Origin of the sequence: Methylobacterium sp. NPDC097929 (genome assembly GCF_049543375.1) — a bacterium.
Taxonomy (GTDB): domain Bacteria; phylum Pseudomonadota; class Alphaproteobacteria; order Rhizobiales; family Beijerinckiaceae; genus Methylobacterium.
This window is the reverse complement of sequence record NZ_JBMVEP010000012.1, coordinates 1-115,343: the sequence shown is the minus strand read 5'-3', so window position 1 is coordinate 115,343 and position 115,343 is coordinate 1. Positions and strand designations below refer to the sequence as shown.

Sequence of the window (115,343 nt, the reverse complement as noted above, 5' to 3'; positions counted from 1 at the left end):
TCGGCACCGCCACGCTCGACGCGGACACGATCACCGGGCGCTACGCCGCCGCGCTCGTAGGTCTGCGCACGGCGCTCTCGCCCGATGCCGACCTGCTGATCTACGGCTGCGATTTCGCCGGCGGAGAGGCCGGTGCCCGTGCAGTGGCGTTGCTGAGCGAGGCCACCGGGGCCGACGTGGCCGCCTCGGTCGATCCGACGGGCGCCGCCGCTCTCGGCGGCGATTGGGATCTCGAGCGGCACACCGGCACGGTCGAGGCGCAGCTCGCCGTCGATGAAAGCGCCCGCGCCGCCTATGCCGGCCTGCTCGCCACCGCCGTCAACACCGGGCGCGGCGCGATCATCGCGGCCGTCGGCCAGGGCCTCTACAGCATCGACGTCACGACCGGAAAAGCGACGCTGATCACGACGGCTCCGACCACCCTCCTCGGACTCACGCTCAGCGGAACCCTCAATTCCGTGGCGATCGATCAGGCCAACGGGCTGATCTACTACGCCGACAGCGCCAGTTCGGGCCTCAATCGCGCGCTGTTCGCCTACGATTACGTCAACAACGCGCACATCGTCATCGATAGCGATCTGACGAACAACGGCGCAGGTCTCAGCATCGCGGTCGGATCCACCACCGGCGTCGGCAGCGGTGCCGCCGCCTTCTATAACGGCACGCTTTATCTCGGCATCGAGAACGTCAACGCTCCCGGCACCAACGACCAGATCTACCAGCTCACCTTCACCAATGGCGGGCGTACGCTGGCGTCGGCAGCCACCTTCGGCAGCCAGATCACCACCGCCAACGACTGGGGCGACTTCGCCATCGATCCGAGCGGCACCGGCGTGCTGCTCAGCCTGAGCGGCAACACGATCACGCGCTACAGCCTCGCCTCCGGGGCCGCCAACGGGACCATCCTCGGCACCGTCACGAACGGGGCCAGTGCCAACATCCAGGGCGGCGGCGACATCCTGGGCAACACCTACGTCGTCGGCAACACGATTCAGCAGATCAATCCGGTCACCGGCGCGGTGATCGGCGCGGCCGTCACCATCACCACGAACGGCACCACCGCGCTCACCGGCGTCTCGGACGCGGCGACCTACACGCCGCAGACCGGCTCGATCGGCGACCGGATCTTCGCCGACCGCGATGCGAGCGGAAGCGTCACGGCGGGCGACACGGGCTTTTCCAACGTCACCGTGCAGCTCATCGACGATGTCGATGGCGATGGCGTGGTCGATACGGGCGAGCGCGTCCTGGCGACGGACACCTCGGACGCCGACGGCGCCTATCTCTTCACCGGTGTGTTGCCCGGGCAGTACATCGTCCGGGTCACGGACACGAACGCGGTTCTCGGCAGCGCGGCCTCGACCACGGGCGGAAGCAGCCGCAGCGTCACGCTCGCCGCCATCGGCGCCAGCAACCTCAACGCAGATTTCGGCTACGCGGCGCGCCCGCCCGTCGTCGATCTCAACTCAGCGGTCGCGGCCGATACGCCCAGCAACATCGTTGCCAACGGCACCTTCACCGGCGGCACCACGTCGTGGACGACCTCCGGAAGCACCGCCTACACGTCGACGGTCGGCGGCGGCGGCGTCTACTGGGATGCCGACCGAAGTGCCGGCACCCTGACACAGGCCGGCCTGACGGGCCTGGGCAACGGACCGTCCTCCAACGGCACGGCGCAGCTCATCTTCGGCTTCGGCTGGAACAACTCGTCGCCCGATACCACGGCGGCGGCCGTGCTCGATGTCTCGGTGGGCGGCGTGGTCTACGCCCGGATCAGCACCGGCGTGTCCGGCGGCGCCGCGAGCACCGCAACGGTCACCTACCTGAACGGGGCGAGCGGGAGCCCGGCGACCGTCGCCGCCTCGACCTACCAGGGCTGGACGGCGACCGACATCACCGTGAATCTTCCGACGAGCGTCGCCGACAGCGGCGCGCTGGTCTTTTCCTACAATGCCGGCACCTCCGGCGACGACATCTTCGTCGATACGGTCCGGGTCAACACCTATCCGGCGAGCGCCCGGAACTACGCGACGAGCTACACGGAGAACGGCGCAGGCGTCGCGATCGCCGCGGCGGCAGCCTCGGTCGCCGATCCCGACAGCACCAATCTGCAATCCGCAGCGATCGTGCTGACCAACGCGCAGGCCGGCGACGTGCTGGCGATCGCCGGCACTCTGCCGACCGGCATTTCCGCCGCCACCGATACCAGTGTCGCGGGCCAGATCACGATCAATCTCAGCGGCGGGGCGACGACCGCCGCCTACGCCGCCGCGATCCGGCAGATCCAGTTCTCCTCGACCTCCGACAACCCGGCGACGCTGGCGCGCAACGTCACCGTGACGGTCGACGATGGCGGCCTGACCTCCAACACCGCCACGACCACGATCAGCGTCACCGCCGTGGACGACGCGCCGGTGAACACGCTCCCGGCGGCGTTCGCCGCCAGCGAGGACTCGCCGCTGGCGCTGACCGGCCTGTCGGTCGCCGACGTCGATGCCGGCACCGGTGCCGTGAGCGTCACGCTCAGCGTCAGCAGCGGCAGCCTGAGCGCGGCGACTGCGGGCGGCGTCACCGTCACCGGCTCCGGCACACCGAGCCTCACCCTCAGCGGCACCGTCACGGCGATCAACGCCTATCTCGCCTCGGCCTCAGCCCCGGTCTTCACGCAGAGCCCGGCCGACTTCAACGGCAGCGTCAGCCTGACGATGACGACCAACGATGGCGGCAACACCGGTACGGGCGGTCCGCTCACCGACACCGATGCGAGCACGATCGTCATCGCGCCGGTGGCCGACATCGCGCCCGACACCGCCACCACCAGCGAGGACGTGCCCGTCACCCTCGCCGTGCTCGCCAACGACAGCTTCGAGAACCCCGCACGCGCGATCACCGCCATCAACGGCACGCCAGTCACGGCCGGCGGCGCAGCGGTGAGCGTCGCCAACGGCAGCGTCCGCCTCAACGCCGACGGCACCCTGACCTACACGCCGGCCGCCGACTTCAACGGCGCGACCAGCTTCACCTACACCGTCACCTCCGGCGGCATCACCGAGACGGCCACCGTCAGCGTCACCGTCACCCCCGTCAACGACGCGCCGGTCAACACCCTGCCCGCGAGCTTCACCGGCACCGAGGATACCCCGCTCACCCTCACCGGCCTGGCGGTGGCCGACGTCGATGCCGGCACGGGCGCGCTCAGCGTCACCCTCGGCGTCGCCAGCGGGGCTTTGAGCGCGGCGGCCGCGGGCGGCGTCGGCGTGACCGGCTCCGGCACGGCCACCCTCACGCTCACCGGCACGCTGACCGCCCTCAACGCCTATCTCGCCTCGGCCGCAGCCCCCGTCTTCACCCCGGCTCTCAACGTCAACGGGCCCGTCACGCTGACGATGCTGACGAGCGACGGCGGCAACACCGGTGCCGGCGGTCCGCTCACCGACCTCGACACCAGCACCATCACCCTGGCGCCGGTCAACGACGCGCCGGTCAACACCCTGCCGGCCGCCTTCACCGTCAACGAGGACACGCCGCTCACCCTCAACGGGCTCTCGGTCGCCGACGTCGATGCCGGCACGGGCGCCCTCAGCATCACGCTGAGCGTGGCCAGCGGCGCGCTCAGCGCCACCGCCTCCGGCGGCGTCACCGTCGCCGGCTCCGGCACGGCCAGCCTGACGCTGACCGGCACCGTCACCGCTCTCAACGCCTATCTTGCCTCCGCCGCCGCGCCCGTCTTCACCCCGGCGGCCAACGCCAACGGTCCGGTCGCGCTGACCATGACCACCAGTGACGGCGGCAACACCGGCGCCGGCGGCGCGCTGACGGACACCGACACCGCGACGATCACCGTTGTGCCGGTGAACGACGCGCCGGTACTCGACCTCGACGCCTCGGGCGCCGGCACCGGCTTCTCGGCGACCTACACCGAGAACGGCGCGGGCGTGCCGGTGGCCGACACGGACGTGCTGATCCTCGACGTCGACAACACCACCCTGGCCTCGGCCACGCTGACGATCACCAACGGCCAGGCCGGCGATGTGCTCGCGGCGGCGGGTCTGCCGGCGGGGATTGCGGCGAGCTACGACGCGGCGCGCTTTACTCTGACGCTGACCGGCCCGGCCACCCTGGCGAGCTACCAGTCGGCGCTGGCGGCGGTGCGGTTCTTCTCGACCTCGGACAACCCCGCGACGGCGCCGCGCAGCGTGGCGGTGAGCGTGAGCGACGGGGCGCTGAGTTCGAACGTGGCGGTGGGAACCGTCAACGTGGTGGCGGTCAACGACGCGCCGGTGAACACCCTGCCGGCGACGTTCGCCGGCAGCGAGGACACGCCGCTGGCACTGACGGGCTTGTCGGTGGCCGATATCGATGCCGGCACCGGCGCCGTCAGCGTCACGCTCAGTGTCAGCAGTGGTGCTCTGAGCGCAGCCGCCGCGGGCGGCGTCGCCGTCGCCGGCTCCGGCACCCCGAGCCTCACCCTCAGCGGCAGCATCACCGCGATCAACGCCTATCTTGCGAGTTCTGCGACGCCCGTCTTCACGCCGGTCGCGGACGCCAACGGTCCCGTGACGCTCACGATGCTGACGGATGACGGCGGCAACACCGGCACCGGCACGCCGCTGACCGACACGGACACGAGCACGATCACCCTCGCGCCGGTGGCCGACATCGCGCCCGACACCGCTACCACCAGCGAGGACGTGCCCGTCACCCTCGCGGTGCTCGCCAACGACAGCTTCGAGAACCCAGCCCGCGCGATCACCGCCATCAACGGCAGCCCTGTCACGGCCGGCGGCGCGGCGGTCACCGTTCCCAATGGCAGCGTCCGCCTCAACGCCGACGGCACGCTGACCTACACGCCGGCGGCCGACTTCAACGGCGCGACCAGCTTCACCTACACCGTCACCTCCGGCGGCGTCACCGAGACGGCCTCCGTCAGCGTCACCGTCACGCCGGTCAACGACGCGCCGGTGAACACCCTGCCGGCCAGCTTCACCGGCACCGAGGACACGCCGCTCACCCTCACCGGCCTGGCGGTGGCCGACGTCGATGCCGGCACGGGAGTGCTCAGCGTCAGCCTCAGCGTCGCCAGCGGGGCTTTGAGCGCAGCCAGTGCGGGCGGCGTCGGCGTGGCCGGCTCCGGCACCGCAAACCTGACGCTGACCGGCACCGTCACCGCTCTCAACGCCTACCTCGCCTCGGCCTCCGCCCCCGTCTTCACCCCGGCTCTCAACGTCAACGGGCCCGTCACGCTGACGATGCTGACGAGCGACGGCGGCAACACCGGTGCCGGCGGTCCGCTCACCGACCTCGACACCAGCACCATCACCCTGGCGCCGGTCAACGACGCGCCGGTCAACACCCTGCCGGCCGCCTTCACCGTCAACGAGGACACGCCGCTCACCCTCAACGGGCTCTCGGTCGCCGACGTCGATGCCGGCACGGGCGCCCTCAGCATCACGCTGAGCGTGGCCAGCGGCGCGCTCAGCGCCACCGCCTCCGGCGGCGTCACCGTCGCCGGCTCCGGCACGGCCAGCCTGACGCTGACCGGCACCGTCACCGCTCTCAACGCCTATCTTGCCTCCGCCGCCGCGCCCGTCTTCACCCCGGCGGCCAACGCCAACGGTCCGGTCGCGCTGACCATGACCACCAGTGACGGCGGCAACACCGGCGCCGGCGGCGCGCTGACGGACACCGACACCGCGACGATCACCGTTGTGCCGGTGAACGACGCGCCGGTACTCGACCTCGACGCCTCGGGCGCCGGCACCGGCTTCTCGGCGACCTACACCGAGAACGGCGCGGGCGTGCCGGTGGCCGACACGGACGTGCTGATCCTCGACGTCGACAACACCACCCTGGCCTCGGCCACGCTGACGATCACCAACGGCCAGGCCGGCGATGTGCTCGCGGCGGCGGGTCTGCCGGCGGGGATTGCGGCGAGCTACGACGCGGCGCGCTTTACTCTGACGCTGACCGGCCCGGCCACCCTGGCGAGCTACCAGTCGGCGCTGGCGGCGGTGCGGTTCTTCTCGACCTCGGACAACCCCGCGACGGCGCCGCGCAGCGTGGCGGTGAGCGTGAGCGACGGGGCGCTGAGTTCGAACGTGGCGGTGGGAACCGTCAACGTGGTGGCGGTCAACGACGCGCCGATAAACAGCCTGCCGGCGACGTTTGCCGCTAGCGAGGACACGCCGCTGGCGCTGACGGGCCTGTCGGTGGCCGATCTCGATGCCGGAACCGGCGCCGTCACTGTCACGCTCGGCGTCAGCAGCGGCAGCTTGAGCGCCGCGAGCGCGGGCGGCGTGACGGTCACCGGCTCCGGAACCCCGAGCCTCACCCTCGGCGGCAGCGTCACCGCCATCAACGCCTACCTCGCCTCCGCCGCCGCCCCGGTCTTCACGCAGAGCCCGGCCGACTTCAACGGCAGCGTCAGCCTGACGATGACGACCAACGATGGCGGCAACACCGGCACGGGCGGTCCGCTCACCGACACCGATGCGAGCACGATCGTCATCGCGCCGGTGGCCGACATCGCGCCCGACACCGCCGCCACCAGCGAGGACGTGCCCGTAACCCTCGCCGTGCTCGCCAACGACAGCTTCGAGAACCCAGCCCGCGCGATCACCGCGATCAACGGCAGCCCGATCACGGCCGGCGGCGCGGCGGTCACCGTTCCCAACGGCAGCGTGCGCCTGAACGCCGACGGCACGCTGACCTATACGCCGGCGCCCGACTTCAACGGCCTCGCCAGCTTCACCTACACCGTCACCTCCGGCGGCGTCACCGAGACGGCCACCGTCAGCGTCACCGTCACGCCGGTCAACGACGCGCCGCTGAACACCGTCCCGGGCACGCAGTCCGTGGCCGAGGACACGCCGCTCGCCTTCACCAACGGCGCGTCCGTGCGCGTTGCAGACATCGACGGCGACCTTCTCACCACGACCCTCACCGTCGCCAACGGCACGGCCACCGTCGCCACCGGCGGCGGGGCGGCGATCACCGGAAACGGCGGCGCGACCGTCGTGATCTCCGGCACCGCCGCGCAGATCAACACGGCGCTCGCCGGCCTGACCTACCGCAACACCCCCGACTTCAACGGCGCCGCGCAGATCGTCGTGCAGACCAGCGATGGCGCAGCGACCGACACCGACACCATCGCGCTCCAGGTCACGCCCGTCGCCGACATCGTGCCCGACAGCCTGACCACGAGCGAGGACACGCCGCTCACCGCCAACCTGATCCTCGGCACGGGCGGCGCCAGCGCCGACAGCTTCGAGAATGCGGGCCGCGCCCTGATCGCGGTGACCCAGCCCCCCGCGGGCCAGGGCAGCGTCAGCTTCGCCGCCGACGGGACGATCACCTACACGCCGGCCCCGAACTTCAACGGCGTCACGAGCTTCACCTACACCGTCGCCTCGGGCGGGGTGACCGAGACCGCGACCGTGACGGTCACCGTCACGCCCGTCGACGACGCCCCCGTGAACCTCGTGCCCGGTCCGCAGGTCACGGCGGAGGACATCGCCCGGATCTTCTCGACGGCCAACGGCAACGCGATCAGCGTCGCGGATGTCGACAGCGGCGTTCTCACCGTTGCGATCACCGTCACCAACGGCACGCTCACGCTCTCGGGACTTGCGGGCCTGACCTTCACGACCGGCGACGGCACGGCGGATACGGCGCTCGTCTTCACCGGCACGGCCGCCGCCATCAACGCCGCCCTCGAAGGCGCGGCCTATGCCCCGAACCCGGACTATAACGGCCCGGCCCAGCTCACGATCCAGACCTCCGACGGCACTTTAAGCGACACCGACACGGTCGCGCTCACGATCACGCCGGTGGCCGATATCGCCGCCGACACGGCGGTGACCGACGAGGACAGACCGGTCCTGATCCCGGTTCTCGTCAACGACACCTTCGAGGATACCGGCCGCACCGTCACTGCGGTGAACGGCACCGCCCTGGTCGCGGGCGGCGCGGCGGTCGCCGTCGCCAACGGCAGCGTGACGTTGACGGCGCAGGGCGAATTAATCTTCGGACCGGCCACCGACTTCAACGGCGTCACGAGCTTCACCTACACGGTGAGTGCGGGCGGCGTGACCGAGACGGCGAACGTGCAGGTCGCGGTCGCGGCGATCAACACGCCGCCGGTCAACACCTTGCCCACGGCCTTCGCCACCCGCGAGGATACGGGGCTGGCGCTGACCGGCCTCTCCCTCGCCGACGCGGATGCCGGCACCCGCCTCCTGCGCGTCACGCTGAGCGTGAACACCGGCAGCCTGAGCGCGGTCTCCGCAGCCGGCGTCACGGTCGGCGGCGCGGGCACCGGCACGCTGACCCTCGACGGCACGCTCGCCGCGCTCAACGCCTACCTCGCGGATGCCACCGCGCCGGTCTTCGCCCCGGCGCCGAACGCCACGGCGAGCGTCACCCTGACGATGGCGACGAACGACAACGGCAATACCGGCGGTGCCGCGCTCACCGACATCGACACCGCGACGATCACGATCACGCCCGTCAACGACGCCCCCGCGGGCGCGGACCGGGCCACCACGCTCGCCGAGGACACGACCTACACCTTCTCCGCGGCCGATTTCGGCTTCACCGACCCGGCCGACGACCCCGCCAACGCCCTCGAGGCGGTGATCATCGACACATTGCCGGCGGGCGGCATCCTCGCCCTCGGCGGAACGCCCGTCGCGGTGGGCCAAGTGGTCACGGCGGCGAATCTCGGGCTGCTCACCTTCACGCCCGCGGCGAATGCGAGCGGCAGCTTCGCCTTCGCCTTCCGGGTCCGCGACAATGGCGGTGTGGCCGACGGGGGCCAGGACACCGATCCCACCGCCAACACCGTCACGCTCACGGTGACGCCGGTCAACGATGCGCCGGTCAACACCCTCCCCGCGACCTTCGGGGTCTCCGAGGATGCCGCCCTGCAGCTGACCGGGCTCGCCGTCACCGACGTCGATGCGGGCACCGGCCCCGTGACGGTGACGCTGTCGGTCGACATCGGGACGCTGACCGCGGCCGGCGCCGGGGGCGTGACGGTGGCGGGGTCGGGCACGGGGCGGATCACGCTCGCGGGCACGGTCGGGGCGCTCAACGCCTATCTCGGCGCGGCCTCCGCGCCGACCTACCGGCCGCCGGCCGACTTCAACGGCAGCGTCGGCCTGACCATGGTCACGAACGACGGCGGCAATAGCGGCGCGGGCGACGCCCTGACCGATACCGACGCTGCGACGATCACCGTGACCCCGGTCAACGACGCGCCGGTCGGCGCCGACGCGACCGTCGCCGTCACCGAGGACACGACGCTGCTCGGGCGCCTGCCGGTGGCCACCGATGTCGACGGCGACGCGCTGACTTACGGGCCGGGCAGTCTTTCCCCCGCGAACGGGCAGCTCACCGTCAACCCGGACGGCCGCTTCGTCTTCACCCCGAACCCGAACTTCAGCGGCGCCGACAGCTTCACCTACACGGTCAGCGACGGCACGATCACCCGCACGTACACGGTCACCGTCGCGGTCCTGCCGGTGCACGACGCGCCCGTCGCCCTGCCCGACAGCGCGGCCACGGATGCCGGCACCCCGGTCGCCGCCAACCTCGTCCTCAACGACAGCGATGCGGATGCCGACCGGCTCACCATCGTCGCGGTCGACGGCGCGACCGGCAACGTCGGGGCGATGGTGGCGGGCTCGGGCGGGGGCATGTTCCTCATCGCCGCCGACGGCACCGCCCGCTTCGATCCGGGGGGAGCCTTCGCCGACCTGCCCGAGGGGGCGACCCGCGTCAGCACGGTGACGTACCGCGTCGCCGATCCGTCGGGCGCGACCAGCGAGGCGGCCTTCACGGTCACCGTGACCGGCCGCAACGATGCGCCGGTGTCGGTCCCGATCCCCGACCAAGTTGCGCAGGACGGCGCCGGCTTCACCCTGCCGCTTGCCGGTAACTTCACCGATCCCGACAGCGGCGCGACACTGATCTTCTCGGCCACCGGCCTGCCGCCGGGGCTCGCCATCGATCCCGCGACCGGCACGATCAGCGGCACGCTGGCCGCGAACGCGAGCGTCGCGGCGCCCTATGCGGTGACCGTCACCGCCACCGATTCCGCGGGGCTCACGACCAGCCGCGCCTTCACCCTCACCGTGACGAACCCGGCACCCGTCGCGGCCGACGACGCCGTCACCACGGCCCAGAATACAGCCGTCGCCGGATCGGTTCTGGCCGACAACGGCGCGGGCGCCGACAGGGACCCCGACGGGGACGCGCTGACCGTCACCGCGGTCAACGGCGCCTCGGCCCTCGTCGGCGTTGCGGTCGCGGGCTCGGCCGGCGGCACGTTCGTCATCGGCTCCGGCGGCGCCTTCGGTTTCGTGCCGGATGCGAGCTTCGCCGACCTCGGTGCCGGCGAGACCCGCGCCACCCGCGCCACCTACACGATCTCCGACGGCCAGGGCGGGACGGCGAGCGCGACGCTCACCGTCACCGTCACCGGCGTGAACGACGCGCCCGTGGTGCGGGACGATGTCTTCGCCACGATCGAGGAGCAGCCGGTCACCTTCGATCCGCGCGCCAACGATGCGGATGCCGAGAACGATCCGCTGACGATCACGGCGGTCGCCGGACAGGCGATCCTCCCGGGCGGGACGGTTGCCGTGGCGGGCGGAGCCGCCACCCTGAATCCGGACGGCACGCTGACCTTCGTGCCCGGCGCCAACGTCAACGGCCCGGTCTCCTTCAGCTACACCGTCTCGGACGGCCGGGGCGGCAGCGCCACCGCGATCGTCAGCGGCAGCATCGCCCCGGTCAACGACGCGCCGGTCGCGGTTGCCGACAGCTTCGTCACGGCGGAAGATACGGCGGCCGTCGTCGCGGTCCTCGGCAACGACGGCGACGTGGACGGCGACCCGCTCGCCGTCATCGCGGTCAACGGCCAAGCCATCACCGCGGGCAGCGCGGTCACGATCCCCGGCGGCACGGTCGCGCTGAACGGAGACGGCACGCTCCTCTTCACGCCGGCCGCGAATGTCAACGGCCCCGTCAGCTTCACCTACACGGTGTCGGACGGCCAGGGCGGCACGGCGAGCGCGACCGTGACCGGCTCCGTGACCCCGGTCCAGGACGCGCCGGTGGCAGGCGCCGACAGCTTCATCGGGCGCGAGGATACGCCCTCGCTGATCGCCGTGCTCGGCAATGACGGCGACGTGGACGGCGATCCGCTCACGGTCACCGCGATCGATGGGACGGCCGTGGCGCCCGGCGGCTCGGTCGCGGTCGCCAACGGCAGCGTGAGGCTGAACCCGGACAACACCCTCGTCTTCACGCCGAACCTCGATTTCAACGGGCCCGTCGGCTTCAGCTACACCGTGTCGGATGGGCAGGGCGGCCTCGCCACGGCGACCGTCAGCGGCAGCATCGCCCCCGTCAACGACGCCCCGGTGCTCGGCGACGACAGCTTCACGGTCGCCGAGGACGGCAGTGTCACCTTCGAGGTGCGCCTGAACGACAGCGACCCCGATGGCGACGCGCTCGGCCTGATCCAGATCAACGGCGCCTTCATCGCCGCCGGCGGCTCGATCGCCGTGGCGGGCGGCACGGTGACCCTGAACCCGGACGGCACCCTCACCTTCGTGCCGCTGCCGAACGTCAACGGCCCCGTCAGCTTCGCCTACGCCCTCTCGGACGGGAACGGCGGCACGGCCAGCGCCACGGTGACGGGCGTCGTGACGCCGGTCAACGACGCGCCGGTCGCGGTCGCCGACAGCTTCACCGGCACCGAGGATACGCCCTCGACCATCGCCGTGCTGACCAATGACGGCGACGTGGACGGCGACCCGCTCACGATCACCGCGATCAACGGGACGGCCATCGCGCCCGGCAGCTCGGTCGCCGTGGTCGCCGGCACCGTCACGCTGAACCTCGACGGCACGCTCACCTTCGTGCCGAACGCCGACTTCAACGGACCCGTCGGCTTCACCTACACCGTTTCGGACGGCCAGGGCGGCCTCGCCACGGCCGCGGTCTCCGGCAGCGTCAGTCCCGTCAACGACCTGCCGGTCGCCGCGGATGCGAGCGTCGCGACGAACGAGGACGCGGCACTCGTCGGCCAACTCCCCGCTGCGACCGACGCGGACAACGACGGGATCACCTACGCGGCCGGCACCACGAGTCCGGCGAGCGGCCGCGTCACGATCAACCCGGACGGCACCTTCACCTACACGCCGAACGCCGATGTCAGCGGTACCGATCGCTTCAGCTACGTCGTCAGTGACGGGCGGGGCGGCACGAACGAATACTACGTCACGGTGGCGATCGCGCCGGTCAACGATGCACCGGTCTCGACCCCCCTGCCCGACCGCATGCGGATCGACGGCCAGACCGTCAGCTTCGACGCCTCCGCCTTCTTCAGCGACGTGGACGGCGACCGCCTGAGCTTCTCGGCCGTCGGCCTGCCCCCGGGTCTGACGATCTCGCCGGCAGGCCTCGTCTCGGGCACGATCGACCGCAACGCCAGCCAGGGCGGCCCCTCGGGCAACGGGACCTACACGGTGACCGTGACCGCCGATGACGGGCGCGGCGGCACCGCCGCCCGCAGCTACGCCGTCGTTGTGACGAATCCGAGCCCGATCGCGGTCAACGATGCGGTCGTCACCAGCGAGGACACGCCCGTCACCCTCAACGTGCTCGACGGCACCGCAAGCGGCGGCACGCCCGATCGCGATCCCGACGGAGATCCCCTCCGGGTGGTCTCCGCGAGCGCCGGCCACGGCACCGTGCTGATCGGCCAGGATGGCGCCATCACCTACGCGCCGAGCGCGAATTTCAACGGCACCGACACGATCGTCTACACCCTCTCCGACGGTCAGGGCGGTACGGCGAGCGCCGTCGTCACGGTCACGGTCCTGCCCGTGAACGACGCGCCTCTCGGCGCGCCGATTGCCGACCGCACCCGCAACGACGGCGACATCGACAACATCAATGCCGGCGCCTTCTTCAGCGACGCGGAGGGCCAGGCGCTCACCTTCTCGGCGGCGGGGCTGCCGCCGGGCCTGACCATCGATGCCGCGACGGGCCGCATCACCGGCCGCCTCTCGGCAGACGCCTCCGGCCCCACCGGTACCGCGACCTACACGGTCAGCGTCACCGCCCGCGATCCCGACGGCGCCGCGGCGACCGTGCGCTTTGCCTACACCGTTCTCAACCTGCCGCCACAGGCGCGCGACGACGTCGCCACCACGGTCGAGGACACAGCCGTCGACGTGCCGATCCTGGCCAACGACACCGACCCGGACGGCGACACCGATCGCGTCATCGCAGTCAACAACATCGTGCTGACGGTCGGCGGCCCGGCCGTGGACACGGCCAACGGCAGCGTCCGCCTCGTCCTCGACATCAACGGCAACGAGGTGCTGCGCTTCACCCCCGATCCGGACTTCAACGGCCAGGAATCCCTCACCTACACCATCATCGACGGCAACGGCGGCACCGACACCGCGACCCTGACGATCACGGTCACGCCCGCCAACGACACGCCGCAGACGCTCGCCCCGATCCCCGATCGGGTTCGGGCCGACGGCCAGAGCTTCACCTACGATCTGGCCGACTTCTTCCGCGATCCCGACGGCGACGCCCTGCGCTTCACCGCCACCGGCCTGCCCGCCGGGCTCAGCGTCGATCCGGCCACCGGCTTCCTCAGCGGCACGATCGACCGCAACGCGAGCCAGGGCGGGGTGGGCGGCACCTACACCGTCCTCGTCACCGCCACCGATCCGGGCGGTCAGGCCATCAGCCAGAGCTTCGCGCTGACGGTCACGAACCCCGCGCCCGTCGCCAGCAACGACACGATCACGACGACGGAGGACGTGCCCGTCAGCTTCGATGTCCTCGCGGACGACAGCGATCCGGACGGCGATCCGCTGACCATCGTCGCGGCGAATGCCGGGCGGGGCAGCGTCTCCGTCCTGGGCGGTGTCATCACCTACCTGCCGCCCGCAGACTTCAGCGGCATCGATACGGTGGTCTACACCATCTCCGACGGCAACGGCGGCATCGCCAGCGCGACGCTGACGATCGTGGTGAACCCCGCCAACGATGCGCCCATCGCGACCGGCACCATCGCCGACCTGATCGACAACGACGGGCAGGAACTGCGCGGCGGCAATGCCGTCAACCTCTCGGTGTACTTCGCAGATCCGGACGGGGATCCGCTGACGTACACCGCCGCGAACCTGCCGCCGGGCCTCTCGATCGACCCCGGTACCGGCATCGTCTCGGGCATGATCACGAGCGGAGCGTCGGGCCCCGAGGGTGGGCGGGCCTACACGGTCACGGTCACGGCGAGCGACAGCGGCGCCGTCGGTGCGCCCGCGGCGACCCAGACCTTCACGTGGTTCATCGACAACATCCCGCCGACCGCCTTCTCCGACCAGCTGACCGTCTCGGAGGATGTCGGCGCGGCCCTCGGCAACGTGCTGGCCAACGATACCGACCCGGACGGCGACGGCTTCGCGGTCTCGGCGGTGAACGGTCTCGCCGTGGTGGCCGGCACACCGGTCACGGTGACAGGTTCGGCGGGCGGCCTCTTCACGGTCGGCGCCGACGGCGGGTACACGTTCACCGCCGGCACCGCCTTCGCCGACCTCCAGGCCGGCGAAACCCGCGCCACCAGCATCGTCTACACCCTGCGCGACGACAACGGGGGCCTCGACACCGCGACGCTGACCGTCCTGGTCACGGGCGTGAACGACGCGCCCGCGGCCGGCCCGATCCCGGCCTATGTCCGGGCGGACGGCGACGATCTCACCGTCGATCCCTTGAGCGTCGCCGTCTTCTTCACCGATCCGGAGGGCGATGCCCTCACGTTCAGCGCGACGGGCCTCCCGGCCGGGCTGAGAATGAACCCGGACGGATCGCTCACCGGCACGATCGCGAACGATGCCAGCCGCGGCGGACCGCTCGGCAACGGGACCTACACCGTCACCGTCACGGCGTCGGACGGCGGCGCGCTGACGACGGCGAATTTCGTCCTCAACGTCACCAACCCGGCTCCGACCGCAGTCAACGACGCGATCGCGACCCTGGAGGACACGCCGATCAACATCGACGTGGTCGCCAACGACAGCGATCCCGATGGCGACACGCTCTTCGTCGATCCGGCCTTCCCGCCGCTGGCCGGCAACGGCACCGTCGGCATCAACCCCGATGGCACCCTGCGCTACACGCCCAACGCGAACTACAGCGGCATCGACACGATCGTCTACCGGGTGAGCGACGGTCAGGGCGGTCTCTCGACCGCGGTCGTCAACGTCTCGGTCGGCGCCGTCAACGACGCGCCGATCGCGGCCGCGCCGATCCCGGACGCCGTGCGCAACGACGGCGACAGCGTGACCTTCGACCTCTCCAACACCTTCCGCGACCCGGAGGGCGAGCGGCTGACCTTCACGGCAACGGGTCTGCCGCCGGGCCTGACGATCTCGCCGGCCGGCATCGTCTCCGGCCAGATCCTGCCCGGCGCCTCCGGGCCGACGGGCACGCGCGACTACCTCGTCACCGTCACCGCCATGGACAGCCAGGGCGGCATGGCCTCGAGCCAGTTCGTCTACACGGTCAACAACCTGACGCCGCAGGCGCAGAACGACATCGTTCTCAATGCGGTCGAGGATACGCCCGTCAACGTCGATGTCCTGGGCAACGACCTCGATCCCGACGGCGACACCAACGTGGTGATCCGGGTCGAGAACGTGACGCTGGTGGTCGGCGGCCCGGCGGTGTCGACGGCGAACGGCACGGTGCAGCTCGTCAACGGCACCGTCGGCCGCCCGGTCCTGCGCTTCACGCCGAACGCGAACTTCAACGGGACGGAATCCTTCACCTACACGATCGACGACGGCAATGCCGGCACCGACACGGCGACCGTCGCCATCGTGGTCGCGCCGGTCAACGACGTACCGACCGTGAGCCCCATCCCCGACCGCGTCCGCTCGGACGGGGAAAGCGTCAACTTCGACGTGTCCGGCTTCTTCGCCGACATCGACGGGGACGGCCTCACCTTCACGGCGCCAGCGCTGCCCCCCGGCCTGAGCCTCAACCCGGCCGGCGTGATCTCCGGAACGCTGACCGCGGATGCCTCTCAGGGCAGCCCTTACCTCATCACGGTCACGGCCACCGATCCCAGCGGCGCCGGCACTTCCTCGACCTTCGCCTTCACGGTCCTCAACCCGGCGCCGGTGGCGCTCAACGACACGGTCGCTACGAGCGAGGACACGCCGGTCACCTTCAACCCGCTGACCGGGGCCGGGACCGTGAGCGGTGCTGCGGGTGTCGATACGGATCGGGACGGCGACGCGCTCGCGATCGTCCGCATCGACGGCCAGGCGATCGCAACGGGGCAGACCGTCTCCGTGGCCGACGGCACGGTGACGCTCAATCCCGACGGCGGCCTGACCTTCCGCCCCAATGCGGATTTCAATGGCACCACCACGCTGACCTACGCGATCCGGGATGCCGACGGCGCTATGGCGGATGCGGCGGTGAGCATCAGCGTCGCGGCCGTGAACGACGCGCCGGTGATCGACCTCGACCCGACGACGCCCGGCCTCGGCAGCACGGCCGTCTTCACCGAGGGCGGCGGCCCTGTCGCGATCGCGGCCGGTGTCGGCATCGCGGACGCGGAGAACGACGTCTTCGCCCTTCTGCTCACCATCGGCGGCGAAGCGGCGGATGCGGGCAGCGAAATCCTGCACCTCAACGGGCTGGTGGACATCGTCCGCGCGACGCCGTCGGCCGGCACGATCGCTTTCGGCGGTAGCACGCTCAGCTACGCCTACGACGGTGCCGGCACCCTCACGCTGCAGAACGCCGCGGGCGTCGGCACGCCGCTGCCCACGGGCACCCTGCGCGCCTTCGTGGCGGCGCTGCGCTACGAGAACGTCAGCGACAACCCGACGCTGGGTGCCCGCACCTTCAGCTTCAGCGTGGCCGATACCGCCGGCAACCTGTCCGCGGCCGCCCAGGCGGTGGTGACGGTCGTGCCGGTCAACGACGCACCGCTCGCCGCCGACGATGCCGGCGCGACGGGCGAGGACGGGCCGATCCTGGCCGGCGCCTCCGTGCTCAGCAACGACCGCGACCCCGAGGGCGCGGCGCTCACGGTGGTCGCCGTGGCCGGCACGCCCGCCGGCGTCGGAACAGGCGTCGCCGGCTCGGCCGGCGGCGTGTTCCTCGTTCGGGCCGACGGCACCTACGACTTCGATCCGGGGATCGCCTTCCAGGATCTGCAGGCCGGCGAGAGCCGCGCCACGAGCATCACCTATACCGTGGCCGACCCGAGCGGCGCCCTCGCCTCGGCGACGCTCACCGTTACCGTCACGGGCGCGAACGACGCACCCTCGGCCGCCGACCTCAGCGTCACGACGGCGGAGGACCAGGCTATGGCAGCCCCGCTGCCGTCAGCCTTCGATGCCGACGGCGACACCCTCGTCTACGCGGAGGCGTCGCAGCCCACGAACGGCACGGTGGCGATCAGCAGCACCGGCAGCTTCACCTACACCCCGAACCCGGATTTCACCGGCCTCGACAGCTTCACCTACTCGGTCAGCGACGGCATCGCGACCACGACCTACACGGTCACCGTCACCGTGACGCCGGTCAACGACGCACCCGTGGCCGGGCCGATCCCGGACCAGGCGTTCACGGATGCGCAGGCCGTCGGCCTCGACGTGTCGGACGCCTTCACCGACATCGACGGCGATGCCCTGACCTTCTCCCTGACCGGCCAGCCCGCGGGCCTCACCATCGATCCCGCCACGGGCGTGATCCGCGGCATCGTGGACCGGTCCGCCTCGCAGGTGAATGGCGGCGCCTACACGGTCACGGTGACGGCGCGGGATCCCTCGGGCACGACGGCCGCGCGGACCTTCGGCCTTCAGATCACCAACCCCGCGCCGGTCGCGGAGAGCGACGCGTTCGCGGCGGTGCAGGACGGCACGGTCACGGGCTCCGTCCTCGCCGACAACGGCGCCGGCCCCGATCGCGACCCCGACGGCGACCCGCTCAGCGTCGTCGCGGTGGACGGTACGACCGGCGGCGTCGGCAGCCCCCTCGCGGGCTCGGCGGGCGGCCAGTTCACGATCCTGCCCGGCGGCGGCTTCACCTTCGCCGCGGGCAACGACTTCGACGACCTGCCCGCAGGCGTCACCCGCGTCACCAGCATCGACTACACGATTTCGGACGGCCAGAACGGCACCGCGACCGCCGTGCTCAGCGTCACGGTCACGGGCGTGAACGACGCGCCCGTGGGCGCCGATGCCAGCATTGCCGTGACCGAGGACACGCCCGCGAGCGGCATCCTTCCGCGCGCCACCGACATCGATGGGGAGCCGCTGACCTACGCCCTGGCCGCCGCGCCCGCCAACGGCACGGTCTCGATCGATCCGGCCGGCACCTACACCTATACACCGGCGCCCAACTTCAACGGGCCGGACAGCTTCACCTACACGGTGAGCGACGGCACGAGCGCCGTGACCTACACGGTTTCGGTCAGCGTCGGCGCGGTCAACGACGCGCCCGTTGCGGGGGCCGACAGCTTCCTCACCGCCGAGGAAGCGGCTGTGACGGTCGCGGTGCTGGGGAACGACCGCGACATCGACGGCAACCCGCTCGCGGTCACCCAGATCAACGGCGCCGCGATCCTGCCCAGCGGCTCGGTCGCCGTCGGGGCCGGCACGGTCACGCTCGGGCTGGACGGCACCCTGCTGTTCACGCCGACGGCGAATTTCAACGGCGCCGTCTCCTTCACCTACACGGTCTCCGACGGTCAGGGCGGGACGGCGCAGGGTCTCGTCACCGGCACCGTCACCGCGGTCAACGACGCGCCGCTCGCCGCCGACGACGCGGCCGTGACCGGCCAGGACGCGGCCGTCAGCGGCAACGTGATCCTCGACGCGCCGGGCACGGACACGGACGTCGACGGGGACGTCCTCACCGTGGTCGGCGTCGGCGCGGCCTCGGGCGGGGTCGGCACGGCGGTGGCGGGCAGCAACGGCGGCACGTTCACGATCCAGGCGGGCGGCGCCTTCCAGTTCGATCCCGCCGCGGATTTCGCCGACCTGCCCGCGGGGCAGTCGCGCACCACGAGCGTGACCTACACGGTCTCGGACGGGGCCGGAGGCCTCGCCAGCGCCACCCTCACCGTCCGGGTCGACGGGGCGAACGACGCGCCCGAGGCCGACGCCCTGCCGCCGCTCATGGGGGCGGACGGCGCCCCCGTCAGCCTCGCCCTCGGCGCGGCCTTCCGCGATGTCGACGGCGACGCGCTCACCTTCGCGGCGGCCGGGCTGCCGCCCGGGCTCGGCATCGATCCCCTCACCGGCGCGGTCACCGGCACGCTCTCTGCCAGCGCGTCCGGCCCGACGGGCAGCGCGACCTACCGGATCACGGTCACCGCGACCGATCCCGCGGGGGCCGTGGTGAGCCGCAGCTTCGACTGGATGATCGTCAACCCCGCACCCGTCGCGGCGGACGACGCCATCACCACCAGCGAAGACCTCGCCGTGTCCGGCAGCGTGGCGCTCGACAACGGCGCCGGCCCGGACATCGACCCCGACGGCGATCCGCTGAGCTACGTCCTCGTCGCGGGGCTGGCCAACGGCAGCCTCGTCCTCGCGGCGGACGGACGCTTCACCTACACCCCGGCCGCCGATTTCAACGGGATCGACCGCTTCACCTACCGGGTCTCCGACGGGAACGGCGGCACGAGCCTCGCGACCGTCACGCTCACGGTGGCGCCCGTCAACGACGCGCCGGTCGCCGCGGCCGACGGCTTCGCGGTGGCCGAAGACGGAACCGCGACCATCGCGGTGCTCGGCAACGACACCGACATCGACGGCGATCCGCTCACCGTCACCGCCATCGACGGCACCGCAGTGGCGCCCGGCGGCAGCGTCGCCGTCCAGGGCGGCACGGTGACCCTGAACCCGGACGGCACGCTCACCTTCGCGGCGGCACCGGACTTCTTCGGCCCGGCGGCCTTCGGCTACACCGTCTCCGACGGCACGACCACGACCCCGGGGCAGGTCGCCGGCACCGTCGGCGCCGTCAACGACGCGCCGGTCAACGGGCTGCCGCCGAGCTTCACCGCGCTCGAGGACACGCCGCTCGTCCTCGCCGGCCTCTCGGTCGCGGATGTCGATGCGGGTCCGCTCACGCTCACGCTGAGCGTCGATGCCGGGCGCCTCGACGCGGCCCCGGCGGGCGGCGTGACGGTCGCGGGCAGCGGCACCGGCACGCTGACCCTCAGCGGCTCCCGCGACGCGCTCAACGCCTACCTCGCCGCCACGGCACCGGTCTTCACGCCGCCCGCGAACGCCACCGATCCGGTCACGCTGGTGATGCGGACCCTGGACGACGGCAGCGGCGGCGCCGGCGGCCCCTTGAGCGACGCCGACACCGCATCGATCCTGATCGACCCGGTCAACGACCTGCCCGCGACCGCGAATCTCGCGCTCGCGACCGACGAGGATCAGCCCGTGGCGGGAGCGATCCCCGCCAGCGATGTCGACGGCGACGCTCTGACCTTCGCCCTGCTGGCGCAGCCCGCCAACGGCACGGTCCGGCTCGACCCGGACGGCAGCTTCGTCTTCAAGCCGAACCCGGATTTCAGCGGAACCGAGACCTTCCAGGTTCGCGTCAGCGACGGCCAGGGCGGGGTCGCCGTCGCGACGGTCACCGTCGCGGTGCGGGCGGTGAACGACGCGCCGGTCGGAGCCCCGCTCGCCACGGCGACCCTGGAAGACACGCCCGTCAGCGGCACCCTGCCCCCCGCCTTCGATCCGGAGGGGGCGGCGATCGCCTACGCCCTCGGCACCGGGCCGGCCAACGGCATCGCCACGGTCACGCCGGACGGACGCTTCACCTACGTGCCGAACCCGGACTTCAACGGCAGCGACAGCTTCGCCTACACCGTCTCGGACGGCAGCCTCACGAGCACCTACACCGTCACGGTGGCCGTCGGCGCGGTGAATGACGTGCCGGCAGCGGCGGGGGACGGCTTCGTCGTGGCTGAGGACACGCCAACCCTCCTGCCGGTGCTCGCCAACGACCGCGACATCGACGGCGACCCGCTCACGATCACCGCCATCGACGGCCGAGCGATCCTCGCGGGCGGCCCCGCCGTCGCGGTGGCCGGCGGCAGCGTGAGCCTGAGGGCGGACGGCCAACTCCTGTTCACGCCCGCGCCCGACTTCAACGGCCCGGTCGGCTTCAGCTACACCGTCTCCGACGGCCAGGGCGGCATTGCCACGGCGCTGGTGGCGGGCAGCGTCACGCCGGTCAACGACGCGCCGGTCGCAGGGGCTGACACTTTCGCCGGCACCGAGGAGACGCCCGCGATCCTCGCGGTGCTCGCCAACGACGGCGATGTCGAGGGCAGCGCGCTCAGCATCACGGCCATCGACGGGCAGGCGATCCTGCCCGGCGGCTCGGTCGCGGTGGCGGCCGGCATCGTGACCCTGAACCCGGACGGCACGCTCACCCTCGTGCCGGCGGCCAACCTCAACGGCCCTGTCTCGTTCACCTATACCGTCTCGGACGGTCAGGGCGGCGCGACCACGGCCGTCGTCAGCGGTGTGCTCGCGGCGGTCAACGATGCGCCCGTGCTCGGCCCGGACAGCTTCAGCGTGACCGAGGATACTCCGGTCTTGCTGGCGCCGCTGGCCAACGACCGCGACGTGGACGGCGATCCGCTGACGATCACCGCCATCGATGGGCAGGCGATCCTGCCCGGCGGCTCCGTCGCGGTCGTGGGCGGCATCGTACGGCTGAACGGCGACGGTACCCTGCTGTTCACGCCCGCGGCCGACGTCAACGGCCCCGTCTCCTTCAGCTACACCGTCTCCGACGGCCAGGGCGGCACGGCGACGGCGGCGTTCAGCGGCGGCGTGGCGGCCGTCAACGATGCTCCCGTTGCCGGGCCGGACAGCTTTGCCGGCACCGAAGATACGCCCGCGATCCTCGCGGTGCTGGCCAACGACGGCGACGTGGACGGCGATCCGCTGACGGTCACCGCCATCGACGGGCAGGCGATCCTGCCCGGCGGCTCGGTCGCGGTGGCGGCGGGCACGGTGACCCTGAACCCGGACGGCACCCTCACCTTCGTGCCGGCGCCGAACGCCAACGGCCCCGTCAGCTTCACCTACACCGTCTCGGACGGCGCGGGGGGCCTCACCACGACCGCGATCAGCGGCACGCTTGCAGCCGTCAATGATGCGCCCGTGCTCGGCCCGGACACCTTCAGCGCGACCGAGGACACGCCGATCCTGCTGGCGCCGCTGGCCAACGACAGCGACGTGGACGGCGATCCGCTGACGATCACCGCCATCGACGGACGGGCGATCCTGCCCGGCGGCTCCGTCGCGGTCGTGGGCGGCATCGTACGGCTGAACGGCGACGGTACCCTGCTGTTCACGCCCGCGGCCGACGTCAGCGGCCCGATCGGCTTCCGCTACACCGTCTCCGACGGTCAGGGCGGCTTCGCCACGGCGGCGTTCGACGGCAACGTGGCGGCGGTCAACGACGCCCCGGTCGCAGGCGCCGACGGGTTCATCATGGCCGAGGACGGCACCGTCGTCATCGACGTGCTCGGCAACGACCGCGACGCCGACGGCGATCCCCTCGCCGTCACGGCGGTCAACGGCATCCCCCTGGCGGCGGGCGGGGCGGTGGTGGTGGCGGGCGGCAGCGTCCGGCTCGCGGCGGACGGCACCCTCGTCTTCACGCCCGCGCCGGACTTCAACGGCACGGTCGGCTTCGCCTACACGGTGACGGACGGACGGGGCGGCAGCGCCTCCGGATCGGTGCTCGGCACGATCGCGCCGGTGCCGGACGCGCCCGTCGCCGCGGACGACGTCTTCCTCGGCGTCGAGAACGGCGTCTCGGTCATCCCGGTTCTGGCCAACGACCGGGACGCGGACGGCGATCCGCTCACGGTCACGGCGGTGGACGGTCAGGCGATCGCACCCGGCTTCTCCGTCGCGGTGGCGGGCGGACGCGTCACCCTGAATGCGGACGGTAGCCTGAGTTTCGCGGCGACCCCCGGCTTCACCGGCGCGACGAGCTTCACCTACGCCGTCTCGGACGGCCAGGGCGGCAGCGCCACCGCCACGGTCCGGGGGACGATCGCGCCGTTCCAGGCCGGGGACAACGTCTTCCGCGACCGCGGCGACGAAAGCCGGGAGCGGCTGTTCTACGGCACGGGCTGGATCGTCGAGGCGGTGCCGCTGCCGGTCGCGCTGCCCTGCCCCGAGGTGGGAGCGCTGCGGATCCTGCCCCACGTCATCGAGCATGCCCGCTTCCGCTACGGCACGGGCTTCCCCCTCGCCGACGCCGTGCCGCGGCATGCGCCCAGAGCCGCGATCGACATCCTGCACGAGGGCCGTCCCCTCTGCACGAGCCTGCGGATCGAGCCGGAGATCGTGGCGCCGCTCCAGGCCCTGCGGGTCTGGAGCGGACCGCTGCCGCCGATCGCGCTGCCGGCCTTCCCCACGCCCATCCCCGCGCCCATCCCCGCGCCCGTCCCTCTGCCCGAGCCGACTCCGCCGCGTGACGAAGCGGGAACGCCCGCCGAGCACCCGCTCCTTCTGATGCGCAGGGGCGAAGCGGCGCACGCCGACTGGATGTTCCGGGACAACCCGGCCGAGCCCTCCGCCGCCTCCCGTGAGGCGAGCGCAGCGGGGTTCGATTCGGGCTTCAACCCGGGCCTCGCCCAGAAACTCCGCGGCTTCGCGAGCCGGTTCGAGCGCGGTCAGGACCGCCTCGAAGCCGCCTTCGCGGAGCTTCCGCACCCCGACCTCACCCACTCCCATCGCGACATCCAGGCCGAGGCCGACCGCTCATGATCCGCCGCTCCGCTCGTCCTCCCCTGAACAGCCGCGGCGGATGCCGGCCCCTGCGGCCCGGCCGACTTGTCGCGGTGGCCCTGCTGCTCGGCGCCCTCGGCGGCTGCGTCCTGCCCGAACCGGTGAGCGAGGCGGAGCGCCTCGACGTGGCGCTCAAGGATCTCGACGCGATCACCCGCGCCCAGGTGCCGGTCGAGGGCCGGATCAACCTCTACGGGGCCATGGCCCGGGCGCTGCGCTACAACCTCGACCGACGCATCCGGCTGGTCGAGCAGTTCTACGCCTCCGGCGAGTTCGACCTCGCCAAGTACAAGCTCCTGCCCGATGCCAGCATCGGCGGGGGCTATCTCGGCCGCAGCAACCAGGCCGGCTCGTCGAGCCAGTCGCTGCTGACGGGCCGCCAGTCCCTCGAACCCTCGACCTCGCTGGAACGCAACCGCGGCGTCGCCGATGCCCGGGTGCTGTGGAGCACCCTCGATTTCGGCGTGAGCTACGTGAAGATGCAGCAGGACGGCAACGCCGTCTGGCTCGCGCGCGAGGTCGAGCGCAAGACCACCGCCCGCATCCTCGCCGACACGCGCCGGGCCTACTGGCGCGCCTACGCCGCCGAGCGCATCGGCGCCCAATTGCCGGCCATTGCGGATGCCGCCAACGCCGCTATCCGCGCCGCGCACCAAGCGCAGGCCCGGGGCGACCTGACGCCCGAGATCGCCCTCGACTACGAGCGCCGGATGCTGCGCACGCTGCGTGAGATCGAGCGCCGCCAGGAGCTGATGGCGCTGTCGCGGGCCGAACTCGCGGCGCTCATCAGCGTCGATCCCGCCACGCCCTTGCGGCTGGGCAGCCACGAGACGCTGACCCCGCCGAAGCTCCCGGGCGACGCCGAGGGCCTGCGCACCGTCGCGCTGATGTACCGACCCGAACTGTACGAGCACGATTACAAGCTGCGCATCGCCGCGCTCGAACGCCAGATCGAGATCCTCTCGACGATGCCCGGCCTGCGCATCGACACGGGCTACAGCGCCGACACGAACCGCTACCTCTATAACAACAACTGGCTCGACCTCGGGGCCCGTCTCTCCCTGCAACTGACGCAGTTCATCAGCCTGCCCGCGCGCCTGGAGCAGAACGAGACCAAGCAAGTCCTGATCGAGACCCAGCGCAAGGCGATGACGCTCTCCGTCATCACCCAGGTGCACCTCGCCACGCGCGCCTACGGCACGAAGCTCCGCGACTTCGCACTCGCCAACCGCATCCTGCAGAACGAGGCCCGCGCGCTCACCACCATGCGGGCCAACAAGGAGGCGACCACCGCCGGCGAGGCCGGTTTGATCGAGGCCCGGGCCGCCCACGCGCTCGCCTCCCTCGACTACTACTACACCTATGCCGAGCTTCAGGAGGCCTATGCGACGGTGGTGACCTCGCTGGGCATCGACAATTTCGACGGCGAGCGTGAGGGCGATCTGCCGGCGCTCACCGCATCGCTCCGAGACTTCGTGGAGCGCGGCCTGACCGAACGCCTCAGCCGGCACCTGGCCGAGGCGCGCGAGGCCCGCCGCACCATCACCACGGGCTCGGTCCGCCCTCGGGAAGACAGCGGCACCGCCCCGGCGCCCGAGGCCGCCGCGCCGGCCCGCCGCCGGGAGGCAAGCGCCGAAACGACGGCGAGCGTGGCGCCGAGCGCGACGGTGACGGAATGAGACGGCATCATCGTCTCGCGATCCTCGTTCCATCTCTGCTCCTCGCGCTTCTCGGCGAAGCGCGGGCACAGGAGGTGCGCGCCATGATCCTGCCCGAGCGGGAGGCGACGCTGACGTCGGACGGCCCGCTCCTGCTCGAACGCCTCGAGGTCGATCTCGGCGACCGCTTCGCCGCCGACCAAGTGCTGGTGCGCTTCGACTGCTCCCTGCGCGAAGCACGGCTCACCGCGGCGGGCGGCGTGCACAAGGGGGCGCTGGCCCGACTCGCCTCGAAGCAGCGCCTCGTCAAGCTCGGGGCGGTCGGCGCCCTCGAGGTCGAACTCGCCACCGCCGACGCCCAGAAGGCAGAGGGAGAGCTCGCGGAGGCGCGAAACGCCGTCAACCACTGCGTCCTGAAGGCGCCGTTCGCCGGCCGCGTCGCCAAGCGCCACGCCAATGCCCACGAGGTGGTGGCCGCCGACCGGCCGCTCCTCTCGATCGTCAGCGACGGGCCGTTGCGCCTCACGACGATCGTGCCCTCGGCCTGGCTGCCGCGGCTCAAGGTCGGCGACCGCTTCACGATCCGGGTGGACGAGACCGGGCGCAGCTACCGCGCCTCGGTCGCGGCGGTCTCGGGCCGGGTCGATCCGGCGAGCCAGTCGGTCGAGATCCTGGGGCGGATCGAGGGCGCGGAGGATCTCCTCCCCGGAATGAGCGGCACCGCGATCTTCCCCGGCGCGACGGCGGCGCGGTGAGGCGCCGATGACGAGCCATCCCCCGCCCCACAGCTTCTCGACCGACCGCCGCGCGCAGCGGCTCGCCGCCGCGCTCCAGTTGGAGGCGACCTTCCGGAGTGCGCGGAACGCGGCGGAACTGGCCTTCGCGGCGGTCAACGAGATGCAGCGGGTGGTGGCCTACGACACCGCCGCCCTGTTCTGGGCCGGACGGCGCCGGCCCGGCCTCGTCGCGGTCTCGGCGGTCGCCGAGATCGATCGCGCCGCGCCCTTCGCACAAGCCCTGGAGCGGCTCGGCGCGGATCTCTGCCGACACGAGGCCCCGTCGCTCGCCCTGGAAGCGTTCGCCGGCCCGGTCCCGGAAGCGTCCCCGGCTGATCCTGTCGCGGTGAAGGCCGTGCCGGAGGCGGCTTGGCCGGAAGGCATGCCGCGCCACGCGCTCTACCTGCCGCTGCGGCACGGCGGCCATGGTCTGGGCGGCCTGATCCTGTTCCGGCAGAGTCCCTGGATCGAGACCGAGCGCAACGCGGCCGAGCACATGGCGGAGGCTCTGGCTCACGCGGCGGCCCTGTTCCGCCGGCAGGGGCGCTCCTGGCGGGATCTGGCGCGCCTGCGCACGGGGTTGGCCGTCGCGCTCGTCCTGGCCCTGCTCGGCGCGCTTCCGGTGAGCCAGTCGGTGCTCGCCCCGGCCGAAATCGTGCCGAAGGACGCCGCGATCGTCGCCGCTCCGGCAAGCGGCGTGGTCACGGGCATCCTCGTCGCCCCGAATGCCGAGGTCGCGGCCGGGCAGCCGCTGTTCCGCCTCGACGACACCGAGCTGCGCGGCAAGTACGAGGTGGCGCTGCGCCAGCTCGAAGTGGCGCGGGCCGAACTGCTCGGCGCGCAGCAGAAAGCCTTCGGCGCCGACCGGAACGCCGACCGCAGCCGGACCGAGGCGGCGGTGCTGGAGCGCCGCATCGACCTGAGGCAGGCGGAGGCCGCCACCTACCGCGAACTGCTCGCGCGCGCGCAGGTGCTGGCCCCCCGCGCCGGCATCGCCGTGATGGGAGATCCCGAGGAGTGGAGCGGGCGCCCGGTGAAACTCGGCGAGCGGGTGATGACCATCGCCGCCCCGAGCCGGACCCGCCTCCAGATCTGGATTCCGATCGACGACGCCATCGACCTCGAACCCGGCGCGCCGGTACGCCTCTTCCTCAACGTCGATCCCCTGCATCCCGTCGAGGCGCGGCTCGTTCAGACGAGCTACGACGCCGAGATGTCGCCGCTCAACGTGCTGTCCTACCGGGTCCGCGCCGAGTTCGAGGGCGCGGGTGCAGGAGAGGCCGGTGCGGGCGGGGAGGCCGACGGGGGGACGGTGCCGCGCCTGGGCCTGAAGGGGACGGCGAAGCTCTACGGCGAGTCCGTCTCGCTGGCCTACTTCGTGTTCCGGCGCCCGCTCGCCGTGATCCGCCGGACGCTCGGGCTGTGAGCGCAGGCCCCCTGCCCCTCGGCCGGATCATCCCCGGCCTGGCGGGTTCTCCCGGACCCAAGCCCCTGCCGCGCCTGCGCCAGGAACTCGATCTCGTCGAGGGGCCGCGCACGAGGGACGGCGCCCCGACCTGGACGCTGCACGACCCCGTGCGCAACGCCTATTTCCGCATCGGCTGGAGCGCGTTCGAGATCCTGGCCCGCTGGGCTCCCGTCACCGCCGAGGCGTTGGCGGCCCGCGTGCGGGCCGAGACCCGGCTCGAGGTCGACCGCGAGGAGGTCGAGGCGCTGCTGCGCATGCTGCAGGACAACCATCTGCTGGCAGCCGGGGCGCCGGGCCTCTGGCGCGTCTACGCCGCCCACCGCGAGCGGCGGCGCGCGGGGCCGTGGGCGTGGCTGCTGCACCATTACCTGTTCTTCCGGGTGCCGCTGCTGCGGCCCGACGCGGCCCTGGACCGGCTCGCCCCCCTGGCGCGTCCCCTCTTCACACGGCGCTTCGCCGCCCTCGTCGTCCTCGCCGGGCTCGCCGGGCTCTACCTCGCCGGGCGGCAATGGGACGGGCTCGTCGTACGGCTGGCCGCCCTGGCCTCGTTCGAGAACCTGTCCTGGCTGATGCTGGCCCTGGCCGGGGCCAAGGCGGTGCACGAACTCGGCCACGCCCTGGTGGCCAAGCGCTTCGGCGTGCGGGTGCCCTCGGCGGGGCTCGCCTTCATCGTGTTCTGGCCCCGCTTCTACACCGAGACCACCGACGCGTGGCGCCTGACCGACCGGCGCGCCCAGATCGCCATCGACGCGGCGGGCATCGGCGCGGAACTGGTGCTGGCGGTGGCCGCGCTACTTGCCTGGAGCTTCCTGCCGGACGGGACGCCGCGGGACGCCGCCCTGATGATCGCGACGGTGAGCTGGGCCTCGACCCTGGCGATCAACCTCAACCCGTTCATGCGCTTCGACGGCTACTATCTGCTCGCCGACGCCGTGGGCATGCCGAACCTGCAGCCGCGCGCCTTCGCGCTGGCCGTCTGGCATCTGCGCCGAAGACTGTTCGGACTCGACGATCCCGCGCCCGAACCCGTGCCGTCGGCCGTGCGGGCGTGGATGATCGCCTATGCCTGGATGGTCTGGGTCTACCGGCTGGTGCTGTTCGCGGGCATCGCGCTCGTGGTCTACCACTTCTTCATCAAGCTCGTCGGGATCGGCCTCTTCCTCGTCGAGATCGGCTGGTTTATCGCGCGGCCGGTCTGGCGCGAGGCGCGCACGTGGTGGGGCCGGCGCGCGGAGCTGCGCCCGACCCGTTCGGGGCTCGCCGCTCTCGCCCTGCTGACGGCGTCCCTCGCGGCCCTCGTGGTGCCGTGGCGCGGACGGGTCGAGGCACCGGCGGCCCTGCGCGCTGCGGAATTCGTGCGGGTCTTCCCCGCCAGCCCCGGCCGGGTCGCGGCGGTTCATGTCGCGGAAGGGGCACGGGTCGCGGCCGGCGATCCGCTCGTAACCCTGGAAGCGCCCGACATCGAAGGCCAGATCGCCGTCGGCCAAGCGCGAATCGCGGAGACGCAGAGGGAGATCGACCTGAGCGCGGTGGCGCAAGAGAGCGCGGAGCGCCTCGGCGCCCTCGCCGAGACCCTCGCCGCGAGCCGGCGGGAGCTGGCCCTGCAGGAACATCTGAAAACACGACTGACCGTCCGCGCGGCGCTCACCGGGCAGGTGCGCCAGATCGCCGAGAACCTGACGCCCGGTCGCTGGATCTCGGAGACCGAGAGCATCGCCCTCGTCGTCGCCCCGGAGGCTTGGACCCTTCACGCCTACGTCGCGGAAAGCGATGTCGGCACCGTCGAGCCGGGACTGCGAGCCCGCTTCTACCCCGCGCAGGCCGACGTGGCGCCCGTTCCGGCCGTGGTCGAGACCATCGAGCGCGCCGACTTGCGCATGCTGCCCGACGCGGCGCTCGCCGAACCGCTCGGCGGCGCGATGGCTGTGCGCCAGCGGGAGGGACGCTACGAGCCGGTCTCGGCCTATTACCGCGTCCGCCTCCGGGCCGAGATGCCGTCCTTCGCTTGGCACCGGACGATGCGCGGCGAGGTCGTCATCGCAGGCGCACCCCGCAGCCTCCTGCGGCGCTGGTGGCACGCCGTGGCTGCCGTGCTCGTCCGCGAGAGCGGCTTTTAGCACGACCATGGCACTTCGAGGTCCGGCGGCAGCCCGAAGCGGCGCCGAGGTTACGGGCCTTGCAAGGGCAGAATGAGGCAGGCGAACGGAAGAGCAGTTGCGGTGGCTCCACCGGTTTGTTGAGTACGAGCCCGACGATTTGCCGAAAGAGCGGCTCTCGGCGTTGCGGGCGAAGCGAGATCTGGCGATGGCCGACCTTGCGCGGATCCGCCAGACCGGTCCGAGCCCATCCGAGATCGGACCCGAGCTGACCGAGTGCTTCGGCCGTCTGATGCGCGAGACGGTGATGTCGGGCGAGGTCTCGGTCCGACAGGCGTGACTTCAGGCGATCGTCGATCGGATCGAAATTGGCGCGGACGTGATCCGCATCATCGACGACAAGGAGACCCTGGAAACCGCCCTGACCGGCGCAGACGTGCCTGAGTTTCGCAGTTCTGCAAGCAAGTGGCGCGCCCTGCGGGAGGGCGACCCACGAAACTGTGGACAACCGAAACTCGCGTGATCTCAACGATTTTACCTGCCTGACAAACTGCCTGACAATGACCCCACACAAAACTGCCTGACAACGGGGTTCGACGATGGCGGGACGACGTGGTGAATATCTCTTTCAGAGGCGGGGTTCGGCGAACTGGCACATCCGGTTCGTCTACCCCGAAGGCATGCGCAAACCCGGCAATTCGCGGGTGGTGGAGTTTTCTCTGAAGACCCCCGATCGGCGCGAGGCGGAGGTGATCGCCGGGCCGTACATCACCGAGCACAAGCGGGCGCTCCTGCTGAACAGCATCATTCGCGGACCGCAGCGGAGCTACGTCGGACGGCGCTTCGAGCCCGGCCGGATTCACGCCCTGGACGACGGGACGCGGGTGCTCGCCACCACCGATCAACTCACCTACCTCGACCAGAACAATGTGATTGTTCGCACCGAGACGAATGTCGAGAGCGAGCGGGTTCGCTTCTTCCTGGGGGCGGATCAGCGCGCGGAAGTGGCGGCGGAAGCTGGCATCGCGCCGCGGAAGGAAGTTGCACCCCTGCCGATGCCGACCGCGGCAGAGGACAACCGAGACTTCGACCTGATCGACCGATGGCTGAAAGAGAATCGCCTGAACGATCACATCCGGCGCGAGGCGACGATCGCCTTCGAGACGTTCAAGGCGCTTAACGGGAGCAAGCTGTTCTCTGAAGCCGGGTACGACGATGGGAAGCGGTTGGTGGAGCACTTCTTCGCCAAGGGCGAGGCGCACGCCACGGTTCAGAAGAAGGTCGGGCACCTGCGGGCGGCGATCAACTTCGCGACGAAGACCGGCAAGTTCACCGGGATGAACCCGTTCCAGGGCGTGATGCCGAAGCGGCCCCCGCTCCACCTCAACCGCCGCGACATCCTCGACGATGCCGACATGGAGCGGGTGCGGAAGAACCGTCACAAGTTCTCGGATGACGAGTGGTTGATCTGGGCGATGCTCGCAACCACCGGCATGCGTCTGGCGGAGGCGATGTCGATCCAAGATGAGAAGATCGAGAAGGGCATCCGGTACGTGATCGTCGGGACGAAAAACGCGTCGAGCTACCGGCGCGTGCCTCTGCCCGATGCGGTGCTCCCCCTGCTCCCGGCGAAGATCGAGGGTCCGATCGTGACGGGGATCACCACACCCGCGATGTCGAAGCGCCTGAACCGCCGTCTCGGCGAATGCGGGATCACAGACGAAAACAAAGTTGTCCACAGCCTCCGGCACCGGGCTAAGGATCGGCTGCGGGCGGAGGGTGTGGACCTGTCGCTTCAATACGAATTGCTCGGCCACGAGACGAAGACCGTCGCCGCAGGCTACGGGCGCGGCTCGCCCATGACGGTGCTGAAGCCGGTCATCGACAAGATCGGCTTCTAATGTGACCCGCGACGATCGCCTCGAAGAACTTTTTCGCCGCGCGCAAGAGTTGATCCGACAAGGGCGCGCGGAAGAGGCGACGCCGCTCCTGACAGGATTTCATCGAACGCTGAGGGAGACGATTCGTTGAGCATTCAGGGTATCGCGGCTCTCATCTCCAGTACTTCCGGTCGGATGTTGATATTGTATAGGGACTGCGAGATGTTCGAGAAAATCGAAACCCAAATTCTAACTGCAATCAATTCCTGAAGGACTTTAAACATTGATTCAATCATTTGCCTTCATCCTGCGCTCCTTCGTAGGATGGAGAGCTATTTGGAGCTACAGATTCAACGTTCCCACACGATCCCCAGACCCTTCGACGGCGATCATCTCGCAGCAGCGTGCCGGCTCGACGCGGCGCTTCCAGGCTACCTCGCTGCGTCGTTCCATTCTTCCGCGCTGAAACGAACCGCACAGTTCATCGCGTGCGCGGAGACCGATTTCGGTCAGCCTCACATCATGGCGGCTCGACTGGCCGCGATCAGCCCGACCGACATTTCGGCCGCCGATCCTCTCGCGAAGATCGCGAAGGGGCTCATCTCGCTGAGGCCCGCGCAAATCATCAAGGCGGTCTACGGCACTGTCCCGCTGGGGCTGATCGGTCTTCTCGCCCGAATCGGGCACGATCCGCTTCGAGACCCTGCCGACTACCGTCTCGCGTTCGAATTGTTCTCGCGTTCGGAGCACCGAGCCCGCGCCAAGCTCCTCGGCCAGATTGAGGGGAAGATCACCGCGAAATCGCTTCGCATCATCGCGCGGATTGATCCGGTCTTCCTCCGCCCGCATGTTCTCGAAAGAGTGCGCAGCGAAACGTCGCTTGACGCTCTCCACGAGGCTTTGGCGCTGATCCGCAGGCTCGTGCCGAGCGCGACCGATGCGACGCTCATGGAGAGCCTCAACCATCTCTCGCCACGTGATCGCGATCTCTCGAAATGGATTGAGGGTTGGCTGCGAAAGTCAGAGCGGCTCCTCGTCACTCCACCCATTCCGGCAGATGATCCCGATCTACGCCTCATCCCTCTCAAGGACCTCGACGAGGTGGGTCGGAGGCTCGGCAACTGCCTGGGCAGCAGGATCGCCTATGGCGCGCTGGGCTGCCGGCTTCATTACGAATGGGACCGAGACCAGACGGCCGCTGCCGTTGAGCTTCGGGCGCTGAGCGGCGGCGCGTGGGTGATCGAGCAGATTCGTGGGCCCCACAACCAACCGATTACCCCGGCCGGGCTGAAGGCGATTCGCGCGAAGTTCAGCAGCTACGGCGTTCTCTCCTACGTTGCGCCTGGAATGGAGCGGGCCGGATCGCGGTTGGCCTCTCTGCTGCGAGCGTACGACCTCACGGACACCGACGCCGAAGGGGAGTTCGATGATGTTGTCAGTGGGATTGCCGAGGAACTCGCCGACGTGATGGACCACGCGTGATGGATGGATCGGCTGCCATCGTCATGGCCGCGCCCGCGCGCGAAGCTCTGCGGGATGGCCGCGGCACAATCTTCGGCGTGCTCGAACGCCAGAGGATTGTGGGCAAGGTCCTGCTTCGTGATGCTCGTGGAACCATCCTCGGCAGCTATGACGCGCGCTCGGACGTTACGCGCGATGCCTGCGGCCGGCTGGTCGGCAAAGGCTACCTCCTGCCGATGCTGCTCAGCCGTTGATCGCGATCATCGAGTTCCTCGTCGAGAGCCTGGAGGAGCAGGCGCAGCGACTCCGGTCGATGACGGTGCTTCGCACGATCCTCGCCGTTTTCAGCCTTGCGATGCTCGCCTACACGCCGACGATCGGCGGATTGCTGGTTTGGGCTGCCGCCATTCGATATGCCCCGCTCGCGCTGCACGAACGCGAACAGCGCCAGCGAATGGCTTGGGCATGGCAAGCTGCCGACGATAACGCAGAAGCCACCAATGGGGCGCTGAGGCGATTACAGGCACATACGGCTGCGCTTGAGCAGGAGATCGAGCGCTTGCGTGCTCGTGATCCCACGGAGAGCCGAATGGAGCCGGACCCACTGTATCGCACGGTTGGACTTCATGAGCGTGCGCCGGACTGGCTGGTCGTCGCCGCGCGCCGAGCGTATCGGGCGAATCTTCACCCGGATCGTCACCCTCGGCACCGCCGGCAGGCTCACGATCGGTTCGTGCGAGCCGAAACGGTGTTCGACACGATCTACGCGCAGCGCCAAATTCGAGCTTGAGCTTCACCCCGCGGCGGGCGGAGAGCGCCAGGGGTAAATACGTGCATGACGATATTTCACTCCATGCATGCCATCATCGCGTGCCTCAACGCCGACAAGCTCAAAGCCACCCCTCACGTGGTGCCCCAGCCGGGGCTGCTCCGCACTGTCATGGGCGACGATGCGTTCTTAAAAGCGTTGGACGAGCGCCGCAGATGGATTGCGGAACGTTGCCGCGGCTCTTCTCATGCCGATAATCTTAGAGATGAGCGTGGGGGCACCGTTGGTAAATTGTACCGATTCGAACAGGAGCTTGACGCTTGCGCGTTCCGAATGACGTTTTAGCTTGCTACCGGAAAAGTTTGCAGGACCGTCATGCGTTATGGATCATCCATGAGATCGCGTGACGCAGTTGGCGCTTATGGTTCAAGACACAAAGCGATTGACCTATTGATCTGAATTTCCATCACTATCTCTGGAAAGAAGGTTGTATGAGCGTCGCTACCAATTTCCGTGAATTCAGGTCGAGATACCTTATACCGTCCACGACAATGAGCGGCATCTCATATCGTTACAGAAGAATCACAAGACAGCTTAATATCGATTTCTGGAACAACGCATCGGAAACAGCGCATAGTTTGTATGTCGGTTCTTACGGTCGTGACACTGCCGCAAAGGGTGTGAGCGATCTTGATATTGCATTTACACTTCCAAATCTTGTTTACCACCGCTATAATTCGCACATGCGCAATGGACAGTCTTCTCTGCTGCAAGCAATCAGAACGTCCATAGGAAAAACGTATGCAAATTCTTATCTTGGAGCGGACGGACAAGTTGTTTCACTGAACTTCTCGGATGGAATTAGGTTCGAGATACTTCCTGTATTTATCAATACCAGCAATACTTTCACATTTCCTGACTCAAATTCCGGTGGGAATTGGAGGGCATGCGATCCACGGAAGGAAATGCAGGCATTTGCGCTGAGAAATAGCTGTGTATCGAATGGAAATCTGAAAGCAATCTGCCGAATGGCTCGCATTTGGCGTGATTATAACAGCGTTCCAATAAGCGGAATGCTAATAGATACGCTTGCTTTCCAATTTATCGCTGGGTGGCCTCACAGGGACAAGTCCTATCTCTATCACGACTTTTTGGTCCGTGATTTTCTCCTTTATCTCGCCCAGACTGATCTCAAGCAGACTTACTGGAGAGCCCCAGGAAGCGGCTCATATGTCCCAAAAAAAGGAATTTTTCAACGCCAAGCTTATAGTTCATACGAGGTAGTGTTGAGTGCTATTGCCTACGAGGCGAGTAATCGACCGCTCACAGCCAGAAATAAATGGAGAGAAGTCTTTGGACCAACATACCCTTGAGCAGCATGCCGGGGCCTCTCTTGAGGGTCAAATTCGCGAATGTTTTGCTCGCACAGTCTACTCTCACAAAACGCATGAAAAGCAGGGAGACATATGCGCATCGATCCTCAGGAATTATAAAATAGCGCAGATTGCACTTGCCGCCATCACGACCTCTGGGGCGATAGCTGTATTATTTGCGGATCACTTCGGCATCAAAGTTTACACCGCGTTTGTTTCTCTCATAAGCCTCTTCATAACAGGTTATATGAAGGGCTTTGATCCTGGCGCTGCTGCCCAAAAACACAGAGATACTGCGGCAGATATTTGGGCAATACGTGAGTCTTATCTATCCCTTCTAACCGATCTAGTCAGTGGTGCATTAAGCCAAGCCGAGGCGCGATCCCGACGCGATCAGCTACAAAATGCGTTGGCGTCGATCTACAAATCGGCACCGGGTACGACGTCGAAAGCGTATCGAATGGCACAGAAGGGGCTGCAAGAATTGGAGGATTACACATTCAATGCAGGAGAAATAGATAAGTTTCTCCCGCCAACTCTCAAAGACAGGTAGAATATAACAAGATCGCGGAACGGATCAAATCCGCGATTTCGGCTGCAATTGGTGCCACCATCAACCTAAGGCTTTGTTGCAAGAAGCCGAAACACGCTCCGAGCGCTAATTCCAAGCTCGGCAGCGATGGCCGCCTTCTTCACGCCCGCCGCAGACATCGTTCGGACCTCCTCGGCTTTCGCCCGCGCGGTCGGCGCACGTCCCTTGTAGCGCTTCTCAGCCTTCGCACGCGCGATACCTTCGCGTTGCCGCTCAAGCATGATCTCTCGCTCGAACTGAGCGACGCTCGCGAGGACGTTGAGCATCAGTTTGCCGGTGGGCGTCGCAGTGTCGAGCCCGAGGTTCAGCACCCGGAGATCGACACGTTTCTCCGCCAGCCGGGTTTGGGTCCGGCAGAAGTCATGAACACCGCGGGCGAGACGGGACAGATCGGTGACGCAAAGCGTGTCGCCCTCACGGCTGAACTCGATCGCCGCCTCAAGCGCCGGGCGTGGTCCGACCGAACTGGTCTGCTCCACGAACAGTTTTTCAACGCCTGCCACACTGAGCATTCGCTTCTGCGCCTCCAGCCCGGCTTCCTGTTCAAGGGTGGAGGTGCGAGCGAGGCCGATCAGCATGGGTGTCCTTCTGCGCCAATAAGGTCAGGAGGATTGTGGCACGACCGCGCCAATGGTCAAGCTGGATGTATGTGGCACGCTTCCTCGTGCTGAAGAATGGCTGAAGCGGATGTGCCACATGACCAGGGTTCAAATTCACGGGTGTAGGGCGTTTACCCAGAGCTTCGATTGACAAATTCGGCTGTCGGCCAATTGACGGCTCCGTAATCTACGTAGGGGCCCTCATAGCCAATTATCACAAAGAGCATCATCTGGATGAGTGTGTTCAGCTTTTGAATGTCATCGAGCGTCTTCTGTAGTTTTGCATCAGATGTTGCTCCGAACAGATCATTAGACGTGTGGACTGCCTTATGCCTCTGCCTGTTCCAAGTGGCAAAATAATCACTAGGTATTGTTCCTGTTTCAATATAATTTGACAAGCGATCGCGGACTCTGACGTTGCTCAGTTGATTGACTAGCCCGTTGGTACGGAAGCATATATCATCGCTGAATTTGCGCTTTCTCAACCACCTTCCGACCACTTCCGCAATGAGTTCCACTTTCTCTTTTTCTATTCTTTTGTACTTTACCGGCAGATGGTTTGAGACCCCCTCAATCGCGACACAGAGCCCTACTATTGCAACCTCAAGCGATCCTGCTTGAGCTTCGACCGCATGCATGTATTGGGCTGAACAGGGATGCCAAGCATTTTTCTTGATCTGTCGAAGACAGAATTCGAGGTATTTCGTCAAAAAGTTCAGGGCTGCCCTGGAATTTCCGACATCTCTGAGATCGATCGCTGGTAATAACCTGCTTTTGTGTGGGATCGGGGGAAATCTACGCAATTTTTCGGAGAATCCTCTTGTTGAAAATGCTCCGACATATGCGATCGGCAGTTTTTGTGATAGGAGAACTTGCAACGCTTCGATAACACGCATATCTATATTTTGCGGCAAGCTACTGCCTGCTTGCACTTCGATGTCAATAATGCTGTCGTCCCTGCTTTCAATCTGTATAGTCAATTTCTTACCATCTATCGTGATCTGATTGATGCCGATTAGCGCCAGCCAGGACTTGAAATCTTGGTGAGCCGCCAATATTTTCACTTTGTTGCAATCAGTCGTTGGTTGAACAGAATGCCGGCTCAAATACTCAAGTTCGCCAGTAACTTCGCCCGTGCCGGAAAAATTTATATTGGAGCTAAAACGAACGTTTTCCGCTGTGTATGATGACCCGTTTACTGTCTCCGCAGTCATAGTGAAGTACGATTTGTCATCATACAGCTTTCCGGGCCGTATGTTCATATCGTTCAAAAGTAGACTTATGAAAATACCTTCGTCATAGCGGGCATCGACCCTAAATTTCAATAATCCGTCTTCATCTTGCCAGATGCGCCCGGGACCCGACAGCACAAGAGGTTCATCCTCAGAGTTTTGAGTGAGATTGATATTTTCGACCTCAAGAGAAAAGTCTCTGCTGAGGACATAACTTGCAAATTCAGTCTCATAAGCGCCCACTTTATTACCCCTCATACAGTCAGATGCGCCAGAAGGATAATTTTGGGCTGCAACAATCTCTGCTCTGCTTAGTAGTGATGTCGGAGGGCTCAATCGGTTCTACCCGCGCCGATTCGGGAGCAAGCGATCTGAATGTATTCCGGCATCAACTCGCATCCCAAGATGCCGAAGCCCTCCTCCAGTGCTGCCTTCCCCGTTGAGCCTGACCCGAGGAATGGATCGAGCACGGTTCCTCCAGGCGGCGTGACCAACCGGACGAGGTAGCGCATGAGGTTGTTCGGCTTCACCGTTGGGTGATGGTTGCCGCAGCCACGATCTGATGCGGACGCTTTCGCGCAGTAGAAGAAGCGCGCGGGGTTGATCGCGTCGTTTGGAGCGGACATGGCATCCATCCCGCTGCTCGGCGTGGGATGCGGCTGGCGCGTCGGGCGACGTTGACCGCGGGTTGTGGCCTCGGTTGCCGGACTGCTGAACGAGGAGATCACCGCGTCAGAGCCATCGTGGATGATGTTTGCCGGCCAGCGCTCCGTTCCATCCGCCACGGCAACGCGGCAGCCGTCGATGTTCAACGCTCCGGTACCGTGCTTCAACACGTTCGCCGCGACGCTCTTCTCACTCAACGGTTTGCGGGCGATGATGATCGGCTCGTAGGCCGGCTTAAGCGCGGTTCCGAACCCCTCCCAGCGCCGAGCATCAGGATCGGCGATCTCGACCGTCCGCCCCGTCCACTCCCCTGTTGCCATCTCCCGCAGCAGCGATCCTGGGACCGCACTGCCCTCAGCGGACGGCATCGTTCGACCGGAGTAGTGAGCGCTCCCCTGGCGCAGGCGCTGGATGCCTCGACCAACGCTCGTCGATTTCGGGAAGCCCGTGCCGAACACCCAGGAGATCATGTCGCGAATCTCGAAGCCGGCATCCTCAACCGCAACAACGAGACGGTGGAACGTCCGGGTGCCGCCAAAGGCGACGAGGTACCCACCGGGCTTCAGCACGTTGTAGACGGCGCGCCACGTATCGGCATCGAACGCTACGCCGCCGCCGTCCCAGTCCTGGCCCATGAAGCCATTCGCCATCGCTCGGTAAGGATTCGCGCTGCCGGGCTCACCACCCTTGATTGGCGCAGAGTTCTTCCTGCCGAAACGCTTTGCGATCGAGAGGTGATAGGGGGGATCGGTGACGCAGGCGTCGAACTGCATGCACTCGGCAGCGAGTCCGCGCATGATCTCGCGGCAGTCGCCCTGGATCACCCGAATGGTCGGCGTTGATTGGGGCGGGCCAGACGCCGCTTCCTCCGAGTGCTCATCTGACCGAAGGGTTGAAGCGAGCTTCAGCACCGAGAGCACGGCCACGAGCGAGTTGATGTGGCCCTGCCCCCTTTCAATTTTGATGATCGTTGGCTTCGAGCAACGCGACAGGGCAGCGAGACGCTGCTGAGAAAGGCCAGCGTCCTTCCGGTTCGCGACCAACCATTCTCCTACGTCCTGCTTGTTACTCTGAGCGATGAAGCGATGGCGCAGAACAGCCAGCACCGCGCGCATCGACGCGACAGTGCCGCGTCCGGCTTCCAGATTCTGAACGGTCGCGAGGTCGAGGCGGGCTGATGCGGCGAGAGTCTTCTGGGTGACCTTCCTGCTGCGGCGCGCGCTGCGCAGTTCCTGACCGAGGGCAGCGGCGAGGCTCTCAGAGGGTAGGTTCATTGACCGTTTGGGATCGGAGCGGAAGAAAACCACCGCCAAGATACCCCAGAAACGCTTACCGCCAAGCTGCTCGTGGAGAGCCGTCTGGAGCGGTCGGAGGCGAGATGGCAACGGATTACCAAGTTCGACTGCAGCCTGCCTTGATCTGCCGCCAAATAAGACGCTGCGCAGCGATCGCCCGGATCGTCCAGGCTGAGCAGAGGCGTTTCCGTAAGTCAGCGTTTGTGATCCAACGCGCCCCTACTTCATACTCGCGACGGCTGCTCGGAGAGTATTTGCCAGCAATTCGAATCCACGATCCGGCCCTATTTGCTTGAGCGTCGCATCGATCTTCTTTAGGGTTTTGGTACAAAGTCCCATGAACCTAGCGCGGATGCGAGCGCTGGAAGACGAGTCCTGTGATTTGATAAAAAACCGAAGATATATCGTGACGCCAACTTCGCTAATCCCATGTTTTCTGTCCGCAAGTTGCTCCATTAAATCAAAGACGTGCTCAATTTCGTCGCCTGCTACGTACATCAATCTTTCTACGGGGCGCTCAAGCCAGATTGGTGTTTCAGATGTATTGACATCTACGTCATTCCTTCCGACCCATAACGCTTCAAAGTATGCCCCAATCGACTGCTTTAAGAGTTCAAGTTGCTTCGCTCGCATGCCGGGGCCAAGTGAATTTGCCTCGATTATAAAGCAATTCGCCAACTTGCTCCAGAACTCGCTTTTGTACCGAGGGCCAATATTAGCGTCACCAATCATCTTATTGCAGACGCGCACGGCCTCATTCAAATTGTACCCAGAATGTAGTTCCATATTATACCAACGTCTCATCATAAAAATATCTACATAGTTCAGTCCCTCAGCGGCTCGAAACCACTGTCGCGCTTTCTCGCGGTTGTCTATGCCTAATTCTGAATAAGCCTGCCCGAGCAAAGACCTGACTCGTGGAATTATTAAAAACTTATCATCATCATCCAAAGCTTCGCAGTACTTAACAATAGCTTCGTACTGACGGCTGCGAATTTGCCGTTCGAGACGTGAAATTTTCGCCGCATCCCCTGGAGCGATGGACGAGTCGGAGTTTTTGTAAAGTTGTACTGCGCGAGCGAGATTTTCGTAATACGCAAGTCCTTTAGATGCCTGCGCAATGAAGGGAATCGAGGGTGGAACGAGTTGATACAGGCTCTCCCCACTGGTTTCTTCTTCAGAAGTGGAAACAAAAATCGCGCTACATTCGATCAAGGCATCACGAACATGCTCACTCGAAAATTGAAATAAGCTTGAAAGCGTCGAGAAACTGGCTGGTGAGCCAAGTAGGTAAAGACCAGCTAGGATTTGCCTGGAACGGCTGTCCTGAGATAATCTGTCGTATTCTCTTTGATATAAGTAGCGTCGCGCCTCGTCGCCGCCGCGTTGTTTGAACGTTGCGACTGCGCTCTCATAGCTACCGCAATACTTCCGAAGTCCCAAGAGCGTTTCAATTAAGAGGGGAAGACGATTCGTCTCTTTTTTTATGATTGGCATCTGTTCTCTAGTCGGAGGTTTCAAATCAAACTGCAAGCACCAAGCTTCAACGAAAGCTTGAAACTCAGCGTCGTCTTCTAAGCCTGGAACACCCGTCGACGCCCGTAGAGCATAGGGTGGTTGATAACGCAGAGTGTATAGTATGCGAGTCCGTTTTTTTGCTAGCAGGGCCTTTGAGAACAAGACTTCTTCGCCAGTGTCCTGATGCTTTCTGCTTAGTGCATCAATGTCATCTATAATGAGCAGGCCAGTAAAATTGTCGAAAAGTTCCTTAATCTTATCTTCTAATGTGTCCTCATCTGAAACAAGAGACTGCTCTTCATCGAGAAGACCAGAATGATGGATGATCTGCGCACACTGCTCGCGATAATCGCGAAATTGCATCATCTGGAAATTTTGCTGTCGACCCGTAACCGGATTCAACTCTGTTTCTTTTGCAGATAGGAATATTACGTAGTCTAAGCGCTCTCCAGTAGGAAATGCAATCTGGCTACCATGTTCTGCTATTAGCTTAGACAATTCGAATGCAAGAGTGCTTTTTCCTGATCCGCCAGGGCCGTATAGATACATTCTCGGCTGATCGCCGAAGATGAACCAGTCCCAGAGTGACTCTAGAAGTGACTGGCGTCCGATGAAATTTTTCATCGTCGCCGGAGATGGTGGAAGCGACCTATGGATCGTGACGGTTTCGCCGCTTTCATCAGCTTGTGATGGTAGCGATGTTCTGGCTGAATATACCAACGGCAAATGACGTTGGGCGGCTTCGAGCGTTTCCGCTCGATCTCGAATCCACAAAGTCCCAGCTTTATACTTTCCGAGGTCTCTCTTTAATCTGACGGGTCGTATGAGGGGGCGCTTAGGTATCAGAACCAGATTGATTGTCTTGCCGCCCTCAGCAGTCGATACGGAATAGGATTTTGATAGCAGTTCGGCCCTGATTCCACAAAACTCGAACAGTACTCGATTTAGAGCCTCAATATCGATGGGATTAGCTACACCTGCGATCGTCAGGTCGCCATTTCTAACGCCGAATATAAGTATACCCCCAAACGTGTTGTAAAAAGAAGTGCATGCTCTAACGATTCCGATCCCGTAATCATCGGTGAAATTGCTGGGTATTGTCTCTTTAAAATCTATTACATATGTCTCTTGGGTATGGAAGCAGTTCTTACTCACATCCCAGATGTCGTCTTTTATCAATTCAAAGCTTGAGGGTAAATCTTGCGACTCAATGAATCTAACAATGCTTTTTAATTCCTGTCGCATACTTGCTCGCTTCGATATAGTATGAACTCAAGGATATTTTGAACTATTTGCAAATTATATTAGGACATCGACCGATCCTCGAATGAATGTTGGCGGATTGTTCGCATTGATAGTAGGCTACCTATAAGATAGCGCTTTGATTTTAAGTTGCAATATATAACCGTCGCGGGCCAGTGGGGATTGCTCGGGCTATTTGTGGCAGGCATTCGAGCTTACGTCCAAAATTCATATGTAGGTAGCAATAAACTAGTTGAGACAACCCGCGGTCGGGGCCGTGAAGGCGGAACAGAGAGCCGAGCGTAATCGATCACCGGCTCGCGGGTCCGTTCCCCTAAGTCAATGAACTTCGGGGATATGGAAGGTGCTCTGGGCGTTGAAGAGTGGGCACTGTTCGATCGCCTCGGTTACCTTCTTCGCGGGCTCCGCTCGATCGAAGAAGCTGCTTGGTGGTCTCGTTCATCATAGACGCTCGGGTCCGGTCTGAGCATCCGTCCGGCCACAGCGTTGCACGGGAGCGACGATCATCAGGCGATCAATCGATCCACCGGAAGTTTGGCGTCGGCAGAGAGAAACTCAAAGCGACAGCATGCTCCGGTGATGGCACGATAGCTTCCATGCTACCGCCGATCACCCAAGTTCCGACTTTCGACGCCCTCCTCTGGCCGACGCTCGAAGCCTTGAAGGCCATGGGCGGCTCCGGCTCGAACGAGGAGTTGCTCGCGAAGGTGATCGAGCGTGAGGCAATCCCCGATTCGGTCGCATCGGTCATCCACTCAGACAATCGGCAGACGAAGCTCAGCTACAACCTTGCGTGGGCGAAAACCTACCTCAAGCGTGCAGGAGCGATCGACAACAGCGCCCGCGGCGTCTGGACGATCACCGATGCAGGCGAGCACATGTCGGTGGATGAAGTCGCTGATATTCCGGCACTCGTCCGACGACAGGACCGCGATCGGCGGCGGCAGGACCAGCCCGCAGCCGAGCCACGGACAACGGAAGAGGCGGTCGCTGCTGACGTATCGCCGCCTGAGGATGCGTGGAAGGACCGGCTCCTTGCCGCCCTCCGCTCGATGCCTCCAGATGCGTTTGAACGTCTCGCACAGCGCATTCTCAGAGAGGCGGGCTTTATCAAGGTTGAGGTGACCGGTCGTTCCGGCGACGGCGGGATCGATGGTCAGGGGGTCCTCCGTGTCGCCCTCCTATCCTTCCAAGTGCTCTTCCAGTGCAAACGTTACGTTGGAACAGTTGGAGCGAGCGCGGTTCGCGACTTCCGCGGCGCGATGGTAGGAAGGTCGGATAAAGGGCTGATCCTCACCACCGGATCGTTCTCTAACGACGCGAAGCGTGAGGCAACGAGGGATGGTGCTCCGGCGATCGATTTGATCGACGGAGACAGCCTCTGTGACCTTCTCCGTTCGCTCAAGCTTGGCGTAAGCGTCGAGTTGGTGGAACGTGTTGCGGTCGATGCGGACTGGTTTGCTCGCTTGTAGGCGGACTTCCTTCTGCCCTTCGATGCGCGGCCGTACCTTCGCGTGAAGGCGTCGAAGTGCTCGAATCCTCGTCGCAGCCAACACCGTCCGCCGCATGTTTGGGCTGCCTGTGGCAGCGATGTCATAGGGTCCACCTCGAGGAAAGAGCTTCGTCACCTCGGCGAACGAGACCACCTCGAACAACAACCTCAACCGCTCGCCGGTCGGCGACGAGTGAGCGAAGCGCGTCAGCGTTCGCGCACGTCGAGAGCCGAAACGGTACGGGGATCGCGCGCGGCAGCGCGCCGAGCGCCGTCTCCTATGGGGAGAACAACATCACCTACTTCGAGCGGTTGCCGCCTCTGAGGACGAGGGGCGGACGAAGCCGCCCCGTCGTGATGAAGCCGTCGTTGCTCCGCTTCTTCGCTGCGCTCAAGCGCCTCGCACGTCGTGCTTCATCGAGTTGAAGATAAAATTTGGCCCTCGTTCCTGGTCTATTGTAGAAATAAATCCGTCCACCTTCTTCTATATAAACATGCAGCGGACGCATTTATTAAGGCAATATTCTAACATGAAACTACATGTACTCACTGGCGCGCCGGGGTGCGGCAAGACCCGGAAGATGCTCGACGAGATGATCGCGGAACCGGGCCGTTACCTCCTCTGCTCGCCCCGCACGAGCCTGATCGACGAGCAGGCCGTGTACCTCCGCGGCTCTGCTGCCGCCCTCGACAGAGCCATCGAAGTCATTCCGATCCATTCTGCTCAGAAGGGTCAGCGTGGAGACGTGCTTCGCCGTCTTCGTGAGATTGTTCGCGAAAGTGCGGCGATCAGCGGCGACGACCATCGGATCGTGGTCGTCACGCACGAGGCGCTGTTGACCCTCGATCCGAGTACGATCGCCGGTTGGCACGTGCGAATCGACGAAACACCGAACATCATCGCTTCGGGCTCGATGCGGATCGGCGCAACTTGGAGTAGTGTCGAACGTCACTATACTCTTAGTTTGATCGACGGAACGGGGTGGGCTCGCGTTGTTGATCGCGATGATGTTGCTCGGTTGGACCCGCGGCAGATCGTTGAGGACGATGCCACGACGCTCAACGCTTTCCGCAAGGCGGCTTCGAACCCGAACCGCACCACATTCGTGGACCTGCGTGAATGGAGCGACGCAGAGCGATCCCGTAGTCCGGTGCGGTGGTGGTCGATGTGGTCGTTCACCACCCTGGAGGCGTGTGCGTCGGTGAAGATGACCGCCGCCAGCTTCTCCGACAGCATCGCCTACCGCAGCATCCACAAGTTCGATGCTGAGCGGGTTGAGGTTGTCGAAGTAAACGTCGCCGCCGGAACCCCTCGGGCGCAGCCGAACGTCCTGATCCATTATTTCACGCAGTGCCTGGGCTCGACCGCGTGGTGGGAGGGGGATGAAGGCAGCCACTGCCTCGTACAGATTTCGAGGCATCTGGAGCGCATCGGTTTCGACGGGTTCTGGGCGGCGAACGAAGCTGCCGTCCCCTACTTCCGGCACCGCTTCAACGGAACAAGGTGTCAGCCGAAGCAGGCAGGCACGAACTCGCTGATCCATCACACTGCGAGCATGGCGATCTACTCGAATAAGGCGCAGAACTCCGACGCAGCTTCGATTGAGGTGCTTGGCCTCGATAACGAGGCCATTCGGAGTGCGCGAGAAGATGAGGACGTGTTTCAGTTCGTGCTGAGGGGGGCGATCCGCGATCCCTCATATGGCGGTACTTATCGTGTGTACCTCCACGACTGGCATCAGGCTGAGGCGCTCAGCCGTCGCCTCCGCGCGAGCGGAATCACGAACGACATCGAGATTGTGCCGGTCAACGAGGCCGGAATTCTGGACGTGCAGCGCCCAGCCTCGAAGCACGACGGCGATATCGGATCGAAGATGTGCCCGGAGGCGCTCGGTGATCGAGTAGCGCGGAAGAAGGCCAGAGAACGTGCCCGAGGCGCTCGGCGTCGCAACGCAGCCCGCGAGGAGAAACTGACGGCAGGAACCTACCAGCGGCGCGGCCGACCGCGGAAAGACGAACATCAGCGAGAAGGCGCGCCGGGGACGTGATGTTGAGAGTGCACGGTCGAAGGTGGTGATCTCATCGCCCTTCGAGTTCACCGCCTCCGATCCGACCGCGGGCTGCGCCGAATAACTGGGCGCGGGGTGCCGAAATGGTTCGAGCCTCGCGCACGGTGACCGCTCGCAAGATTTTTAAGACGGACGCGATCCGCCCCGCCGCTCTCGGTCGGTGATCTCGACCACCATCGCCGTGGTGGTGATCGCACCCTGCGCATTAGAGCCGGATCGCGCCAGCGAAACGGGTGATCCTGTCGAAGCTCTGCGTGATCACCCGCACCGACAGCAGATCGCACCCCGACGCCTGGAATTTCGCCGTCTCGCCGATGCGTCCGAGCGGGATCGCCGGGCGGTGATGTTCGCCTTGATGAGCGCGCGGGTGATCGGCGAGAACATCTTTGGGAGGGTGAGACATGAGCGCGACGGGCGGGATGACCCTCCCGAGCAAACCACGGCAGAGGCTGGATTGTTGTTCGCGATCCCCGGATTCAAATTCAATCCCGGATCGTTCCGATGGTGCGGGTGATCGCGTCGGTTCTCGGCGAGAACGCCACCGTCACCCTACTTTCGGTTGCGCCGGATCAGGTTGGGTCGCGCGAAGTGGCTGAAATCTGGAAATTCGTGTGCAGTCATGAGGTCCGCAGCGGGTGGGGAGCGGGCTGTCGCTCCGCAGCCGGAAGCGGATGTTGCCGTACCCGGCGCTCTCCGGCAGGATCAGCCGGTCAACTCGATCTCGGTATAGCGATGACGTGGAACCTGCACTGGCTTGAGGCGTCCGGCGATCTGCGCCCGTGGCGTGAAACGATCATCGCCGAAGTCGAGATTGCACGGCAGGCCATCGCTGGTTTGATGCCTCCCACGAACCTCGACATTCTGATCGAACGCCAGCCGGGCGCGGTAATCCCTGAAACCGGAACGACGGGGCGGGCTTACAGGGGGAACCTATTCTCCATCTCGCTCGATCCGGACAATCCGAACTTCGCACGCTCGCTGAGCGACGGGGACCTGCGCCGGACGGTGGCACACGAGGCCCACCATTGCATGCGCATGGCAGGCCCCGGCTATGGCTGGACGTTGGGTGAGGCTCTGGTGAGTGAAGGGTTGGCGGGTCAGTTCGTCAGCCGCCTGTTCGGCTCGCCGCCTGAACCGTGGGAATGCGCCGTCACCGACGAGGTGATCGCGGCCAACCTCCCGGACAATGCGACCCTCATCGGCAACGGTCATGACCACCGAGTTTGGTTCTTCGGTTTCAAGGGGGAGCGCCCGCGTTGGCTAGGATACACCCTCGGCTACCGGATCGCAGGCGATTGGCTGAACGCACAGGCGAAAGTTGATGGCGTTACCTGGGTCAACGTCCCCGCGCATGAGGTCATCAAGGCCGCCTGCGGACGCACCTTGTCGAACCTCTAACGAGCCTCTGGAATGACCTAGAGAGCGGACCTTCCCAGGGTCCGCAACGGGTCGAAAGCAGAGATCAGGCGTAGGCGACCCAACCCCGGAACGCGAAGCCAACGTAGAAGAGGCTAATGCCGGTGAATCCGGCATCGCGGAGAAGCTGCTCGTCGTCCTCAGGCGAAAGGATTGGCAACCGCTCCGCAATCCCGAACCGTGCAGCCTCTGCCTGCGAACGCTCGATGCCGGATGAAATCGCGAAGGCGGCATACCGTGACATCCAGAGATCGACCTCGCCCTGCGGGATGCTGAAATGCGCGGTCACGAAGGGGGCACCCGACTTCAGGCGATGCCGCACCTCTCGGAGAGTGCGTAGGCGCTCCCGGCGCTCGATGAAGTGCAGGGTCAGAAGGCAGGCTGCGCCGTCGAACGGGCCTTCCGGCGCGCTGTCGATGAAGCCCTGGTGCAACAGTGCTTGGACCGCGAGTTCACCGAGCGTCATCCGAGCGAGGTCGAGCATCGCGGCGGACGGATCGACGCCAACGAACGACCATCCAGGCTGCGCCTCGGCAAACACTTTGAGTTCGAGGCCGCCGCCTGCGCCGAGAACAAGCACCTGCGCGTCGTCCGGCGCACGCTCTGCCAGAAGAAGCCCTGCCATACGTTGCAGGTCGGCGTAGCCGGGCACCATCCGCGGCGGATTTTCGGCGTACCGGGCGACGGCCTGCGGATCGGAAAATGCATCCATGCTCAACGGTAACACGGCGCACGGCCCCTACGAATGTCCCGTTGGATCGAGAGCCGCCCGGCGTGACATTCTCGGGCAGGGAGCGGGATCACCAGCGCCTGCCTGCATGGTGGTGATCTCATCGCACTCCGGCGAGATCACCGCCTTCGATCCGGTCGCAGGCTGCGCCGGATCGATGGGCTCGGGCTGCCTGAATGGTTTGAGTTGCGCGGTCGGTGCCGGCTTGCTTGAATCCCATACATTGGAGGTAATCGCTCGCGGTGATCTCGATCACCAGTTCGTGCCTTGGCGGAAATCCTTCGCGACGCGACGGAGCCGGACCGTGCCAGCGAAGCTGGTGATCTAATCGAACGTCGGGGAGATCACCTGCAACGCCGACAGAACGCCGTCCGGGCCGCGATGTTCTTGTTCAAGGGGCTGAGCGGGATCGTTCGGAGGCTATGGTGGCCTTCGGCGGTCAGGGGCTCAAGCGTTTCAGTCCTCTCAGCCGTCTCAGGATCGTCAGCGCTCTCAGCGTCGTCAGGCACGCTCGCTGACGCCACTGACGAGCCTGAGAACTCTGACGCCCCTGATCGCACTTACGGCTTCGGCCAGAAGGCGCTACCGAACACGGTGTGTTTCGGCCCTGCGAACGGCCCCACACCTCGATCGCAGAGGTCCGCCAGCAACCGATCGAACTCTACCCTTGTCAGGCCCAAACTTCCGGGGACGCCTCCTTCGTATAGGCGAAAGAGATCGGGGAAAGTATAGTATTTGATCTGCTTTCCTTTCGCCAGGGACTGAACTTCCGGCTGAGACAAGTCGAGGTTCCGAAACCAGCGTGTCAGCTTGCCGGCAGGGGAGTTCATCGCAGCCTTTGCGGCTTCAGCCCGCATGAACTCCAGCACGGGTTCGATCGGGTCTGGGTCGTCTTGACTGACGCTGCGCCAAAGCAGTTCCCAATCGAGTCCATTGACGGTATCCCAAATTTTCTTCTGCCCGCTGCGGGGAAGATGCTTGAACGTCAGCATCAGGAAGCGTCGATGTCCGCTCGGATCGATCACCAATTCGTTGACCGGGCGATTGGCCGTACCGATGAACACCGCTTGCTGGCGGACGTTCACCATCGACTGCTTGAAGAACTTGCGACGATCGATGTAATCCGCCGTGAGAACGCTCTTGAACGTCCCGACAGACTTTTCGTCAAGCTTGTCCATGTCGTCCAGAAATACGATCGGCTGCGAGAACAGATCGATGTTGCTCTTGTCCACAACGTCGGACACGAGCGTTGTTCCGCTGCGAAGCTCCTCCATGGGGGATGAAAACAACTTCACGAACTCTGTCTTTCCGAGTCCTCCCTCTTTTGAGTAGAAAACCGCCATAAGATGGTTCCGAATTGTCATTCTCAGGGCTTTCAGCTTCACCTGATGAATAATTTTCTGCAGACCGGCGATTGCGACTGTGGGCGAGTCTTCGAACACGGTGGCGGCGAGAAGCGCCCATTGCTTCTCCGCTTCGGCTTTCTGGGCGGCGTCCAGCGGTACCATGAGCCGTTCGAAGGTCTTTGCCCGTTCTTCGTCGGCTTTCGCGGTGATGAACGCCCGTTGGCTACTCTTGAGTGAGGCTTTTGTGACATCGCCTCCGCCGGGGGTTGTTTGCCGCTCAAGGTAGTCCTGAAGCTCAGACTGTAGCCGTTCCTCGGTGATCTCCACATCGCGAAGGACTTCGCCGATGGGGTGCGTCGGGTAGCTCTTGTACCTCGCCGCGGGCATGAGCACCCGGCCGGCACTCACCGTCCACCCTCGAATGCGCAGGTATTCCTCAATGAACTCCGAGGTTTTGGACGGAGCGTTCGGGCGGTAAGTCGCATCCTCCCAAGCACCGGCCGCGTCAGCGTCGTCAGAGGCGTCAGCGCTCTCAGCCTTCTCAGTCCTCTCAGCGCGGCCAGCTTCTTCCTGACGATCCTGGGAGCGCTGACCATCCTGAGAGGACTGAGAGCGCTGCCACTCCTGCTGCCACCTGCCGAAAGGATCGGATTGGCGCGGCGTCGTGCGGTGGAGTTCGCGCTCGATGTTCTTCTTGAACCAATCGCGTGCCGCGTTGATCCGCGCTGCGATTTCATTCGAGCCGCGTCCTTCTTGGGTGGCGGAACCGGTGTCGGGGTGATGGACCTTCATGCGAGCTTTCCAGGCCGCATAAACTTGCCCGAAGTCCTTGACACCGCCGGGCGTCAGACCGAGGGCGGCGTAGTGCTGATCGGCTTCGGCGAGCTTGTCGTCGGTGGTGGTATCCATAGGGCATCCTTTCTGGACGCCGCGTCGAACAGAGCTTTCCCGTGCCCTCTCGAAAGAGCGCTTGCACTTCAGATTTTCGGGAGATAAGTTCATTCTTGTCAGTGAACTAACTCTATCCCCCTTACGGGGTTAAGCGCGCACCTGAGCCCTTGCCGGGGTTCTTGGGCGCGTTTTGCTTTGGGCGAATCGCGGGCTGTCTCTCCAATCGTTTCGGGAGCCTTAAGATGCCCGATCGCAGCCAACTCGACAAGTCACGCCATCAAAAACATTGGTTGGACTACTTTAGTCGAACGGAATTAACCAAGTAGATCGTGTCTCCGATCTGCAACGCAGAGATTTTAACCAAGCGCTCTTGCGTGTGCACTTCTCTCTGCGTTCGACGCTTCAGCGGTACGCTTGCCACAGTGACGCAGGCGGAAAGCTGTGGATCAGAGGAATGTGCGCTGCCTGTGAATCCGGGACGAATCGGCCCGACGGAGCGGGCTATTTAGAGGGCGCGTGGTGCGAATCACGCTCTTTGGAACGGGATCATCGCGCACGAACAGCTTCGAGCCCGCCACACACCGATAGTGCGGCCGGTCTCTCATGGGCCGTCGAGTGCGGGGGCGGGGCAGGGCGGTGAGAGGCTGTACTGAGCGGCCAATACATTCGCGCCTGACGCTCGTAACGCAAAGACGCCTTGTCGGCTCGACGGGCGCTACTGCATCGAGTTGGGCAGAGCCCGGTTCAGTCTAATCCACATTCGCGCGGCGGAACGCACGCTTCTGTGCGAGGCCGCCGGACGGCCGAACCGTGAATTGCTGACCAAGCCTTTCCGGGACGATCTGACCGCGCTGACGGTGGAAGCGTTCGGCTTAAGCGGGGAAGGCGCTTCGCTTTACCGGGTGGCGGCCGAAGCGGTCACAGATGAAACAAAAAAGCGCAAAGCCGTCGAGAGGGCCTCACCCTGCCTGAGAATTCTGCCTGAAAATGGGCAGATGCCACCCGTAAGTCATTGAGAAGACAGAGTGGCGCGCCCTGCGGGAATCGAACCCGCCTTTTCAGCGTGAAAGGCTGACGTCCTAACCGATAGACGAAGGGCGCTGTCCGGCGGCGATCGGTGCTATAGTCGGGTTCTGGGCGCGCGGCAACGGTCTCCGGCCATCATTTCACGGCTTGACGCGGGGCGATCCGGCCGGTTCTTCCGCTGGGACACCTCCCATCTCGAAAGATAAGCCCATGACTCCGCCGCGCGACGGCCCGGCCAAGCCGCCCGGATTCAAGCCCCCTGGATTCAAGCCGCACGGATTTCGGCCGCGCCCGCGGATGCAGCAGCGGCCGGGACCGGCGGCACGGGAGGGGCACGACCACGTGGTGCTCTACGGCTGGCACCCGGTCTCGCAGGCGCTGGCGAATTCCGGCCGCCGCTTCCACCGCCTGCTCGCGACCGAGAACGCGCTCGCCCGGCTGAAGGAGACGCTGGCCGAGCTTCCCATCGAGCCGGAAATCGTGCGCCCGAGCGCGATCGATCGGCTGCTCGGCCCCGACGCCGTGCATCAGGGCCTCTATGCCGAGGCCGAGCACCTCGAGGCCCCCGCGCTCGACGCGATGCCCGACGACGCGCTGCTGCTGGCCCTCGACCAGATCACCGATCCGCACAATGTCGGTGCCATCGTGCGCACCGCCGCCGCCTTCGGGGTGACCGCCATCGTCGCCACGGCGCGCCACTCGCCGAACGCCACCGGCGTGCTCGCCAAATCCGCCTCCGGCGGCCTGGAGCACGTGCCCTTGGTGGTCGTGCGCAACCTCGCCGAGGCGCTCATCACGCTGGGCGAGCGCGGCTTCACCCGGATCGGGCTCGATTCGGAGGCCGGCATCCCCCTCGACACGGTCACTCCCCGGCGCCCGGCGGTGCTCGTGCTGGGCGCCGAGGGCAAGGGCCTGCGCCAGCGCACCACCGAGTGCTGCGACCTGCTGGTGCGCATCGACGCCGTGGGCGCGATCCGCAGCCTCAACGTCTCGAACGCCGCCGCGATCACCCTCTACGCCCTCACTCGGCCGGGCGCCCCGACCGCTTGACGGCGCGCCTCCGGGCCGAGACGGCGGAGGCGACATCCGGCCAGACGTGATCCTTGGCCGCGATCCTTGGCGGCGGCACGTTGCGTCCGGACACTGTATCCGCTATCGCTCACACCGATTTCCCCATCGGTATCGTCAGGATTCGGGCACCCGTGCCCGGCGGCCGCATCGTTAGGGAGATCGGCCCTCGACCATCGCTTATCCAGCATGCGTCGGCCCTCCGAGAGGAGGCGAGCCCGACCGGATCGTCCATCCGGCGGGCGGCGGTGACGGGGGTTTTCGCAACACGAGCCGTCGACGCGGGTCCCGGAACGGGGCCATTCAGGAGAGAGAATGTCTGCTGGTCTGAACGTAAGCCCCTCGGCTCGCGAAGATTTCGCGGCCCTGCTCGAGGAATCCTTCCTCCAGCACGAGATCACCGAGGGCTCGGTCGTCAAGGGTACCGTCGTCGGCATCGAGAAGGATGTCGCCGTCATCGATATCGGTGCCAAGACCGAGGGGCGCGTGCCCCTGAAGGAATTCACCGGCCCGGGCCGCGAGGGCGAGCTCAAGGTCGGCGACGAGGTCGAGGTTTACGTCGACCGCATCGAGAACGCCCTGGGCGAGGCCGTCATCTCGCGCGACAAGGCGCGCCGCGAGGAGTCGTGGGTCAAGCTCGAGAAGGCCTTCGAGGCTAACGAGCGCGTCACGGGCACGATCTTCAACCAGGTCAAGGGCGGCTACACCGTCGATCTCGACGGCGCCGTGGCCTTCCTGCCGCGCAGCCAAGTCGATATCCGCCCGGTGCGCGACGTGACCCCGCTGCTCGGCACGCCCCAGCCGTTCCAGATCCTCAAGATGGATCGCCGCCGCGGCAACATCGTCGTGTCGCGCCGCACCGTTCTCGAAGAGAGCCGCGCCGAGCAGCGCTCGGAGCTGGTGGCCAACCTTGAGGAAGGTCAGGTCATCGACGGCGTCGTCAAGAACATCACCGAGTACGGCGCCTTCGTCGATCTCGGCGGTATCGACGGCCTGCTGCACGTCACCGACATGGCGTGGCGCCGCGTGAACCACCCGTCCGAGGTCGTGACCATCGGCCAGACGGTCAAGGTCAAGATCATCAAGATCAACCACGAGACGCACCGCATCTCGCTCGGCATCAAGCAGCTGCTCGCCGATCCGTGGGAGGGCATCGCCGCCCGCTACCCCGAGGGCGCCAAGCTCAAGGGCCGCGTGACCAACATCACCGATTACGGCGCCTTCGTGGAGCTGGAGCCGGGGATCGAGGGCCTGATCCACGTCTCCGAGATGAGCTGGACCAAGAAGAACGTCCATCCGGGCAAGATCGTCTCCACCTCCCAGGAGGTCGAGGTCCAGATCCTGGAAGTCGATTCGGTCAAGCGCCGCATTTCGCTCGGCCTCAAGCAGACCCTGCAGAACCCGTGGGAGGCCTTCGCCGAGAAGCACCCGGTCGGTTCCGAGGTCGAGGGCGAAGTCAAGAACAAGACCGAGTTCGGCCTGTTCATCGGCCTCGAGGGCGATGTCGACGGCATGGTCCACCTGTCGGATCTCGACTGGAACCGTCCCGGCGAGCAGGTCATCGAGGAGTTCAAGAAGGGCGACATGGTCCGCGCCCAGGTTCTCGACGTCGATGTCGAGAAGGAGCGCATCTCGCTCGGCGTGAAGCAGCTCGGCGGCGATCCCTTCGCGGAAGCCGGCGAGATCAAGAAGGGCCAGATCGTCACCTGCGAGGTCGTCGAGGTGAAGGATTCCGGCCTGGAGGTGAAGCTCGTCGACACCGACATGCAGACCTTCATCCGCCGCGCCGAACTCGCCCGCGACCGTGGTGACCAGCGCCCCGAGCGCTTTGCCGCCGGCGAGAAGTTTGACGCCCGCGTCGTCCAGTTCGACCGCAAGGCCCGCCGCGTGCAGGTCTCGATCAAGGCGCTCGAAGTCGCCGAGGAGAAGGAGGCGATGGCCCAGTTCGGCTCGGCCGATTCGGGTGCCTCGCTCGGCGACATCCTGGGCGCCGCCTTCAACAAGAAGAAGGGTGGCGACGAGGAGTAGTCCTCGCCGCTCCGGGCGCGGGAAACTGCGCCCGGTCCCGACTTTCGTCCGACGCCCGCGTGGGGGGAGACCCCGCGCAGGCGTTTCGTTTGTCCGGGCGGCCCTCGTCCAGGCGGCTTTTCGCCCGATCGCCGCGGAGTTCTTGTTTGCCGGGAGCATCTTGCCCGTGCGGCGCGGCAGGCGATAGAACACAGCCCTGATCCGGCGGGAGCATCCGCCGATTCCCGTACATGACGGGGTGCCGGCCGAGGCCTGCGCGCGGCGAGACGATGGCGGCCCTTCGCTGGGCGTGGCTTCGTCGTGCTGCCGCATCCGCGGCGTCGATCGGAACCGGCCCGCCGAGGCTGGAGCTTTGAGGGAGTGCACCGTCGGATGGCTGCAGACGCCGAGCTTCTCATCGACCGCCGCCGCTTGCGCCGCAAGCTGACCCTGTGGCGCGTGCTCGGCATCGGCGCCGTCATCCTCGCCGTCGGCGCGGTTGGCTACCGGGCGCGGGTCGGCGAGGGCCGGCTGTTTCCCGCCACGGAAAGCCAGATCGCCCGGATCTCGATCGGCGGCTTCATCGCCGGCAGCGAGTCCACCCGCAAGCTGATCGAGCGCGTGGCCAAGGCCGATTCGGTCAAGGGCGTGGTGGTCTCCATCTCTTCGCCCGGCGGCACGACGACGGGGTCGGAGGAACTCTACCGCAACCTGCGCGCGCTGGCCGAGAAGAAGCCGATGGTCGCCTTCGTCGACGGCACGGCGGCCTCGGGCGCCTACATCACGGCGATCGCCGCCGACCACATCGTCGCCCGGGAGACGGCGCTCGTCGGCTCCATCGGCGTATTGTTCCAGTATCCCGACGTGTCCGGCCTGCTCGACAAGGTCGGCGTGAAGGTCGAGGCCGTGAAATCCTCGCCGCTCAAGGCGGAGCCCTCGGGCTTCAGCCCGACCTCGCCGGAGGCACGCGCGGCGCTCTCCTCGATCGTGATGGACACCTTCGGCTGGTTCAAGGGGCTGGTGGCCGAGCGGCGCGGCTTGAACGAGCAGCAGATCTCGGCCGTCGCCGACGGACGGGTGTTCAGCGGCCGGCAGAGCGTCCCGCTCAAGCTCGTGGACGAGCTCGGCGGCGAGCGTCAGGCGGTCGCGTGGCTCGAGACGGAGCGCAAGGTCCCCAAGGATCTTCCGGTGAAGGATTGGAAGCCCAAGGCCGAGGGTGGCCTCAAGCTGTGGTCGACGCTCGGCATCGGGGCCGATCTCCTCGGGCTCGACGGTCTGGCCGCCCGCCTGCGCGCGCTCGAGGCCGAGACCGCGGGGCTCGCCGAGGGTGGGCTCATGGCCGTCTGGCGCCCGGCGCCCTGAGGCAGACGAGGCCGCGCCCGCACCGCATTCGGAAGAGAGCCGCATGATCAAGTCGGAACTCGTGCTCAAGATCGCCGAGCAGAATCCCCATCTCTACCAGCGCGACGTCGAGACCCTCGTCAACGCGATCCTCGACACCATTACCGACGCTCTCGCCCAGGGCGACCGGGTCGAGCTGCGCGGCTTCGGTGCCTTCTCGGTCAAGCGCCGCGAGGCCCGGCGCGGGCGCAATCCCCGCACCGGCGAGTCCGTTGCCGTGTCGGAGAAGGCGATCCCCGTCTTCAAGACCGGCAAGGAAATGCGCCTGCGCCTGAACCGGGCCGGCATCGGCGAGGAACAACCGGGCGCCTGAACGGCTTCACGCTCGCCGGAGAGCGTGACGGCGGGGCCGGTGCGCACTAAATCCTCGCCTTCGAACCTCGAATGCCCCTCGGCGGTCCCGTGGGTCTCGGACGACCGATCCCGTCCGGACCGGTCGAAGGCCCGTCCCGTCCGTCGGAGACCTTGTTGATGATCCGTTTCCTGAAAGCGCTGGTGCTCCTGCCGGTCGCGGTGGTCGTTGTGCTGCTCGCGGTCGCGAACCGCGAGCCCGTGACCCTGTCCCTCGATCCGTTCTCGCCCGAGCCGGTGTTCAGCGTGGTGCTGCCGCTCTACGCCGTCCTGTTCGGTGCCGTGGCGCTCGGCATCTTAGTCGGCGGGGTGGGAAGCTGGATGAGCCAGAGCAAGACCCGCCGGTTGGCGCGCTATCATCGGCGCGAGGCCGACCGCTTCGCCAAGGAGGCGGCCGAACTCAAGACCTTCGGGACGCCGGGCGCCGAGCCGGGCTACGGCCGGGTCTCCGGCCAAGCGGCACTCCCGGCGCCGGCGGCTGCCCGGTAACGGGAGCGGAGCGGGTCCTCCCATGTCGAGCGTGCGCGTCAAGATCTGCGGACTGAGCCGTGCGGCGACGCTCGACGCGGCGCTCGACGCAGGCGCCGACCTCGTCGGCTTCGTCCACTTTCCCAGGAGCCCACGCCACGTCTCCCTGGACGACGGAGGCCGCCTCGCCCGCCAAGCGCGGGGTCGGGCGGAGCGCGTGGTGCTCCTCGTCGATCCGGACGATGCCCTGCTCGCCGCGGCGCTCGAAGCGCTCGACCCTGACCTGATCCAGCTTCACGGTCGCGAATCGCCCCAGCGGGTGGCCGAGATCCGCGCGCGGACCGGGCGCCCGGTCATGAAGGCTCTCGGCGTTGCCTGCGCCGCGGATCTCGCCCCCCTCCCCGCCTACGCCGCCGTCGCCGACCGGCTCCTGCTCGACGCCAAGGCGCCCCCCGGCTCCGATCTTCCCGGCGGGAACGGGCGCTCGTTCGATTGGGATCTCCTGAAGGCGGCCGTGCTGCCGGCGGGCACGATGCTCTCCGGGGGCCTCCATGCCGACAACGTCGCGGAGGCCCTGGCCTGCACCGGACTGACGGCCGTCGACGTCTCCTCCGGCGTCGAGATACGCCCCGGCGAGAAGGATCCGGCGCGGATCGCTGCCTTCGTCGCCGCCGCCCGCAAGCCCGCCTGAGCCCCGAGAGCATCGTCCCGAAAGGTGGTCGCCGGCGTTCGGAAAAAGACGATGCGAAACAAGAGACGAGACCATCGTGCCGGATACGATATCCGGCACGATGTTCGAGCGGCTTCGTCCGCCTCGATCGTTTGCGCGCGATTGTCCGGCTGTGCCGCATTGCGGTCGCTCGCCCATGGGTCTAGCACGCAAGCCAACGACAGACCTTCGCGAAGGACACGTCCCCGTGACGCTTAGCCCCGCTCCCAATTCCTTCCGCACCGGGCCGGACGAGCGCGGCCGCTTCGGCATCTTCGGCGGCCGGTTCGTGGCCGAGACGCTGATGCCGCTGATCCTCGATCTGGAGCAGGCCTATACCGAGGCCAAGGCCGATCCGTCCTTCAAGGCGGAGATGGAGGCCTACGGCACCCACTATATCGGCCGTCCGAGCCCGCTCTACTACGCTGAGCGCCTGACCGAGCACCTGCGCGCCCAAGCCCCGGCGGGGCGCGGCGCGAAGATCTACTTCAAGCGCGAGGAGCTGAACCACACCGGCTCGCACAAAGTGAACAACGTGCTGGGCCAGATCCTGCTGGCCCGCCGGATGGGCAAGCCGCGGATCATCGCCGAAACGGGGGCGGGCCAGCACGGCGTCGCCACCGCGACGCTCTGTGCCCGCTTCGGTCTCAAATGCGTCGTCTACATGGGCGCCGTCGACGTGGAGCGGCAGGCCCCGAACGTCTTCCGCATGAAGATGCTGGGCGCCGAGGTGATCCCGGTCCAATCCGGCACCCGCACCCTGAAGGACGCGATGAACGAGGCCCTGCGCGACTGGGTCACCAACGTCGCCGACACGTTCTACTGCATCGGCACGGTGGCGGGGCCTCACCCCTACCCGGCCATGGTGCGCGACTTCCAGTCGGTGATCGGCATCGAGACCAAGCGGCAGATGCTGGAGATGGAGGGCCGCCTGCCGGACTCGCTCATCGCCTGCATCGGCGGCGGCTCGAACGCGATGGGCCTGTTCCATCCCTTCCTCGACGATCGGGAGGTGGAGATCTACGGCGTCGAGGCGGCCGGGCACGGCGTCCAGAGCGGGCTGCACGCCGCTTCCCTCACCGGCGGCCGTCCGGGCGTGCTCCACGGCAATCGCACCTATCTCCTGATGAACGAGGATGGCCAGATCGCCGACGCGCACTCGATCTCGGCCGGCCTCGACTATCCCGGCATCGGGCCGGAGCACGCGTGGCTGCACGAGATGGGTCGCGTGACCTATCTCTCGGCCACGGACGCGGAGACCCTGGACGCTTTCAAGCTCTGCTCCGCGCTCGAGGGCATCATCCCGGCGCTGGAGCCGGCCCACGCTCTCTCGAAGGTGCTGGAGATCGCGCCGACCAAACCGGCGGAGCATCTGATGGTGCTGAATCTCTCCGGCCGCGGCGACAAGGACATCCCCCAGGTCGCCCAGATCTTCGGTACGACCCTCTGACGAGGAGAAGCGGTGCCGGAGGCCCAACAGACCGTTGACACCTCCGCACCGTTCTCCCTATACCGCGGCCATCGGCCGGCGCCGCAACGGGCGCCGTTTCCGAGCGTGGCGGGGTAGCTCAGCTGGTTAGAGCAGAGGAATCATAATCCTTGTGTCGGGGGTTCAAATCCCTCCTCCGCTACCAAATACCTTCCTGGTCTTCGACGGTGAAAACCGGAACCAGGGTAGGCACTTAGAAGACCTAGAGCACACTTCGTAGACATCGAGCCCTGGACAGCCCGTCCGGGGCTTTTGCTTTCTCGGACGGTTTTCGGACGGGGGGTGCCCGTCCCGTCCGAGTTCCCGTCCGAAAGGGCTTCCCCGTCCGAGACCCGTCCGGGACCGCCGCCCAGGCTGCGCATTGACCGAACCGCCTATTGGAACAGATAGGGAACGGCGGCGATGGTCTGCGAACCGGGCCGGCCGGGCGGAAGGGGAGGGACGGATGCGGGTACCGCGGACCTTGGGCGAGTTCCCGTACCGGCGGGTGCGGCTGGTCTGCCCCTGGTGCCCGGGGCGCCGGGGGGACTACTGCGTCGAGCGCCTGACCGCCCGCCTCGGGCCACGGGCGACCCCCGAGGACGTCCTGGCCGCCCTCGTCCGGTGCCGGTGGCCAAAGCCATGGCACGTCAGGCGCCCGGCAAAATATACGCCGTGGTGCCGGGCGCGGTTCGCAGAGCTCGGGGGCAAGCGGCCGCCCGACCGGCCTGGATTTCCGTTAACCGTGCCCAACGACCCCGCTTGACCGGGGGAATCCGGAGCTGCGATCCCGGGACATCGACGCACGGAGAGCACCGTGAAACCGAGCATACGCCCCCACCCGAACGAAACCCATCCCGGGGCGTGACCGCGCGGCGGCAGCCCCCAGACCGGAGGCTGCCTTCATGTCCAAGACCTTCTTCACCGCCGACCACCACTTCGGCCACCGCGGCGTCATCTCGATGTGCGGCAGGCCGTTCGCCGACGTAGCCGAGATGAACGAGGCGCTCATCCACGCCTGGAACGCCGTCGTCGGCCCTCGCGACACCGTCTGGCACCTCGGCGACTTCGCCATGGGGGCGAGCCCGGCGGAGTGCCAGGCGTTCTTCGGACGCCTCAACGGGACCAAGCACCTGGTGCGGGGCAACCACGACAAGCCGCGCGTGCTCGATCTGCCGTGGGCATCCCAGCACGACCTCGTCCAGACCACGGTCGACGGGACCCGGCTGGTGCTCTGCCACTACGCCATGCGGTCCTGGCCGGGCGCCTGGCGCGGCGCCCTCCACCTGTTCGGGCACACGCACGGGACCCTGCCGCCGACCCGGCAAAGCTGCGACGTCGGCGTGGACGCATGGGCCTACCGGCCGGTCACCCTCGGCGAGATCCGCGAGCGCCTCGCCGGCGTCGACGAGGAGCCGGAGGAGATCCGGCTCGCCCGTGCCATGGAGGCCGAGGGGGAGTAACCCGCGCCCGCCCCTAGGGTGCAGCCTCGCCTAGTGCCAGGCTGCACCCGGGGGCGTGGAGACCGGGCGGCTCGCCGTCCAGGCGTCCGCGAACCGCACCGCGGCCTTGATCTCGATGGGCACCACCTTGTTGGGATTCCGGCGCAGCTTCTCGGCCATCTTGCGGACGCGATCCACCTGGCTGAGCGTGAGCCAGTACGGCAGGCGGTCGACGGCGCCGGCGTCCCGGCTCTGCAAGACCTCCCGTGCCACGACGCCCATGTCGCCATCGCCGTAGGCGATATGCCAGAGGGTCGCCATAAGGTCGTCGTGGACGAAGACCGTGACGAAGTCCTCAATCTCCCAGCCGACGGCGTTGAGGGCGGCGATGGTGTCCTCGCCCCTGATCACGGAGATCGACACCTCGCCGCGAAGGCCAACCCCCTTCGGCAACGGCCCGATGGAGACGATGACCTTGGCCTCGGCGAGGCGCCGGATGAAGGCGGTCTGCTCGTCCTGCGACATGCGCTGCTGCACGAGCAAGTTGTCCTTCGCGGCGGCGATCATCTCTGCCACGCGCGGTTCGAGCGCCTTCGGGAGGCGGGGCGGCGTGAAACGGTCGTGCGTCATGTATTCCTCGTGCGCAGGGCGGGTCGCCCCATGCGCACGAAAGAAGGCCATGATGGCCGCGCAGTCGAGTCAAGGTTCGAGGTATGGTTACCGTCGAAGCTGACCTTATGGATACCCCGGCAGGCGCCGGCCCGCAAGTCTTGAGCGGTCCGGCGACCATCCGGTGCTTGAACACGGTTAACGAGTGGTTAACTCGCCAGCGCCAAGTGCTCGTTGTAGACGTCAAGGAACTCCGCCGCCCCGCCGTCCCCGCAGACGACGTGCAGATAGGCCGAGAGCTCGCTGTGCCGGGTTTCGGTCTCGCGCCCCATGAGGCTTTCCCGCAGCACCAGGTGCCGCTCCCCCGGCTCGATGACGCGCCTGGTCCAGTGGTCCCGCACGGCGGTGCTGCACGTGACGACGCGGCGGGAGAGCTCGACGATTCCCTCGCCGTCGAAGGGCGACATCCGCAGGATCTCGGCGTCCGTCATGGCGGCGGCGCGGATCTCCAACCATTCGATGTCGAGGTCGCTGTAGTCGCCCCGGCGGATGCGGGCCACGATGCGGGAACGGCGTGTCGCCTCGCGCTCGGCCTCGGACAGCCTCCGGTCGGACAGGATGGCCTCGACGGTCTCCAGCATGCTCTCGATGGCGTCGGGGTCGTCGTAGGCGCCGCCCGCGACGGACGCCGCATAGAGGACAAGGTGCGGGCCGGCGTGCCGCTCCATGGCCTCGGCCACGCGCATCAGGGCCTCCGCCGGCGTCAGGCCTTCCAGTTGCAGGCGCAGGCCCCACGCCGCGGCGCGGGCGTAGCCGTCGTCGGCAGCCAGGGCCGCGAGCCATTCCTTGAAGTGCTCGGCCGCGCCATCGCGGAGTTCGTCGATGTAGTCCATGGGTCCGCTCGCGGAAACCGGGGTTGCGGGGAAAGCGGTGGCGCCACTGCCGCCTGGCGCGCGACGAAGCGGCGTCAGGTCCGGCGCCTCCCGGAGACCGTCCACCAGTGCGCCTCATCGACCGCGAGGCGCTCGACGAGCTCGGCGGCCTGAGCGGCCCACGGATGGTCCCGTCGGAGGTGCGGTTTGAGCCTCGCCTGGAGGCCCGCGAGTCCCGAGGCCTTGAGGCCGGCGTAGCGCTGGATCTCGTGCTTATCGACGGGGCGCCCGAGGCCGTCCCGGAGCTCGCGCCCGGCGGCAAGGCGCTCCATGGCGATGATGACCGCCTGCTCGAAATCGAGGTCGCTCGGGTTCTCGGTGACGTGCGCGCGGCCGCCGGGCGGCGCCGGCAAGCGGTCCGGATAGAGCCGCGACGGAGCGAGGCGCGCACCGTGCGAGGCGAAGGCGCCAGAGGGGTAGGGAAAGCCGCGGGCCGGCGCCGGCGGAGCGTAGGCCCGCGGCATGGCCGGCTCGGGCGCCGATGACGGGGACGGGGGGACGAGGCGTAGATGCGTCATGGGGCGGGGCTCCTGGTGAGCGGTGGCGGGTTAGGCGGCGGTGCGGTAGATCGGGCCGTGGTCGGTGACCTCGACGATGTCCGGTCCATCCTGCAGGACCGCGCGGAGCGTGGCCCCGATGCGGAGCATGCCATCCGGGACGGGCGCCCACGCCGACACCTTGGCCTCCCGGCCGCGGTGCCGGAGCGTCGAGAGATCCAGATGCGGGATCTCGCCGGCATGGGCGAAAACCCGCACTCCGATGACCGTGCCCCGGGGCGCCGCGACGTTGACCATCGCCGTCATGAGCGGCCCCTCTCCGATGGGGATGCCGTCGGCGGGGATGACGCGGACCGGGACCTCGGGGAACTCGACGACAGTGCGGACGGGTGCGGGGCTGATCATGGCGAGGTCCTCGGGAGGCGGGGAAGGCGGGCGTAGCGAACCGGGGCCACCGGCGGATCGGGCGGCGGCTTCGGTTCCGGCACGGGCTCCGGCGGCGCCGTGCGGCCGTCCTCGTAGAAGGCGAGCGCCTCGGCGAGATCGACGACCGCCGCGCGGGCTGCACAGAGGAGATCCGCCTCGACGCGGGAGAGCGTCGCCAGCAGCGCGCGGTCGTTTCCGCCCTCGATGGCGGCCGCCTTCACTGCCGCCTTCGCGAGGGCGAGGCGGCGCCGGGTCTCGACGGCGTCGACGCCGTAGAGCTGATCGACGAAAAGGGAGCGGGGCCTAGAGGGCATAGTCTGGCCTCCGCTCGGAGTGGATGCGGGGGATGTAGACGTGCCCGATCTCGATGCGGCCGCGCGGCGCTCGGGCCCATGCGCGGAGCGCCCCGACGAGCTCGGGCGTCACGGTCACCCAATCGTCGCTGTACCGGTAGCGGGTGATGGTGACGCCGACCGTGGCCGCGATACGGACAACGGTCTTGTCGCAGCAGTGCATCGCCCCTGTCAGGCGGGAGGTCGGCACCCTCTCGCCGACGGCGGGGAGGTCCGGATCGAAGGGAGCCTTGAACAGGGTCTCGACGGCCTGGCGCAGGCGGGCGCCGCGCTTGGCCTCATTATAGTCGACGGCGCGCTCTGCCCGCCGCTTCAGGCGCTCCGCCCTCTTCTCCTCCGCCTCGGTCGGCCCAATGGATTGCCAGGCGACGTGTTCGATGTACCGAGCCCAGCATGTCTCCGCGGCGGCGCCGACGACGAGGACGGTCAGGCTCCAGGCCTCACCGTCGCCGGGATCGTAGACGTAGGCCCGGGCGGCGGCCCCGGCGTCGATGAGTGGCGCGACCTGCGCCGCTTTGTAGCGCGGCAGGTGCCCGAGGCGGACCGAGTTGCGCCACCAGATCTCGATGGCGTTGGCATCGTGCTCGTTCTCGGGCGCACGGACGAGATGGAGGCGGTCGCCCATCTCGGGGCGGACGCGCTCGCCCGTGAGCTCGTCACGCGAATCGTAGTCGTAGAACTGCAACCCCGCGACTTCCGAGATGAACCACGGCTCGCCGGCGTTGAGCTTGGCGGCCTCGACGCCGACGTCGGTCTTATCGAGGCCGCGCAGGTCTGGGGTGGCGCCGAGATTGCTCATGCCGCCCTCCTCGCCGCCCGGGCGCGGGCCATGCTCGCGGTGTTCAGGCGGAGGCGCTCCTCGGTCGAGAGCTTCGGCATCTCCGTGACGCCGCGCTCGCGCAGGAGGCGGTAGACGAACGTCGACCGCAGCCCGTGCGCCTGGCTTGCCCGGTGGACGCCCTCGCGCATCGCCGTCGCGACGATGACCTCCTCCTGCTCCACGGTGGTCTTGCGGCGGGCGTTGCGGGTCGGGGCCTCGCCGGCCCGGGCGCGCAGGACGCGGCGCCCGTCGGACGCCATCCTTTCAAGGGCCCACCGGCCGAGCCAGGCCCACCTTTCGACGCAGGCCTCCCAGCCGTGCGAATCCCAAAGACGGGCGACGGTCTCGACGGACGGGCGGACGTAGCAAGCGGCGTCGAGACCGGAGACGGCGACCGTGCCGACATCGTCGAGGGTCGCGCGGGTGCGGACAGGGCGGGGCATCAGAGCATCTCCGCCGTCAGAAGCGTGACACCGTGCTCGTCGTAGATCGCGACCTCGACCGGACGGCGGGCGACGTAGCGCACGTCTCGCTCCAGGCCGAGCGGTCTCAGGACTGCGTCGCCGGGAGCGCGCCGTCCGAGCAGCACATCGGACACGTACTGGGGCGTGACGCCAGCGGCGGAAGCCCAGCGAGCCTGGCCCCCGGCTTCTTTACACGCCGCCCGCAGACGCGAGACGACGTCAGTCTCTCGAAGTGCCCGTGCCACCCGCCACCCCCAAATCCTGCTGTACGCGGATAAAGGTAGACCTCGTCTCGATATATGCAAGAGCTTCTTTCGAGGCTGTTCTCAAAAACTCAAGTCGGCCGATTAAGTGGTATCATTAAATTGTTTAATGGTGTCATTTAATGCTCAACATGCCGCAGGTCATGCCCCTTGGATACTTTCCGGCACGGGTGGCAGGATACCCCTGTCAGCGGATTTCGGGAGCATGCCGATGAGAGAGACACCCCTTTGGAGCGTGACGCTGGAGGGTGGCGTTTTCGGACGCCTCCGTCGCGTCGAGCTCCTCGAATCCCTCCCGCCCGAGGGGACCGTCGTCGACACGCGCGGCGGCCACGCCGTCGTCAGGGACGGTGTCCTCGTCGCGGTGTCGGAGCAGCAGGCCGAGGACCTCGTCGATCCGGCGGGCGCAGCGCAGCGCCGCTACCGCGCGGCATGCCTCGCCGCCGGATGGACCGACCGGCTCAAGCGAATCGTGACCGCGCCCGGCGACGAATGGGAGGCGGGCACGGCCTACCCGACGGGCGACGGAGCCCTCGTCTACTGCGAGCGCGTCCGCGGCAGGCACGTCTGGGTCCGCCGCGCGACCTACGCCGAGGCCGTGGCCCTCGGCGTCACTGCCTGAGGAGGCCCGCGTGCTCGACCACCTCGCCGTCGCCATCGCCGCCGTCACCGCCTGGGAGGCCGGCCGCATCATCATCCGGACCGTCCGTCCGGTCCCTGCGCCGGTCGCCGTCGCGGAGCCGGAGCCGGAGCCGGCCGAGCTCGCCGACGTCCGCGCAGGCGCCGCGGCCGCGGCCGCGCTCATCGAGCCCCCCGCCGCGTGGACCGCCGGCTGGGACATTTTCCAGTTCGCCCGCCGCGGTCGGGTCCACGACATCCGGCACCTGCCGGCCCACGTCAGGGACTGGGCGCGCGGCTTGACGGACGAATCCCTCGCCGCCCTCGCGGCGTCCCTACCGGCGCGGATCGACCGCCACCTCGCGCGCCGCGCCACGATCCGCGGCGTGCCCCACGTCCCGCCCGTCCAGCCGATGCTCAGCCTGCGCGACGTCGTCGAGCGCTCGGGCCGGAGCGGCGGGGGCCCGAGGATGGGCCGCTAGTCGATTTCGACCGCCCCCAGCAGCATCCCCAACACGTCAAGGAGACACCCCAATGCGCGCTCTCGCCCGTTTCATCGCTTCCGTCGCCATCGCCGCCCTGTCGGCGATGGCCCTCGCCCCCAAGCTGGTTTGGGACGGCGGCAAGTGGATCACCAAGTCGGTCTTCGGCGGAGCCGGCGGAAACGCGGCCGCCGCGCAGGCCCAGGCGGCCGCCGAGCTCCAGGCCGCGGCCGACGAAGTCGCCGCCGCGAAGGCCGCCCCGGCTCCGGCTCCTGAGCCCTCTCCGGTCGGCACGCCCGACTGGGAGTGGGGCACCGCCGCCCTGCGCGTCCTCGCCGGCGACAGCGGCGCGGCCAAGGGCGTCCTCGACGAGGCGGCCATCTCCTATCTGGAGAAGCTCACGCCCGATCAAAGCATGAGGCTGGCGGCGTTCTCTCCCGACCGCATCGGCCGGCACCTCACCGGCAATCAGCCGATCAAGAGCCTCCCGCAGGCGGGCAGCCTCCACGACTACTGGACTGCCGAAATCCGGCGCCTCACGGCCGAGAGCGAGAGGGCGGTGCCGCTCCTCCGGGTCGACGAGCACGCGGGCCTCTCGCGCGAGGAGCGGCTCGCCCTGGCCCGCTGACGCCGCCGCCCGCCAAAACGAAGCCCGCCCCGGTCGCCCCGGGGCGGGCTCTTTTTTTGCCTGGATGCGAGATTTCGCTTGATACTTGCCCCCGCATGCTCACTGCGCCCTTCGTGCTCACGCGATGGCATCACGCCGCGGAAGCGCGCTCCGCGATGCGGCGGCGGAGGATCGCGACCTGCGCAGCGGCCGCGAGTTCGACAGCCTGGCGTCGGGCGGCCTGCTCGGCGTGACGTGCGGCGGCGGCCTCCCGGGCGCGGGCTGCGGTCAGGCGGGCGGCGCGGGCCTGGGCAGCGATGGCGAGGTAGTCCTCGGCCAGCGCGGCGTCGGCCTCGCGACGGGCGGCCTTGGCCTCGATCAGAGCGGTGCCGATGGCGAAGGCCGCGAAGCCGAGGCCCGTGTCGAAGGCCTGGGCGACGTCGTGGGCGGTGCGGTGCGTCATGGCGGGCCTCCGTGGAGCGGCGTGTGCATTGGAGATCGCAGCTCGCGAATCCGCTGCCAAGAGTCCCCCGCGGGAAGCCTGTGAGCGAGGTGAAAGAACCCCTGGGCGCCATGGTAAACGCACCCTTAAGATCGGGACTCCCCCCTGCAACGACGTCTCCGTTACTCCGGCGTACGGCACGCCTGGCGGGGCTTGGCGCACGCAACGGGCCCGCCGCGAACGTCACGCCGGGCATGAAAAAGGCCGCCCGGAATGGGGCGGCCTCGCAGGCGGCGTGGCGGTGGCGGCTACGCGGGCGGGGGCTTGGCCGGGCGCAGCAGGCGGGCCGTAAGGGCCCGCGAAGCTAGCGGACGCTCCCACTCGCAGTGCTCGACGAGGTGCCGCATCCCCTCGGCAAAAATGGGCTCAATGCGGACGGCGATGCCCGAAAGCTCCTCGCCGTCCCGCATGCGCTCGTAGACCTTGCGGGCCCGGAGGACGCTGCGCAGCCCCTGCGCGATGGCAGCGTCAAGCTCCGCGGCCTTCTTTGCCTTGTCACGGGCGCGCTGGGCTCTCGCCCGGGCATTCGCTTGGGAGTTGGCCAAGCGGGTTGCCGGAGACGGTGTCTTACGCGAGGCCTCTGGGACGTCCGGGTACGGGCCGGGCTCGAATCCCGCAAGGCGGTCCGCAAAGGCTTCGGCCCAGCGGGCCCTGTCGGCATCTGTCTGCATCGAGGGCATCGTGCGCGCACGTCACGCAAGGGACCAGCCGAGCCGTGACGTGCGGGGGGATGGAGACGGCCGTTGGGTGCGCCCCGACGACCTTGGGTCATAGTACACTGTGTTCGAGCTCGCTGGCATACCACGCGACCTCCTTCCGCTGAGCCTCGATGGAGGCGTGGGAAGGCATTGGCCGCCTCCGACAGGTCGAGCCTTCCGAGGCCGCTCAAGCTGGCAACTGCCGCGTCGATGCTGAGGATACGACGCCGGCGTCAGGTACCTCTGCCGGTTTCGGCGTGGCCTTGCCGAACCGGGCGTAAAGGGCCGGAAGCACCAGCAACGTCAGTAGGGTTGCGCTGACCAAACCGCCGATGACGACGGTCGCCAGCGGCCGCTGCACCTCCGCGCCGGTCCCCTTCGCCAGGGCCATCGGCACGAAGCCGAGGGCCGCGACCAATGCCGTCATCGCCACCGGCCGCAACCGGGTCAGAGCGCCCTCGCGGACCGCGTCCGGGATCGCCGCCCCCTCCGCCACCAGCGTCCGTATATGGTTGAGCAGCACTAGGCCGTTAAGGACCGCCACGCCCGAGAGCGCGATGAACCCGACCGCCGCCGAGACCGAGAAAGGCATATCCCGCAGCCACAGGGCGGCCACACCGCCGGTCAGGGCCATCGGCACCGCGCTGAATACGATGGCCGCATCCCGCGCAGAGCCGAGGGCCCCGAGCAGCAGGATGAAGATCAGCGCGAAGCAGGCCGGTACCACCACGGTCAGCCGCTGGCGGGCGGCGGCGAGGTTCTCGAACTGCCCACCCCACCTCACCTCGTAGCCGGCAGGCAGCCTCACCTCGGCGGCGATGCGCTCCTGCGCCTCCGCCACCAGCGAGCCGATGTCCCGCCCGCGCACGTTCGCCGTCACCACGACGCGGCGTCGGCCGTTCTCACGGCTGACCTGGTTCGGCCCCTCGGTGAACGCGAAGCTGGCGAGCTGCCGCAGGGGCACGCTCATGCCGCCGGCCAGCGCCGGACCGGCAGGAACGCCCGTGCTCGCCCGCGCCGCGGCCGCCTGCGAGACCGGCAACGGCACCGGCAGGTTCTTCAACGCCTCGACGTCCCCGCGGACGCTGTCGGCCAACCGGACCACGATAGCGAAGCGCCGGTCGCCCTCGAACACCAGCCCGGCGTCCTTGCCGCCGACCGCCGTGCCGATGACGTCCTGCACCTCCGCCATGCTCAGGCCGCGCCGGGCGATCTCGCGCCGGTCGACCTTGATCTCCAGGAACGGCAGCCCGACCGCCTCCTCGACCTTCACATCGGCGGCTCCCTCCAGGCCGCGCAGGATGCCCGCGATCTTGCGGGCGCCCTCGACCATCGGCCCGAACTCCTCGCCGAACACCTTCACCGCGAGGTCGTCGCGCACGCCCGCGATGAGCTCGTTGAAGCGCATTTGGATCGGCTGGGAGAACCCGAGCAGCGTGCCGGGGATCAGCTTCGCCTCGGCCTCCAAGCGCCCGATCAGCGATTCCTTCGTCTCCGACGGGTCCGGCCAGGCGTCCTGCGGCTTCAGAATGAGGTAGGCGTCGCAGGCGTTCGGCGGCATCGGGTCGGCGGCGATGTCGGGGGTGCCGCAGCGCGAGTAGACGAACGCCACCTCCGGGAACTTGCTCATGGCGTCCTCGACGCCGAGCTGCATCGCCTGCGACTGCGTGATCGAGGTCGACGGGATGCGCCGGGCCTCCATGACGATGTTCTTCTCGTCGAGCGTCGGCGTGAACTCCTGGCCGAGCCGGGTCGCCAAGACCCCGGCCAGCCCCAGGACGACCACCGCCCCGGCGATGAAGGCCAGCGGCGTTCGGACCGCCCTGCCCAGCACCGGTCGGTAGGCGCCCTTGAGCGCCCGGATCATCAGGTTGTCGCCCTCGCTGACCCGCCCGGTGATGAATGTGGCGATCATCGCCGGCACGAAGGTCAGCGACAGCACGAAGGCCGCTACGAGCGCGATCAGGACCGTCAGGGCCATCGGCGCGAAGGTCTTGCCCTCGACGCCGGTGAAGGTCAGCAGCGGCACGTAGACCAGGATGATGATGGCCTGACCGTAGACGCTCGGCTTGATCATCTCCTCGGCGGAGACGCGCACGGTTTCCAGGCGCTCATCGAGGCTGAGCTTGCGCCCGAGCGCGTGCTGCCGCTCGGCCAGGTGCCGCAGGCTGTTCTCGGCGATGATGACCGCGCCGTCGACGATGAGGCCGAAGTCGAGGGCGCCGAGGCTCATCAGGTTGGCGCTGATGCGGCCGACCAACATGCCGGTGGCCGTCATCATCATGGCCACGGGGATGACCAGCGCCGTGATGATGGCGGCTCGGATGTTGCCGAGCGCCAGAAACAGCACCGCGATGACCAGAAGCGCGCCCTCGGCGAGGTTCTTGGAGACCGTCTTGACGGTGGCATCGACGAGGTCGGTCCGGCTGAGCAGCGTCCGGGCCTGGATGCCCGGCGGGAGGAGCTTGTTGATCTCCTTGACCTTGGCGTCCGCGGCCGCCGAGACGGTCCGGCTGTTCTCGCCGATGAGCATCAGGGCGGTGCCCAGCACGACCTCGTGCCCGTTCTCGCTGGCCGAGCCGGTCCGGAGCTCGCGGCCGATCCCGACCTCGGCGACGTCCCTCACCAGGATGGGAACCCCGGCCCGGGTCGCCACGACGATGTCGCGGATCTGGTCCACGTTCTCGATGAGGCCGCCCGCCCGGACGACGTAGCCCTCGCCGTTGCGCTCGACGTAGTTGGCCCCCCGGGTCACGTTGTTGGCCTCGACGGCCCGCGTCAGGTCGGCGAAGCCCAAGCCGTAGCCGACCAGCTTCATCGGGTCGGGCTTGACCTGGTACTCCTTGACGAAGCCGCCGATGGCGTCGGCCCCGGCCACCCCCGGCACGCTCTTCATCTGCGGCCGGATGATCCAGTCCTGCACGGTCCGCAGGTAGACCGTGCGCTCGAAGTCGGACTTCAGCCGCTCACCCTCGGGTGTCAGGTAGCTGCCGTCGGTCTGCCAGCCCGGCAAGCCATCCCGGACGGGCGCACCCTCGCCGGGGGCCCGGTACTCGACCGCCCACCAGTAGATCTCACCGAGCCCAGTCGAGATCGGCCCGAGCCGGACCCCGACCCCGGGCGGCAGGGTGCTGCGCACCTCGGTCAGGCGTTCGTTCACCTGTTGCCTTGCGAAGTAGACGTCGACCTTGTCGCTGAACACGGCGGTGAGCTGGGCGAAGCCGTTGCGTGAGAAGGAGCGCAGGCTCTCAAGGCCCGGCGTGCCGGCGAGCGCCCGCTCGACCAGCACCGTGACCTGCTTCTCGATCTCGACCGGCGTCAGCGCCGGGGCGACGGCGTTGACCTGGACCTGGTTGTTGGTGACGTCGGGCACCGCGTCGATGGGCAGCCGCGCGAGCGACCAAGCCCCGAAGGCGGCGGCGATGAGGGTCGCCAGGATGACCGCGTAGCGGTTGGCGACGGAGAAGGCGAGGATCGGGCGGATCATGGCTCAGTCCTCCGCCGCGGCCTTGCCGAGCTCGGACTTGAGCGTGAAGGAATTGGCCGTCACCACGACCTCCCCAGGCTCCAGCCCCTCCGTGACCTCCACGTCGTCGTCGTCCGACCGTCCGAGCTTGACCGGCCGCGCCTCGAATCCCTCCGCGACCCGCACGAAGGCGTTCGGCTGACCCTCCAGGGTCTGGATGGCCGAGGCCGGGACAAGCACCCGCACGGGCTTGTCGGAAATCACGATCTCGGCGGTCACGAACGACCCCGGCCGCCAAGCCTCGTCCGGGTTGGCGAGCTCGGCGACGACGCGGGCCGCGCGGGTGGTCTGGTCGAGGACGGGCACGATGAAGACGATGCGGCCGCGCGCGGCCTCACCGGTCGCCTCGGCCCGAACGGTCACGGCCTGGCCCTCGCGGACCAGCGGCATGTCGCCGGGGCTGACCGCGAGGTCGACCCACACCTTCGACAGATCGACGACGCTGTAGAGTTCGGTCTCCAGGTTGTCCCGGCCGACCGCGGCTCCCTGGTCGACGCGCCGCTCCACGACCTTGCCCGCGATCGGGGAGCGGATCTCCTGGCGCTCGAACTGCGCCTCAGGCTGCTTCGGAAGGGCCTCGATCTCGGCCTGGCTCAGGCCGAGGAACGTGAGTTTGCGTCGGGCCGCATCCTCCTTGACCTTGAGGTCTTGGTAGCTCGCCTGCGAGCGCAGGTACTGCTGCTCCGACGAGATGCGCTTGTCCCAGAGCTCCTTGTCGCGCTCGTAGAGCGTCTTCTGCAGGGCGGCCGAGACCCGCGCTGCCAGGTACTCGCCCTTGGTCTCGGCGATCTCGCGGCTGTCGAGGAGCGCCACGACCTCGCCCTTGGCGACCGCGTCGCCGAGCCCCTTGCGCAACTCGACGACGGTGCCGGTGGTCTTCACCGCGATCCGCGCGGTCAGGTTGGCGCTCGGGACGACGGTGCCCGGCACGTGCAGGTGGCGCGAGAGGCTCCCGCCACCGACCTTGTCCGTGCGGATGCCGGCCTTGGCGACCTGGTCGTCCGTCAGCCTGACGAGGCCGGGTTTCTCCGGCTCCGGACCTGCCGCCGGCTGCGGTTCGGTCTTGGCGGGCGCGGCACCACCTCTGGCGCCCGCCAGAAGGGTGCGGACCGCATCAGGCCCGCCGGGCCACCAGGTCGCGATCAGGAAGCCGCCGGCGACGGCCAGCAGCACGGGAACGAAGCGTCTGAACATGTCGGTGCCAATGGACGGTCGGCCGCGCGCCTGCGCGGGTGCCGTCGTTCGAGGAAAGGACGAGGCGGAAAGCCTCAGGCCCTTGGAGGCTCGAACGGTCCCTGCAGCCCACCGCCGGCCTGGAAGGCCTCGTCCGCACGAGCGAACGACCGCCCCGCGGACGGAGCCACGGTCGCGGGGGCCTTGGCGGCGACTGGCATTACGCCCTGCGCATGCGATTGCGCGTGGTGGATCAGGTCGTCGGCATCTTGATGGGTTGCGCCCTGACCCGGTTCCGCCACCGACAACGCGGCGTTCGCGACGGGACCGGACGCCTCGTGCCGGACTTCGGCGAGCAACGGCAGCACGGTGACCGCCGCCAGTAGCAGCGCGATGGTCACCGTCATGAGACGCCGCCCGAACGACACCCGACACCCACCCCCGCTATGCGCCGGCCACCTCGGCGCGTCGAACACCCTTCCCTTATCCTCTCCTGGGTGATAGCATGTCAACATGGAACACACGCACGCCTCCCACCCCGACATCGTCAAGCGGCTCAAGCGCGCCCACGGCCATCTCGCCGGCGTCATCGCAATGATCGAGGAGGGCCGCGCCTGCGTGGACCTCGCCCAGCAGCTCCACGCCGTGGAAAGCGCCATCGCCAACGCCAAGCGGGTCCTTATCGAGGACCACATGGAGCACTGCATCGGCGACGGGGTCGGGGAAGGCGGCAAGTCCGCCAAGGCGGCGCTGGCCGAGTTCAAGGCGCTCGCGAAGTACCTGTGAGGTCACGATGCTGAGCATTCTCGCGAACCGGACCTACCGGCACCTGTTCGCCGCGCAGGTCATCGCGCTCATCGGCACCGGTCTGCTCACCGTGGCCCTCGGCCTGCTCGCCTACCGGCTGGCCGGGGACGCGGCGGGGGCGGTGCTGGGTACGGCACTCGCGATCAAAATGGTCGCCTACGTGCTGGTGGCGCCGGTCGCGAATGCCTTCACGGGGCAGTTGCCGCGCCGAGCCTTCCTCGTGGCCACCGACCTCGTCAGGGCCGGCGTCGCGCTGGTCCTGCCCTTCGTCGATCAGGTCTGGCAGATCTACCTGCTGGTCTTCGTGCTCCAGTCCTGCTCGGCGGCGTTCACCCCGACCTTCCAGGCGACCATCCCCGACATCCTGCCGAAGGAACAGGACTACACCCGCGCCCTGTCGCTCTCCCGCCTCGCCTACGACCTGGAGAACCTGCTCAGCCCGACGCTGGCGGCGCTCCTGCTGACGGCCATCGACTTCCACTGGCTGTTCGGGGGCACCGTCGTCGGGTTCCTGTGCTCGGCCGCCCTAGTCGTCTCGGTGGCGCTGCCGTCCCCGACGCCGCCCGAGCGCCGCGCCGGGATCTACGAGCGCACGACGCGGGGCTTGCGCATCTACCTTGCGACGCCGAGGCTGCGCGGGCTCCTCGCCCTGAACCTCGCGGTGTCGGCGGCCGGCTCGATGGTCATCGTCAACACGGTGGTGATCGTGCAGGCCATCCTGCAGCGGCCCCAGAACGACGTCGCGGTGGCCCTCGGGCTGTTCGGGGGCGGCTCGATGCTGGCGGCGCTTCTGTTGCCGCGCGTGCTCGACCGGCTGCCCGACCGCACGGTCATGCTCCCCGCCGCGGCCTTCCTCGGCGTCGTGCTGCTCGGCTTCGCCGCCACGACCTGGGGCGGCGTCATCGGTTGGCCGATGCTGCTGGCCGCCTGGCTGGCGCTCGGGATCGGCTACTCCGCCGCGCAGACCCCCACCGGGCGGCTGCTCCGGCGCTCGGCGACGCCCGGGGACCGCCCGGCCGTCTTCGCCGCCCAGTTCGCGCTCTCGCACGTGGCCTGGCTCCTGACCTACCCGCTGGCCGGCTGGCTCGGAGCCAAGGCGGGCATGCCGGTCACCCTGACGGTGCTGGGGACGATCAACCTGTTTGCCATCGCCGCCGCGGCGATACTCTGGCCGGCCTCGGACCCGGACGTCGTCGAGCACCTGCACCCCGACCTGGGAGCGGACCATCCCCATCTCGAAGGCACCGGTTCGCGCCGACATGCGCATGCCTTCGTCATCGACGACCTGCACCACCGCTGGCCTGCGGCCAAGCCCGGATGAAGCCGGCGCGACGCCTGTTCGTGATCGCGCTGACCTTCGCCTGCGGCCCGGCCCCGGCGTTCGAGTGCCCCGACTTCCTGAGGATGCACGGCATGCTTCGGCGCGCGCAGGCGCGGTGCGCGTTCGAGCGGTTCAATCCCGAGATCGTGGAAGCGGCGCGGCAGTGCTTCGACCGCATGGGTGCGCAGGCCGGGGCGCCTGCGATGCACTCCGGCGCAGCCGAGTTCGACCGGATGGCTTCGCTTCGCGGAGAAGACGCCACCTGCAACCTGATCCAGCAACGATTCCCGATGGTGGTGCGATAGGTTCGTCCGCAGGTTCATCGGCCGGTCATGCGGACGATGCCAAACGTCGGACCTTGGTCGTGGCGACGCATCGATGCTAGGTGTCGCTCAGGGAGACCCGTTTTTGAGAGTGCCGTTGACCATCCTGCGCCGGATCGCGACCAGCCTGATGCTGCTGGCGATGTCGGCGCTCGCGGTCAACGTCGCGGCGGTGCCGGCGAGCGCCTTCGCTCCCGTCGAGCACCTGGAATACGCCGGGCCCGAGCACAGCCACGTGCACGGCGACGGCACCGTGCATTCGCACGTCGTCGCGAAGGTCACCCCGGACGAGGCCGGCGGCTGGCCGGATTTCCCGCCGCTCGACGACCCGCAGAACCACGAGCACGAGAAGGCGGATTGCTGCGGCCTGGCCCATCCGGTCGCGCTTCTCTCCGCCGATGCCACGGCGCCCGTGCACGGGTCGCCGGGCGCGATCCTCGTCACTCGGGAATCGACGCATCCGCACGGGGTCGACCCGAACGGCCCGAGACGACCTCCAAGGTCCCTTCCGAACGCTTGAGCGCGGCGTCCTGACGGGCGCCGCAAGGCCGTGCCCGTTCGACAGGACCCCGAACCGTGACCCTTCCCAAGACCGACGCCCCCGGGCGGCCGCGAGGCCGTGCCGCCGGGCTGGCCATGATGATCCTGGCCATCTGCCTCGCCACACCCGCAATCGCCGGCGGGGGCGACGACCACAGCCACGGGCCGGCACCGGCCGCCGTGGCGGCGCAAGGCACGCCCCGCATCGCCATGCAGTCCGACCTCTACCAAGTGGTCGCCACCCTCAAAGGCGACCGCCTGACGCTCTACGTCGACCGGTCCGAGGACAACGAGCCGGTGACCGGCGCGACCGTGTCCGTGACCGTCGAGGGCGAGGCCGTGCCGGCCACGGCGAACGCCGACGGGACCTACGCCGTCTCCTCGCCGCACCTGGCGGAGCTCGGCTCGAACGACCTCGTCATCCAGGTCGCCGGCCCCGACGGCGAAGACCTGCTGATCGGGTCCCTGGTGGTGGCCGAGGCGGTCAGCGCGGCCGCCCGTCCCGGCGGAGCCCATGCGCACACCGACATTCCGTTCCTCGCCCATCTGAAGGAACGGCTTGGCCAGCCCGAGCCGGGTCGGGCCTGGGCGCTCGCCGTCTTCGCGGTCGGGCTAGCCCTCGGGCTCGCACTGCGCAGCCGCCGCATGCGGCCGGCCGCCTTCGTGGCCGGCGCGGTCCTCGTGGTCGCCCTGACGGGCACCGCCTTCGCCCACGGCGGCGAGGACCATGACCACGACGCGCCCACCGTGGTGCCCGGCTCGAACACGCCGCAGCGCCTGCCCGACGGGTCGGTCTTCGTCCCCAAACCCTCGCAACGCATCCTGGAGGTGCGCACCACGACCGCCCGGCCGACCGAGGTCGAGGGGGCGACGCGCCTCATCGGCAAGGTCATCCCCGACCCGAACCGTGGCGGCCTAGTGCAGAGCATCGGCGGTGGCCGCGTCATCGCGCCCGAGGCCGGCATGCCCCGGCTCGGGCAGGCCGTACGCAAGGGAGAGGTTCTCGCCCGGGTCGAGCGGCCCATCATCCAGGCTGACCAAGCCATCGTGGTCGAGAAGGTCGGCGAGATCGAGCAGCAGATCGGCCTCGCCGAGGCGAAGCTCGCCCGCGCCCGGAAGCTCGTCGCCTCCGGAGCCGGCACCGCCATCTCCGTCTCTGACCTGGAGATCGAGCTTGAGGGCATGCGCCGGCGCCGGGCCGCCGTCAGCGACATCCGGACCACGCCGGAGACCCTGACGGCGCCCGCCGAGGGCGTCATCGCCTCGTCCCGTGTCGTCGCCGGCCAGGTCGTGCAGCCACAGGACGTGTTGTTCCAGGTCGTCCATCCAGGCAGCCTTTGGGTCGAGGCCCTCTCCTTCGAGGACGCACCGACTGGCACGGGGACGACGGCGCTAACCGTCGACGGCGCGACCCTGAAGCTGGAGCCCAAGGGCGTCAGCCGTGCCCTGCAGCAGCAGGCGACCGTCCTCCAGTTCGCGGTCGTCGACCCGCCAGACAACCTCCGGGTGGGACAGCCGGTGACGGTGCTCGCCGCGACCGGGACCAGCGCGACCGGCATCGTGCTCCCCCGGAACGCCGTCGTGCGCGGGACCGGCGGGGAGGCCATGGTCTGGCGCCACGCCGCGCCCGAGCGGTTCGAGCCGCGCCAGGTCCGGGTCGAGCCCGTCGATGCCACCCAGGTCGTGGTGCGGGCCGGCGTGAAGGAAGGCGAGCGCATCGTGGTGCGCGGCGCCGACCTCATCAACCAGATCCGGTGAGGGCAACCATGTTCGGCACCCTCGTCCGCGCCAGCCTGCGCAACCGCCTCTTCGTCCTCGCCGCCGCCGTGCTCCTGGTCTCCTACGGCAGCTTCGTGCTGCCGCGGCTGCCGGTCGACGTGCTGCCCGACCTCAATCGGCCCATGGTCACGCTGATGACCGAGGCCGAGGGGCTCGCGCCCCAGGAGGTCGAGCAGACCGTCACCTATCCCATCGAGGCGGCGATGAACGGGATGCCGGGCGTGACCCGCGTCCGGTCGGTCTCCGGCGTCGGCCTGTCCATCGTCTACGTCGAGTTCGACTGGTCGACCGACGTCTACCGCAGCCGCCAGTTGGTGGCGGAGAAGCTCGCCATCGTGCGCGAGACCCTGCCACGCGGCGTGGTCCCGCACATGGGGCCGGTCACCTCGATCATGGGCGAGATCCTCCTTGTGGCCGTCACCTCGGAGACGCTGCCGCCGATGGAGGTGCGCGAGCTCGCCGATTTCGTCATCCGGCCGCAGCTCCTCAGCCTATCCGGCGTCGCCCAGGTCATCCCCATCGGCGGCGAGGTCCGGCAGTACCGGGTCAGCCCGAACCCGGCCGCGATGCAGGCCCTCGACGTCACCCCCGAGCAGGTCGAGGCCGCCGTCTCGCGCTTCGGCACCAACACCGGCGGCGGCTTCGTCGACCAGCACGGGCGCGAGTACCTCATCCGCAACGTCGGCCTGACCAAGCGCCTCGACGACCTGCGCGGCACGGTCGTGACCTACCGGCAGGGGCAGCCTGTCCTGCTGCGGCAGGTCGCCGACGTCGCCTTCGCCCCGGCGCACAAGCGGGGCGACGCAGGCTACAACGGGCGCTCGGCCGTCATCGTCTCGATCCAGAAGCAACCCGGCGCCGACACGGTCCAGCTGACGCGGCGCATCGAGGCGACGCTCGCCTCCATCCAGAGGACGCTGCCGGCCGGCGTGAGGGCCGACAACATCCAGTTCCGTCAGGCGACTTTCATCGAGACCTCCATCGGCAACGTGAAGCGGGTGCTCCTAGAGGCCGCCGCCGTCGTCGCGGTGGTGCTGGTCCTGTTCCTGATGAACGTCCGGGCGACCCTGATCTCGCTGACCGCGATCCCGGTCTCGGTTCTGGTGACGGTCGTCGTCTTCCAGGCGCTCGGCCTGACCGTGAACACCATGACGCTCGGGGGGCTGGCCATCGCCATCGGCGAGCTCGTCGACGACGCGGTGGTCGACGTCGAGAACATCATCCGGCGCCTGCATGAGAACCGGGAGAGGCCCGAGCCGCGACCGGTGCTGGAGGTGGTCGCGGCGGCGAGCCAGGAGGTGCGCTCGGGCATCGTCTACGCGACCCTGATCGTCTGCCTCGTCTTCGTGCCGCTGTTCGCCCTGTCGGGCATCGAGGGCCGCCTCTTCGCCCCGCTGGGCGTCGCCTACATCGTCTCGATCCTGGCGAGCCTCGTGGTGTCGGTCACCCTGACGCCGGTCCTGGCCTCCTACCTGCTCGCCCGCGACGGAGACCAGCACCGCGGCGACACCCGGCTCGTCCGCCTCCTGAAGCGCGTGAACGCCGCCCTCCTGAAATGGGCCTTCGGGCACCGCTGGCTCGTCGTGGGCTCGGCCGGCGCCGCCGTGGTCGTGGCCGGCTTCGCCGCGGCGAACCTGCCGCGGGCGTTCCTGCCGCCCTTCAACGAGGGCAGCCTCGCCCTTGGTCTGGCCTACAACCCTGGCATCTCACTCGCCGAGAGCCACCGCCTTGGGCTGGTGGCCGAGCGCCTCATCCGCGAGGTGCCCGAGGTGACCTCGGTTGGGCGCCGCACCGGCCGTGCCGAGATGGACGAGCACGCCGAGGGTGTCCACTCCTCCGAGATCGACGTCGACCTGAAGCCCGGCCGGCCGAAGGAGGCCATCCTCGCCGACCTCCGTGCGCGGCTCGGTGTGTTGCCGGCGGTGCTCAACGTCGGGCAGCCGATCTCGCACCGGCTCGACCACATGCTCTCGGGCATCCGGGCCGAGGTCGCGGTGAAGATCTACGGCGACGACCTCGATACCCTGCGGAGCCTCGCCGAGGGCCTGCGCGACCGGCTGGCGAAGATCCCGGGCATGGCCGACCTCCAGGTCGAGAAGCAGGTACGCATCCCGCAGCTCCGGGTCGACGTCGACCACGAGCGGGCCGCCCTGTACGGCCTGACGCCGGCGGCGGTGACGGACGCCTTGGCGACCTTGAGCAACGGGCGCACGGTTTCGCAGATCGTCGAGGGCAACCGTCGCTTCGACGTGGTCATCCGCCTCGGGGACGAGGACCGCTCGACCACGGGGCTGGGCGATCTGCTCATCGCCTCGCCGGCCGGGCGCATCCCTTTGCGCCGGGTGGCCGAAGTCTCGGAGACCGACGGCCCGAACCAAGTCATGCGCGAGAACGCCCAGCGGCGGATCGCGGTCTTCGGCAACACCGACAAGCGGCGCGACCTCGCCGCCGTGGTCGCCGACGTGCGGCGCACCATCGACGAGACCCGCTGGCCGCCGGGCTACCGGGCCGGGCTGGAGGGCTCGTTCCAGGCGCAGGAGGAGGCCGCGACCCGCATCGGCCTGCTTTCGCTGGTCGCGCTCGCGCTGATCCTCACCGTCCTCTACGGGCGCTACCGCTCGCTGGCCCTCGCCGGCATCATCATGGCCAGCATCCCGTTGGCGCTGGTCGGTTCGGTGGTCGCCCTGTGGCTCGCGGGTCAGCCGCTCTCGGTCGCCTCGATGGTCGGCTTCGTCACGCTGGCCGGCATCACCGCCCGCAACGGCATCCTCAAGATCTCGCATTACCTCAACCTCGCCATCCACGAGGGCGAGGCGTTCGGGCCGGCGCTAGTCGTGCGCGGGTCGCTGGAGCGGCTGACGCCGGTGCTGATGACCGCGCTCTCGGCCGGGCTCGCCCTGCTGCCGCTGGTGCTCGGCGCCGGCGAGCCGGGTCGAGAGATCCTACACCCCGTCGCGGTGACCATCCTGGGCGGCCTCGTCAGCGCCACGCTGCTCGACGCCGTCCTGACCCCGATCCTGTTCCTCGCCTTCGGTCGCCGCGCCCTTGAGCGGCTCCGGGCGGGACAGGTGGGCGGGCTCAAGCCCGCCGAACTCTACTGACCCCCGAAGGAGACACCATGAAGCCCAGCATCCTCACGCTCGCCCTTATCCTGGCGCTGCCGGTCGCCGCCAACGCGCAAGGGCATTCTCACAAAGGCCCGAACGGCGGCGAACTCGTCGACGTTGCGGGCGGCCACGCCGAGTTCGTCGACACCCCGACCGAGATCGCGCTCCACCTCAGCGACGAGGACGGCAAGCCGGTCCCGTCCAAGGGCGCGACCGGCAAGGCCACCATCCTGTCGGGCGGCAAGACCGAGACGGTCGACCTAGCCCCGGCCGGCGGGGCCAAGCTCGCCGGCGCCCTGACGAAGCCGCTCGCCTCGGGCGACAAGGTCGTGGTCTCGGCCCGCACTGCCGACGGGCGCAAGATCCAGGTGCGTCACGTCGAGCGCTGAACTTCCGCGGCACGCAGCCGGGCAAACCGAGGGCCAGCCATGAAGAAGGACGACCCCTGCATAGGGGTTTGCCAATGGGACGGGCGAACCGGCTGGTGCCTGGGCTGCGGGCGCACCGTCCCCGAGATCCGCGCGTGGAGGAAGATGACGCCCTACCGGCGCACCGCCCTCGCGCGCGAGCTCCCGCGCCGGATCGAGCAGATGGCTTCCGCGGGACAGCGCCTCTCCCGGTTCGAAGACGCTTGACACGCCCGGCCAAGCGGCGATGAATGGCGTCATCGGGGAGCGATCCCCCGACGAGGCTCCGGCTGAAGAATCGCGTCCCGACTGCATTCGATGCAAGGACGCGTCATGCCCGTGCCCAACACCATCACCGTCGAAAAACTCGCGCGCCTGATCGGCACTCCCGGCTGCCCGGCCGTGGTCGACGTGCGCTCCTACAGGGAATTCCTCGTCGACCAGCGCCACGTGCCCGGCTCCTTGCCACGGTCGGCGGAGAAGGTCGCCGAGTGGGCGCCGGGGCTGCGCGGCAGGTCCGTCGTGGTCGTCTGCGAGGACGGACGTCGCAATAGCCATGGGGTGGCCGCCTGGCTGCGCAGCGCCGGCGTCGAGGCCGAGGCCCTGCAAGGTGGCATCGCGGACTGGGCGGCCGCCGAACTGCCGATGGTTCCGGCCAACAAGATCCGCAATCGCGACGAGCAGGGCCGCACCGTCTGGGTCACGCGCGCCCGACCTAAGGTCGACCGCATCGCCTGCCCCTGGCTCATCCGCCGCTTCGTCGACCCGGACGCGGTCTTCCTGTTCGTGCCGCCGGGCGAGGTCTCCGGGGTCGCGGAACGGTTCGAGGCGGCGCCTTTCGACATCGACGACCCAGGCACCTTCTGGAGCCACCGGGGCGAGCTCTGCACCTTCGACGTCATGGTCGAGGAGCTCGGCCTCGCGACGCCGCCGCTCCTGCACCTCGCGACGCTGGTGCGCGGGGCCGATACCGGCCGGCCCGACCTCGCCCCGGAAGCGGCGGGCCTCCTCGCGGCCTCGCTCGGGCTGTCGCGCATCTACGCGGACGACCTGGAGCAGCTCGACGCCGGGATGCTTCTCTACGACGCCTTCTATCGCTGGTGCCGGGACGCGACGGCGGAGCGCCATTCCTGGGACGGCGACCGCACCAAGGGGAAGGCGTGACCATGGCCGCGACCGCAGGCATCCATACGGCGCCGGCTCCCGGGGAGGCCGCCCCGGGAGCGCCGGTGCCCGTGACCCTAGCCGAGGCCGTACCGGTCTGGGCCCGCATCGCCGCGCTCTCCTTCGGCGGGCCGGCCGGGCAGATCGCCGTCATGCACCGCGTCCTCGTCGAGGAGAGGCGCTGGATCTCCGAGAACCGCTTCCTGCACGCCCTGAACTTCTGCACCCTCCTGCCGGGGCCGGAGGCGCAGCAGCTGGCGACCTATGTGGGCTGGCTGATGCACGGCACCCGCGGCGGCCTCGTCGCCGGCGGCCTGTTCGTCCTGCCGGGCGTCGTCGCCATCATGGCCTTGAGCTGGGTCTACGCGCTCTACGGCAACGTCGGCCTCGTCGCCGGCCTGTTCTTCGGCCTGAAGGCGGCGGTGCTCGCCATCGTGCTCCAGGCCGTGATCCGCATCGGCAAGCGGGCGCTCAAGGGCCCCGTTATGGTCGGGCTCGCGGCGGCCGCGTTCGTGGGCATCTTCTTCCTCGGCGTGCCCTTCCCGCTGATCGTGCTGACGGCCGGCGTCATCGGCTACCTCGGCGGCCGGGCCGGGCTGCAACAGTTTAAGGCCGGCGGGCACGGGGCCGGCGGCAAGGCGGTGGCGGGCCCCTTCCTGCTCGACGACCACGAACTCCCCCAGGAGCGGGCCGCCGCCGGGCACACCCTGCGGATGCTGCTCGTCTGGGGAGCGATCTGGCTGGTTCCCGTCGCGGCCATCCTGCTGGCCCTCGGCTCGGACGACGTCTTCGCCCAGGTCGCGGTGTTCTTCTCCAAGATGGCGATGGTGACCTTCGGGGGCGCCTACGCGGTGCTATCCTACGTCGCCCAGCAGGCCGTGGAGCACTACGGCTGGCTCAAGCCCGGCGAGATGCTGGACGGCCTCGGCATGGCCGAGACCACGCCGGGCCCGCTCATCATGGTCACGCAGTTCGTGGGATTTCTCGCCGCCTACCGGTCCCCGGGCGCGATGCCGCCCCTGCTTGCCGGGACCTTGGGCGGTCTGCTGACCACCTGGGTGACCTTCGCGCCCTGCTTCCTCTGGATCTTCGTCGGCGCCCCTTACGTCGAGCGCCTGCGAGGAAACCGGGCCTTGGCCGGCGCGCTCTCGGCCATCACCGCGGCGGTGGTCGGCGTGATCCTCAACCTCGCGGTCTGGTTCGCCCTGCACACCGTCTTCGCCGAGACCCGGCCGTTCACGGCCGGGCCGATCCGGTTCGACGTGCCGGTGCCGTCGAGCCTGAACCCGTGGGCGCTCGCTCTGGCGGCCGCGGCGGTGCTGGCGGTGTTCCGCTTCAAGGTCGGCATGGTCCCGACGCTCGCGGCCTGCGCCGCGGCCGGCGTCGCCCTGCACCTGGCGGGGCTGGTGTGATGCGCGCCGGACGCATCGCTGCCTTGGCCGTCATACTCGTCGTGACGGCAGGCCCGGCGTCCGCCGGCGAGGCGTTCCGGCGCCTGTCCGCCTCCGAGATCCGGGCGCACCTCATCGGCAAGGAGGTCACGGACGAGGTGCACTGGGCCTATTCCTTCGAGCGAGGCGGCGGCTTGCGCGTGGTGTCGCTCGGACGCACCCGCACTGCGCGGTGGCGGATCGACGGCGACGGGCTCTGCCTCGATGGCCAGCCCTGCGTCGAGGTCTGGATGGCCGGCAACCGCGTCGAGTTCCGGCGGGGCGAAGGCACTCTCCCCGAGGAGGGTGTGCTGCAGGCGCCTGCCAGCCGGCGCTGAGGAACGAGAAACCCAGAGAGAGGAGACGACCATGCGCCGCTTGCTTGCATCCCTCGCCGTGCTGGGCACGGTCGCGCTCGCGTCCGCCGCGTCGGCGGGCGAACCCTGGCAGGACGCCATCGCCACCGGGCTGGGCAAGCCCGGCACCGCCATGCCGGGCGGGGTCTACCGCGTCGGCCTGCCCCGGACCGACCTGAACGTCACCCTCGACGGCGTGCAACTCAAGCCGTCCTTCGCCCTCGGCTCCTGGCTTGCCTTCGTGCGGCACGGGAGCGGCGACGAAGTCATGGTCATGGGCGACCTCGTGCTCACCGACGACGAGGTCAACCCGGTGATGAAGCGGCTGGTCGAGGGGGGGCTGGAGATCACGGCGCTGCATAATCACCTGCTGCGCAACACGCCCCACACCATGTACATGCACGTAGGCGGGCACGGGGATGCGGGCAAGCTCGCGACCACGCTGCGCGAGGCCCTCGGCGCGAGCAAGACCCCCTTCGGCGGTGCGACGGCGGGGGCGACGCCTCCGAAGGTTGGCGGCGCGGAGCCCGCGTCCGCCGGGGAAGGGCCTGTGCCGGCGAAGGCGACGGCACCCGATCAGGCGCTCGACCTCGATACGGCGGCCATCGACGCGGTGCTTGGGCGCAAGGGCAAGGTCAACGGCGGCGTCTATGCCGTGAGCGTGCCTCGTGCGGAGACGCCGAAGGACCATGGCATGGAGGTGCCGGAGGCCATGGGTTCGGCCATCGCCATCAACTTTCAGCCGACCGGCGGCGGCAAGGCGGCCATCACCGGCGACTTCGTCCTGACCGCCGACGAGGTGAACCCGGTGATCAAGGCGCTGCGGGCGAGCGGCATCGAGGTGACGGCGCTGCACAACCACATGCTCGAAGACGAGCCGCGGCTTTTCTTCATGCACTTCTGGGCGAACGACGACGCGGCCAAGCTGGCCAAGGGCCTGCGGGACGCCCTCGACCAGGTGAAGGTCGCGAAGGGCTGACGCGTATGGCGAGGTCCGCCTCCCCTCCCTTCAAGGTCGCGGTCGTCTGGCGGGGCGACGCCCGGGCGCGCGCCGAGGCTCGCCCCGAGACCAGCCGGTTCGCCGCGGTCTTCGCCGCCCTGGAGCGGCACGGGCTCGCCGCCGAGCCGGCCGTCTGGGTCGAGGGGCAGGCCGACGCCTTCCGGGCCCAGCTCCTGGCGACGGACGCGGCGCTGGTCTGGGTGAACCCGGTGACGGAGGACACCGGCGAGGGCCGCGCCGCCCTGGACGCGGTGCTACGGGAGGTTGCCGCCGCCGGCGTCTTGGTCAGCGCCCATCCGGACGTGATCGACCGGATCGGCACCAAGGAAGTGCTGGTCCGGACGCGCGAGATGGGCTGGGGGACGGACACGCACCTCTACGCGGGCCACGCCACCCTCGCGGCGGAGTTTCCCGGGCGCGTGGCCGAGGGGCCGCGGGTGTTGAAGCGCAGCCGCGGCAACGGTGGCATCGGCGTCTGGAAGGTCGAGCGCGCAGCGGGCCCCGACGTCCTGGTGCAGGAGGCGCGTGACCGGACCCTACGCACGGTGACGCTCGACGCGTTCCTAGCCGAGCGCGCCGCCGACTTCGCGGCGGGCGGCACCCTCGTCGACCAGCCGTTCCAGGCACGGCACCTGGAGGGGATGGTCCGCTGCTACGTGAGTGGCACGCGGGTCGCGGGATTCGGTTCCCAGTTCGTGACCGCGCTGGCTCCGCCGGAGCACGGGCGCGCGCCGCCACGCCTTTACTCGGGGCCGTACGACGAACGCTTCCGACGCCTACGCAGCTTGATGGAAGCTGTCTGGATACCCGAAATGGCGGAAAGGCTGGGGCTGAGGCCGGACGACCTGCCGGTCGTCTGGGACGCCGACTTCCTGCTCGGGCCGAGGGATGCCGCCGGCGAGGACACCTACGTGCTCTGCGAGATCAACGCGAGTTCGGTGTACCCCATCCCCGACGAGGCGCACGCCGCCCTCGCTGCGACGACGCTGCGACGTTTGAGTGAAGCCCGCGCCTACCTACCGGAGCGTGCCTGACGACGCCCGCTCAACGCCCGTTCGGGCAAGCGGCGGGCCTCCCGGCCTCTCCGACGCCCTCAGTACCCGCGGTGGTGATGGTGGTGGCCCCGGTCGAAGTGGATGGGGCGGTCGTAGCCATAACGGTGGTGACGCTCGTAGCCGTGACGGTGGCCGTAGCCATGGTGACTGTCGTGATGGTGGTGGTAGCGCGGCCCGCGCTCGTACCACTGCGCGGAAGCGGCGCCGGGGAGCAGCACCAGGGTGGCGGCGACCAGGCCTGCGATGCGGGGCTTCATGGGATGACCCTCGTGGTTCGGGATGCGGCCAGACTGCTCGCTACGCGTTGAACCGGTTCTGAAGCCGACGCGCAGCCTCCGTTCAGGCAAGCCCGCCGCCTCCGTCGACGACGTCAGGCCGTACGTCCCACAAGGCAATGGCCAACACGAGGTTCGCAAGCGCGAGCGCCGCCAGCAGGCCGTATGCGGCGTCGGCGCCGCCGTAGGTGAGCGCCACCGCTCCGAGGGAGGGTGCCACGGCTTGCGCGATCAGGCCCGGCCGGGCCAGGCGCCCCACAAGAACCGGGTAGCGGACCGAGCCGAACAGGGCGAGCGGCACCGTGCCCTGGGCGATGGAGTAGATCCCGTTGCCCGCGCCTTAGAGGACCAGGGCGGGGCCGACCGCCGGCACGCCCGCCGCCAGGATGGCCAGCCCCAGGACCACCAGCGCCATGGCCACGGTCAGGGTCCAGAGCGAGTGGTGCCGGCCTTTGTTCGCCATCTCGACGATGCGTGCCCCGACCTGGGCCGGCCCGATCAGCGCGCCGTTGGAGACGGCCGCGGCGAGCGCGACGCCACGGGCCTGCAGCAGCGCGATCAGGTGCACCGAGACCCCGAGCCTCGGGTCACAGTGAGGTGCAGCCCGGCATACGCGAGGCAGGCGCCGCGCCAACCGACCTGCTCAACGAGGAAGGCCGAGAGCGACCAGCAGACGGTGCTGGACTCGGCCCGCGGCAAGGCGGCTCAGGCGGGTCAACACGCCTTCGCGTCAAATAGGGGCAGGGTGGCGGCCAATACTGCCAGTAGCTCAAGTCCGGGGAACAAAGACCGAACTTGGCCGTTGCTACCCTCGGGGGAGCCTGGGCGCGACAAGTGGCGCCCGGCATTGGACCGAACGGCCGCCGGCCCGTGGCAGGCTGCCGGCCAAGGCCCTCCGGACGTGGGAGGGTCCCGTGCCCAAGAACATCGTCGTCTTCTCGGACGGCACCGGCCAGGACGGCGGCGTGAGGCCCGAGCAGCGGGTCAGCAACGTCTACAAGATGTACAGGGTCTGCCGCACGGGCCCCGACAGCGCCGTCGACCCGGCGGAGCAGGTCGCGTTCTATGACCCTGGCCTCGGCACGGACATCGGGGCCACCGCGCTCACCGCACCCGTTCGCTTCGTCCAGAAGCTGCTGGCTTCGGTGACCGGACGAGGCATCACGACGAACATCGTCGACTGCTACGAGTTCATCATTAACCACTACCGGCCGGGCGACCGCATCTTCCTCATCGGGTTCAGCCGCGGCGCCTACACCGCCCGGTGCGTGGCGAACCTCCTGATGCTCTGCGGCGTCCCCACGCACGGAGCGGACGGGCCACTGCCCCGCTTCCGCAAGGCCGCACGCGACATCGCCCAGGAGGCGGTCGACACGGTCCTGGAGCACGGGGCGGGCCATCCTCGCGCCAAGTACGAGGCGGAGCGCGACGAGCAGGCCCGCCGCTTCCGGGCCCGTTACGGCTCCGCCCATGAGACCGGCGAGCCCGGACGGTCGAACGCCGCGCCGTACTTCATCGGGGTGTTCGACACGGTGGCGGCCCTGGGTGCCACCGGCGCCCGGCGCTTCCTGATCCAGGCGGGCCTTGCCGTCGGTGCCGCCCTCGGCCTCGCGCTCGTCGGGCTGCTGCCTACCGCCGCCGTCGCAGGCCTCCTGCACGTCTACCCCGGGCTGCACTTCTGGGCCGCGTTCCGCTGGGTCCTGCTTCTCGTCGTGGTCGCGGGCGGCGCCTGCGTCTGGCTGCGTGAGCGTCACTCGCGCAGGAAGGTGATCCGCGACTTCCCCAACCCGGGGGACGTGAGCAGCCACATGGCGGATTGGAAGGGGGAGAACTTCGACCGCCTCCTCAGCCGCTTCGTCCGCTATGCCCGCTCCGCCAACGCCATCGACGAGACCCGCAAGGACTTCGACCGCGTCGCCTGGGGCGGCATCCAGGACGGCGCGCATGACCACGGCGAGGGACACGCGCGGCTCGTCCAGCTCTGGTTCGCGGGCAACCACTCCGACATCGGGGGCAGCTACCCCGAGGCCGAATCCCGCCTGTCCGACATCTCCCTGAAGTGGATGGTCGAGGAGGCCACCCGCATCCCCGAAGGCCTCAGGGTCGACGGGCTCAAGGTGCCGGGAGACGCGACTGGAAACCCGAAGCTTCACCTGTTCCCGGCCGCGGATGGCGTACAGCACTGCGAGATCGCCGGCATGCACGACACCATCGAACGCTCCGTGCCGAGGTTCCTGCGTCGGTTCTCCGCCTCCTGGAACTGGGCCGTGCAGGTGCGGAAGATCGCGCACGACGCGCCGGTTCACCCCACCGTGGCGGAGAGGTTCGAACTGACCTCCGTCCCGCAATGCGCCGGGTCCGGCGCGTACCTCCCCGCGGCGCTCGCGAACCACGACCGGTTCAAGGCCCGCTACGTGGCCGCGACCCCAGGCCCTGAAACGGCGAGCCCTGCCACGGTCTAACACCCCTCCTCAATCGCAAGGACCGGGTCGGCCACACGTGTCGACACGGCGGACTACGGGACATCGCATGAAGCTCGACAGTTTCAGGGTCACGAATTTCCGAAGCGTGGAGGACTCGGGCGAGATCACGCTCAAGGATCTCGTCTGTCTCGTGGGCAAGAACGAGGCGGGTAAGACGGCTCTGCTCAATGCGCTCGGCGGCCTGAACCCGCATCCCGCGACGCCCCTCGCGTACGACAAGGAACGCGACTATCCCAGGCGGCACCTCAACGACTACGCGGCCCGGCACCCGGAGTCGCAAGGCGAGGCGGTGGTCGTCACGAGCTCCTGGACCTTGTCCCCGGCCGAAGTGCGACTTTTCACGGATGAGCTCGGTCCGGGCTGCCTCAACTCGAATTCGGTCGTGATCTGGCGCCGCTACGGCGACGAGGCCTGCCAGTTCAAGGTCAACCTCGATTACGGGGCGATCATCGAGCACCTGATGGAGGCCCACGGCCTCGACGAGGCCGAACGCGCACCTTTGGCGGATGCGACCACCACCGACGAGGTGCGCAAAGCTCTAGATGCCCTGCCCGAGCGCTCGGCCGCGCAGCAAGCACTACTGGATCGGATCAAGGCCATGCCGGGCAAGAACGCCATCGGCTTCGCGGGTGGCCTGCTCCGGTCTTTGATGCCCCAGTTCATGTACTTCTCGTACTACGACCGGATGGCCGGGCAGGTCAGGGTCGACGACATCGTCCGGAACGGGGACGCGCCCTATCACCAGCCAGGTCACCCTCACTCCAACACGCAGCTGGACGTCGGTGAGAGGGTCTTCCTCGACTTCCTGGAATTCGCCGGCACCTCGGTGGAGGAGATCAAGGCGTCGACGACCTACGAGTCGCTGAACGCCAAGTGCGAGGCCGCGTCCAACGCCATCACCGACCAGTTGCAGGAATACTGGACCCAGAACGCGTTCCTGGAGCTTGAGGTCAGGGTCACGAAGGCCGAAGCCGGTGATCCGGCCCCGTTCAATACCGGCGTGATCGCGCGTGCCCGCGTCAGAAACACCCTGCATCGGGTCTCCGTGCCCTTCTCGGAACGCAGCGCAGGCTTCATCTGGTTCTTCTCGTTCCTGGTGAAGTTCGCGCAGGTGAGCAAGCGCGGCGGCAACCTGATCCTCCTCTTGGACGAACCGGGCCTCACCCTTCACGGCAAGGCCCAGGCCGACCTGCTTCGGTACTTCGACGACCGGCTCGTGCCCAAGCACCAGGTCATCTTCTCCACGCACTCGCCGTTCATGGTGCCGCCCGACGACCTGACGCTCTCCCGGGTGGTCGAAGATCAGGTCGAGATGCGGCGGCCCGGCGTCTGGACCACGAAGGGCACGAAGGTGAGGGACGACGTGCTCGCCACGGACCCCGATACCCTGTTCCCCCTCCAGGCCGCCCTGGGCTACGACGTCACGCAGACGCTGTTCATCGGCAAGCACACCCTGCTCGTCGAGGGACCGGGCGACATCCTCTTCCTCAAGGCCCTGTCGGCCCAGTTGAAACGCCGGCGGAGGACCGAGCTCGACCGGCGCTGGACGATCTGCCCGGCAGGCGGCCTCGACAAGATCCAGTCCTTCGTGTCGCTCTTCAAGGGCGCGAACCTGCACTTGGCGGTGATGTCCGACAGGGCCCAGGGCGACAAGCGCAAGCTGGAGCAGCTCAGGGCGGCCGGGGCCATCCCCGAGTGCCGCATCATGAACTACCCGGACGTGCTCGGCCTGCCCGAGGGCGACGTCGAGGACATCTTCGACCCGGAGACCTACCTCGGCATCGTCAACGGCGCCTTCGAGTTGAAGGGGCGCTCATCGCTGACGCTGGCCAAGCTCGACAAGGAAGCCCCGGGGCCGGGCCGGCTCGTGAAGCGCATGGAGACGCTGTTCAGGGTCCTGCCACCCTCCACGCCGGAGTTCGACCACTTCTCCCCCGCCGACTGGCTGATCCGGAACCCGGGCTTCCTGGACGGCGACGGCCCGGGCGTCGCGGCGACGCTCGACAACGCCGAGAAGGTCATCAAGGCCATCAACGCCGCGCTCACGCCCTGAGGTCGGGTCGCTCGGGAGCCGCCGACCCGACCGGCGGGCGGCAGGCTGCCCCTTGCCCCCGGAACGCCCTCAAGGACCGAAGGCGTCGGCGGCCTCGGGCTTCGGCTCTCGCCTGAGAGCACGGAACCGGTCGAAGCAGTCCAGGACCGCGTCGGCTTGGAACAGCCGGTCGCGGCGGCGCCCATGCTCGATGGAGAGAATACTTGCCTTCACCATCCGGCCGGCGGCCGTGTTGATGGACGCGAAGGTTGCCCCGATTGCATGCCCCGAAGGTGAGGATGGCCGGCGGCGGTGGCAAGCGTCGCTGCGGCTACCTTCACCGGACCGCGCGACATCCCAAGCGTTGAACTTGCGTTCCCGCTAGAGGACCGCGGACAGACACAAGTTGATCGTGGGGGATGGCGCTGGCGAGGGCCTGGATGGCTTCGAGGGCCGACGGCCGCCCGAGGATAGCCCGGCACGCCACCGGCAAGACCGAGGGCCTGTAGGCCTACAGTCATGCCACGAGGGCCTCGACATGCGCGAGGGCGGGCAGGACGATGGGCGCGCCCTGGGACGAGCCGAGGAGCGCCATGGACGGCAGGCGCCCCGTTTAGAGGACGGGGCCACGGTGCCCGAGTCCCTCGGCATCGTGAAAGGCGAAAGGCAGCCATGGGCCGCCCCAGGGCGCCTGCATGGGCTGGGACGGGGAGAAGGCGCTGACGATGGCGTCGGGCCGCCATGAGGCTACGGCGGCCGGGAGCGCGTCGAGGGAGGCTGTGGCGAGGCGCAAGGCCCCCGCAGCGGGCCGCCCGGGCCTGCAACGGACAACCCCCGCCGGAACGAAGAACCCCGCCGGCGCGGGGCGCAGCGGCGGGGTTCCCTCTAACCGTGGTGCGGCTGAGCCTCGTTGCCGGAGGTGCCCTCAAGATAGCCCGCGGGGACGCGAGGGACAATGGCCCATTCCCCAGCGGGACGCGCCTCATGCGGCAGGTGCGCCCACGGATCTCGGCCGGCCGCGAGCTCGGCCTCGGCGTACGGACGGCGAAGACCGCCCGCGACGGTCACGACGGCGCCATCAAGGGTCATGGTGTGGGGGAGAGGATCGGGGTCGCGCGAGGTCGTCGAGGACATGAGGATGGGCTCCGGAGGGGTGAGGACGGCGAGGAGACGGTCGGAGGTGCGAGGGTCGAGAGACAGGCCCGCGGACGCCCAGGGAACGGCAAGGACGGGGGAAGGCGAGGAAAGAGAGGCAGGTACGGCGACAGGGGCCGAAGCCAGCCCACGGACGCAGCAGGGCAAGGACGGACACGCCACGCCACCGGCGGCTACACCCACCAGGGCCGGGGTATCCGCTCCAGGGGCAGGGATACCCTCCAGGGACGAGGTATAATCTCCAGGGGCGGCGACACCCATCAGGGTCGGGGTATCCGCTCCAGGGGCGGGGAAACCCTCAAGGCCAGGGGAATCCGCTCCAGCGGCGAGGGTCACCACCGGGAGAAGGGAAGGCACCGGGGAAGAAGCGATGGTAGCATCTGACAGAACGTTTAGGCCGTAAACCCTTGTCTGACCTGAATAAAGCTTGGTACGGGTCTGGTCCATTACCTCGGCCATATGGCCCGTCACGACGGCCCCCTTGGACTTCCCGACCATGAAGCTGTCGTGCACCGGAAGGACCGCCACGTTGTCCCGCCGGCACCGCTTCAGGACCTCGACGCACATCCTGGAATCGATGCCCATGAGCGTCACACCCATGTCCGAGCAGATGTACCGGGCGATGGGCTTGTTGTGCTCGATGAGGGCGTCGATGATGCGTCGGGTCTCGGCCAGCCCGTAGCGCCACTTGGGCAGGCCGTCGTCCCCCTTCTCCAACCGCTTGGCCTGCAAGGCCCATACGGCTGCCACGATGGACTTGGCGTTGATGGCGACGTTGAGGGCCAACTTCCCGGCCTTGCGTGGCCAGCGGTAGGGATGGGGCAGGTAGGGGTCGAACGTCGCCGTATCGAGGACGATGCCCTGCATGCTGTAGAGCAGCGTTGGATGAAGGCAGGTGAAATCCGGCTCGATGATGAGTTCGTTGTTGATCATGAGCTCGGCCCTGCGCGCCTTGGGCAGGTTCTGCCAGAAGCCGTAGAGGCGGCCGCCCATGTCGCGGTGCTCGCGCGAGATGATGCGGACCACGTGCGGGTCGGTCGGCACCACGGTCGACCACGTGACCTTGCCGCTCTCGCGCACCTTGCGGGCCTTCATGTGGAACGGGCCGACGTCCCAATCGGCCGGGTCGGCGTCGAGGCCGACAGTGACGTCTATGCGCTCAAGCCACTCGTTGAGGGACTCGGTCTCGCGGATCATGCGCCGGGCCCAGTCCGTGTCCGGAAGGTCGACGAGGCTCTTGTCCTCGCGGCGCATGACGACCGGGACGCCCGGGCGCCGGTGACGGACGTCGCCGGCTCCGACGAGGGCCATGAGCTCGTCCGTCGCCCAGCAGGTCGACTGCATCCGTTTCGTGGGGTCCTCGCCTTCCCGGGGCGGCTGCGGGGCGGCCACGCCGTTGACGACGAGGCCGCGTTCTCCCAGCGCGTCGATGAAGCGGCAGACGAGGTCCCGGCTATAGGCCATGCCGGTGTAGCGGGGGGCGTCGCGGGTATCGGCGTAAAAGTTGTTGTCTCGGGAGTAGGCGACCCGGCGGCCGGCGCCGAGCTTCTCCGTGACGAGGCAGGCCAAGATGCTGGCCTTGGCCTGGGCCTGGCCGCGCCGAGCAGGCGTGGTCAGGCCGATGGGTTCCAGGACGCCGACGTCGGCGGTCCAGTCGCACGATAGAGGGCGGTCGTCGCCCTGTCCGAAAAGCATGAGATGGTCCAACCGGCACGAGTCTCGCGGCTTGCCGAGGCACCACACCCGGCACGCGAACCCTGAGATGGTCGGCGCGTCGCTGGCGTTTTTGAAGCGCCCTCCGGACCCCTTCGGAGCCTCGTCGGAAGGCCGCAATCGAGGGGTAGGAAGCGGGTCGCGGCGGGGCCGAAAAGGCACAGCGGCGGGCGCTGATCGGGGGTCCGGCGCGAAACCGCGAGTCCTCGGACGCGCCGAGCCGGAACGGCCTACGGGCTTCCCTGCGCCTCGAATGTTCCAAGGGTGCGGCGCCATGCCGCAATCGAGGGTCGGTGGATAGGCCATCCGATCCTTGACGCCAAAGCCCTCGGCGTCCGTCCGCCCGGCGCCCCGGCTCAGGCCCTCCTGCCGGGGTTCTGACCAGCGCAGGGAATGCGTAGCCAACCCGAGATCGCTTCTTTCGAGGCCCGGTTTCCGCGAGGGGACCGGGCCTTTCCATGCAGGCCGCCGGCGTCAGTCTCCGGACGAGAGCTCGCCCCGGGCGCGAGGGGGGCACGGGCCCGACATCGAGACCGTCACGTCGAGGCCGTCCTGGTGGTCGACGCTCCAGACGCGCATCTGCGCCTCGCCGTACCCCGTGACGCCGACCGGCGACCACGTCCCGGAGAGACGCCCTCCGTCGAGAGAGGCGCTGCCTCCGCCCTGCGCCTCGATCTTCTCGCGACCAGTGCGGGTGTCGACGGTCCCGCACACGACCGTCGTCGTCCAGTATCGCGGGTCCTGCCTGTCGGGGGCGGCGTACACACGGGCGAATCGCTCGCGGCCGGGGCCGGCGGGCCCGCGCACCGCCAGGAGGAACCGGTCGCCGGCGGCGGGGAACGCCGGGTCGGGGGGCGGCGCCGCGGGGCCGGACTTGGCGGCGGCCGGGGCCGCGGCGAGCACCAGGGCGGCGAGGGTCAAAGCACGGCCCAGCATGTGGCATCCTCCAGGAAGTGGACGAGGTTTGCGCGGAGGACGACGGTGCCGTCCTCGGTCGTGAAATGCGGGCCGGCATAGGGGTCGAAGCGCACGCGGATGGCCGACGGGTACCGGGGCGCATCGCAGCGGGTGCCAGTCGCCCAAGCCATGACGGCCCGCTGCCGAAGGCGGAGCGTCCGCTGCCGGGCGGCCTCGCTGACCATGAACCGGACGTCGCTCAGGGCGATGGTGGGGACGTGCCCGACGACGAGGCCACCTTCACGGACGGACCAGTCGCGCCGGACCAAGTTGCGGTAGACGTCAGTCATGCGGCGGCTCCGGAAGCGGGGCGATGGACATCGCGAGTCCCTCGGCCTCGCGGGCGATGCTGCGAGCCTCTGCGGGCGTCAGGCGCCCTGCATCGACGAGGCGGGCGGCCCGTAGGACGCGGGCGCGGGCCGCCCGGCCGATCAGCGAGCAGATCTCGCCGGCCTCCCAGAGAGCCTGGATGCGGTCGGCGGAGGCGTTGAGTTCCCGGCTCATGATGTCTTCCTTAAGGGGCTGAAGGCGGTCGCGACGTTCTCGGCCTCGTAGGCCACGCGGCGGGCGTCTTCGGGCGAGACGCGGCCCGCCGCGGCGAGGCGGCCGGCTTCGAGGACCCGGTTCCGGAGGCCGCGCCCGGCATGCGGGCAGACGCGGCCGGACTCCCAGAGAGCCTGGATGCGGGCGGCCGCGGCGGCGAACTCGTCACCGACGGCGGGGAGACGGGCGAGGGAATCGCGCATGTCGACCTCCCTTACATCCGCGTCGCGAGGGCGTCGCGCGCGGCGACGATTCCCTCGACGAGCTGACGCAGGGTCCGCACGGAACCGTCCCGCCAATGAGCGGCCAGGACGGCCTCTTCCTCGGGATCGGGTCCGGGCAGCCACGCGTCGTTGAGGCCGCGCTCGGCCCGGATGTCGGCGAGGACCGCGCGCGTCAGGGCCGGGAGCGAGGCCAGCGTCCTCGGCCCCATCTCCAGCACGCGGAACCGCGAGAGCAAGGCGGGGTCGAGGCCTGCGCGCGAGTTCGCCGTCGCGAGGTAGCTGACCGCCGACAGGTCGACCGGGCATTCGAGGTAGGGATCCTGGTACGCCCGCGCGGTCTCCCGTTCGGTCAAGGCCAGGACGCCGTCGACCAGCTTGCCGTTGTCCGCCCGCGTCCCGGCGCGCGAGAGCTCGTCGAGGACGACGAGGACGCTTGCCGCCTCCGCCCGCCGGATGGCCTGCAGGGGTACGCAAGCGCGGCCTGTCGACCACTGGCGCGACGTGCCGATGAATGAGGAGTCGCTGACGCCCGCGCAGCCGTAGACCGTCACCGCCAGCCCGAGCTCCTCGCCGAGGCGCCGGGCGAAACGGCTCTTGCCGGTGCCGGGCGGCCCCAGCAGCAGCGTCGGCGGGAGCGCCACGTAGGCCCGTCCGGCGAGGGGCCCGAGGATGGCGTCCACGATGGCGACGTCATCCGGGAACTCGGCGACGAGCGTGGCGCGTGCCGCGGCGAGGTCCGGGACGCGAACGAGGCGGAGCCGCCGGCCGGCGATGGGCGCCCACTCCGCCCGCGGCGTCGCTCCGACGGAACCGCCCGGCTTACCCTCGCCGGCCTTCGCCAGCCCGGGGAGATGGTCGGTGCTTGCTAGCACCAGGAGGCTCGGCCCGCTCTCCACGACCGTCTTGGCCGCCTTCTCCGCGGCGGCCTTCTCCCGGGCCGCGGTCGCCCACGTCGGCGCCGGCTGCGGGGCGCCGACATATGCGTCCTCGATCAGGCGGCCGCCGCGCAGCAGGGCGTTGCTCAAAGACCCGAGAGCACCCCGGCCAGGCCTCCAGTCCATCGCCGCATGGACATCCTCCGCCAGGCCGACGCTCGCCCGGACATAGCGCCAGCCGTCGGGCCCGCCGAGCAGGTCGGGCAGGAGCCCGCGGATGTGCTCGCGCGCCGGGGGGTGGCCGACTTCCCAAAGAGACAGGGCAAGCACGCCCGCCAGCAGGCGCAGGTGCTCGTCCGTGTCTTGCTGTTCGTCCGAGTAGGTGAAGTCGAAATCGATGCTGAAGCCGCTCTCCCGCAGCCACCCTAAGACGAGGTCGAACGCCGCCGCGACCTGCACGGCGAGCGTCTCCTCGGCCTCGCGCTTGTCGCGGTGCATCTCGTGGGCGTAGGCGTCGAACGCCAACCGCATGGCGCGATAGATGCCGACGACGCGGACGTCCTCGCCGGCCCCGGCGGCGGTCCGGAGCGAGGGAATCGACCGACCGTAGCGAGCCGTCAGCAGCAGGGCAGCGGGAGCGAAGGGGAAAGTGCCGCGCTTGGGCGCAGTGGCGTCCCCGGCGAGGTAGCGTTCGAGCGCGCAGGCGCGCGCGCCCTCGTCGAGGGGGCTGTTCGTCATAGTCTGGTATCCCGTTGGGTTTCCAGCGCGCCGCTGAAAAACGGAGCGCACGTGCCTCGACGGTAAGGCCGAGACGTTAAGCTTTCGTTACTTGATCTTGCTGCTCGGATGGCGAGGTACTCGTCCGTGCTCGTTAATCGCGTACTTCACTAGTTCGATGCCGTCGTTGAGTATCTCCATCCCAACGCGCCGCATGCCGTCTCGCTCGCGGAAAGTCTCGCGGTCGGTGGAGTTCCTCAGGCCGACGAGGGACAGGAGGATGAAGCCGAGGCTGCGGGGGTGCTTGTGGGCCGCGGCCTGGCCGACGAGGGCCAGGACCCATGGGGCCAAGCCGTATTTCATGATGCGGTCGTGTGTGACGGTTCTGCGGTTGATGCCGGTGACGCGGCTCAAGTCACCGTTCCACTCGCCACCGAATACTTTGGTCGCATAGTGGTCCATCGCGTCGGCCAGGGGCTCGGCGATCTCGGCGTGCGTCGTCGGCTCCGTCCCGATGTAAGGCGTCCGGTCGACGTAGGCGAGCGGCTGCCCGTCGGCGGTCCCGACGCAAAGGGCGCCGGGGACGGGCGAGACGACGCCGGGGATGAGCTCGATGCGCACGGTCAGGCGGCCTTGGATTGGAGGGAGCGGAGCTCGGCGCGCTGGTCCTCGCGCTCGTCCCAGAATTCTTCCATGCGGGCGACGGCGTCGAGGTTGCCGCGCGTGTCCCCGGAATCGAAGCGGGCCTGGGCGATGCCGGTCCAGAAGTCGACGTCCCATGTGAGGTCGTCGATGCGGGCCTGCAGGGTGGCGATGGCGGTGTCGGTCATGACGCCCTCCCTCAGGCCGCGATGTCGGTAAAGCGCCAGAGGTCCTGGTAGGCCTCCTCGTACCGCTCGACCGCCTCGTCGTAGTCCGCCTGGGCGCGATCTTCGTTTGTCCAGGCTATGCCGGCGTCCCCCTCCATGTCGCCGGCGACGATGGCCATGCGCTCACGGCGAGCGGCGAGGAAGTCGGCGCGGAGCTCGTCGCGCTCGCGCTCCATCTCGGCGAGGCGTGCGGTCAGACGAGACTCCTCTGTCTCCTGCGGCTCGGGCTGCTGGACGACCGGCGTGGCCATGGCCTGGCGGGCCTCCTCGATGGCACGCAGCGCCTCCCGCAGGACAGCATCCGCACCGCTAAAGTCGATGGGATAGACCTCCACCTGGCCGATCAGCACATCGCTGCCCGGCTGGCGGGAATAGACGTCGACGAGGTACTCCCCATCGGCATTCAGGCGGGTGTAGGCGGTCACGTATCCGTCGTGCTCGAACCGGCGCGGGGATGCCGGGGCAGCCGGAGCCACGGGCGCTGCCACCACGGGCGGGAGCGACGCGATGAACTCGATGAGGTCAAGCTGCACGGGCACGACCGGCGCGGCGGGCTTCGCCGGCGCCCCGAGGGCGGCCTTGGCGCAGGCCCAGGCGGCGCGCATGCCGGCGCCGATGTGGAGGCGGACGCTCTCGGCAGCGGCGGCGGCGGCCTGGCGGGCGCGGGCCCAGGCGTCGCGGAAAATGGACGGGCGGTCGTAACGGGCGGCGGCAGCGGCCATGGCTATCTGGTCTCCTCACGGGGTCCAGCGGTTCGGTGAAAACCGACCTCGCATGGCGCAGAAGAGTAGACACTGTTAACGGCCTGTCAAGCTCCCCTCCGAACCGGTCTTAGGTCCCTCGCATCGCGAATCGGTAGCGTCTCCCTATCGACGGATTCGCGGGGACGGACATGAACGCGGTCATTCATGTGGCGGAAGGCACGATCAGGGAGGCGCTCATCAAGGCGGAGGACGACCTCCTCGCCAAGACGGGGCACCGTTTTTTCTTCCGGCTCGACCGGGCCGACGAGGCCGGCCTCCGCTTCTCCGCGGCACGCGATGACCGCGCCGAAGCCACGTTCGATATCCCCCATCCCCGGCTTCAAGGTCGGCAGACTTGGCGCGCTCGCACCTGGCTCCAGGGCGAGATGGACAAGATCGTCGAGGTCCTCGCGCTTGGCATCGTCGAGGACGAGCCCGAGGCCGCCGCGCAGCCGGAGCCCGAGCAGCGGTTCGAGACCGTCATCATCTTCACCTCCCGCCCCGACATCGTCCTGACGCCGCCAGGTGGCGTTCCCGCCGACGAGGCGACCCGCGTCTACCGGCACTTCCGCGACGGCGCGGCGGCAATCGGCGGCCGGTGCTTCACCGCTCCGGTCGAGGCGGCCTGACATGGGCACGTTCTGGCACAAGCCCGCCTACGTCGCCGCCGACCGCGACGAGACCGGCGAGATCCGCGCCGACGCCCTGCGGCCTGGCATCTACTGCGAGGACGAGGCGGCCCTGCTTCAGCTTCGCCGCGGCGCCCGTACCCGGAGCGTCGAGCTCACCCCGTCGCTCGCCGGGGCCTTCCGGCTGCACGGGGAGGACGTCTTCCTCTGCACCCCCGAGCAGGCCGAGTTCTTCCGCGCGACCGCGACGGTGACGCCGGAGGAATCCCTCGCCGAGCAGCGGGCCGCCCACCAAGCCGCCCTCGCGGCCTGGGCGCGCGCCAGGATGGCGATGACGTACGAGGAGTCCGTCGCCGAAGATCAGGCGAGGATGCGCGCCGCGCAGGCCCAGCGCCTCATGGACGACCGGAAGGCCGCGGAAGCCGCCGAGGCCGTGAAGGGCGACGTCATCGGCCCGGACGGCAAGGTCGACATCATGGCGAGCGACCGCCTGCGCCTGAGGGGCATGGCCGCCGAGAAGTTCGGACGCCGCTTCATTTGGCATGCCCCCGCCGGGGCGAACAGGAAGGCCCGGCGCGCCGCGGCCGCGCAGGCACGGAGCGGTGCCTAACTATGGGCCGCGACAACCCCTTCTTCATCGCGCTGCCGGTGAACCCGGAGAGCAGCCCCAAAGACGCCCCTGGCGTCCGCGCCCTGGCGGAGCGGGTCCTTGCCGGCCTCGACCGAGACGTCGTCTCACACGAAGCGCTGTGCTTCCTGGAGTTCGTCGCCGCCGGCAAAGGCATCGAGTGCGGTCATAAGGGCCAGCTTCTGACATGGGGTTACGTCTCGAACTACGGGAACGCCCGAAACACGGTCGGAGAGCTCGTGCCGTTTTGGCGGGAGCTTTGGCTCCAGAAGGACGGTCCGAGCCATTGGGAGGCTGTCCTAGTGGTCAGCCAGGACGAGGAGGCCGATAGGCCCGTCGCCTGTCAGGTCGCCATCGAATGGGACGCCTTCGAGAAAGATCGAACGGTCGAGCTCCGAGTCTCCGTGGCCGAGCTCCCGTTCGGCCTTGTGCGTCAGCCTTAGGAGCCGCCCGTGACCGTCGTCTCCCATGCCCGCGTCGAGCAGCACCGGTCCCTCCTAGCCCGCGCGAATCCCGCCGTCGCCCGGGGCGCCGCCAACGACGCCCTGTTCGTCGGCCTCGCCACCGCCGCGGGCGACCCGGCCGCGACCGCGCGCGCCTGCCGCGCCAGCGACCTCCGGCGCGTCGAGATCCTCCTCGCGACAACCGGCGGCCCGGGCTACGTCCTCGACGCCGTCCTGGATCTCCTCGCCCATGGAGGGTGCATCCGGGACGAGGCGGCCGCCCTGCGAGACGTCCCGCCCTACACGACCTCGCTCGACGCCGCCCGCGAGTACGTCCGCCGCGTGCTCCCGGGCTTCTACCTCGTCAGCGGTTCCTGCGCCCGGTTCGGGCACGCCTCCGTCGGTCCGGACTACGACGGCCCCGACGGCGAGCGCCTCCTGCGGGAATGGCCCCGGGACGGCATCAGCGAGGTCGGATGGCACGAGGAGCTCCCCCACCGAGACGGCCCCTATCGGGAGTGCCGCGCGATCCTGGCGGCCGCCGTCCGGGCGCTCGCCCATGCCAACGAGAGGACCTGACATGGCTTCTCAGTGGAGAGGTTTGCAGAGAACGGGAAGCCGGTGTCGGCTGGGCGTTGAAATTTGAGGGTCGAATCATTCCAACTATCGTCTTCCCTTCCAGCCTCCAGCTATGCAATCGTAGGTAGACGGCAAGCGAGGTAGGCAAGTGCATCTCGAATCTGTGCGCATTGAAAAATTCAAGAAAATCGATAGTATAACGCTGCCGCTAGCTGATCTAAATATATTAGTGGGGTCAAATGGAAGTGGAAAATCATCAATTCTTCAGGCCCTGCATCTTGCATCATGCTTAATGCGTCAAGCAGGTCGCATACGCACTACCACTACCACAATGGTTCGCGTGAGCGATCTGGACTACCTCCCGTCTGATGAATATTGGCGTCTAGGCCACGGTACGAATTGGGGCAACCATGCCAATAGCCCGTGCTCCAAGGTTTTTTTCGAATTTAAGGATGATGCTGGCACTGCAGTGACAGCTCGTCTTGAGATGCGCTCCGCACGAAATGCTGGCATCTCTGTACAAGGTGAAATTCCAGATGACGTGAGAGCGCAATTCCGCGGCACTGAAGTCTTTTTCAGTGGTTTTATCCCCGGAATATCTGGAATTCCGAATGTCGAGCAAAAAAATTCTAAGCGCGTTGTTTTGAAAGCATGCTCTTTTGGCGACTCTAATGTCTACCTTCGAAATGCTCTTAACCTTCTCCCGCCAGAGGATCTTGCGCAAATTCAGACTTGGCTAGAACCTCTTCTGGGGCAAATGAGACTAAAAATAAGATTTAACGAAGCAACCGATTTGGAAATTCATGCAGAGGCCGAAATAGGCGGTCTTTCAATACCTCTTGAGTTGCTTGGGACTGGATATCTACAGCTCATTCAAATATTTTGTTATATTATATTATTTAAGCCTAAAATATTGCTTGTAGACGAGCCGGACATACATCTTCACCCCAGCGTTCAGGAGAAGCTGGCCGAGACATTGCTACAGATTGCAAGAGATCAGAACATTAAGATTATAATGAGCACACACTCGCCGTTTATTGTACGCGGCGCACCAGCAGATACGAATATTTTTTGGTTGTCGGATGGTCAATGCCAAACAAACAACCGTGCGATTGTCGAGCTTGCATTAGGGTGGGGGGCTTTCGGGAAAAAGGTCATTGTAGTCAGTGAAGATGCAAAAAACGATCTGCTTAAGAAGCTCATAAGGCAATGGCCTGATATCGAGCGGGCAGTAACGGTGCTTCCTGGCAGGGGATATTCGCACTTATTAACTAAGGAAGAAGCCCAAGAACTGAGGGCATCTCTTGGGAATATGTTCAAAATATTAGTTCATAGAGATCGAGATTCGCTCACAGATGATGAGGTTGCCGAACTGAAGGATGCCTATAACTCCGACGGTGTTCGGCTTTGGGTAACCGACCAGTCTGACCTTGAGGCAGAGTTCTGCGATCCGAGCTTTCTTTCAGCACTTACTGGGCAGCCGATACACACGTGCGAGAGTTGGTTGGTTGATATAGCAAATCAAAACCGTGCTCCTATAAGTGACCAATTTGCCAAACAGCGTGCGTCGCACAATGACGAATTGCATAAGGCTGGCGGTAGCCCTACCAATGCTGAGGTTTGGAATTCGTTTCAAGCACGCCCCCTCAAGGGCGCCAAAGGCAAGTTCATTTTCAAACAGTTAAAAAATAAAATTCCAGCGAATGCTTTTTCTGAGGTAGCCATCGAAGCGCTCGCGCAGTACCCCGAACGTGCCGCAAGCTTGAAGGCCAACCTTGAGGATCTTCTTGCGTAAATTATTGGATTAGTCTTCGCGCCGAGATGGGGGGCGCTACGCCCGGCGGGATGCCTCGAATCGCACCGGTCGCGCTGACGGACGCGAAACCACGCCGCACGAGCCCGGGCGCGCTTCAGGACGGCGGTAACCCGGCCAAGGCCAGGGTGCTCTCAACTGAAGGGGAGAGGGCACAATGGACGAGATCGAGAACGAGACCGAGAAGAAGGGCCCGCTCCCGCCCGACCCGAAGACGGGCGTCATCCAGATGACGGACTTCATGTATCGGATGCTTGAGAGCTCGAATCTCTCTCGCGACGTCGAGAATAAGTTCAAGCACGCCAAGGTCGTCTGGGCGATCTGGGGTCCGGTCGACTATCCGGAGGCCTACAAGGACGGCGACGACGTCCCGGTCTACGCGCGCGTGATCCGTGGCCGAGATCTCGACCCTGAGACGGCCACGGCCAAGGGCTTCGGTGTTATGCGCGTCGGCGAAGAGGACGAGGCCTTCATCGCCCAGGAGGAAATGGGCGACAAGATGGAGTACGCCAACAACGGCACATGCTACCCAGATGACGACCACGTTCCGGCGCATTGGATGCGGTGGCTGGAGGAGTGCATCATCGAGGAAGCCGAGGACCGGAAGCACAGGATGCGCGGCTACCCCTCCAGCAGCTAGCTCTGCAGGGCCGCCGTCCCCTCCCGAACGGCGGCCTCGACGATGGCGCCCAGGCCGTCCGCCTCGGCCCCGTGCGGGCGGACCTCGTTCAGCAGGACGGGCTCCCCGCCGCGGCGGACGACGACCGTCGACCGGTCCGGGCCGACCATCACCCGCACGGTGACCTCGACGACCGCACCGGCGCCGGGGCCGTCCTGCGAGGGGTAGAGGGGCGCGTCAGGCGGCATCCTCGACCTCGCCGTCCTCGCCCTCGGCGCCGTCCGGCTTGGGCTTCGACGTCTTCGGCTTGCGGGCCTCCGTCATGGCGGCCCGCAAAGCCCCCGCCGGCGGAAGGAGGGGGGTCGCGGCCGCCGCGGCCTGCTCGACGAGCTCGATCCACGGGTCGATGTACCGGGCCTTCTTCTTGAGGCGGCGGGCGCGGGAATAGGCGCTCTCCGTGACGTCGTCCGTCTCGATCCCCTCGTTGTGGTCGAGGATCATCTTCGTCTCGATGAACTCGATGTCCAGCAGTTCCTGGGCGTGTGTCGTGTAGCCCCGGCGGAAGTCGTGTGGGCTCGCCTCGACGCCGGGCATGATGCGGACGTTGTGGTTCAGCACCGACACGTTGATGTGCGTGACGACGTCGCCGGCCTTCTGCGGGCGCACGCCCGGGAAAAGCCACTTCGAATCGTCGTTCCGCATCAGCATGCGCTCGACCACGGCGCGGGCGGCCCCGTTCAGGGGAAGGTCGTGCGTCCGCCGCTTGACGCCCCGCTTACGCGCGGTCTTCCGAAACGCGGGCGGGATGCGCCAGACCAGCATGTCGCCCTCGACGACGAAGTCCTTGCGCCGGGCCTTCACGACGGTCCGGCGCCGCTGGGCCGTCATGACGAGGAGCTCGATGGCGGCCGCCACGACCGTGTGCATGACGCCGGCGCGGCAGATGGCGAGGACGCGCCCGAGCTCCTCGACCGTAGGGACGTAAGAACCCTGCTCGTCGTCGTCCTCCTCCTCGTCGCCGGCTTCGACGCGCGACCGGTCGGGAGCCTTGAGCCCCTTCATCACGCCCGGCCCGACGCCGCTGCTCAGCTTCTGCGCGCTGCCCGCCATCCAGGTCCACATCGGGCGGATGCAATCCGCCAGCTTCTCGGCCCGGCGCTCCCGGCCGCTCTTGTGCGTCTCGGCGATGACCTCGGCGAGCCTCTCGATTGTGATGAGGAAGACCTTCGTGTCGTCGAATCGCGCGAGCTCGGGCGCGTGGAGGATTATGCGGTAGTCGTTCCACGTGTCCTCGCGCTTCGTGCGTTTGACCTCGTCGAGGTATCGCTCGCGGGCCTGGGCGAAGGTCCAGTGCTTGTCCCGGTCGAGCTTGTCGATGAGCTCCTTCAGCGTCTCCTTCTTCGGCTCCGGCGGGGGAGGGGCAGGGATGATGCGCATCCGGACGAGCTCGGCCCGGACCCATTCGTCGTCGACGAGGCTGCGCACGTCCCGGACCTGCCTCATCGCCTCGCTGGCGAGCGAGCGGGCCTGCGTGAGCGTGAGCAGGTCGATGTCGCCTAGCGTCAGGCGGATGGTCCGACCGGCGACCTCGGTCCGCCACGCCCACTTGGCGCCGCGGCGCCCGACGCGCAGCACGAGGCCGCTCTTGCCGTCGTTCAGGTCGTACGCGGCCTTGCCGGCCGGGAGGCCCTTCTTGGCCAGCTTTACGTCGGGCTCGGTGATGCTCGTGGCCACGGAACGCCTCGCGAACTCGGACGGGTCTCGGACGGGATTTTCTCGCCGGCGTAAACCCTGGCCGCAAGACGGCTTTTGGCGGTTTGGTGAACGTTGCCGTGGAAGCTAAGGGCGGTTAGCTTCCTCAACGCCCTGTGGCGCCTCGCTTTTCCGGGCGACCGTTCCCCTTGTGGAAAAGCGGTCCGGAGGCCCCCGTCCGAAATAGCGCTCAGGAATCATAATCCTTGTGTCGGGGGTTCAAATCCCTCCCTCGCTACCAAGAATTTCGCCCGCCTAGTCAATGACTTGGCGGGCTTTTCGTTGTCTGAAACGCGTTCCGTGAGGCTTGCAACACGTTGCAACACGCATTCTGATTTTACAAAGGGTTACGATCGCGGCCGATGTGTTGCTGGCTGTTCCGTGCAACACGGAAGCAACACGCTTCGCGGCTGATGTGCCTTTGGATTGGTGCCCGTTACGTGCCGGAAAACGGTGCTACCAGAGCGCTCAGACGGTCTTCCAGGCCCCGGCGCCAAGCACTGTCGGCGCGGGTGTCTCAGGCTCAGAGCGCAGCGTTGGCTGCCTTCGCCTTACAAAGTGTGCCCCTGGAGCGAAAAGGCCCCACCCAGGAGCTACCTGAGCAGGGCCTTTCGTACTGCATCTCTCGGCCGCCCGGCCGACAACCACGTCCTGAAAGGAACAAAGCGCTCCGCGGTAGCGCTTCCGTGATCGATAGAAGAGTGATGTAGCACCAAAGCAGCCCCGTGTGCAATTGTTCCGCTTGGCATAGAGATGCGCGACTGTAACCGAACACCATAGACTTGCAGGCCTCGGTTCGGCTGAGCCCCATGACGTGGAAAGGCCGGCCCGCCCTCCGGAGGGACAGACGGCAAGCTTCGCTCACGTGCGACCGGCGCTGCAGCTCAGGCGGCAGCGGCGAGGCTGGCGCGGGCCTCGATCGCGAGGGTGGCGAAACGGACGTAGCGGTACAGCATGCCGCCCGTGCTGCCCTCGGGATCGAACACGAGGCCGCGCAGCCCGGCGGCGTCGCCGGCAGCGACGAGGGCCTGAGCCTGGGCGAGCCAAGTGCGGCCGCTCACGTGGGTCGGCTTCGAGAAATCCGGGGCCTGGGGCAGTTCGCCTCGGACGGCAGCGGCGAGCGCTTCCGCCCAGCGCGGGCCGAAGCCCTTGGCGTCCGCCGCGGCGAGCATGGCCCGGCGCTTGGCCTCGATTTCCGGCTTCGCGGCGCGGGGCACCTACGGGGCCAGCTCAGCGGCGGCAGGGGCGGCGGCGTGCGCTGCGGCAGCCTTGTGAGCGCTCAGGGCAGCCGTAAGGTCGGCCGTGGTCACTTCGCGCTTCGGGGCGGCGGGCAGCACGGGCTCAGCCTGGGCCGGGGCCGGCTCAGCGGCAATAGGCGCCCAGGTCCAGCCGGCCTCGCTCTGGGTCAGCGTGAAGTGCTCGCCCGGCTGGGTCTCAGCGCCCAGCGCCTTGCGGGCGGCGCGGATGCAGTTGTTCTTCGCGCCGTAGGCCTTCGGCGCCGTGTTCTCGGTGCCGTCCCGGTTCAGGCTGTAGCGGGCGCACAGGGCCTGGATGCCGGCCTCGATATCGGCCGCCGGGTCGCGGCCGAGCTGCACGGCGAAGCGGGCGTTGCTGTGGGCCTCATGGCCGCGCACGATGGCGGCCTTGTGCTCGCCCAGGTCCGCGAACTTCGCGGCGATCCGAAGGGCGCCCCGCCAATCCTGGGCGGCGGCAGCGCTCTTGAGGGAAGCGAGCTTGGTCTGCATTATGGAAACAACCGCTTGTCCGGAGTATTAACCGGCCTAAAATGGTCTCTCAATCTGCATGACTGATAGTCGACTGCAACTGCACCCTCACCAAATATTTCACGGCATCAAACGAGTGTATGGGCGTCCGCCGCGACGGGCTTCTCGCCCTTAGGTGAGCGAAACTGGTTGGTCGCAACTAGGGCTTCGAACTCTAGACTGAGGATGTTTGGGCGCAAGACTGCATCCTACGTGGAAGGACCACGAAAGCTCAGTGCGCGCTTTTCCCGCCGACGCCGCCCTGCTCGTCTTTGCGACAGGCGGGGCTGCGGCACAGCTTTAGAACGATCGTCGCCCGCCGCCTCACAGCTATCTCCGGCCGCCACCGGATGCTGATGAGGACGGGCAGCGGCCACATTGCCACGGCCCATAGTCGGGACGTGACTTACGACAACTGGCAACTGCTGGATGATGACAACGGCGGGCTGCCGCGCAAGGGTGTGCGTCTACAACCTAGGCAGCTGCCCGGCCGCCTCGCGTTCGAGCGCCCGGATGTTCGCTTTCTGCCCCGATGTGTTTCGCCCGTGGCAGCCGGTGCGAGGGCCTTTGGGCTATCGTCTCGGTGTCCTGAATGCGCCCCACATGCTCAGCCGCCCTACCCTGACTCGCGGCGTTTTCGTTGCGCTCATGCGCGTCGCCCTAGTGGCCTTGGCGGATGGCATGGCCCGGGCGCAGATCAAGTGAGCTGTCGGCGACCTCACCGCCGCTCAGCCCAGCTTTGTCATACGAATGGCCGAAGCGGTTGACTGCGCCGCCAAGAGCCGTTCGGGCGCTGGCTCCCGCCGGCCATCCTCATCCCTAACGCGGGCCGGCTACGGCCCCGGCAGGCACGCAGGCCAGCCAGATGGCGCCGAACGCCTGTCGTTCAGACCTTTGCAACAGCTCGGCTGATAGAGCTTTTATCTCTTCCAGCCATGTCTCCAATATCCTCGTACGACAAATTTAGCGCCTTATCTTGATGCAGTGCTCTGAATAAATTTCCCGGCTCCGTAAATAGAAGCTCCCTCCTCGAAGGATCTAATCTAGCACTATTCAATATAGCAAATTGTCTTATCGTGTCGATTAATTTATCTCCCGCTTTATCTTTCATGACGGCTGACCTTTTATATGTTCTCACAACAGCCTCAATCTCTGCACCTGTTGCGCCTTCAGTGAACCATGCAATTAATTTCAAATGTGATTGAGGAGCTGAGATTGGCTTCATGAAAGTCTCTGCTAGAATGACACGCGTTTCAAACTCTGGCTTTGGTATATGCAATTGAACTTCAAATCTTCTCCAAACAGCAGGATCCAGCAAATTTTGATGATTGGTTATTCCAATTGTTAGACCAATGTCTCTTCGCGTATCAAGGTTCTGCAATAGGGCATTCACGACGCGTTTTATTTCTCCAACCTCTTGAGGATCATCTCTCAACTTCGCTACAGCATCAAACTCATCTAAGAGAAGAACGCATCGATATCTGTTTGCGAAGGAAAATAAATTTCCGATATTTCGCGCGGTAGTTCCGAGGAAAGATGAGATCAATCCGTCTATGCGAACCAATACAACAGGCAGATTAAGTTTTGTTGCCATCCACATGGCTAGACGTGTTTTTCCAGTTCCCGGCGCGCCGTAAATCAAACAGCTACGGGATGGCTGCACACCAATTGCAGCCAGATTATCGAAGTTGTCCCATTCTTCTATAAGTGATCCAATTGCTTGATGAATTGGATTTTCGAATATTGGACCATCAGGACTAATTTCTTCCGGAAATATTAATTCAGCTAATGGAGCGGATGTTTCCCTGTCCACTGGAACGGGCGTATTGCGTGTGAGATTTTCGCCCGGCACTTGGGCTCTAGATGTTGTAATTCGGCTTGGAACCATCTCAACGCTTCGCTCCGCTGCTGTGAGCAGACTTGAAAGTGAAGCGGAAGCTTTTGAGTCACCCTCTTGGGCAACAGCATCCCGCAATCGTTCAACCTGCTTGCGAACGGCGGGAGTTGGCTGCGCGAGTGCCGCACGGCACAGCGCCTGGACAATTGGGAAGTGATCCATCGGGCTACCGTTGCGTTAGAACGTTAGGAGAACATCTCCTCACACATTTTTGTTGCGTTGTAAACGGCGATCGTTGCATGATATTCAGAATTTGTTGCGGTTGAGGCTCAGAAGCGACAGGGGGGCATGGTGGCCGGTCCGATCCAGATCATCCTGAACACCGAGGATTTCGAGCAGAAGAGAGATGTGGGCGGCGGCGGTCCCCGGCGAGACTTTTTCGCCCACCGGGACGCCGAGTTCCGCATCCATAAGCGTACGCTGATGTCGCAGCTGGCGACGTTGGGGGCGACCATCCGCAACCAGCCCCAGGGGCCCATCGGCGTTATCAAGGTCATCCTTCGGCGTGATGCATGGGCCAAAAGCCATCGCCCTTTCAGGGTCCTTTTCAAGCCCGAGCGTATCACCGTGGTCGGGGGTGGAGACCTCGGCGAGTTGTACTTCGAGGCCACCCCCCCGGTGCTTGAAGCGATCGCCCGTGATGTCGCTCGGGCGGAGGAGGAGACGCGCACCAAACGCGACGATAAGACCGGAAAGGATGTGCCGCACCCGACCTCGCTCAAGAGTGAAACCGGTGCCGTCGATCGCATCGAGCTATACGGCCCCGAAGACCGGCGCGACTTCTCGGTCGATGCGGCCGTATCCTGGCTGTCCAACCCGGTCACCGGCAGCAGTTATCAGGTAGAGCTGTTCGAGATACCCCCGCCCCACCACGAATGGGATGCTATGGGTGAAGCCCGGCAGCAGCTCTATAAGTCCTTCGTTGAGGGGCTTGCCGCCGTCGGCCAAGGCCTTTCCGTCCTCCGGCTCGATCGAGGGGAGCGCGAAGACCCTCAGATCGCCGTGAGAGTGTCACGGAGCGCTGCCCCTCCTACGATTCAGCTTATCGGCGTCCCGCAGGTCGAGCGTCGGCGGGGTAGAGAGTTGGCCCCCTTTGATGCCGATACAGGCCGCCACAGCCGCCTGCTATCGTTTCTCGACAAGCATCCCCTGGTACGCCGGGTCGAACTTCCGCCCATCATCACTAGAACCGCTGCAAGCGGTCGGTTGGGCCGAGAGGCCAGCAGCGGTTCCGCTCGCGTTAAGCCGGGCAGCGTCACCCTACCTATTCGTGACCACGGCCGCACTTACCCCCGGATAGGCATCATCGACGGCGGTGTGGGCGATGCGCTGGCCGATTGGGTTATCAGTCGTTGGAATATTCTTAGCGACGAGCACATCGACGCAGATCACGGCTCCTTCATTGGCGGCTTGGCTGTGGCGGGGAGCTTGATGAACACCCCTCAAGTCTGCCCAGAGCCTGATGGTACCGAAATTGCTGACTTGGCCGTCCTTCCGGATACGAACGCCAATGGCGCCTTCCCGAGCTATTACCCAGACGGCATTGAGCAATTTTTCGATGAAGTCGAATACGCAGTTGCTGATGCGTACGCTCAACACGGAGTTCGTGTGTTCAACATGAGCTTGAATGTGCAGATGCTGGCCACTCCGACGCGATACGGCTCTTATGCCAAGCAATTGGACGATATCGCGGCCCGTTACAACGCAGTTATTATCATCTCGGCAGGAAACATCGCTCCGCAGGACATGCGCCGTGAGTGGCCTGAGGATGAAACGCAGGCACTCGTCACGCTGGTCAATGCCCGAAACGATGGCGTCTTGATGCCAGCGGAGAGCACCCGGAATGTGTCGGTAGCAGCCCTAAACCCGCCTGGCCTACCGAACGTCGTTCCTTTCGCGCCTGCCCGCTACTCTCGTCGGGGGCCGGGGTTGCGAGCGGGCGTCAAACCGGATCTGGCTCACATCGGTGGTTCCGGTTCTCCTCAGGGCCAGCCGGGTCATGGCCTCTACTCCATCACGCCGGACGGCGCGGTCATCGACGGATGTGGGACGAGCTACGCAGCACCGCTCGTAGCCAAGACGGCGGCCATGCTTGAGCACAGCATTGAGGGGGAAGTCTCGCGCGAGACCCTGACAGGTCTGCTCCTGCATCATGCACGCATGCCAGACGTGCTGGCCAGCAAGCGGCTCGCAGCCGTTGCAAAGGATCTCGCTGGCTTCGGCGTCCCCCCCTCAGCCCAACAGATTCTCGAGGGCGGCGATCATCAGATCACCCTGGTCTTCGCCACCCGCATTCGCCCGGATCAAGAGATTTCGTTCCGGTTCGCTTGGCCTACGTCGCTCGTCAATCCAGACGGCAAGTGCCGTGGCGCTGCACGCCTAACGTTGATTTCGACGCCGCCGCTGGACCCTCGCTTCGGCTCAGAGTTCGTGCGCGTCAACATCGACGCGGCCTTGCAGCAGGAGGAGGTGGACGCGAATGGTATTCCGCACTGGCGGGGGAGACTTGATCCGGTCTACCTGCCCGGTGCAGCTGAGCGTCGCGCTATGGAGGCCGAGCGCATAGAGCATGGGCTCAAGTGGAGCCCAGTGAAGATGTTCTCCAAGACGATGCCGATTGGGGTCGGTCGATCCTCAAATTGGCGCCTGTTCGTTGAGTATCTGACACGGGCAGGCGAGCGGATGCCTACAGATGGCGTTCCATTCACTGCGCTCCTTACAATTTCTGACCCTAAAGGGGAGGCACCCGTCTTCAATGACATGCGTTTATCACTCAACGCGTTGGGAGCGCGCGTTGAAGATATCAGGACTGCTGCCCGTGTTGCGACCCGCACCTAAAACATCACGCTCGGTCCTCCCGCCGATTTGATCTCAAACCGGCAAGGGAAGCCATCCAACTTCACCAGCGGGTCGAGCCAGACATGCAATACGGCTCGGCAAACAGGAGGTTCAAAGCGACGAACGACTCCCTCACGCTGATCAAGACGGGCTGCCTCGGGGGGGCAAAGACCTGGCGCATGCAGGGCAGCCCGCCCTGGCGCTGCTCGAAAGCCGGCGTAGTAACCGTCGATCCCGTGCCGCTGGCCGCCTCGCAGCGGGCGCTGATCGGTCGGCTCGACCGTGAGCGATCGATGTGGCTCATGGGTGCTATAGACGCCTGCAATGCCCGCTTCGGCCGCGGCAGCGTGGTGCCGGCGCGGGCCGGCCTGGAACAGCAACGGCGGGGCTGGTCAACGAAGTTCGAGATGCGGACCCCGCGCTACACGATGCAGATCGGCGAGCTGCCGGTGGCGCAGGCATGATGCCCGAACGTTAAAGGGCGGCGCCCAGGGAGGGGCGAAGCCGCCCCTCCTTGATGCTGGGAGACAGCATGACGGCTCACCCGCCAGGGCGCGCCTTCGCGATCCGGACGCCTTTGCGCCGGCGATCGACCCGGAGCCCGACGACAGCCAGGCGCGGCGCCAGCGCATCCACCGCCGCGGCATCACGCTCTGTGAGCACGTGATGCCCGCCCAGGGCCAGAGGCTGCAGTACCGACACCGCTGAAGCTGGTATGGAAATGCCGCCGGCTGGGCCTATCAGGAGCAGCGCATCAGCATGCAATGACCACAAGCGTTTCGGAAGCGGCTTCAGCGACGGCAGGAGCATACTGCGCAGCTTGGCAGCTTCCGCGGCTAGGCGAGCCGCGTTCTCTGCCTGAGTGTGCTCGCGAGCGATCATCTTCGAACTGTGCTGCCCCGGCTGCATCTTCACGGCAACGTAAGGCGACCACATCCGAGGGTAGCCGCGGCGGTCAAACACAGGCTCCCCGTCCTCGTACAGAAGCTGCGTCTTTCCGGGCGGGATGCGGCCTTCGGCCTGCCACTGGACGTGGCGTGCATGCCAACCCTTATCGAGCGCGCGAGGCCCCTGTGCCGCCGGGTCCGCCTCAGGGGCGGCCCGGCTCGCGTCGTGCTGCAGCGTCATAGTGGCCCCTCAATGGAGACGCGCGAGCACGTCGGATAGCGCCGGCTCAGCTGCCAGTTCGGAAGGCTCACGGGTCAGCATCTCGACGAGCGCCGCCGCCGGCCGGTCAACCTCGTGCGGCAAAACCGAGAGGGCCGCCGTGCGCACCACAGTTCGATCTTCGCTCGTGGGGAGCTGCGCCATAAGGGCTGCGTTGACGACTGCCAGGGCGCGCACGGTGTCTGCGAGCATGCCAATGGCTTTGTCCTGAACTGCGACAGCCTGTTCGAGAGCGCTCACGCGGTCATCCATGGTGCTGCTCATTGTGATCCGTACCCTGGCGTCACGCCGTCCGAAAAGCTTCTGCTCGTCGTGCGCGCCCTCAGCGTGTCGCCCCCGCCCCCGCCGCCCGCTCTGCTCGCGCGGGCCGCGGCAGCCTCGGCTCGCGCGGCTAGGTCGATGATCTGCTGAAGCTGCTGGATCAGTGTGCCAGCGCCCGGCGCGCTGATCGGGATGTTGATCGAGAGCGCCGCGGCTTCCTGCGCCTTGGCCTTCACGCCATCGACTGCCGTTCCGAAGGCTTGAGCCCCCGAAGCGTCGAACTGCGGCGCGATCGTCTGCGAGCTAAGCGCCGTGAACTGCGCCTGGACGCCCGATATCAGGCGTTCCAGCTCTGCCTTGCGCTGTTCCAGCCCCATTCCGAGGCCCGGAGGTCCGAGGTCGGCCTGCGAAGCCATCTCCGACTTCAGGGCAGCCAGCTCAGCCTTGTAGCGCTGCAGGACTGCCGTAGCAGCGTTGATCTCCGGCGCGTTGGCCCCCGGGAAACCCGAAGCATCGGGTCTCGGCACCACAGCCTCGCCGGGCACGGATTTGAGCTTGGCTTGCAACGCGTCGATCGAAGCCTCGATCTGGGCTTTTTTGGCCTCCAGCCCGGCGGCGTCGGGGGAGAACGCCCCCTCGCCGGATGCCCTGAGGCCGGTGATCAGTTGCTCGACGCCCGCCAGCTCGGCCTTGAGATCGGCGACCGATTTCGTGGCCGCCTGCGCTGGAGCGGCGACCTTGCCGGAGAAGAAGTCTGCCCCCGGAAGCGTATCGGCTTGCGCGATCGCTGCGCCGAGGCCGTAGCCGCCCGGATCGGCCGCAAGCATGCCCCCGCCGAGGTAGGGCGTGGCGAAGTCCTTATTTTTGACCGCCGAGGCGGCGGTATCGCTTGCCAGGTAGCCGCCCAGGCCGAGTGCGCCCACCGATGTGCCGGCCAGCGTCCCCATTGCCGTGCTGGCGCCTGCGGACTTGAGTAGGGCTGAGCCGGTGAGCTGCCCCCACATCGCGAGCGCCGATGCCGATACGGCCCCGGTTCCCGAACCAATCCCGAGGAGCGTACCGCCCTGGACCACTCGATCCGGCAGGTTGGCGATCCCGTCACCGACCGCCGCGAGCCCATTCGCAATGCCCTGGATCATCGGCGCATTCTTCGTGCCGAGGTTCAGAACGACGGTCTCGTATGAGCCCTTGACGTTATCGAGAGAGCCGCCAAGGCCCTCCGTCATGTACATCGCCTTGTCACGCGCGAAAGTGGGCGTTGCGCTTATTTTCAGAAGCTCGTCCCGATCTTCCCTAAACTGATCAAGGTGCTGCGCCACCATACCGGCCTTGCCGCCGTGCTTGTCGGTGTAGAACTTATTGCGCAGCGCCGGCGTGAAGGTTTGGCTGGACAGGTGAGCATCCCACAGCCCTTCGATATCGGTACTCTCGACCGACATGCGGTGGAAGTCGCGGGCAAGCTTGGCGATCTTAACCGCGTCCTGTGCTTTGAGCTTGCCTTTGTTCGGGCCCTTGCCAACCTTGTCGAAGCTCTCACCCACCACGGATGAGACTTGCGTGATGAACTCGTCGTCTTTGGTGATGAGTTCGCCATTCCGGAACATCGCCGACAGGCGCGTCCTTTGGCTTTCATTGAATTTGACGCCGAACCGCCCCTTGCCGATCTTTTCGAACGCCTCGGCGCTCATTTGCTCCGGCATCTTTTGGAACTTCGTGCGGTCGATCCCAGCCGCAATCTCAGCCTCGCGCCCTTCCCGCGTTGGCGAGATGAGTTTCGATGTCAGAGCGCGCAGGAACACGCCGCTCTCGTCTCCCTTCAGGCCGGAGCGCCGCGCCGTCGAGAAGATAGAGAACGCAGTCGTGTCCTTCATCCCGGCCTGCGAGGCGATCGGCAGGCCGAATTTCATGAACTGCTGCGCGTCTTCATCGCTGGCGCCGCCGAGTTTGGCCGCCTTGACGATGAGGTTAGTTCCACGCTGCGCCTCGGCCACAGCCTTTTGCGGCGTTGAGATATCCTTGTTGGTGTTCTGCAGAAAGTTCCGGATGCCTTCTGAAGATTTCTCCATGCTCGACTTAAACAGAACGCCATAATACCGCGCGTTATCCACGATCGCGGCGCCAACTTCGGCTTTCATGGCCGGGTCTTTGAAAGGCAGCCCTTGCATCGTCGCAGTTTGCGCTTCGACGATATCCCGGTTCGAGAACTTGGTTTCCTGGCCGATGCGCTTGGCCTGGGGGATAAGCAGGCGCTGCTGATCTTCCTCGCTCACGTCCGTGACGGCATGCTGATAGCGCACAGCATAGTCGAAGTCGCCGGCCGCGTTGATGGCCTGGAGCCCGATTTCCTTACTCTTGTGGCCGAGGTAAAGGCCGGTTGTCGCCGCGATTGTGCCAGCTGCCTCCTTACGCTCGTCCGACCGCGCCGTGCGTGCGCGCTCTCGATCCGCCTCGGCCTCGGCACGAATGCGCGCCGCCTCACGCGCTGGCGCCCCCATGCCGTCGATAAGCCGCCGTGAGGCGTCGGCCTCACGGGTGCGGCGGACCTCGTTCCGCTCGATCTCGTCCAGCGTGCCCCGTCCCGGACTAGGGCCTGTCGTCGCGTGAACGGACTGCGAGATCTGGCGTTTTCTCGTTTTCCGGTGAGGAGGCGTGATGCTGTCAGACGCGCAGTGGGGT

91 protein-coding genes, 2 tRNA genes and 1 pseudogene (1 of these 94 running past the window's edge) are annotated in these 115,343 nt (G+C 67.3%); 55 read left to right on the top strand and 39 right to left on the bottom strand.

Features of this window, described 5'->3' with window-relative positions; genetic code table 11:
* The 14 genes from ACPCJR_RS21885 to ACPCJR_RS21820 form a co-directional block, all read left to right on the top strand.
* Nucleotides 1-23,882, top strand: the 3' portion of a protein-coding gene (locus ACPCJR_RS21885; protein WP_391514922.1) for an Ig-like domain-containing protein. 727 nt of this gene lie to the left of the window's left edge; 23,882 of the gene's 24,609 nt are visible here — the last part of the coding sequence; its start codon lies beyond the left edge, outside the window; the stop codon is at nt 23,880-23,882.
* 74 nt (nt 23,883-23,956) lie between these two features.
* Nucleotides 23,957-25,582 carry a TolC family protein gene (locus ACPCJR_RS21880; protein WP_391514924.1) on the top strand — a complete coding sequence of 542 codons (1,626 nt, stop codon included), beginning with the start codon at nt 23,957-23,959 and terminating at the stop codon, nt 25,580-25,582.
* Complete coding sequence (locus ACPCJR_RS21875; protein WP_391514926.1) at nt 25,579-26,316, top strand: efflux RND transporter periplasmic adaptor subunit; 738 nt, start codon at nt 25,579-25,581, stop codon at nt 26,314-26,316. The genes ACPCJR_RS21880 and ACPCJR_RS21875 overlap by 4 nt, the downstream gene beginning before the upstream one ends.
* Before the next feature lie 7 nt (nt 26,317-26,323).
* Entirely contained in the window at nt 26,324-27,763 is a 1,440-nt protein-coding gene (locus tag ACPCJR_RS21870) for an efflux RND transporter periplasmic adaptor subunit (protein ID WP_391514927.1), read from the top strand.
* Nucleotides 27,760-29,922 carry an HlyD family efflux transporter periplasmic adaptor subunit gene (locus ACPCJR_RS21865; protein ID WP_391514928.1) on the top strand — a complete coding sequence of 721 codons (2,163 nt, stop codon included), beginning with the start codon at nt 27,760-27,762 and terminating at the stop codon, nt 29,920-29,922. The genes ACPCJR_RS21870 and ACPCJR_RS21865 overlap by 4 nt, the downstream gene beginning before the upstream one ends.
* Nucleotides 29,923-30,109: 187 nt before the next feature.
* Nucleotides 30,110-30,241 carry a hypothetical protein gene (locus tag ACPCJR_RS21860; RefSeq protein WP_391514930.1) on the top strand — a complete coding sequence of 44 codons (132 nt, stop codon included), beginning with the start codon at nt 30,110-30,112 and terminating at the stop codon, nt 30,239-30,241.
* 39 nt (nt 30,242-30,280) lie between these two features.
* A complete protein-coding gene (locus ACPCJR_RS21855; protein WP_391514932.1) occupies nt 30,281-30,424 on the top strand; it encodes a hypothetical protein in 144 nt (47 codons plus the stop codon).
* Nucleotides 30,425-30,500: 76 nt separating this feature from the next.
* The gene (locus ACPCJR_RS21850; protein WP_391514934.1) at nt 30,501-31,802 is read left to right on the top strand and encodes a tyrosine-type recombinase/integrase; all 1,302 of its coding nucleotides are present in this window, start codon (nt 30,501-30,503) and stop codon (nt 31,800-31,802) included.
* A 315-nt stretch (nt 31,803-32,117) separates the two neighbouring features.
* Nucleotides 32,118-33,263 carry a hypothetical protein gene (locus tag ACPCJR_RS21845; RefSeq protein WP_391514935.1) on the top strand — a complete coding sequence of 382 codons (1,146 nt, stop codon included), beginning with the start codon at nt 32,118-32,120 and terminating at the stop codon, nt 33,261-33,263.
* Entirely contained in the window at nt 33,263-33,496 is a 234-nt protein-coding gene (locus ACPCJR_RS21840) for a hypothetical protein (protein ID WP_391514937.1), read from the top strand. The genes ACPCJR_RS21845 and ACPCJR_RS21840 overlap by 1 nt, the downstream gene beginning before the upstream one ends.
* Nucleotides 33,493-34,032 carry a hypothetical protein gene (locus ACPCJR_RS21835; RefSeq protein WP_391514938.1) on the top strand — a complete coding sequence of 180 codons (540 nt, stop codon included), beginning with the start codon at nt 33,493-33,495 and terminating at the stop codon, nt 34,030-34,032. The genes ACPCJR_RS21840 and ACPCJR_RS21835 overlap by 4 nt, the downstream gene beginning before the upstream one ends.
* Nucleotides 34,033-34,095: 63 nt before the next feature.
* On the top strand, nt 34,096-34,356 hold the full coding sequence (locus ACPCJR_RS21830) for a hypothetical protein (RefSeq protein ID WP_391514939.1): 261 nt from the start codon (nt 34,096-34,098) through the stop codon (nt 34,354-34,356).
* Nucleotides 34,357-34,502: 146 nt separating this feature from the next.
* The gene (locus ACPCJR_RS21825; RefSeq protein ID WP_391514940.1) at nt 34,503-35,384 is read left to right on the top strand and encodes an SMODS domain-containing nucleotidyltransferase; all 882 of its coding nucleotides are present in this window, start codon (nt 34,503-34,505) and stop codon (nt 35,382-35,384) included.
* Nucleotides 35,365-35,937 carry an SLATT domain-containing protein gene (locus ACPCJR_RS21820; RefSeq protein WP_391514941.1) on the top strand — a complete coding sequence of 191 codons (573 nt, stop codon included), beginning with the start codon at nt 35,365-35,367 and terminating at the stop codon, nt 35,935-35,937. The genes ACPCJR_RS21825 and ACPCJR_RS21820 overlap by 20 nt, the downstream gene beginning before the upstream one ends.
* 65 nt (nt 35,938-36,002) lie before the next feature.
* Here ACPCJR_RS21820 and ACPCJR_RS21815 read toward each other — a convergent pair whose 3' ends face one another.
* From ACPCJR_RS21815 to ACPCJR_RS21800, 4 genes are all read right to left on the bottom strand, one after another.
* Entirely contained in the window at nt 36,003-36,554 is a 552-nt protein-coding gene (locus ACPCJR_RS21815; RefSeq protein ID WP_391514943.1) for a recombinase family protein, read from the bottom strand.
* Nucleotides 36,555-36,706: 152 nt separating this feature from the next.
* Complete coding sequence (locus ACPCJR_RS21810) at nt 36,707-38,050, bottom strand: hypothetical protein (protein ID WP_391514944.1); 1,344 nt, start codon at nt 38,048-38,050, stop codon at nt 36,707-36,709.
* Nucleotides 38,051-38,139: 89 nt separating this feature from the next.
* Nucleotides 38,140-39,747: a DNA methyltransferase gene (locus tag ACPCJR_RS21805; RefSeq protein WP_391514946.1), complete on the bottom strand. Its 1,608-nt coding sequence runs from the start codon at nt 39,745-39,747 to the stop codon at nt 38,140-38,142.
* Nucleotides 39,748-39,987: 240 nt separating this feature from the next.
* On the bottom strand, nt 39,988-42,531 hold the full coding sequence (locus tag ACPCJR_RS21800; protein ID WP_391514948.1) for a hypothetical protein: 2,544 nt from the start codon (nt 42,529-42,531) through the stop codon (nt 39,988-39,990).
* Between the two features lie 614 nt (nt 42,532-43,145).
* Here ACPCJR_RS21800 and ACPCJR_RS21795 point away from each other — a divergent pair.
* The 4 genes from ACPCJR_RS21795 (at nt 43,146) to ACPCJR_RS21780 (ending at nt 47,508) form a co-directional block, all read left to right on the top strand.
* Nucleotides 43,146-44,021, top strand: a complete 876-nt coding sequence (locus ACPCJR_RS21795) for a restriction endonuclease (RefSeq protein WP_391514950.1) — start codon at nt 43,146-43,148, stop codon at nt 44,019-44,021.
* Nucleotides 44,022-44,622: 601 nt separating this feature from the next.
* Nucleotides 44,623-46,089 carry a hypothetical protein gene (locus tag ACPCJR_RS21790; protein ID WP_391514952.1) on the top strand — a complete coding sequence of 489 codons (1,467 nt, stop codon included), beginning with the start codon at nt 44,623-44,625 and terminating at the stop codon, nt 46,087-46,089.
* Nucleotides 46,090-46,270: 181 nt separating this feature from the next.
* Nucleotides 46,271-46,624: a hypothetical protein gene (locus ACPCJR_RS21785; protein WP_391514954.1), complete on the top strand. Its 354-nt coding sequence runs from the start codon at nt 46,271-46,273 to the stop codon at nt 46,622-46,624.
* Nucleotides 46,612-47,508, top strand: a complete 897-nt coding sequence (locus ACPCJR_RS21780) for a DUF2268 domain-containing putative Zn-dependent protease (protein WP_391514956.1) — start codon at nt 46,612-46,614, stop codon at nt 47,506-47,508. The genes ACPCJR_RS21785 and ACPCJR_RS21780 overlap by 13 nt, the downstream gene beginning before the upstream one ends.
* A gap of 64 nt (nt 47,509-47,572) precedes the next feature.
* Here the strand turns inward: ACPCJR_RS21780 and ACPCJR_RS21775 are convergent, their stop codons facing one another.
* Complete coding sequence (locus ACPCJR_RS21775; protein WP_391514958.1) at nt 47,573-48,238, bottom strand: class I SAM-dependent methyltransferase; 666 nt, start codon at nt 48,236-48,238, stop codon at nt 47,573-47,575.
* On the opposite strand from ACPCJR_RS21775, the gene ACPCJR_RS21770 reads away from it, so the two are divergent.
* On the top strand, nt 48,237-48,584 hold the full coding sequence (locus ACPCJR_RS21770) for a hypothetical protein (RefSeq protein WP_391514960.1): 348 nt from the start codon (nt 48,237-48,239) through the stop codon (nt 48,582-48,584). The genes ACPCJR_RS21775 and ACPCJR_RS21770 overlap by 2 nt on opposite strands.
* Before the next feature lie 232 nt (nt 48,585-48,816).
* Here the strand turns inward: ACPCJR_RS21770 and ACPCJR_RS21765 are convergent, their stop codons facing one another.
* Nucleotides 48,817-50,511, bottom strand: coding sequence for a VapE domain-containing protein (locus tag ACPCJR_RS21765; RefSeq protein WP_391514962.1), 1,695 nt, complete (start codon nt 50,509-50,511; stop codon nt 48,817-48,819).
* Between the two features lie 797 nt (nt 50,512-51,308).
* Between ACPCJR_RS21765 and ACPCJR_RS21760 the strand changes: the two genes are divergently transcribed.
* Nucleotides 51,309-51,509 carry a hypothetical protein gene (locus ACPCJR_RS21760; protein ID WP_391514964.1) on the top strand — a complete coding sequence of 67 codons (201 nt, stop codon included), beginning with the start codon at nt 51,309-51,311 and terminating at the stop codon, nt 51,507-51,509.
* A gap of 10 nt (nt 51,510-51,519) precedes the next feature.
* On the opposite strand, the gene ACPCJR_RS21755 is transcribed toward ACPCJR_RS21760, so the two are convergent.
* Nucleotides 51,520-51,594: transfer RNA gene (locus ACPCJR_RS21755), tRNA-Glu, on the bottom strand.
* 135 nt (nt 51,595-51,729) lie between these two features.
* Between ACPCJR_RS21755 and rlmB the strand changes: the two genes are divergently transcribed.
* The 9 genes from rlmB (at nt 51,730) to ACPCJR_RS21710 (ending at nt 60,454) form a co-directional block, all read left to right on the top strand.
* Nucleotides 51,730-52,569 carry a 23S rRNA (guanosine(2251)-2'-O)-methyltransferase RlmB gene (gene rlmB / locus ACPCJR_RS21750; RefSeq protein ID WP_391514966.1) on the top strand — a complete coding sequence of 280 codons (840 nt, stop codon included), beginning with the start codon at nt 51,730-51,732 and terminating at the stop codon, nt 52,567-52,569.
* A 333-nt stretch (nt 52,570-52,902) separates the two neighbouring features.
* Nucleotides 52,903-54,615 (top strand): 30S ribosomal protein S1, encoded by a 1,713-nt coding sequence (gene rpsA / locus ACPCJR_RS21745; protein WP_391514968.1) that lies wholly within the window; start codon nt 52,903-52,905, stop codon nt 54,613-54,615.
* Nucleotides 54,616-54,987: 372 nt separating this feature from the next.
* Nucleotides 54,988-55,956: a signal peptide peptidase SppA gene (gene sppA, locus ACPCJR_RS21740; RefSeq protein ID WP_391514970.1), complete on the top strand. Its 969-nt coding sequence runs from the start codon at nt 54,988-54,990 to the stop codon at nt 55,954-55,956.
* A 43-nt stretch (nt 55,957-55,999) separates the two neighbouring features.
* A complete protein-coding gene (locus ACPCJR_RS21735; protein WP_110352612.1) occupies nt 56,000-56,308 on the top strand; it encodes an integration host factor subunit beta in 309 nt (102 codons plus the stop codon).
* A gap of 158 nt (nt 56,309-56,466) precedes the next feature.
* The gene (locus tag ACPCJR_RS21730) at nt 56,467-56,835 is read left to right on the top strand and encodes a LapA family protein (RefSeq protein ID WP_391514972.1); all 369 of its coding nucleotides are present in this window, start codon (nt 56,467-56,469) and stop codon (nt 56,833-56,835) included.
* A gap of 22 nt (nt 56,836-56,857) precedes the next feature.
* The gene (locus ACPCJR_RS21725) at nt 56,858-57,505 is read left to right on the top strand and encodes a phosphoribosylanthranilate isomerase (protein ID WP_391514974.1); all 648 of its coding nucleotides are present in this window, start codon (nt 56,858-56,860) and stop codon (nt 57,503-57,505) included.
* Nucleotides 57,506-57,731: 226 nt separating this feature from the next.
* A complete protein-coding gene (trpB, locus tag ACPCJR_RS21720) occupies nt 57,732-58,973 on the top strand; it encodes a tryptophan synthase subunit beta (protein WP_391514976.1) in 1,242 nt (413 codons plus the stop codon).
* A gap of 107 nt (nt 58,974-59,080) precedes the next feature.
* Nucleotides 59,081-59,157: transfer RNA gene (locus ACPCJR_RS21715), tRNA-Met, on the top strand.
* A gap of 739 nt (nt 59,158-59,896) precedes the next feature.
* Nucleotides 59,897-60,454, top strand: coding sequence for a metallophosphoesterase family protein (locus ACPCJR_RS21710; RefSeq protein WP_053608668.1), 558 nt, complete (start codon nt 59,897-59,899; stop codon nt 60,452-60,454).
* 30 nt (nt 60,455-60,484) lie between these two features.
* Here the strand turns inward: ACPCJR_RS21710 and ACPCJR_RS21705 are convergent, their stop codons facing one another.
* From ACPCJR_RS21705 to ACPCJR_RS21670, 8 genes are all read right to left on the bottom strand, one after another.
* On the bottom strand, nt 60,485-61,063 hold the full coding sequence (locus ACPCJR_RS21705) for a hypothetical protein (protein ID WP_053608667.1): 579 nt from the start codon (nt 61,061-61,063) through the stop codon (nt 60,485-60,487).
* Nucleotides 61,064-61,251: 188 nt separating this feature from the next.
* Entirely contained in the window at nt 61,252-61,935 is a 684-nt protein-coding gene (locus ACPCJR_RS21700) for a hypothetical protein (RefSeq protein WP_053608666.1), read from the bottom strand.
* A 74-nt stretch (nt 61,936-62,009) separates the two neighbouring features.
* Nucleotides 62,010-62,492, bottom strand: coding sequence for a hypothetical protein (locus ACPCJR_RS21695; protein WP_139235017.1), 483 nt, complete (start codon nt 62,490-62,492; stop codon nt 62,010-62,012).
* Nucleotides 62,493-62,522: 30 nt separating this feature from the next.
* The gene (locus ACPCJR_RS21690) at nt 62,523-62,876 is read right to left on the bottom strand and encodes a hypothetical protein (protein WP_053608664.1); all 354 of its coding nucleotides are present in this window, start codon (nt 62,874-62,876) and stop codon (nt 62,523-62,525) included.
* Nucleotides 62,873-63,211, bottom strand: a complete 339-nt coding sequence (locus tag ACPCJR_RS21685; protein WP_053608663.1) for a hypothetical protein — start codon at nt 63,209-63,211, stop codon at nt 62,873-62,875. The genes ACPCJR_RS21690 and ACPCJR_RS21685 overlap by 4 nt, the downstream gene beginning before the upstream one ends.
* Nucleotides 63,201-64,049, bottom strand: a complete 849-nt coding sequence (locus tag ACPCJR_RS21680) for an HIRAN domain-containing protein (RefSeq protein ID WP_053608662.1) — start codon at nt 64,047-64,049, stop codon at nt 63,201-63,203. The genes ACPCJR_RS21685 and ACPCJR_RS21680 overlap by 11 nt, the downstream gene beginning before the upstream one ends.
* On the bottom strand, nt 64,046-64,513 hold the full coding sequence (locus ACPCJR_RS21675) for a hypothetical protein (RefSeq protein ID WP_053608661.1): 468 nt from the start codon (nt 64,511-64,513) through the stop codon (nt 64,046-64,048). The genes ACPCJR_RS21680 and ACPCJR_RS21675 overlap by 4 nt, the downstream gene beginning before the upstream one ends.
* A complete protein-coding gene (locus ACPCJR_RS21670; protein ID WP_244537658.1) occupies nt 64,513-64,668 on the bottom strand; it encodes a hypothetical protein in 156 nt (51 codons plus the stop codon). Before ACPCJR_RS21670 ends, ACPCJR_RS21675 begins: the two co-directional genes overlap by 1 nt.
* Nucleotides 64,669-65,008: 340 nt before the next feature.
* On the opposite strand from ACPCJR_RS21670, the gene ACPCJR_RS21665 reads away from it, so the two are divergent.
* The 3 genes from ACPCJR_RS21665 to ACPCJR_RS21655 are packed head-to-tail and all read left to right on the top strand — an operon-like array spanning nt 65,009 to nt 66,525.
* Entirely contained in the window at nt 65,009-65,419 is a 411-nt protein-coding gene (locus ACPCJR_RS21665; protein ID WP_139235019.1) for a hypothetical protein, read from the top strand.
* 10 nt (nt 65,420-65,429) lie between these two features.
* Nucleotides 65,430-65,897, top strand: a complete 468-nt coding sequence (locus ACPCJR_RS21660; protein WP_053608659.1) for a hypothetical protein — start codon at nt 65,430-65,432, stop codon at nt 65,895-65,897.
* Nucleotides 65,898-65,949: 52 nt separating this feature from the next.
* Nucleotides 65,950-66,525, top strand: coding sequence for a hypothetical protein (locus ACPCJR_RS21655; protein WP_053608658.1), 576 nt, complete (start codon nt 65,950-65,952; stop codon nt 66,523-66,525).
* Between the two features lie 130 nt (nt 66,526-66,655).
* Here the strand turns inward: ACPCJR_RS21655 and ACPCJR_RS21650 are convergent, their stop codons facing one another.
* The 5 genes from ACPCJR_RS21650 to ACPCJR_RS21630 all read right to left on the bottom strand — a co-directional run bounded on the left by ACPCJR_RS21650 (nt 66,656) and on the right by ACPCJR_RS21630 (nt 72,810).
* Complete coding sequence (locus ACPCJR_RS21650; RefSeq protein WP_053608657.1) at nt 66,656-66,967, bottom strand: hypothetical protein; 312 nt, start codon at nt 66,965-66,967, stop codon at nt 66,656-66,658.
* A gap of 287 nt (nt 66,968-67,254) precedes the next feature.
* Complete coding sequence (locus ACPCJR_RS21645; RefSeq protein ID WP_391514982.1) at nt 67,255-67,551, bottom strand: hypothetical protein; 297 nt, start codon at nt 67,549-67,551, stop codon at nt 67,255-67,257.
* A 340-nt stretch (nt 67,552-67,891) separates the two neighbouring features.
* On the bottom strand, nt 67,892-71,191 hold the full coding sequence (locus ACPCJR_RS21640) for an efflux RND transporter permease subunit (protein WP_078946993.1): 3,300 nt from the start codon (nt 71,189-71,191) through the stop codon (nt 67,892-67,894).
* A gap of 3 nt (nt 71,192-71,194) precedes the next feature.
* Nucleotides 71,195-72,424, bottom strand: coding sequence for an efflux RND transporter periplasmic adaptor subunit (locus ACPCJR_RS21635; RefSeq protein WP_053608655.1), 1,230 nt, complete (start codon nt 72,422-72,424; stop codon nt 71,195-71,197).
* A 74-nt stretch (nt 72,425-72,498) separates the two neighbouring features.
* The gene (locus tag ACPCJR_RS21630; RefSeq protein ID WP_139235020.1) at nt 72,499-72,810 is read right to left on the bottom strand and encodes a hypothetical protein; all 312 of its coding nucleotides are present in this window, start codon (nt 72,808-72,810) and stop codon (nt 72,499-72,501) included.
* A 106-nt stretch (nt 72,811-72,916) separates the two neighbouring features.
* On the opposite strand from ACPCJR_RS21630, the gene ACPCJR_RS21625 reads away from it, so the two are divergent.
* The 13 genes from ACPCJR_RS21625 to ACPCJR_RS21565 all read left to right on the top strand — a co-directional run bounded on the left by ACPCJR_RS21625 (nt 72,917) and on the right by ACPCJR_RS21565 (nt 85,671).
* On the top strand, nt 72,917-73,189 hold the full coding sequence (locus tag ACPCJR_RS21625; RefSeq protein WP_053608653.1) for a metal-sensing transcriptional repressor: 273 nt from the start codon (nt 72,917-72,919) through the stop codon (nt 73,187-73,189).
* 7 nt (nt 73,190-73,196) lie between these two features.
* Nucleotides 73,197-74,531, top strand: coding sequence for an MFS transporter (locus ACPCJR_RS21620; protein ID WP_053608652.1), 1,335 nt, complete (start codon nt 73,197-73,199; stop codon nt 74,529-74,531).
* A gap of 20 nt (nt 74,532-74,551) precedes the next feature.
* Nucleotides 74,552-74,836 (top strand): hypothetical protein, encoded by a 285-nt coding sequence (locus ACPCJR_RS21615; RefSeq protein WP_244537659.1) that lies wholly within the window; start codon nt 74,552-74,554, stop codon nt 74,834-74,836.
* 109 nt (nt 74,837-74,945) lie between these two features.
* Entirely contained in the window at nt 74,946-75,374 is a 429-nt protein-coding gene (locus ACPCJR_RS21610) for a DNA polymerase III subunit gamma/tau (RefSeq protein ID WP_244537660.1), read from the top strand.
* Nucleotides 75,375-75,430: 56 nt separating this feature from the next.
* Nucleotides 75,431-77,152, top strand: a complete 1,722-nt coding sequence (locus tag ACPCJR_RS21605; protein ID WP_053608649.1) for an efflux RND transporter periplasmic adaptor subunit — start codon at nt 75,431-75,433, stop codon at nt 77,150-77,152.
* Nucleotides 77,153-77,160: 8 nt separating this feature from the next.
* Nucleotides 77,161-80,274: an efflux RND transporter permease subunit gene (locus ACPCJR_RS21600; protein WP_053608648.1), complete on the top strand. Its 3,114-nt coding sequence runs from the start codon at nt 77,161-77,163 to the stop codon at nt 80,272-80,274.
* Between the two features lie 17 nt (nt 80,275-80,291).
* Entirely contained in the window at nt 80,292-80,669 is a 378-nt protein-coding gene (locus tag ACPCJR_RS21595) for a hypothetical protein (protein ID WP_053608647.1), read from the top strand.
* Nucleotides 80,670-80,708: 39 nt separating this feature from the next.
* On the top strand, nt 80,709-80,915 hold the full coding sequence (locus ACPCJR_RS21590) for a DUF1289 domain-containing protein (protein ID WP_053608646.1): 207 nt from the start codon (nt 80,709-80,711) through the stop codon (nt 80,913-80,915).
* Between the two features lie 105 nt (nt 80,916-81,020).
* Nucleotides 81,021-81,851, top strand: a complete 831-nt coding sequence (locus tag ACPCJR_RS21585) for a chromate resistance protein ChrB domain-containing protein (RefSeq protein ID WP_053608645.1) — start codon at nt 81,021-81,023, stop codon at nt 81,849-81,851.
* Nucleotides 81,852-81,853: 2 nt separating this feature from the next.
* Nucleotides 81,854-83,263 (top strand): chromate efflux transporter, encoded by a 1,410-nt coding sequence (chrA, locus tag ACPCJR_RS21580; protein ID WP_053608644.1) that lies wholly within the window; start codon nt 81,854-81,856, stop codon nt 83,261-83,263.
* 23 nt (nt 83,264-83,286) lie between these two features.
* Nucleotides 83,287-83,619 (top strand): hypothetical protein, encoded by a 333-nt coding sequence (locus ACPCJR_RS21575; RefSeq protein WP_244537661.1) that lies wholly within the window; start codon nt 83,287-83,289, stop codon nt 83,617-83,619.
* Between the two features lie 31 nt (nt 83,620-83,650).
* The gene (locus ACPCJR_RS21570; RefSeq protein WP_053608642.1) at nt 83,651-84,616 is read left to right on the top strand and encodes a DUF1259 domain-containing protein; all 966 of its coding nucleotides are present in this window, start codon (nt 83,651-83,653) and stop codon (nt 84,614-84,616) included.
* 5 nt (nt 84,617-84,621) lie between these two features.
* Nucleotides 84,622-85,671, top strand: coding sequence for a Cj0069 family protein (locus ACPCJR_RS21565; protein ID WP_053608641.1), 1,050 nt, complete (start codon nt 84,622-84,624; stop codon nt 85,669-85,671).
* Nucleotides 85,672-85,730: 59 nt separating this feature from the next.
* On the opposite strand, the gene ACPCJR_RS21560 is transcribed toward ACPCJR_RS21565, so the two are convergent.
* Together ACPCJR_RS21560 and ACPCJR_RS21555 are read right to left on the bottom strand one after the other, a co-directional pair.
* Nucleotides 85,731-85,949, bottom strand: a complete 219-nt coding sequence (locus ACPCJR_RS21560; protein ID WP_078946992.1) for a hypothetical protein — start codon at nt 85,947-85,949, stop codon at nt 85,731-85,733.
* Nucleotides 85,950-86,031: 82 nt separating this feature from the next.
* Nucleotides 86,032-86,651: pseudogene (locus ACPCJR_RS21555) on the bottom strand (MFS transporter); the annotation flags it as partial.
* A 230-nt stretch (nt 86,652-86,881) separates the two neighbouring features.
* Between ACPCJR_RS21555 and ACPCJR_RS21550 the strand changes: the two are divergent.
* Nucleotides 86,882-88,429 carry a DUF2235 domain-containing protein gene (locus ACPCJR_RS21550; protein WP_091889440.1) on the top strand — a complete coding sequence of 516 codons (1,548 nt, stop codon included), beginning with the start codon at nt 86,882-86,884 and terminating at the stop codon, nt 88,427-88,429.
* Nucleotides 88,430-88,496: 67 nt separating this feature from the next.
* Complete coding sequence (locus ACPCJR_RS21545; protein WP_053608636.1) at nt 88,497-90,503, top strand: AAA family ATPase; 2,007 nt, start codon at nt 88,497-88,499, stop codon at nt 90,501-90,503.
* 864 nt (nt 90,504-91,367) lie between these two features.
* Here the strand turns inward: ACPCJR_RS21545 and ACPCJR_RS21540 are convergent.
* From ACPCJR_RS21540 to ACPCJR_RS21500, 9 genes are all read right to left on the bottom strand, one after another.
* Entirely contained in the window at nt 91,368-93,344 is a 1,977-nt protein-coding gene (locus ACPCJR_RS21540; protein ID WP_391514986.1) for a hypothetical protein, read from the bottom strand.
* Between the two features lie 480 nt (nt 93,345-93,824).
* The gene (locus ACPCJR_RS21535; protein WP_053608634.1) at nt 93,825-94,286 is read right to left on the bottom strand and encodes a hypothetical protein; all 462 of its coding nucleotides are present in this window, start codon (nt 94,284-94,286) and stop codon (nt 93,825-93,827) included.
* On the bottom strand, nt 94,268-94,597 hold the full coding sequence (locus tag ACPCJR_RS21530; RefSeq protein WP_053608633.1) for a hypothetical protein: 330 nt from the start codon (nt 94,595-94,597) through the stop codon (nt 94,268-94,270). The genes ACPCJR_RS21535 and ACPCJR_RS21530 overlap by 19 nt, the downstream gene beginning before the upstream one ends.
* On the bottom strand, nt 94,590-94,811 hold the full coding sequence (locus ACPCJR_RS21525; RefSeq protein WP_053608632.1) for a hypothetical protein: 222 nt from the start codon (nt 94,809-94,811) through the stop codon (nt 94,590-94,592). Before ACPCJR_RS21525 ends, ACPCJR_RS21530 begins: the two co-directional genes overlap by 8 nt.
* Nucleotides 94,808-95,053 (bottom strand): hypothetical protein, encoded by a 246-nt coding sequence (locus ACPCJR_RS21520; RefSeq protein WP_053608631.1) that lies wholly within the window; start codon nt 95,051-95,053, stop codon nt 94,808-94,810. The genes ACPCJR_RS21525 and ACPCJR_RS21520 overlap by 4 nt, the downstream gene beginning before the upstream one ends.
* Nucleotides 95,054-95,064: 11 nt before the next feature.
* Nucleotides 95,065-96,687 carry an AAA family ATPase gene (locus ACPCJR_RS21515; RefSeq protein WP_053608630.1) on the bottom strand — a complete coding sequence of 541 codons (1,623 nt, stop codon included), beginning with the start codon at nt 96,685-96,687 and terminating at the stop codon, nt 95,065-95,067.
* Nucleotides 96,688-96,774: 87 nt separating this feature from the next.
* Nucleotides 96,775-97,287 carry a hypothetical protein gene (locus ACPCJR_RS21510; protein WP_053608629.1) on the bottom strand — a complete coding sequence of 171 codons (513 nt, stop codon included), beginning with the start codon at nt 97,285-97,287 and terminating at the stop codon, nt 96,775-96,777.
* Between the two features lie 2 nt (nt 97,288-97,289).
* Nucleotides 97,290-97,496, bottom strand: a complete 207-nt coding sequence (locus tag ACPCJR_RS21505; protein WP_053608628.1) for a hypothetical protein — start codon at nt 97,494-97,496, stop codon at nt 97,290-97,292.
* An 11-nt stretch (nt 97,497-97,507) separates the two neighbouring features.
* Nucleotides 97,508-98,257 carry a hypothetical protein gene (locus tag ACPCJR_RS21500; protein WP_053608627.1) on the bottom strand — a complete coding sequence of 250 codons (750 nt, stop codon included), beginning with the start codon at nt 98,255-98,257 and terminating at the stop codon, nt 97,508-97,510.
* A 170-nt stretch (nt 98,258-98,427) separates the two neighbouring features.
* Here ACPCJR_RS21500 and ACPCJR_RS21495 point away from each other — a divergent pair, with 170 nt between their 5' ends.
* The 6 genes from ACPCJR_RS21495 (at nt 98,428) to ACPCJR_RS21470 (ending at nt 103,010) form a co-directional block, all read left to right on the top strand.
* Nucleotides 98,428-98,907 carry a hypothetical protein gene (locus ACPCJR_RS21495; protein WP_053608626.1) on the top strand — a complete coding sequence of 160 codons (480 nt, stop codon included), beginning with the start codon at nt 98,428-98,430 and terminating at the stop codon, nt 98,905-98,907.
* Nucleotide 98,908: 1 nt separating this feature from the next.
* Nucleotides 98,909-99,517: a hypothetical protein gene (locus ACPCJR_RS21490; protein ID WP_053608625.1), complete on the top strand. Its 609-nt coding sequence runs from the start codon at nt 98,909-98,911 to the stop codon at nt 99,515-99,517.
* Nucleotides 99,518-99,519: 2 nt separating this feature from the next.
* On the top strand, nt 99,520-99,978 hold the full coding sequence (locus ACPCJR_RS21485) for a hypothetical protein (RefSeq protein ID WP_053608624.1): 459 nt from the start codon (nt 99,520-99,522) through the stop codon (nt 99,976-99,978).
* Nucleotides 99,979-99,987: 9 nt separating this feature from the next.
* The gene (locus ACPCJR_RS21480; RefSeq protein WP_053608623.1) at nt 99,988-100,557 is read left to right on the top strand and encodes a hypothetical protein; all 570 of its coding nucleotides are present in this window, start codon (nt 99,988-99,990) and stop codon (nt 100,555-100,557) included.
* Nucleotides 100,558-100,705: 148 nt separating this feature from the next.
* Nucleotides 100,706-102,352 carry an AAA family ATPase gene (locus ACPCJR_RS21475; RefSeq protein WP_078947000.1) on the top strand — a complete coding sequence of 549 codons (1,647 nt, stop codon included), beginning with the start codon at nt 100,706-100,708 and terminating at the stop codon, nt 102,350-102,352.
* Nucleotides 102,353-102,527: 175 nt separating this feature from the next.
* Nucleotides 102,528-103,010 (top strand): hypothetical protein, encoded by a 483-nt coding sequence (locus ACPCJR_RS21470; protein WP_053608622.1) that lies wholly within the window; start codon nt 102,528-102,530, stop codon nt 103,008-103,010.
* On the opposite strand, the gene ACPCJR_RS21465 is transcribed toward ACPCJR_RS21470, so the two are convergent.
* The 5 genes from ACPCJR_RS21465 to ACPCJR_RS21445 all read right to left on the bottom strand — a co-directional run bounded on the left by ACPCJR_RS21465 (nt 103,007) and on the right by ACPCJR_RS21445 (nt 108,563).
* Nucleotides 103,007-103,237: a hypothetical protein gene (locus ACPCJR_RS21465; protein WP_053608621.1), complete on the bottom strand. Its 231-nt coding sequence runs from the start codon at nt 103,235-103,237 to the stop codon at nt 103,007-103,009. The two genes, ACPCJR_RS21470 and ACPCJR_RS21465, sit on opposite strands and share 4 nt — an antisense overlap.
* Nucleotides 103,227-104,723 (bottom strand): tyrosine-type recombinase/integrase, encoded by a 1,497-nt coding sequence (locus tag ACPCJR_RS21460; RefSeq protein WP_053608620.1) that lies wholly within the window; start codon nt 104,721-104,723, stop codon nt 103,227-103,229. Before ACPCJR_RS21460 ends, ACPCJR_RS21465 begins: the two co-directional genes overlap by 11 nt.
* Before the next feature lie 902 nt (nt 104,724-105,625).
* On the bottom strand, nt 105,626-105,958 hold the full coding sequence (locus ACPCJR_RS21455) for a hypothetical protein (RefSeq protein ID WP_391514990.1): 333 nt from the start codon (nt 105,956-105,958) through the stop codon (nt 105,626-105,628).
* Nucleotides 105,959-106,486 (bottom strand): hypothetical protein, encoded by a 528-nt coding sequence (locus ACPCJR_RS21450; RefSeq protein ID WP_391514992.1) that lies wholly within the window; start codon nt 106,484-106,486, stop codon nt 105,959-105,961.
* Between the two features lie 904 nt (nt 106,487-107,390).
* Nucleotides 107,391-108,563, bottom strand: a complete 1,173-nt coding sequence (locus ACPCJR_RS21445) for an AAA family ATPase (RefSeq protein WP_391514994.1) — start codon at nt 108,561-108,563, stop codon at nt 107,391-107,393.
* A gap of 126 nt (nt 108,564-108,689) precedes the next feature.
* On the opposite strand from ACPCJR_RS21445, the gene ACPCJR_RS21440 reads away from it, so the two are divergent.
* Complete coding sequence (locus ACPCJR_RS21440; RefSeq protein WP_391514996.1) at nt 108,690-111,239, top strand: S8 family peptidase; 2,550 nt, start codon at nt 108,690-108,692, stop codon at nt 111,237-111,239.
* An 83-nt stretch (nt 111,240-111,322) separates the two neighbouring features.
* Nucleotides 111,323-111,703, top strand: a complete 381-nt coding sequence (locus ACPCJR_RS21435; protein ID WP_391514998.1) for a DUF4113 domain-containing protein — start codon at nt 111,323-111,325, stop codon at nt 111,701-111,703.
* Between the two features lie 76 nt (nt 111,704-111,779).
* Here the strand turns inward: ACPCJR_RS21435 and ACPCJR_RS21430 are convergent, their stop codons facing one another.
* The 3 genes from ACPCJR_RS21430 to ACPCJR_RS21420 all read right to left on the bottom strand — a co-directional run.
* Nucleotides 111,780-112,367 carry a hypothetical protein gene (locus tag ACPCJR_RS21430; protein ID WP_391514999.1) on the bottom strand — a complete coding sequence of 196 codons (588 nt, stop codon included), beginning with the start codon at nt 112,365-112,367 and terminating at the stop codon, nt 111,780-111,782.
* A 9-nt stretch (nt 112,368-112,376) separates the two neighbouring features.
* Nucleotides 112,377-112,670, bottom strand: a complete 294-nt coding sequence (locus ACPCJR_RS21425) for a hypothetical protein (protein WP_391515001.1) — start codon at nt 112,668-112,670, stop codon at nt 112,377-112,379.
* Nucleotides 112,667-115,343 (bottom strand): phage tail tape measure protein (locus ACPCJR_RS21420; protein WP_391515003.1); only part of this gene is annotated, 2,677 nt, incomplete at its 5' end. The genes ACPCJR_RS21420 and ACPCJR_RS21425, both read right to left, overlap by 4 nt.

Coding starts and splice junctions, on each gene's coding strand:
- ACPCJR_RS21535 (WP_053608634.1), bottom strand. CDS start 94,286: ATGCTGGGCCGTGCTTTGACCCTCGCCGCCCTGGTGCTCGCCGCGGCC.
- ACPCJR_RS21495 (WP_053608626.1), top strand. CDS start 98,428: ATGAACGCGGTCATTCATGTGGCGGAAGGCACGATCAGGGAGGCGCTC.
- ACPCJR_RS21435 (WP_391514998.1), top strand. CDS start 111,323: ATGCAATACGGCTCGGCAAACAGGAGGTTCAAAGCGACGAACGACTCC.
- ACPCJR_RS21790 (WP_391514952.1), top strand. CDS start 44,623: ATGCTCGACGAGATGATCGCGGAACCGGGCCGTTACCTCCTCTGCTCG.
- ACPCJR_RS21695 (WP_139235017.1), bottom strand. CDS start 62,492: ATGACGCATCTACGCCTCGTCCCCCCGTCCCCGTCATCGGCGCCCGAG.
- ACPCJR_RS21770 (WP_391514960.1), top strand. CDS start 48,237: ATGCTCAACGGTAACACGGCGCACGGCCCCTACGAATGTCCCGTTGGA.
- ACPCJR_RS21730 (WP_391514972.1), top strand. CDS start 56,467: ATGATCCGTTTCCTGAAAGCGCTGGTGCTCCTGCCGGTCGCGGTGGTC.
- ACPCJR_RS21430 (WP_391514999.1), bottom strand. CDS start 112,367: ATGACGCTGCAGCACGACGCGAGCCGGGCCGCCCCTGAGGCGGACCCG.
- ACPCJR_RS21545 (WP_053608636.1), top strand. CDS start 88,497: ATGAAGCTCGACAGTTTCAGGGTCACGAATTTCCGAAGCGTGGAGGAC.
- ACPCJR_RS21655 (WP_053608658.1), top strand. CDS start 65,950: ATGCGCGCTCTCGCCCGTTTCATCGCTTCCGTCGCCATCGCCGCCCTG.
- ACPCJR_RS21630 (WP_139235020.1), bottom strand. CDS start 72,810: ATGACGGTGACCATCGCGCTGCTACTGGCGGCGGTCACCGTGCTGCCG.
- ACPCJR_RS21620 (WP_053608652.1), top strand. CDS start 73,197: ATGCTGAGCATTCTCGCGAACCGGACCTACCGGCACCTGTTCGCCGCG.
- sppA (WP_391514970.1), top strand. CDS start 54,988: ATGGCTGCAGACGCCGAGCTTCTCATCGACCGCCGCCGCTTGCGCCGC.
- ACPCJR_RS21525 (WP_053608632.1), bottom strand. CDS start 94,811: ATGAGCCGGGAACTCAACGCCTCCGCCGACCGCATCCAGGCTCTCTGG.
- ACPCJR_RS21490 (WP_053608625.1), top strand. CDS start 98,909: ATGGGCACGTTCTGGCACAAGCCCGCCTACGTCGCCGCCGACCGCGAC.
- ACPCJR_RS21520 (WP_053608631.1), bottom strand. CDS start 95,053: ATGCGCGATTCCCTCGCCCGTCTCCCCGCCGTCGGTGACGAGTTCGCC.
- ACPCJR_RS21860 (WP_391514930.1), top strand. CDS start 30,110: ATGGCCGACCTTGCGCGGATCCGCCAGACCGGTCCGAGCCCATCCGAG.
- ACPCJR_RS21445 (WP_391514994.1), bottom strand. CDS start 108,563: ATGGATCACTTCCCAATTGTCCAGGCGCTGTGCCGTGCGGCACTCGCG.
- ACPCJR_RS21505 (WP_053608628.1), bottom strand. CDS start 97,496: ATGACCGACACCGCCATCGCCACCCTGCAGGCCCGCATCGACGACCTC.
- ACPCJR_RS21705 (WP_053608667.1), bottom strand. CDS start 61,063: ATGACGCACGACCGTTTCACGCCGCCCCGCCTCCCGAAGGCGCTCGAA.
- ACPCJR_RS21595 (WP_053608647.1), top strand. CDS start 80,292: ATGAAGCCCAGCATCCTCACGCTCGCCCTTATCCTGGCGCTGCCGGTC.
- ACPCJR_RS21765 (WP_391514962.1), bottom strand. CDS start 50,511: ATGGATACCACCACCGACGACAAGCTCGCCGAAGCCGATCAGCACTAC.
- ACPCJR_RS21680 (WP_053608662.1), bottom strand. CDS start 64,049: ATGAGCAATCTCGGCGCCACCCCAGACCTGCGCGGCCTCGATAAGACC.
- ACPCJR_RS21710 (WP_053608668.1), top strand. CDS start 59,897: ATGTCCAAGACCTTCTTCACCGCCGACCACCACTTCGGCCACCGCGGC.
- ACPCJR_RS21565 (WP_053608641.1), top strand. CDS start 84,622: ATGGCGAGGTCCGCCTCCCCTCCCTTCAAGGTCGCGGTCGTCTGGCGG.
- ACPCJR_RS21685 (WP_053608663.1), bottom strand. CDS start 63,211: ATGCCCTCTAGGCCCCGCTCCCTTTTCGTCGATCAGCTCTACGGCGTC.
- ACPCJR_RS21775 (WP_391514958.1), bottom strand. CDS start 48,238: ATGGATGCATTTTCCGATCCGCAGGCCGTCGCCCGGTACGCCGAAAAT.
- ACPCJR_RS21635 (WP_053608655.1), bottom strand. CDS start 72,424: ATGTTCAGACGCTTCGTTCCCGTGCTGCTGGCCGTCGCCGGCGGCTTC.
- ACPCJR_RS21665 (WP_139235019.1), top strand. CDS start 65,009: ATGAGAGAGACACCCCTTTGGAGCGTGACGCTGGAGGGTGGCGTTTTC.
- ACPCJR_RS21485 (WP_053608624.1), top strand. CDS start 99,520: ATGGGCCGCGACAACCCCTTCTTCATCGCGCTGCCGGTGAACCCGGAG.
- ACPCJR_RS21830 (WP_391514939.1), top strand. CDS start 34,096: ATGCATGCCATCATCGCGTGCCTCAACGCCGACAAGCTCAAAGCCACC.
- ACPCJR_RS21470 (WP_053608622.1), top strand. CDS start 102,528: ATGGACGAGATCGAGAACGAGACCGAGAAGAAGGGCCCGCTCCCGCCC.
- ACPCJR_RS21700 (WP_053608666.1), bottom strand. CDS start 61,935: ATGGACTACATCGACGAACTCCGCGATGGCGCGGCCGAGCACTTCAAG.
- ACPCJR_RS21585 (WP_053608645.1), top strand. CDS start 81,021: ATGCCCGTGCCCAACACCATCACCGTCGAAAAACTCGCGCGCCTGATC.
- ACPCJR_RS21800 (WP_391514948.1), bottom strand. CDS start 42,531: ATGCGACAGGAATTAAAAAGCATTGTTAGATTCATTGAGTCGCAAGAT.
- ACPCJR_RS21870 (WP_391514927.1), top strand. CDS start 26,324: ATGACGAGCCATCCCCCGCCCCACAGCTTCTCGACCGACCGCCGCGCG.
- ACPCJR_RS21650 (WP_053608657.1), bottom strand. CDS start 66,967: ATGACGCACCGCACCGCCCACGACGTCGCCCAGGCCTTCGACACGGGC.
- ACPCJR_RS21625 (WP_053608653.1), top strand. CDS start 72,917: ATGGAACACACGCACGCCTCCCACCCCGACATCGTCAAGCGGCTCAAG.
- ACPCJR_RS21690 (WP_053608664.1), bottom strand. CDS start 62,876: ATGATCAGCCCCGCACCCGTCCGCACTGTCGTCGAGTTCCCCGAGGTC.
- ACPCJR_RS21560 (WP_078946992.1), bottom strand. CDS start 85,949: ATGAAGCCCCGCATCGCAGGCCTGGTCGCCGCCACCCTGGTGCTGCTC.
- ACPCJR_RS21735 (WP_110352612.1), top strand. CDS start 56,000: ATGATCAAGTCGGAACTCGTGCTCAAGATCGCCGAGCAGAATCCCCAT.
- ACPCJR_RS21795 (WP_391514950.1), top strand. CDS start 43,146: ATGCTACCGCCGATCACCCAAGTTCCGACTTTCGACGCCCTCCTCTGG.
- ACPCJR_RS21425 (WP_391515001.1), bottom strand. CDS start 112,670: ATGAGCAGCACCATGGATGACCGCGTGAGCGCTCTCGAACAGGCTGTC.
- ACPCJR_RS21875 (WP_391514926.1), top strand. CDS start 25,579: ATGAGACGGCATCATCGTCTCGCGATCCTCGTTCCATCTCTGCTCCTC.
- ACPCJR_RS21780 (WP_391514956.1), top strand. CDS start 46,612: ATGGTGCGGGTGATCGCGTCGGTTCTCGGCGAGAACGCCACCGTCACC.
- ACPCJR_RS21500 (WP_053608627.1), bottom strand. CDS start 98,257: ATGGCCGCTGCCGCCGCCCGTTACGACCGCCCGTCCATTTTCCGCGAC.
- ACPCJR_RS21840 (WP_391514937.1), top strand. CDS start 33,263: ATGGATGGATCGGCTGCCATCGTCATGGCCGCGCCCGCGCGCGAAGCT.
- ACPCJR_RS21815 (WP_391514943.1), bottom strand. CDS start 36,554: ATGCTGATCGGCCTCGCTCGCACCTCCACCCTTGAACAGGAAGCCGGG.
- chrA (WP_053608644.1), top strand. CDS start 81,854: ATGGCCGCGACCGCAGGCATCCATACGGCGCCGGCTCCCGGGGAGGCC.
- ACPCJR_RS21440 (WP_391514996.1), top strand. CDS start 108,690: ATGGTGGCCGGTCCGATCCAGATCATCCTGAACACCGAGGATTTCGAG.
- ACPCJR_RS21675 (WP_053608661.1), bottom strand. CDS start 64,513: ATGCCCCGCCCTGTCCGCACCCGCGCGACCCTCGACGATGTCGGCACG.
- ACPCJR_RS21850 (WP_391514934.1), top strand. CDS start 30,501: ATGGCGGGACGACGTGGTGAATATCTCTTTCAGAGGCGGGGTTCGGCG.
- ACPCJR_RS21450 (WP_391514992.1), bottom strand. CDS start 106,486: ATGCAGACCAAGCTCGCTTCCCTCAAGAGCGCTGCCGCCGCCCAGGAT.
- ACPCJR_RS21570 (WP_053608642.1), top strand. CDS start 83,651: ATGCGCCGCTTGCTTGCATCCCTCGCCGTGCTGGGCACGGTCGCGCTC.
- ACPCJR_RS21825 (WP_391514940.1), top strand. CDS start 34,503: ATGAGCGTCGCTACCAATTTCCGTGAATTCAGGTCGAGATACCTTATA.
- ACPCJR_RS21465 (WP_053608621.1), bottom strand. CDS start 103,237: ATGCCGCCTGACGCGCCCCTCTACCCCTCGCAGGACGGCCCCGGCGCC.
- ACPCJR_RS21515 (WP_053608630.1), bottom strand. CDS start 96,687: ATGACGAACAGCCCCCTCGACGAGGGCGCGCGCGCCTGCGCGCTCGAA.
- ACPCJR_RS21590 (WP_053608646.1), top strand. CDS start 80,709: ATGAAGAAGGACGACCCCTGCATAGGGGTTTGCCAATGGGACGGGCGA.
- rlmB (WP_391514966.1), top strand. CDS start 51,730: ATGACTCCGCCGCGCGACGGCCCGGCCAAGCCGCCCGGATTCAAGCCC.
- rpsA (WP_391514968.1), top strand. CDS start 52,903: ATGTCTGCTGGTCTGAACGTAAGCCCCTCGGCTCGCGAAGATTTCGCG.
- ACPCJR_RS21725 (WP_391514974.1), top strand. CDS start 56,858: ATGTCGAGCGTGCGCGTCAAGATCTGCGGACTGAGCCGTGCGGCGACG.
- ACPCJR_RS21640 (WP_078946993.1), bottom strand. CDS start 71,191: ATGATCCGCCCGATCCTCGCCTTCTCCGTCGCCAACCGCTACGCGGTC.
- ACPCJR_RS21805 (WP_391514946.1), bottom strand. CDS start 39,747: ATGAACCTACCCTCTGAGAGCCTCGCCGCTGCCCTCGGTCAGGAACTG.
- ACPCJR_RS21530 (WP_053608633.1), bottom strand. CDS start 94,597: ATGACTGACGTCTACCGCAACTTGGTCCGGCGCGACTGGTCCGTCCGT.
- ACPCJR_RS21600 (WP_053608648.1), top strand. CDS start 77,161: ATGTTCGGCACCCTCGTCCGCGCCAGCCTGCGCAACCGCCTCTTCGTC.